We start from the raw sequence: 112115 nt of genomic DNA on the forward strand, positions 1-112115 counted from the left end.
CGAAGACGCCCTGGGCGACGCGTGCGCCGATGAGCATGCCGGGACCGACGGCGAGCCCCGCCACCGCCGAGGCCAGGACGAACCCGGTCAGGCCGACCAGGAACGTCCGGCGCTGCCCGAAGCGGTCGCCGATGCGGCCCCCGACGACCAGGAGGGCGCCCAGTGCGAGGGCGTAGGACGCGCCGAGCCACTTGATCAGGCTCGGCCCGGCACCGAGGTCCGCGACCACGGACGGCGCCGCGACGTTGGCGATGGTCGCGTCGATCAGGTCCATGGCGTCGGCGAGCAGGACGACGAGGAGCGTCATCGCGAGCGTTCGCTTCGAAGCCCTGACGGGCGGTGGGACTGCGGAAACAGACATCGGCGTGCAACTCTCGTTCGCAGCGGTACTGACGAACACGATCGTAACGAACATGTTCGTCACGATCCAGTTCGGTAGTTGCTATGCTGGTCACATGGCCCGAGAGATGCCGGTCAGCCGCCGTGAGCGGCCGGCGAAACCCGCGTTGACCCGTGACGGCATCGTGGACGCCGCGATGGCGATCCTCGCGGCCGAAGGCGCCCAGGCCGTGACGATGCGCAAGGTCGCGGGGGCGCTCGACACCGGTCCGGCATCGCTCTACGTGTACGTGCGGAACGCCACCGAGCTGAGCTCCCTGCTGATCGACCGGCTGATCGCGGCACTCGACCTGACCTGGGACGGGACCGAGCCGTGGCGCGGGCGGCTGCACCGCGTGCTCGCCGACTACTCGACGATGCTGGCGAGCCACGCGGGCATCGCGCGGTCGGCGTTGTTCGTGTGGCCGGACGGACCGCACTACCTCGACCTGATCGAACTGCTGATGCGCCTGCTCACGGCGGCGGGCGTCGAGCCGGAACCGGCGGCTCGGGCGACCGACCTGCTGCTGCAGCAGGCCACCGCGGCGGCCGCGGAGTGGGACGGCCGCCGGGAGAACGGCGGGCAGGACCTCAGCGACCTCGTGAGCACGCTCGAGTCAGCCGACCGGGAACGACACCCGATGCTCGCCGCGCTCGGTTCGGCGATCTTCGTGCGCGGCAGCAACGAGGAGCGCAGCGCGTGGATCGTCGACACCATGCTGGACGGGATTCTCGCGCCGCAAGGGGCTGACCGGTCCGCGCGGTAGACCGGGCAGGGCCGCCTCGGCACCGTCCCGCCACGCGCCCACCGCGGTCAGCGCAACGGCCTGTTGACGTCGCTGATCATCGCGCGCACGGACGCGCGCAGCGCCGGGAGCGACGGCCGGGGAGCTGTCGCCGCGGTGACGGCCGGTGCGGAGCCGACCGGGCCGGGGACCGGGTGGACCTCGGTCTCGTTCGGCAGCGGCACGCCGGGGCAGGTGATGTTCCCCGGCCGGGAGCCGCGCAGCAGGAACACGTTCACCGCGCCGTCGACGCAGGGGTCGTCCTCGAAGCCGTACTGGCCGTGGAACGGGCTGTCCGCCACGGACACCAGGCTCACACCGGGTGCCGCGCGCACCGCGGACCTGGCCTGCTCGTACCCGGTCTGCGGGTCGAGCTCGCCCTGCACGACCAGCACCCGCCCGGCCACCTCCGCCGGGAGCACCGGCAGCGGCTGCCGCGGCGCGTCGGACCAGAAGGCGCACGGTTCGCCCAGGCCGTACTGCCAGCCGAAGAGCGGGTACCGCGGTCCCTGCCGGTCGGACAGGCGCCGGTACCAGGCCGCCGAGCGGGTCGGCTGGTCACCGCACGCCACGGCGTAGCGGGTCGCCGGGACGTGCAGGTAGTCGGACGGGTCGTCGGCGAGTGCCGCTGCCACCACCGCCGGGGTCAGCGCCTCCAGCGGCGTGCCGAACACCGCGCGGGACTGCGCGTCCAGCTGCGGCGCGAGAGCGGAACCGGTCGCCGCCGGCGTGGTCTCGCCGTTCGCTCCCCGCACGCCCAGCACGAACACCAGCGCGCCCAGGACCCAGCGCAGCGTCGAGCCCATGCCCGTGAAGATCGCGTCGAACTGGTCGGGGCTGGTGCCGGCGCCGGCGTAGAACCGGCGGGCGCGCTCCCAGTTGGCCGCGGTTTCCGCGGGTGTGGTGCCGGCCTCCGGGAACTGCCGCGTCATCCACGGCAGGAACGAACCCTCGAACATCCGCTGGTTGATCTGCGGCCACGCCTCGAACGCGGCCTGCAGGCGGCCCTGGAAGTCGGTGCTGGAGTCGAGCACGACCTTGCCCGCGCTTTTCGGGAACAGCGACGCGTACTTGGCTCCGAGCCACGTGCCGTAGGAGTAGCCCAGGTAGTCCATCTTGGACTCACCGAGCAGCATGCGGAGCAGTTCGACGTCGTGCGCGGTCTGCCAGGTCGTGATGAACGGCGTGATCGCCTCGCTCTGGCAGGCCTCCGCGACGGCACGCGGCTGCTTCAGGTGCTCGGTGGTGCTGTCCGCCGAACGGTCACGCGCGTCGAGGTCCGTGCGCGGCGACAACCGTCCGATCGGCACGTCGCACGTCTCGGGCAGCTCGTCCGGCGCGGTGCCGCCCTCCCTTCCGGTCCCGCGCGGGTCCATGCCGATCAGCGCGTAGCGCTCGTGCAGCCGGGGTTGCAGGGCCGCCAGCGAACCGGGCAGCGACGTGCCCTGTGCGCCGGGACCACCGGGGTTGAGCAGCAGTGATCCGAGGTGTTCCCCGGACGCGGCGACCCGGCTGATCGAGACGACCAGGTCCCGGCCGGTGTCCGGCGCCGCCCAGTCCCTGGGCACGGTCATGTGCGCGCACTCGGCGGGTAACGCGTCGGGTTGCGCGGTGAACGCGCATTGTCCCCAGCTCAGTTGTTGTCCGGCGTACCGGGAGAACGGGTCGGGTGCGGCGTCGGCGGGCGCGGTCGTGAGGGTGAGGACGAGGGTGGTGACGACGGCGGGCACCACGGCGGCGGTCGAGCTGCTGCGCACGGCAGTCCTTTCGCGACGGGGATTCGGGCGCCACCCATCCGACCAGTCCCCGCGACGCGGCGTCTACGGCACCTCGTACTTTCGGCCGGGCTCAGCGCGCCGGACCCGGTGCCGCACCAGGTCCGCTGTGCGCGGCGGACGTCCGAGCGTCCCAGTCGGCCACGTCGGCCGGCCGGCCGAACAGGTAGCCCTGCGCGTAGGAGCACCCGGCGTCGCGCAGCCAGTCCGCCTGCTCCGGCGTCTCGATCCCCTCGGCGACGGTCTTCGCGTCCAGCACGCCGGCCAGCGCGATGATGCACCGGATCACGCCCTCGGTGCGGCCATTGTCGCCCAGCTCCCTGGTGAACGTCCGGTCGATCTTCACGACGTCGAACGGGTAGCGCTGCAGGTAGCTCAGCGACGAGTAGCCGGTGCCGAAGTCGTCCAGCGCCACCCGGATGCCCGCCTCGCGCACCGCGACCAGGCTGCGCATGGCCGGTTCGTCGGCCCAGACGCTCTCGGTCACCTCGATGGTCAGCCGGTCCGGCAGCAGCCCCGTCGTGGCGACCACCCGGTGCAGCCGCGGCAGGAACCCGGGGCTCGACAGCTCGCGCGTCGAGACGTTGACCGTCACGCCCAGCGCGCGTCCCTCGGCGTTCCACCGCACGGCCTGGGCGCACGCGGCTTCGAGGACCTTCTGGCCGAGCGGCACGATGAGCCCGGTCTCCTCGGCCAGCCCGATGAACGCGTCCGGCCCGAGGAGCCCCTGTCCGGGACGCTGCCACCGGACCAGCGCCTCCGCGCTCGTCACCGCGTTCGTCGCGAGGTCGACGATCGGCTGGTAGTGCACGACCAGCTGGTCCTCGTCCACCGCGGTGCGCAGGTCGGCCTTGTCGCGTTGGCGGGCGAGCGCCTGCTCCCCCATCTCCCGCCGGAAGAGGCGGACCCGGTTCCCGCCCTCCCGTTTCGCGACGTACATGGCGGTGTCGGCGTCCCGCAGCAGCTCGTCCGCACCGGCCTGCGACACCGCGACGCCCACGCTCGCCCCGAACGGTTCCGGGGCGCCGTTCAGACCGGTCAGCACGGCTTTCGCGAGCCGCACGGTGTCGCGCACGCCGAACCCCGGCGCGACCACGGCGAACTCGTCGCCGCCGAGCCGTCCAGCGACGGCCTTGGCGGGCAGGGCGGCGCGTATCCGCGCGGCCGCCGCCTTGAGGTACCGGTCGCCCACCTCGTGCCCGTCGGCGTCGTTGACGTCCTTGAACCTGTCCAGGTCCACGACGAGGAGCCCGACGAGGGCGTTGGCCCGCACCGCCTCGCCCACGAGGTGCAGGAAGTGCGCTCGGCTGGCCAGGCCGGTGAGCTCGTCGCGCTCGGCCCTGTCGCGCAACGCCCGTTCCCACAGCCGGCGTTTGCTCACGTCCACGGCGGCCACGACGGTGTGCTCGGCTCCGTTCTCCTGCTCGACCGGTCCGGTGTGCACGGCGAGCACCAGCCCGCCGGCCGTCTCGACCTCGACCGGTCCGGCCGCGGTCGCGCACCCGTCCGCGCACCGGGTGATGCCGGCACCGTGCGGGCAGGGCACCGTGCTGCCGCCATCGTCCCAGCCGAACAGCCGGCGGGCGCTGTCGTTGTGCAGCCGCGGTGTTCCGTGCTCGTCGAGGAGGGCCAGCCCGATCGGGGTGGCCTGGAGCAGCGCGTCCACGGTGCGGTTGGCGGCTTCCTGCGCCCGGACGGCGCGAACGGTCTCGTGCAGGGCGAACGCCCCGATCACCAGCCCCAGCAACGGCAACACCGCGGCCAGCACGACACCCGGCTCGGCCCGGCCGGGCCCGGCGAACGACACGCACACCCCGCCCACGTACCCGCCGAGCCCCAGCAGCGACCTCACCGGGTAGCGCCACGGACCGCCGTGCAACGCGCGCCGTGTCGTCGTGCCGAAGAGGAACGCGAGAACGGGCTGCGGAGCGGGGAGGACCACGGCCGCACCCGCCGTGACGACCCCTTCCACGACCGCGACCACCCAGCCGTCGCGGTGCGGTCGCAGCCACCACGAGCCCAGCACCAGCACGACCAGCGCGGCCAGGGGGAAGCGCACGGCTCCGTCACCGGCGAACAGCAGGTTGCCGGCCAGCGCGGCGCCACCCAGCCACGCGAACGCGGTGGTGAGGAGTCGAACCGCGCGCAACGGATCTGTCACGCTTGATGCCCCCAGGGGTTCGACTGCCCAGTCCCAGCGGAATGTGCACTATCGGCGGGAAAAAGCTTACGGTGCAACCGCCGTTCGGGTAACCGGGGACAGGTGGAATCGGGTGCCACCGCGGGTATTCGGGGCCATGACCGAGATCAGCCCGATGGACGTGCTGCTGGACGGGTTCGACCGCGTCGAGCAGGCGGTGGCGCGTGTCCTGGAAGATCTGTCCACCGAAGACCTCGCGCACCGCCTCGGCGGCTCCGCCAACTCGATCGCCTGGCTCGTCTGGCACCTGACGCGCGTGCAGGACGACCACGTCGCCGATCTCGCGGGCACCGAGCAGGTGTGGACCGCGGACGGCTGGGTGGAGCGGTTCGGCCTCCCGCTGCCGGAGGAGGACACCGGCTACGGCCACGACGCCGGCCAGGTCGCCGCGGTGGTCGCGACGGCGGAGCTGCTGCTCGGGTACCACCGGGCCGTGCACGAGCGGACGCGGGCCTACCTGCGCGAGCTGGAGCCGGCGGAGCTGTCCGCGGTGGTCGACGAGTCGTGGGACCCGCCGGTGACCCGTGCGGTGCGGTTGGTCAGCGTGGTCGAGGACGACCTGCAGCACGTCGGTCAGGCGGCCTTCGTGCGCGGGCTGCTGGCCGGTGGTCAGTCGCGATCGGCCAGGTGAATCCCGAGGTCGGTGCGACCAGGCGCCAGGTCCTCGCGCAACGCGCGGGTGCCCGCGTACTCCCCGTCCCGCAACCGCCGGAACAGCCGCGGCCGTTCGTCCTGCACTCCGCCGAGCCTGGTCACCAACCGCTCGACCTCGCGTTCCACCTGCTCGGCGCCGAACGAGTCGGCGTCGTGCACCACGTGCAGGTCCAGTGCCTCGATCCCGATGTACCAGAGCACCCCGTGGGTGATCGGGAACAGCAGGGAGTCGAGGTCGCCGCTGATCCCGCGCGGCCCGATGGAGCGTTCGTCCTCCCCGGCGGTGACCACGACCAGCGCCTTGCGCCCGCCCAGGCCGCCGTCGCCGTACCTGCGGGGCACGCCGAACTCGGGATCGAGGTCGCCGTAGGCGAAGCCGCTGGTGAGCACGCGGTCGAACCAGCCCTTGAGGATCGCCGGCGGGCCGTACCACCACAGCGGGAACTGCACGACGAGCAGTTCGGCCGCCGCGACCTTGGCCTGTTCCTCCAGGACGTCCGCGGGCAGCCCGCCGTCGGCGTAGACCTGGCCGACCAGCTCGGAGATGTTGCCCGGCCGGTCGGCCAGGTCGCCGAGGTCGCGGCGGGACAGCACCGGGTCGAAGCCCTGGGCGTAGAGATCGGAGACGGTCACGTCGTAGCGCTGGGACAACGCCTTGGTCCCGGCCTGCAGGAGGTGGTCGTTCAGCGAGTCGCGGCGCGGGTGGGCGTACAGCCACAGGGCGGTGTTCGGCGTCGGCGGGTGAGCGATGGTCATGACAGCCAGTGAAGCCGCGGACGACGGGACGCGGAATAGGCGGGCGTCCGGCGCTCATGCGTGCGCGTTCACCCCGGCGGGCCGGTCGCCGCGGAGGGTGATGCGGTGCATGACGCGGTGCTGGTCGCCGTAGTCGTCCACGGCGAGGTGGGCGGTGCTGCGGTTGTCCCACACCACGACGTCGCCGGGCGCCCAGCGGTGCCGGACGCTGTACTCCTGGCGGCCGATCACGGCGAAGAACAGGTCGAGCAGGGCCCGGCTCTCCGCCTCCGACACGTCCTTGAGGTGCGTGGTGAAGCCGGGGTTCACGAAGAGGCTGCGGCGGCCGGTCTCCGGGTGCACGCGCACGACCGGGTGGGTGACGGGGTCGAGCGAACGGACCCGCTCGCCCTCCCACACGTTGCCCTCGCCGGACTGCCGGACGTGCAGGAGCTCCTCGAAGTCCTTGCGGCCGTCGTGGACCGCTTCGAGCCGGTCGGCCAGCTCGCGCACCGGTGGTGACAGCCGGAGGTAAGCGGCTTCCAGGTCCGTCCAGCAGGTGTCGCCACCGGTGGGCGGCAGGTCCACGGCGCGCAGGACGGAGCCCAGCGGCGGGGTGCGGGTGAACGTGACGTCGGTGTGCCACTCCGGGGCCTTGCCGCCGTCACCGCTGTCGAGCACGTAGATCTCGGGGTGCTCGTCGTCGAGGCCGGGGACCACGGGGTGGGCCGGGGTCAGCTCGCCCAGCGACGCCGCGAACGCGCGGTGCGCGGACGGGGTCAGCCGCTGACCGCGGAACACCAGGACCTTGCGGTCCAGCAGGGCCCGGCGGATCGCGGCCACCTGCCCGGCGGTGAGCTCGTCCGCGAGGTCCACGCCGGTCACCTGCGCGCCGATGGCGATCGTCAGCGGTTCGAACGAGAGCGTCATGACTTCTCCACGAGCTGGTCGGACCGGGAGGACAGGGTCGCCCGCACCGCGGCGGACACCTCACCGCGCAGTGCCGCGAAACGGGGTGAGCCGCGCAGGTCGTCGGCCGGCACGCCGTGGCGGGGCAGGTCGACGGGCAGGCTCAGGGCGATCCGGCCCGGCCGGTCGGTGAGGACGAGGACGCGGCTGCCGAGGAACACGGCCTCGTCCACGCTGTGCGTCACGAACACGACCGACCTGCCGTCACCGGCGAGCGCGCGCACGTCCTCCTGCAGCCGTTCCCTCGTCAGGGCGTCGAGCGCGGCGAACGGCTCGTCCATCAGCAGCAGCCGCGGTCGTGCGGCCAGTGCGCGGGCGATGGCGACGCGCTGCTGCTGGCCGCCGGAGATCTCCCAGGTCCGGCGCGGGCCGAGGCCGTCGAGCCCGACCTGCGACAGCAGTTCCGCCGCCCTCGCCCTGCGGTCGGGCTTCGGGACCTTCGCCCACTTCAGCGCCGTGGTGATGTTGCCGGAGACCGTGCTCCACGGGAACAGCCGGGGTTGCTGGAACACCACCCCGACGTCCCTGCCGGGCACCGGCGGGTGGCCGAGCAGTGCGACGTTCCCCGCGGACGGGCGTTCGAAGCCCGCCAGCAGGCGCAGCAACGTGCTCTTGCCCGACCCGGACGGGCCCACGACGACCAGGAACTCCCCTGGTTCCACCGTCAGGTCCAGCGGGCCGAGCGCCGGCACGGGACCGGCCTTGGTCGGGTAGGCGTGTTCGACCCCGCGCAGTTCGCAGATGTCACGCACGTCCGCCTCCCGGCACGCGCAGCGCGGCCTGGAACGCCGCCAGGTCCGGCACCTGCTCGACCTTCTTCTGCCCGCGCAGGAACTCCGCCGTGTCGCGCAGGCGGTTCGCCAGCTGTCCCGGCGCCTGCGCGGTGCCGAAGTAGTCGGGTCCGCGTTGCTCGTCGTGGTCGAGGTAGAGGTTCTGCTTGAGCTGGGCCAGTGCGTCGGCCTCCCCGATGCCGATCTGCCGGCTGACCGCGGCCGCCACCACCGCCGGGTCGGTCTTGACCTGCTTGAGCGCGTCGTTCGTCGCGGCCAGCCACTTGTCGACGACGTCGGGGTTGGCGTCGAGGAACTCCTTGCGCGCCACGGTGAACGTGAGCGTCGGCTTGCCGGCGGCCGCGAGCTTCGCGCTGTCGGTGAGCGTCACGCCGTCCTGTTGCAGCACGCCCAGCACCGGCGTCCAGACGTAGGCGCCGTCGATGTCACCGCGCTGCCACGCGGCCTGGATGTTCTGCGGTTCGAGGTCGACCAGCGTGACCGTTCCCGCGTCCACCCCGGCCAGCTCCAGCGCGGCGAGCAGGCTGTAGTGGGCGGTGGAGCTGAACGGTGCGGCGATCTTGCGGCCGGCCAGCTCGGAGATCTTCGTGATGCCGGTGGCCTTGCGCGCCACGAGCGCTTCGCTGTCGCCGATCACGTTCAGCAGCTCGATCACCTGGTACGGGATGCTGAGCGGCGGGCAGAGACCGGCGGCCGCGGGGCTGCTGCCGATCACCGCGAGGTCGATCGCACCGCCCAGGAACGCGGTGTTGATGCTCGCACCGGAGTCGAACGCGGTCCAGGTGATCCGGTGGTCCGGCAAGGCCTTCTCCAGCGCCTGCCGGTCCTTCACCAGCAGCGTGCTGTCGGCGAAGTTCTGGAACGCCACCCGCACGCCCTTGCCGCCGGAGGGCGACGAGCCGCCCACACCGCACGAGGCCAGCACCGGGGCGGCGGCGAGCAGGGCGAGCACGCTCCTGCGCGAGATCGACATCGGGACTCCTCGGTCTCAGGCGCGTCCGCGCCATGGGGACAACGCGCGTTGGGCGGCCACGATCAGCGAGTCGATGACCAGGCCGGTGATGCCGATGACGAAGAGACCGAGGACGACCACCGCGGTCTGGTTGAAGCGCTGGGCGTTGAGCACCATCCCGCCGATGCCGTCCGCGCCGTTCACGGTCTCCGCCGCCACCACGGAGCTGTAGGCGATGCCGACGGCGATCCGGACACCGGTGAGGATCTCCGGCCCCGACGCGGGCAGGACCACCGCGCGGACCACGTCGAACGCGCTGGCGCCCAACGCCTGCGCGGCCTCGACGTACTGCCGGTTGACCCCGCTCACCGCGGCCGCGGCGGCCACGGCCACCGGCGGGAACGCGGCGATCATCAGCAGGTAGACCTTGGGTTCCTCGTCGATGCCGAACCAGATCACCAGCAGGCTCAGGTACGCGAGCGGCGGGAGTGCGCGCAGGAACGCCACGGCGGGCTCGGTCAGCGCTCGGACGACCGGGACCAGCCCCATCGCCAGGCCGAGCACGAGCCCGAGCAGCACGCCGTAGAAGCACCCGTAGCCGACGCGGCGCAGGCTGACGCCGAGCCGTTCGGCCAGCGTCGAACCGGCGTAGCCGCCCTGGCCGTTCGTGAAGTCCGAAGTGGACAGAAGCTGGTCCCACACCTGCACGGGACTCGGCAGCACGGCCGCCGGCCAGAGCTGGGCCAGCGCGACGAGCTGCCACACCAGGAACAGCGCGGCGATGGCGATCAGCCGCACCGGCAACCACTGCGACGTCCGGGTCTTGGGCACGCCGTGAATGTACTGACGTACACATCGCCGGTCAGGACCGTTCCGTATCGTGGTCCTCCGCGAGAATGCCCCTTGCGCACGGGCTCGGCGAACCGGTAGGAGCGAGGATGGCACGGCGGCACGACCCCCACCGCCGCGAGCGGATCATCGAGGCCGCGGTCGAGCTGATCTCCGAGTGCGGCCTGCCGGCACTGACCCACCGGGCCGTCGCGGCTCGCGCCGACGTGCCGCTGGGTTCCACGACCTACCACTTCCTGAGCCTCGACGAGCTGCTCGACGCCGCGGTCCGCACCGTGGCCGACCGCAACGTCGCACGCCTGCGCGAGTGGGCGCTCGCGCTGCCGGACGATGCCGACCTGAGCGCCGAGCTCGCGCGCTTCGTCGTCCTGCTGGCGAGCGAGCACCGGCAGACCAGCGTGCTGGCCTACGAGCTGTACGGCGGTGCCCTGCGGCGGCCGGCGCTCCGTGCGGCCAGCACGTCGTGGGACCGGCTGCTGACCGAGGTCTTCAAGTCCACAGTGGACCCGACGACCGCGCGGGCGCTCACCGCGATGTTCACCGGGTTGCTGTACCAGGCGCTGGTGTCGCCGGGGACGCCGAAGCCCGCCGACCTCGAAGAGGTGCTGCGCCGCCTGCTGCGGTAGCGCCGGCCGTCATCCACCGGCCAGCCGCTGCTCCAGCCGGTCCAGGCCGCCCCGGATGAGCCGCCCGTAGTCGTCGTCGCCGAGCACGCCGATCGTGTCCCGCGCCTGCCGGAGGTGGTCGCGGGCGCGGTCGAGGTCGAGGTCGCCCAGCCTGCGGTGGCAGTCGGCCAGGTTCAGGTGCAGCGACGGGTACAGCCCGGCCACCGGCAGCGCCACCCCGGCCTCCGCTGTGCGCTCGTCGGAGAGCGAGTCGGCGGCGGCCAGCGCCCGCAGGTCCCAGACCAGCTCCTCGTGCACGTCGTCCTGGACGTCGGCCATCGAGTGGGCGAGGACGCACACGTGCAGCGGGTCGCCCCCGGTGCCGCCGATGTCGTCCCAGATCCGGGCGAACAGCTCGCGGGCGGCCTCCCGCTGACCGCGGCGGTGGTGCAGCTCCACGCCTTCGGCGATGCGGGCCATCGTCGGATCTGTGACCATCCGCCGATTCTCCCGCAACCGCGTCAGAGCTCGAAGCGGTAGCCCATCCCGGGTTCGGTGACCAGGTGCCGGGGGTGGGCGGGGTCGGCTTCGAGCTTGCGGCGCAACTGGGCGAAGTAGACGCGCAGGTACTGCGACTCGGTGAGGTGCTTCGGTCCCCACACCTCCCGCAGCAACTGCTTCTGCGACACGAGCCGGCCGGGGTTGCGGGCCAGAACCTCGACCAGGCCCCACTCGGTGGGCGTCAGGTGCACCTCGTGACCGTCGCGGCGGACCTTCTTCGCGGCCAGGTCCACGACGAACGACGACGTCTCGACCACCGGGTCGGCGACGTCGCGGGTGAGGCCGCGGCGGACGGCCGCGCGCAGGCGGGCGAGGAGCTCGTCCATGCCGAACGGCTTGGTCACGTAGTCGTCGGCGCCGGCGTCGAGGGCCTCGACCTTGGCGGCGGAGTCGGTACGGGCGGACAGGACGATGATCGGGACCGAGGACCAGCCGCGCAGGCCCGCGATCACCTCCACGCCGTCGAGGTCGGGCAGGCCCAGGTCCAGCACGACCACGTCGGGTTTGCCCTCCACGGCCACGCCGAGTGCGGACTTGCCGTCGTACGCGGTCATCACGTCGTAGCCGCGGGCGCTGAGGTTGATCCTCAACGCGCGCACGATCTGCGGTTCGTCGTCGACCACCAGAACGGACGTCATGGCGCCTCCTCGTGGACGGGCAGGGAGATCACGATCGTGAGCCCTCCGCCCGGGGTGTCCTCCGCGCTGATCTCCCCGCCCATGGCGGCGGTGAAGCCCTTGGCGACGCTCAGGCCGAGGCCGGCGCCCGGTGTGGCGGCACGGCCGCCGAGGCGCTGGAACGGCGCGAACACCGTGTGCCCGGCGTTCTTCGGCAGTCCCGGACCGTGGTCGACGACCCGCAGCTCGACGGAGGAGCCGTGGCGGCTGCCGCGGACCGCCACCGGCGACGGGCTGCCGTGCCGCAGCGCGTTGTCGACGACGTTGACCACCACGCGTTCCAGCAGCCCCGGGTCGGCCAGCACGGGCGGCAGGCCCTCCGCCACCGCGACCGACACCTCGCCGCCGAGGCCGGCGAGCGCCCGTGCCACGACCTCGTCGCAGCCGACCGGCCGCAGCACCGGTTCGACCGAGCCGGTCGCGAGGTGCGACGAGTCGAGCAGGTCGTCCACCAGGCCGGTCAACCGGTCGGCGGACTCCGCCACGGTCTCCACCAGGTCGGCGGTGTCCTGTTCGGACAGTGCCGGCGAGGTGTCCCGCAGGCTCGCGGTCGCCGCCTTGATCGACGTCAACGGCGTGCGGAGGTCGTGGCCGACCGCCGACAGCAGTGCCGTGCGCAGCTCGGACGTCTCGGCTTTCCGCCGTGCTTCCAGGGCGTCGGCGGCCATCCGCTGGTGCCGCAGCGCCACGAACGTCTGCCCGGCCGCCGCCTCCAGCACCCGCTGGTCGCTCGCGGGCAGCACCCGTCCGCTCAACCGCAACCGCACGTCACCGGTGACCGTCACGTCGGTCACGGGACCGGAGTCCCGCCCGGCGCGCTCCACGCAGCACCACTCCCCGTTTCTGCGCTCCACCAGCGCCACCGAGTCCAGGCCGAAGTTCTCCCGGATCTTCTCCAGCAGCCGCGCCAGCGGGAACGGCGCGGTCAGCACGGTCCGCGAGTACGAGGCCAGCAACGCCGCCTCGGTCCGCGCCCGCGCGCCCTGCTCTCCCAGCCGCGCCGCCCGGTCGACGGTCAGCGCCACGACGGTCGCGACGATCACCATGGCGGCCAGCGTGATCACGTTCTCCGGCGTCTGCACGGCCAGGCTGTGGTAGGGCTCGGTGAAGAAGTAGTTGAGCAGCCCGGCGCCGAGCACCGCGCAGAACAGCGCCGGTCCCAGCCCGCCCGCGATGGCGACGACGCAGGCGACGAGCAGGAACGCCACCAGGTCGGTGGAGAAGTCCAGCTCGTCGCGCCACAGCAGGCCCAGGGCGGTGACGCCGGCGGGCAGCACCAGGGCGAGGCCCCAGCCGGTGAGCCTGCGCCGCACCGGCAACGGGTCGGTGCCGACCTGCCAGCGCAGCCCGCGCCGGGCCTCGTCGTGGGTGACCATGTGCACGTCGATCGCGCCGGACTCCTGCACGACAGCGGCACCGATGCCCTCGTCGAACGCCCGCGCGACCCGCGAGCGCCGTGAGGTCCCCAGCACCAGCTGGGTGGCGTTCACACCGCGGGCGAACTCCAGCAACGCCGTCGGAACGTCGTCGCCCACCACCGAGTGGAACGTCGCGCCGACGTCCTCGGCGGTCTTGCGGGAGCGGGCGATGTGCCCGTGCGTCACGCCGGTCAGCCCGTCGCCGCGCAGGACGTGGACGACCAGCAGCTCCGCACCGGCCCGCACCGCGATCCGGCGGGCGCGCCGGATCAGCGTCTCGCTCTCCGGTCCGCCGGTGATCGCGGCGACCACGCGTTCGCGGGTCTCCCAGGTGTCGGTGATGTCCTTCTCGCTGCGGTAGCGCTGCAACGCCACGTCGACCTGGTCGGCCACCCACAGCAGGGCCAGCTCCCGCAACGCCGTGAGGTTGCCGATCCGGAAGTAGTTGCCCAGTGCGGCGTCGATGCGGTGCGCCGGGTAGACGTTGCCGTGGGCGAGCCTGCGGCGCAGCGCCTCCGGGGTGAGGTCGACGAGCTCGACCTGTTCCGCGCGGCGGACCACCTCGTCGGGCACCGTCTCCCGTTGCCGCACACCGGTGATGCGTTCGACGACGTCGTTCACCGACTCCAGGTGCTGCACGTTCACCGTGGACAGCACGTCGATGCCCGCGTCGAGCAGCTCTTCGACGTCCTGCCAGCGCTTCTCGTTGCGGGAGCCGGGCACGTTGGTGTGGGCGAGCTCGTCGACGACGGCGACCTCGGGCCTGCGTGCGAGGACCGCGTCGACGTCCATCTCCTCGACGTCGAGCCCGCGGTGCCGCACCCGCGTGCGCGGCACCACCTCCAGCCCGTCGAGCAGGGCGGCGGTCTTCTCCCGGCCGTGGGTCTCCACGAGTCCCACGACCACCTCGGTGCCCCGCCCCCGGCGCCGGTGGGCCTCGCCGAGCACGGCGAAGGTCTTGCCGACACCGGGAGCGGCGCCGAGGTGGATCCTCAGCTGACCCCGGCGGCGGTCACCGGGTGGCGGCGTCGATGGCACGGTTGAGCGCCGTCACGTTGACCGCGGTGGTGAAGGTGCCGGAGGTCCAGGCCGCCACCAGCTCCCGCACCCTCTCCTCGGACAGCCCGGACGCGCGTGCCACCCGAGGCACCTGCAGCGCCGCGTACTCCGGGCTGATGTGCGGGTCGAGGCCGGACGCCGACGCGGTCACCGCGTCCTGCGGCACCCGGTCCTCGGACACGCCTTCGCGCTGCGCCACGGCCGTGCGGCGTTCGTCGACCACCTTCGTGTAGTCCTCGTTCAGCTCGCCCTTGTTCGAGCCGCCCGAGGCGGGCAGCGTCGCCGCGGAGGGCCGCGGCTGGAAGTACCGGTCGCCCTCGCGTGCGACGGCGACCAGGGTGGTGCCGGTGGCCTCGGCGTTGGCGTGCAGGCCGGGGACGCGCGAGACGCCCCAGACCGCCAGCGGGTAGAGCACGCCGAGGAGCACGGTCAGCGCGAGCAGGATCCGCAGACCCGCCCACGACTGCTTCAGGAAGTTCGTCATCGTCAGCCGATCCCGGGGATGAGTCGCACGAGCAGGTCGATCAGCCAGATCCCGGCGAACGGCGTCACGATGCCGCCGAGGCCGTAGACCAGCAGGTTGCGCCGCAGCAGCGCGGAGGCGCTGGACGGCCGGTAGCGGACGCCCCGCAGGGCCAGCGGGATCAGCGCCACGATGACCACCGCGTTGAAGATCACCGCGGACAGGATGGCCGACTGCGGTGTCGCGAGGCGCATGACGTTGAGCTGCCCCAGCGCCGGGTAGATCGCCGCGAACATCGCGGGCAGGATCGCGAAGTACTTCGCCAGGTCGTTGGCGACGGAGAACGTCGTCAGCGCCCCCCGCGTGATCAGCAGCTGCTTGCCGATCTCCACGATCTCGATCAGCTTGGTCGGGTCCGAGTCGAGGTCGACCATGTTGCCGGCCTCCTTCGCGGCCGACGTGCCGGTGTTCATCGCGACGCCGACGTCGGCCTGGGCCAGCGCCGGTGCGTCGTTGGTGCCGTCACCGGTCATCGCGACCAGCCGGCCGCCCTCCTGCTCCTGGCGGATCAGGGCCATCTTGTCCTCGGGCTTGGCCTCGGCGAGGAAGTCGTCCACGCCCGCCTGTTCGGCGATGGCCTTGGCCGTCAACGGGTTGTCGCCGGTGACCATGACCGTGCGGATGCCCATCGCCCGCAGCTCGGCGAAGCGCTCCTTCATGCCGGGCTTCACGACGTCGGACAGGCGGACGATCCCCAGCACCCGGCCGTTCTCGGCCACGACGAGCGGGGTTCCGCCCTGGGCACTGATCTCGTCCACGATCTCGCGTGCGGTGTCGGTCAGCTCGAACGCGGACGCGGCGCCCTTGCGGATGCTGCGGTCGCCCAGGTCGATGCCGGACATCCTGGTCTGCGCCGTGAACGCGACGAACTCGCCGGTCTTCTCGTGGCCGCTCGCCGGTGCACCGCCGGCGAGCTGGAGGATGCTGCGGCCCTCCGGGGTGTCGTCGGCGAGGCTCGCCAGCCGCGCGGCAGCGACCAGTTCCTCCTCGGACGTCGGGCCGACCGGGATGAACTCGGTCGCGCGCCGGTTGCCCCACGTGATCGTGCCGGTCTTGTCGAGCAGCAACGTGTCGATGTCACCGGCGGCCTCCACGGCCTTGCCCGACGTGGCCAGGACGTTGCGCTGCACCAGCCGGTCCATGCCGGCGATGCCGATCGCGGACAGCAGTGCGCCGATCGTCGTCGGGATCAGGCAGACCAGCAACGCGGTCAGCACGACCACCGACTGCTCGCCGCCGGAGTGGATCGCGAACGGCTGCAGCGCGACGACGGCCAGCAGGAAGATGATCGTCAGCGTCGACAGCAGGATCGTCAGCGCGACCTCGTTCGGCGTCTTCTGCCGTTCCGCGCCTTCGACGAGTGCGATCATCCGGTCCACGAAGGACTCGCCCGGCCTGGTCGTGATCCGCACGACGATCCGGTCCGACAGCACCGTCGTGCCACCGGTGACCGCGCACCGGTCGCCGCCGGACTCGCGGATGACGGGTGCGGACTCGCCGGTGATCGCCGACTCGTCCACGGTCGCGATGCCCTCGACCACGTCACCGTCGCCGGGGATGACCTCACCGGCCTCGACGACGACCAGGTCGCCGACCTCCAGTTCGGTGCCGGGCACGACGCCGCCGCTGACGAGCCTCGCGACGGCGTCTTCCTTCGTCTTCCTGAGCGAGTCCGCCTGCGCCTTGCCGCGGCCTTCCGCGACGGCTTCCGCGAGGTTCGCGAACAGCACGGTGAACCACAGCCACGCGGCGACGGCGGTGGTGAACACGCGCGGCTCGGTCACCGCGAACACGGTGACCAGCACCGAACCCACCCACACGACGAACATGACGGGACTGCGCAGCTGGTGCCGCGGGTGGAGCTTCTTCAACGCCTCTGGCAGGGCGGCCGCGAGACCGGGTTTCGTGGTCACAGCAGTGCCTCCGCGACGGGACCGAGAGCGAGAGCGGGAACGAACGTGAGCGCGGCGACCAGGACGATCGACCCGGCCAGCAGGGTCGCGAACAGCGGGCCGGTGGTGGGCAGCGTGCCCGCGGTGACCGGCACCTTCTTCTGCGCCGCCAGCGATCCGGCCAGTGCCAGCACCGCGACGATCGGGACGAGCCGGCCGAAGAGCATGCACAGGCCCAGCGACGACTGGAACCAGTCGCTGGTGACCGTGATGCCGCCGAACGCGCTGCCGTTGTTGTTGGAGGCCGACGCGTAGGCGTAGAGGATCTCCGACAACCCGTGCGAGCCGGGGTTGTTGAGCGCTGCCCGCGTGCTGGGCAGGACCGCGGCGATGCCGGCGCCGACGAGCAGCACCGTGGGCATCGCGAGGATCGAGACCGCGGCGGCCGTGACCTCCCTGCGCCCCAGCTTCTTGCCGAGGTACTCGGGCGTGCGGCCGACCATCAGGCCCGCGAGGAACATCGCGATGACCGCCATGACGAGGATGCTGTAGAGGCCGGTGCCGACACCGCCCGGCGTCATCTCGCCGAACAGCATGTTCAGCAGCGCCCCGCCGCCGCCGAGCCCGGTGTAGCTGTCGTGCAACGAGTTCACCGCACCGGTCGAGGTGCCGGTGGTGGCGTCGGCGAAGATCGCGCTGCCGGGGATGCCGAACCGCAGCTCCTTGCCCTCCAGCGGCCGGACGCCGTTCGCCTCGGCACCCCAGATGACCGCGAGCATCGCGGTCCAGATGCCGCCCATGACGCCCAGCAGCACGTACCCCTGCTTCTTCTCCCCCACCAGCACGCCGAACGTGCGGGTCAGCGCGACCGGGACCACCAGGATGAGGAAGACCTCGATCAGGTTCGACCACTCGTTCGGGTTCTCGAACGGGTGCGCGGAGTTGGCGTTGAGGATGCCGCCGCCGTTGGTGCCGAGCTCCTTGATGGCCTCCTGACCGGCAACGGGCGCGTTGGCGACCAGCTGACCGTCAACGTCCACTCCGGACTTGAAGCTCATCGTGACACCGAAGGCGATCAGCACGACGGCGAACAGGAACGCGATCGGCAACAGGATGCGGAGCGTGCCGCGCACGAGGTCGACCCAGAAGTTGCCGAGCCGGTCGGTCCGGCTGCGGACGAACCCGCGGACCAGCGCGACGGCGACCGCGAGGCCGACCGCGGCGGACACGAAGTTCTGCACGGTCAGGCCGATCATCTGGACCGTGTGGCCCATGACCGCTTCCGGCACGTACGACTGCCAGTTCGTGTTGGCCACGAAGCTGATGGCGGTGTTGAACGCCATGCCCGGTCCGACGTTGCCGCGGCCGAAGTCGAACGGCAGCAGGGACTGCACGCGCTGGAGCACGTAGAGGAACACGATGCCGACGAAAGAGAAGCCCAGCACGCCGTAGGCGTAGGTGCTCCACCTCTGCTCGGCGTCCGGGTCGATCCGCGCGAAGCGGTAGATCGCCGCCTCGACCCTGGAATGGCCTTCGCGCTGGAAGACGCGGGCCATGTGGTCGCCGAGGGGCCGGTACACGACCGCCAGTGCCGCGAACAGGATGCCGACCTGGGCCAGGCCGGCCACGAGAGGTGACATCAGAACTTCTCCGGCCTCACGAGCGCGACGAACAGGTAGACGATCAGAGCGAGCGCGAGGACGCCGGCGACGGCGTTCGCGACGAGTCCCGTGCTCACAGCTTCTCCAGTCCGCGCACCGTCAGTCCCAGCACGACGAAACTCCCGATCAGCAGCAACGCGTAGGCCAGGTCGGCCATGACGCCGCTCCCTTCAACGACAGGTTTTTCCATGACGAGCGGGAGCGTGCACGAGGAAACACCTGTTCAGGGGAGGCCTGACAGCGTCCTTACGGGGTGGGGGCCGACCTTTACGCGTTCTTGAGGCCGGGGAGACGTGGGTCTCACCCGTCAGGGCCCTCAGGGGTCACGGTGCGTGAGGTTCTCGCGCGGGAGGCGTCACGGCGCGGCCGGCGTTGAACGGAACCGGGCCGCGCCCAGGGTGGACGCGGCCCGGTGTCAGCAGGGTCAGCGACCGCTGCGGTACGCCGTCCAGGCGTTCTGCACGCGGGTGTTCTGACCCAGTGGAAGTCCTTTGTAGAGGTTGCCGTTTCACACAGTGCGAACGTCGTGGGCCGGAAGGCCGCTCCACCACCTGCCGTAGCGCTTGTAGACCTGGGGTTCGCGGTCACCGAGGAACTCGCGCACCGCCGACGCTTCCACGGCCAGCGCCGCCCAGTCGTCCTCTTTCAGGGCGTGGAAGGCGGTCATCTCAATAGATCCGTCGGCCAGTGGGCGCCACACGCCCGCCACGTACCCGTCCACGAGCAGGGTGGGCAGCGTGTCGCCGTTGTTGCCGATGACGACCTTGCGGTACTCGGGCGGGATGATCCGGCTGCGGTCGGCATAGGCGAGCAAAGTGCTGTCCCACATCGCCATCAGCCGCGCGGGAGCGGGCGTGTCCTCGTCCGGGACCGTCCGGTTCGGCACGTCGAGGTGCTCGCCGTGCCGTTCCAGGTCCAGCAGCTCCAGGGCGGCGCGGATCGTGCCGCGCGGCAGCATCGTGAACTGGTTGACGTCGGCGACGGTGGCGGGCCCGAAGCCGGTGAGGTAGCGGCGGACGAGCTCGGCCACGCACTCCAGCTGCTCCCTGCTCCCGGTGCGCGCGGCCAGGTAGGACGGGCGCGGCCCGAACGACCACGGTCCGCCGGTCGGTGCGTGCACGAGCCCGCCGTAGGTGCGCAGCGCCCACCAGACACCGGGCTGGCCGACGTCACCGGCGTGCGAGTGCAGCAACTCCTCGATCTCCGCCTTCGCCCGCGGCACCGAGGCGAACGCGAGCACGTGCTCCAGCAGTGCGTCGGCCTGGTCCACGGTGATGTCCATGGCCTTGAACCGCTTGTCATACAACCGTGACGCGCGCAGCGCGGGCAGCATCGCGTGGTGGAACACCTCGTGGTCGGCGGCGGTGACCGCGTGCAGGGTGATCCGCATCAGCGTGGCCTTGCGGACCGTGCCGCCGGCGAACGCGGCGTCCAGGTCGGCCGGGTCGAAGCCGGCGACGCGGTTCCACAGGGCCAGGTAGGGCGAGGCCGGTTCCTGGGCCTGGATCGCCACGACCCGCTCGACCGCGCTGGGCACGTCCACCGGTTCCCGCCGCAGCAGCAGCTGGCGGTCGAGCGTCGCGCGGTTGAGCTGTCGTGGCGTCGGGGTCATGCGGGTGATCCTCACCTACCTCAGCTTCGAGGGCCACCAGATCCGGCCGCCGATGTCCACCGACAGCGCGGGCACCAGCAGCGACCGCACCAGCAGCGTGTCGAGCAGGACGCCGAACGCCACGATGAACGCGATCTGGGTGAGGAACAGGATCGGCAGCACCGCGAGCGCCGCGAACGTGGCCGCCAGCACCACCCCCGCAGACGTGATCACGCCACCGGTCAGGCTGAGGCCCCTGATGGTGCCCTCGACCGTGCCGAGCTGCTGCGTCTCCTCGCGGACGCGGGTCATGAGGAAGATGTTGTAGTCGATGCCCAGCGCCACCAGGAACACGAACCCGAACAGCGGCACCACCGGGTCCGCGCCGGGGAAGTCGAACAGGTGGTTGAACACCAGCGCCGACACGCCCATGGTGGCCGCGAACGACAGCACGACCGTCCCGATCAGCAGCAACGGCGCCAGCACCGACCGCAGCAGCAGCGCCAGCACCAGGAAGATCACGACGAGCACGATCGGGATGATCAGCAGCCGGTCGCGTTCTGAGGTCGTCCTGGTGTCGAGCAACGTCGCCGTCTGCCCGCCGACCTTCGCGTCCGCGCCCTCGACGCCGTGCACCGCCGCACGGATGCGTTCGACCGTGGCGACCGCCGCGTCGGAGTCCGGCGCGTCGGCGAGCGTGGCCTCGATCCGCACCAGGCCGTCGGCGGTCCCGCTGGGCCGGACGTTCGCCACACCGTCCACAGCGGCCTTCGCGACGACGTCGGCGGTCTTGCCCTCGTTGGCGATGATGACGGTCGGCGAGCCGGTGCCGCCGGGGAAGTGCCGTGACAGCACCTCCTGGCCGGCCACGGACTCGACCTCGGTGAGGAACACGTCGGACTGCGCCGTGCCGGAGGCCTTGAGCTGCGGCAGGAACGCCGCTCCCGCCAGCAGCACCAGCGCGGTGACGATCCAGATGGCCCGCGGCTTGCGGCGCACCAGGGCGGCCACGCGCCCCCACAGCCCGCTGGTCTCCGGGTGCGGGGAGCCCAGCTTCGGCGCGAACGGCCAGAACGCGGCCCGTCCCAGCAGGGCGAGCACCGCCGGCAGGAACGTCATGGCCGTGAGCAGCGCGGCGCCGATGCCGATCGCGGCGACCGGGCCGAGGCCCTTGTTGGAGTCGAGGTCGCTGAACAGCAGGCACAGCACGCCGAGGATGACCGTGCCCGCGGAGGCGGCGATGGGTTCGACCGTGCCGCGCCAGGCGGAGCGGATGGCGGTGAACCTGTTCTCCTCGTCCCGCAGCTCCTCGCGGAAGCGGGACACCAGCAGCAGTGCGTAGTCCGTGGCGGCGCCGAAGACCAGGATGGAGAGGATGCCCTGGCTCTGGCCGTTCAACGCGAGCACGTCGTACTTCGCGAGCAGGTAGACGACGAAGCTGGCCAGCCCGAGCGCGAACACGGCGGAGACGAGCACCACGAGCGGCAGCAGCGGGCTGCGGTAGACGACGAGCAGGATGAGCGCGACCACCGCGCCGGCGACCAGCAGCAGCAACCCGTCGATCCCGCCGAACGCCTCGACCAGGTCGGCGACCTGCGCGGCCGGCCCGGTGACCAGCACCGTCAGCCCCTGCGGCGCGCTGCGCGAGCCGTCCCGCAGCTCCGCGACACCGTCCTTGACGTCCTTGGCCGGGTCGAGCAGGACGACGATCTGCGCCGCGTCCCCGTCCTCCTGGGACGGGATGACCGGCGAGGCCTGGAACCCCTTGCCCCGATCGGCGAGGAACCGCGTGTCCTCCGCGGTGAGCCCGCCCTGGCGTTCGGCCACCACGATCGCGGGGATGGCGTTGGTCTGCTGGAACTTCTTCTGCAGCTCCGCGACCTGTGTGGACTCCGCCGAGTTCGGCAGGAACGCGCTGCTGTCGTTCTCGGCGACCTCGGACAGTTTGCCCGCGTACGGCCCGGTGAACCCTCCCACCGCCAGCCACACGACGAGAAGCAACCCGGCGAGCACCCTCATGAGCCTATGTCCTTCGATCGTCGAAAGTTTCGATGACCGAAACAGTATGCTGGCGGGGTGAGCGACGCAAGCGACTACGAACTCAGCATGCTGGTGCGGGCGCTGGTGATGGAGTCGAACCGGTTCCTGGAGATCTTCAGCGCGGCCCACGAGCTGCACTCCACCGACATGACAGCGCTGAACCTGCTCATGACCGCCCACTCCCCCATGACACCGGGCACACTCGCCCGCGCCCTGAACCTCAGCGCCTCCGCCACGACGTCGGTGCTGGACCGCCTGGAACGCGCCGGCCACGTGAGCCGCGACCGCAGCCCCGGTGACCGCCGCCGCGTGGAACTGCGCGTGCACGCGGCGGCGGAGGCACTGGCCTCGACGTTCTTCCAGCCGCTCGCCCGCGAGTTCGCGGCGACGTGGGGCGCCATGACCCCCGAGGACCGGCGGGTGGTGGCCGACTTCCTCGCGTCCACGACGGCGGCGACGGCACGGGTGCGCGCGGAGGTCCTCACCCCGCCCGCCTAGACCCTCAGGGCAGCCTGCGCCCGCAGACGAGGAGCAGCAGGTTCTGCGCCTCGTCGCGGACGGGCGTCCCCGCGCCGAACGTCCAGTCCAGGTCGGTGGCGACCAGCTCCCTGCCCTTGACGTCGGACTTGAAGTACCGGACGTGACCGGGCTTCACCCCGTCGAGCACGAGCCGCAGCCGGTCGAGCGGCACCTTCCGGTCGAGTCCGAGCGCGACCGTGACGTCCAGGCCGTGGATGACGTCGTGCGAGAGCGCGCCGACGGGCCCGCCGCCTGGTGGGGTCCAGGGGTGGTGGACGTTGGCCTTCAGGGTGTCGAGGAGCTGCCGCGGGGACAGTTGCGCGGCGTCCTGCCTGGCCATGCGGTCGGAGGCGCGGTTGAAGCTGCCGCCGGCTTTCAGCACCTCCTTGAGGATGCGGCCCGGTGAGCTGCGGTACGGGAGCGTCGTGTGGGCGATGACCTCCTTCACGCGCCAGCCTGCGCACAGGCTTGCGGAGTCCCACTGCTGCTGCGTGAGGGATTCGAGCAGTTCTGCCTGGTCGCGCCGTTCGGCGGCCACCACGTCCTTGATGTCCATGCACGTCGTACGGAAGGGACGACGAGAACTCATCGGTCCGCGTAGGGTCGTGCGCGTGATCGAGGCGCTGGAGCCGTTCCGGGTCGAGCTGACCGGCTACTGCTACCGCATGCTCGGCTCCGGTTTCGAGGCCGAGGACGCCGCGCAGGAGACGCTCGTGCGCGCGTGGAAGGCCTACGACAGCTTCGACGCCTCGCGCGCGTCGTTGCGCACGTGGCTGTACCGGATCGCGACCAACATCTGCATCGACATGCAGCGTTCTCCGCAACGGCGTGCGTTGGCCGTGGACCTGGGACCGGCCGGCGGGGAGCTCGGGGCGCCGTTGCACGAGCGGGTGTTCGTGCAGCCGGTGCCGGACCACAGGGTGTTGCCGGAGGACCAGGCGATCCGCAAGGAGACGGTGCGGCTGGCGTTCGTGGCGGCGTTGCAGCACCTGCCCGCACGGCAGCGCGCGGTGCTGATCCTGCGCGACGTGCTGGCGTGGCAGGCAGCGGAGGTGGCCGAGCTGCTGGACATCTCGGTCGCTGCGGCCAACAGCGCGCTGCAACGGGCGCGGGCGACGGTGCGCACCACCGATCCCGGTGAGGCGGTGGACCCGGCGGACGCGACGCAGAAGGCGCTGCTCCGCCGGTACTGCGATGCGTTCGAACGGCACGACATGCGCGCGTTGGTGGCGTTGTTGCACGAGGACGCCACGATGTCGATGCCGCCGTTCAGCTGGTGGATCCGCGGACGGGACGCCATGGCGGCGGTGCTGCACGCGCCTGGTTCGCCGTGCGAGGGGGCGTGGCTGGTGCCGGTCGCGGCGAACGGGTCGCCGGCGTACTGGCAGCTGCGGCCGGGCCTGGACCGGCCGTTCGGGCTGGTGTTCCTCGACGTGCGCGACGGGCTGGTCACAGGCGCGTGCACGTATCTCAACGTCGAGGACTTCCTGCCGTTGTTCGATGCACCGATGAGTTCCGGCGCGCCGTCCCGTAGGTGAGTGGACGAAAGGAGCTTCCCATGACGATCCAGCCCATCATCGTGACGCCGAACCCGGGGCCGATGCAGGCGTTCTACGAGCAGGTCTTCGGTGCGACCGAGGTGGCCAGGTACCCGGCGACCGGTGCGGTGTTCTTCACGACGCTGCGGCTCGGGGACGCCGAGCTCGGACTGGTGGCGGAGGACGCCGACCTGACCGCGGCCCCGCGCATCGTGCTGAGCGTGGGCGTCGAGGACGTCGACGCGCTGCTGCCCGTGGTCGAGGCCGCCGGCGGGCGGGTGCGGGGGCCGTCGAACGACATGCCGTGGGGGCAGCGGGTGGCGCACGTGTTCGATCCGGACGGAAACCCCGTGAACCTGACCCAGCAGCTCTGAGCACCTGATCGGCAGCCTTGCCCTCCTTGCTGCCGAAGGCGTCTGCAAGTACCGCCAACCCTTGATCGGATCGCCGCCAACTACCACCAGCATGGTCGTCGCCGTCGAACCGGACCTGGATCTGCAGACGGCCAGCGGTGCTGTTGGTGGTAGCAAAGTGCTTGTCGATGTCGAGTTGGAGGTACTTGCAGGCGCCTGGGCAGCAACGAGGGTGAGATGTACGCTGATCCGGCGTCGCGGGCGAACTCGTTGCGGCTCTACCGCGCGAACTTTGACCGTGGGCTGCACGATCCGGAGCTGGCCCCGTTGGCGAGGGTGTCGGAGCGGACGGCACTGGTGCTGGAGTGGCTGCGGTAGCCGGTGTCAGGCCGCTCCGACGAGGTCCCGGCGCTCGCCCTTCGCCGAGGGCGCCGTCCGCCGGATTCGTCCCCACGGCTTGAACACCGACAGCACGTACGCGACCAGCAGCAACGTCGGTGCCACCACCACCGGGGGCAGCAGGCCGGACGGGAGCACCGCGGCCGGGTCACCGGCCAGCACGCGGGTGCCGATGCGGGCCGCCTCCTGCACTCCCGGTCGCAGGGCGAAGGCGATCAGCAGGCTCATGCCGACGTTCAGCACGAGCTTGACGGCCACCCACCAGTAGCGCACGAGCCCGTACTTGCTGCCCAGGCCGAGGACGGCGCCCGAGACCATGCACACGACGCTGGCGCCCAGCATCGGCCAGATCGCGAACATGTCCACTGCCTGGATGGCGATGCCCGCCGTGGTCGTGTCCGTTGTGGACAGGGCGATCACGATCAGGATGCCCAGTGCCAGGTCGATGCCGAGCCAGGCCGCTGCCGCCAGGGCGTGCACGAGCAGCACGGCTTTGCGGGCACGGCCGCTGAGCTTGCGGGTGGTGGTCATCGCGGTGCGCTCCCTCGGTCGTGGTGTCGGCACCCACTCTCGCCGCCCGCGGCGACCGCATCATCCGCTCGTGCTCTGATCCCGTCTACGTCAGTTTGCGTACACCGGCCGCAGCCGGTCACGTCACTTGCGGGACCGCCAGCTGACCTTCGACGACCCGGCCTCCGGTGCGTCGCGCACGACCGTCCGCACCGGCAGCCCGAGGAACTCGCCGAACCGCCGGGTGTGCTCGGCCAGCGCGTCCACGTCGAAGCCGGGCAGCGGCCGCAGCTCCACGTCCACGGAGGTCTTCTTCAGCACCCGCTTCCACAGCCCGGCGATCTGGCCGTCCTCGATGATCGTCGCGTAGAACATGCCGTTGTAGGTGGAGATCGGGATCTCGTCGTAGCGGGTGAAGTACGCGGCGCGGTCCCGGTAGCCGATGACCAGCTCGTCGTAGGCGGGCAGCAGGTAGGTGCCGGTGGCCGGTTCGAGGTCCGGCGGCAGCCAGTACTCCTTGCCGTCGAAGGTCTCCCGCACCAGCTCGCCGCGCACCGGCTCCAGCCCGCGTGCGGCCTGCTTGAGCCCGATGCCTGCCCAGTTCGCGAAGTCGGCGACGGTCGCCGGGCCGTGGCTGGTGAAGAACCGCTGCGCCAGCACGGCGAGCGCCTCGTCGCCGGCGAGCGACCGCTGGTGCGGCGCCCACTCCTCCAGCAGCACGAACGTCTGGTCCTTGCCGCGTGGCGGGCCGGGCACGACCAGGCCCTCCTGGGCGAGGTGGATGAACGTGAAGTAGCTCTGCTGCCGGTCGTCGGGGATGCCCACGCCCGCCATCAGCTCGATCATCTCGCGCCGGGTCAGGCACCCGCCGCCGCTGAGCGCGTTCACGAACGTCTTGCGCGCCAACGCCATCAGCTCGGGCGTCATCCGGTGGTACTGCCACGCCTTCGGAGTGAGCTTGGCGAGGTCGCGCGCGCCGAACAGGTCGAGCATCCAGCCGACGTCCTCGGCCAGCACGTAGTGGATCGTGCCGCGCATCAGCCAGGTGCGGACGATCTTCCCGGCGCGCAGCTCCTCCTCGACGTCGGCGCTCACCCCCGGTTCGGTGCGCAGGCCCAGTGCCCACAGCGACTGGCCGTAGTCCTGGGCCTGGACGGCACCGAGCGCGCGGACGGCGGCCTCGGCCGTGGCGTACGTGCCGATCCGCTGGTTGGCGAGGCGCAGTGCGGCGATGTCCACCGCGGCAGTGTGCGCCTCGCGGCTCCAGTCCCGCTCAAGCCGGCCAGGAGCCGGTGTAGCCCTCGGCCAGCAGCCGCCGTCCCGCCTCGGAGTCGACGATCGACTGCAGCTCCCCGAGCTGGCGGCGCACGTCGAACTCGGCCGCGCCGGGCAGCGTGTGCAGCATCGACGTCATCCAGTAGGAGAAGTGCTGTGCCTTCCACACCCGGCCCAGCGCGCGGGGCCCGTACTCGTCGAGCGCGTCGTCGTCGGCCTTGAGCAGTGCGCGTTCGATCACCTCGGCGAGCACCTTCACGTCGGCGAGCGCCAGGTTGAGGCCCTTGGCACCGGTCGGCGGAACGGTGTGCGCGGCGTCGCCGGCGAGCAGCAGCCTGCCGTGGCGCATGGGTTCCGCGACGAACGACCGGAACTTCAGCACGGTCCGTTCGGTGATCGGCCCCTCCTTGAGGGTGAAGCCGTCCGGCCCGGCGACGCGGGTCTGCAGCTCCTCCCAGATCTGCTCGTCCGACCACGCCGCCGCGTCGGTCTCGGGGTCGCACTGGAAGTACATGCGCTGGTGGGTCTCGGTGCGCTGGCTGATCAACGCGAACCCGCGCGGCGAGTGCGCGTAGACGCAGCTCGGGCGCGCTCTTGGGTGCCTCGGTGATGATGCCGAACCAGGCGAAGGGGTACTCACGGAAGTAGTGCGTGCGTTCGGCCTGCGGCACCTGGGCGCGACAGGTCGACCGCGACCCGTCGGCGCCGACGAGCAGGTCGCACCGCACCTCCTGGCGGACGCCGTCGCCGTCGGTGAAGCAGATCGCCGGCTCGTCGACGTCGACGGCCGTGTCGCGCACCCCGAACCGCACGTCACCGCCGTCGCGTTCACGTGCGTTCGCGAGGTCGACGAACACGTCGGTCTGCGGGTACAGCCACACCGACTCGCCCACCAGCGCCCGGAAGTCGACGCGGTGGCTCTCCCCGTTGAACCGCAGGTCGATGCCCTCGTGCGGGTGCCCCTCGCGCAGCACCCGGTCGGACACGCCGGAGTCGACGAGCAGCCGCGCGCTGTCGGCCTCCAGGATGCCGGCGCGGACGGTGTTCTCGATCTCCACGCGGGACCTGTTGTCGACGACGACGCTGTCGATCCCGTGCAGCGACAGCAGGTGCGACAACATCAGTCCGGCGGGCCCAGCGCCGACGATGCCGACCTGGGTGCGCGTCACGCTCACATCTCCTCCTGAAGGGCACGCCGCGCGACAGCGAACGCGTGGTTGGCCGACGGGACCCCGCAGTAGATCGCGCTCTGCAGCAGGACCTCCTTGATCTCCTCTGTGGACAGTCCGTTGCGCCGCGCTGCTTTCACGTGCATCGCGAGCTCGTCCCAGTGCCCCCTGGCGATGAGCGCGGTGAGCGTGATCGCGCTGCGCATCCGCCGGTCGAGCCCCGGCCGCGTCCACACCTCACCCCAGGCGTAGGTGGTGATGAACTGCTGGAAGTCGGCGGTGAACTCGTCCGGCGCCGACGCCCGGTCGACGTGGACGTCACCGAGCACCTCCCGGCGCACCTTCATGCCGTCGTCGTAGCTCACTTCGCCCACTCCCCGGCCAGCACACCGGCCACCGCTCCCGGCTTCTCGACCGGCGGCAGGTGGCCGCAGTCCTCGATGACGTGGAACGACGCGGCGTTCAACTGCTCCATCGCCTCGGGCGGCACCACGACGTCGTGCCGTCCGGCGATGGCGTGGACCGACCGTTCCACCTCCTCGGCCTGGAACCCGGCAAGTGCCTCGCAGGCCCAGGCGTAGGAGTCGTCGTCGACCTCGGTGAGGGCACGCAGCATGGCACCCGCCACGGCCGGTTCGCGGTCGATGAAGCCCGGCGCGAACCAGCGCCGTGAAGCGCCCTCGACCAGGACGGAGGTGCCCGCCTTGCGGACGAGCTCGGCACGCTCGTGCCACATCATGGGGTCGCCGATCCTGGAGGCCGCGGCGATGCAGAAGACCTGGTCGAAGACACCTTTCGGGGCGAGTTCGAGCCCCACCGCGCCGCCGAAGGAGACGCCGGCGTAGGCGGTGGGGCGGTCTGGCGTGGGCCTTTCCAGTGCGTTTGCGATGTCCTGCACCGTGAACGGCCCGGTCGCGTTCTTGCCGTTGCCGTGGCCGGGCAGGTCCCAGCCGATCACCTCGACGTCGTCCAGCTGCTCGGCGCAGGTGCGCCAGAGCTGGGACACCGAGGAGCCCAGGGACGGGCCGACGATCAGCAGGCGCTGGGAGTTCTCGGTGCCGGCGAGGCGGGTCAGGGTGAGTTCAACCGCCATTGTTGTCAGACCCCTTTGAGATGATGGGAGTGGGGACTTGCGCGCCCCCTGGAGGGGGACCAGTCGGAATCGATTCGGCTGGGGCCGTGATTGGTGGGGTGGCGTTTGCCGGGATGGCGACTTCCGAGGCAGCGCCTATCGAGGCCGCGTCCGCTGGAGCTGCGCCCGCAGAGGTTGCGTCCGCCGGAGAAGCATCCGTTGGAGCTGCGCCCGCCGGAGCAGCGTTCGCTGGAGCCGCGCCTGTGGAGGCCACGTCCGCCGCGGCGTCCGCTTGAGCCGCGTCCGCCCGAGCCGCGTCCGCCCCGGCCGCATCCGCTGGAGCTGGCTCCGCCGAAGCCGCACTTGCAGCTACTGGTTCCGGTTCCGTTGGAGCCACGTTCGCCGACGCCGGTTCTGCCCCAGCCACGCCCGCTCCAACCGGGCCCGCTGAAGCCGCGCGCACCGACGCCGGCTCCGCTGCAGCCGCGCCCGCCCCAGCCACGCCCACCCCAGCACCGCCCACCGGCAACACTCCCAACGCCAGCGACTCCGCGCACCGCCGCAGCACGTGATCGACGAACGCCCCCGCAGCCCCGAGGTAGCCGCCCGGTTCCCCGTCACCACCCCGCTCAGCCAGCAGATCCGCGGCGACCTCCGCCACCCGCCGCGCCATCACCTCGGGGAACACCCGCAACCCCTCGGCCAGCTCCGCCGCCTGCGACGCCGCCACCACGGTCAGCTCCACCAGCCCCAGCAGCGCGGGCCACTCCGCGTGCCAGGCCCCGTCCGGTCGTTCGTCCACCGCCCGCGCGGCGCACAGGTGCAGCTGCGCGCCCAGCCCCGGCGCCCGCAGCGACGCGCTGTTCACCAGCACCGCGAGCACCGGGTTCTGCTTGTGCGGCATGGTCGACGACCCACCGCGACCCGCGACCGGGGCCTCGCGCACCTCGCCGATCTCTGGCCGGCCCAGCGTCAGCACGTCCGCCGCGAACACGCCGAGCGCGTCGGTCACCCGCACCAGTGCGTCGCCGATGCGCGTGATCGGTGCCCGTTGCGTGTGCCACGGCAGGCCCGGCCACTCCAGGTCCAGCTCACGCGCGAAAGCCGCGGCGGCCTCGACCGGGCCGGCCCGCAGTGCCGCCCGCGACAGCGTTCCGGCCGCTCCCCCGCACTGCACCGGGAACCGCAGCCTCTCCAGGTCCGCGAGCGCGTCCAGCACGGAGTCCAGCCACCGGGCCGCCTTGAGACCGAACGTGATCGGCACGGCGTGCTGCGTCAGCGTCCGCCCGGCCATCACCGAGGACCGGTGCTCGTCCGCGAGCCGTGCCAGTGCCGATGCCACCCGTACGAGGTCCGCCCGCACGCGCGCAACCGCGTCGCGTGCCAGCAGGACCAGCGCGGTGTCCAGGACGTCCTGGCTCGTCAGTCCCGTGTGGACCGGGGCCGGGACCCGTGAGCGCAGTGCGGTGACCAGTGGCAGCACCGGGTTCCCTGCCGCCTCGACCTCGACGGGGTCCAGCTCGGGCGTCCAGTCCCGCACGGCGGGCTCGATGTCGGAGCCGAGCACGCGCGCCCACGCGACCTCGACCCGCACCATCGCGCGGACGAGGTCGCTGTCCGCCCGGTGGGACCCCGGCAGCACGCGTCAGCTCCGGTGCCGGGGGAACGAGAAGAACACCGTCTCGTTCTCGCCCTGCAGGTGGATGTCGAACCGCAGCCCGCCGTCGTCCTCGCGCCGCGCCACGAGGCCGTCCACCGCGCCGTCGGTGCCGGGCAGGTAGATGCGCGTGAACAACCGGTCCAGCAGGCCGCGGGCGAACACCGCCACCGCGAAGAACGGCGCCGGGCCACCGGGTTCGACGGTGCTGAACCAGTAGCGGCCCGTCCGGTCGGTGCAGGACCGGCCCCAGCCGGTGAAGGCGGAGCCGCGGCGCCGCAGCGACCCCTCGCTCTCGGGTACGGCACCGGTGGCGTCGGCCTGACGGATCTCGATCATCGCGTCCGGCACCGGGGCGCCCGCGCCGTCGTAGACGTACCCGTGCAGCAGCACCGATCCCGCCGCGCCGAACGGCACCAGCTCGCTGTCACCGGGGTACGCCAGCGCGTGGTGGAAGAACGGCCCGATCGTCTGGCCGGGGGTCGCGCTAGTCATCGGAGGCCTCCAGGTGGGTGGCGTGGCTACCGGTCAACACGATGTCCCACCGGTAGCCGAGCAGCCACTCGTGCTCGGACAGAGAGTGGTCGTAGGAGGCGATGAGCCGGTCGAGGGCGGCGGGGTCGGTGATGGACTGCGCGATCGGGTCCAGCGCCAGCAGCTGGTCGCCGGGGAAGTACATCTGCGTGATCAGCCGCTGGGTGAAGTCCGTGCCGAACAGCGAGAAGTGGATGTGCGCCGGCCGCCAGGCGTTGTGGTGGTTGCGCCACGGGTACGGGCCCGGCTTGATCGTCGTGAAGTCGTACCAGCCGTCGTCGTCGGTGAGGCAGCGGCCGACGCCGGTGAAGTTCGGGTCGAGCGGCGCCGGGTGCAGGTCGCCCTGGTGGGAGTAGCGGCCGGAGGCGTTGGCCTGCCAGATCTCCACGAGCTGACGGCGCACCGGCCGCCCGTCCCCGTCGACGACCCGGCCGTGCACGCGGATGCGCTCCCCGATCGGTTCCCCGCCGCGCTGCACGGTCAGGTCGGCCTCGACCGGCGCCACGTCGGAGTGCCCGAAGACCGGCGCGACCAGCTCGACGCCCTCGGGGTCGGCGTGCCGCGGCTCCTTGGTCGGGTGGCGCAGCAGCGAGCTGCGGTAGGGCGGGTAGTCCAGCAGCGGCGCACCCCCCGGTGAGTCGGCCTTGATCTTCGCGATCTCGTCGCTGATCTCGTGCTGGCTGGTCGTCACCCACTGCACGCTAGAGATCAGCGGCGCTCGTAGTCGAGTCCGGTTTTCCACTCACCGGAAGCCGCTGCGGACTGCGCCGCCTCGTGACGGCCCCGGTGGGCGGCCCGCTCAGTCGGTGCGGCAGGGCGCGCTGTTGAGCGTGAACGCCGTCGGCGCGCTGTTCGCCCCGGTCGCGGCGCCGTTGAAGCCGATCGAGATCGACCCGTTCGGTGTGATCAGCGCGGCGTAGTCGGCGTTGGTGGCGCTCACGACCGCGCCGTCCTGCACGTGGCTCGCGTTCCACATCTGACTCACCGTCTGGCCGTCGGTGAAGCGCCACCGCAACGTCCAGCCGTTGATCAGCACACCGCTGACGTTGCGCACGGTCACCTCGGCCTGGAACGCGCCGGGCCACCGGCTGGTCACCCGGTACGTCACCGCGCAGGGCGGAGGCGGCGGGGTCGTCGTGGAGGGTGCGGGAGGCGGCGGCGGGGCGACCGTCGCGCACTCCAGCGCCCACAGGCCGATCTTGCCCTTGGCCGCGTCGCCCTCCGCCTGCGTCAACGGCCCACCGTCCACACCGGTCGTGCGCGCCACGCCGCTGCGCACCGCCAGCAACGCGTAGTCCGTGCCGTCCTCCAGCACCAGGCTGACCTCGCCGGGCGTGATGCTGCTGACCCGGACCTCCTTGTCCTGCAACGTCTTCCTGGCGAACTCCAGGGCCGCCTCGCCGCCGCAGCCGTTCGGTTCCGCGAGGTAGGAGATGCGCGCCTTCGTGCCGTCCGCGAGCTCGACCGTGCGCCCGTCGACGACCGCCACGACCCGGACCGGCGGCTGCTCGTCGCTCACCGACGGACGCGTGTTCGCCGGCGACGCCACCGGGTGCGGAACGGACGCCACCTCTGCGGTGCAGGCGGCGGTGAGCAGGGCCAACAGCACCAGGAAGTGCTTTCGTGCTGCCATTGGACGACCGTATCGCTGCACGCTAGCCACGCAATCACCTGTTCGGACTTGATCGACTGTGGCGATCAGCCGTGGTCACAGCATTAGTTGCACCCCGGTCGCCCGCCGTTCACCCCGCCTTGATGATCGGTGGACATGATCACGAGGTCCGCACCCCGCTGATGGAGGTCTGAAGTGCACACCCTGCAACCGCACTGGACTCACCGCCTGCTCGCCGCCTTCGCCGTCGTCGCCTCACTGCTGGTCTTCGCCACCCCCGCCGCCGACGCCCGCGTCTACCAGTCCTGCGGCATCTCCGGCTGCGCCGCGGCCCGCTCCGCCGACTCGATCTGGGAGTCGAAGGGCTACCCCTCGACCCGCGGCTGGAACAGCTGGCCCGACGGCCGGTGCAACTTCGCCGGCGGCACCTACTACAACCGCGACGGCCAACTGCCGGCCGGGCACCGCTACCAGGAGTTCGACGTGTACCCACGGGCGTGCGGCGCGGCACGGGACGCGGCCCGGATCGTGGTCGACCGCACGAGCGGCCAGGTCTACTTCTCGCCGAACCACTACGCGGACTTCTACCCGGTGTACTGAGGTCCGTGCCGGGCGCTGCGGCGAACACCGCAGCGCCCATTCGCAAGTGACCCACCCCACGTCCACGGACGTGGCGCAGCCCACTGCCCCACGGGAATCTCCCGGCCCGGTCGGCCGTTGTACAGGATGGTCGGTGCGGTCCGTGTCCCCCGGGCCTCATCTAACCGCCTTCGAGGATTACCGTCCGGCTGGAGCCTCGTTGTGCCTTTCGCCGAGAGGCGACCGCCGCACCGACCCCCGTACTCGCCTCCAGTCGTTCTCGAATCCCCCCGCGGCGACGGCTGGAGGCTGCCTCACCTACCTGCCCAGTGCGGTGAGCGCCTGCTTCAGGCACTCCTGCGCGGTGGCGGCGGCCGAGTCGACCACGAGGTGGTCCTCGGGCCAGTCCTCCCACAGGCCGCGCATGCGCTGCACGTGCTCCCACGGAACCGTTGCGCGCCAGCCGGGAATGCCGCGGTCGCGGCCTTCGACCCGTTGGCGGTGCACGGTTTCGTCGGAGCACACGCACTCGACGCCGGCGAACACGCCGCCGAGGCGTTCGGTGAGGGTGCGCAGGCGGGCGCGTTCCTCGCGCGTGTGGGCGGTGAGGTCGAGGACCACGTCCACGCCCAGCTGCACCTGCCGGGCCAGCAGGGCGGCGATGCTCGTGTCGACCACGTGCCAGGCGTTGTCGTCGGTCAGCACCTCGAACGGCACCAGGGCGCCGATCACCCAGTCCGCGGAGAACACCGGGGCACGCAGGTGCCGGGCCAGGCCCTCGGCCAGGGTGCTCTTGCCGGCGCCCGGGATGCCCGCCACCAGCACGACCGCCGGCCGCGCGGTGGTCGGTGGCAGCGCCAGGTACCTCTCCAGTGCCCGTTCGGCGATCTCCCCCGGCGTCATGGAGCGACGCTATACCTCGATCCGCGCTCCCATGATCACCGTTCGCTCTCGGGGTAGACCGAAGTGCTCCGCGGCGTCCGCGGTGATGTACGAGGTGGCCACGAACAGGCGTTTGCGCCAGCCCGCCATCGTCGGTGCCGTGCCGCGTTGCAGCTCGATCTTCGACAGGAAGTACGAGGCGCGGTCGAGGTCCAGGGTGCCCTCAGTCTGCTCGGAGGTCAGCAACGCCAGCGCGGCCGGCACGTCCGGGGTCTCCATGTACCCGAAGCGCGCGCTCACGTGGATGATGCCGTCGTCGCCGTGCCCGAGGTCGTCCACGTCTACCCGGCGGTCGGACGGCACGCGCGGCACCGGTTCGGTCTCGATGGACACGATCAGCACGCGTTCGTGCAGCACCTGGTTGTGCTCCACGGTGGCGCGCAACGCCAGCGGGGCGGTCTGCTTGCCGCGGTTGAGGAACACCGCCGTGCCGGGGACGCGGACCAGCGACCGCTCGCGCAGCTCGTCGACGAACTCCTGCAGCGAGCCCTCGGCGTTCTGCCTGGCCTTCGTCACGATGGACCGGCCGCGCTGCCACGTCGTCATGACGGTGAACGCGGTCAGGGCGATCAGCAGCGGCAGCCACGCGCCGTGCAGCAGCTTGGTCAGGTTCGCGGCGAGGAACAGCAGGTCCACGCCCAGCAGCACCACGCAGCCCAGTGCGATCGCCCACACGGGCGCACCGAACTTCCAGCGCGCGAGGAACAGGAACAGCGTCGTGGTGATGGTGATCGTGCCGGTGACCGCCATGCCGAACGCGAACGCCAGCGCCGCCGACGAGCGGAACGCGAACACCAGCGTCAGCACCGACACCATCAGCACCCAGTTGATCCACGGCACGTAGATCTGGCCGATCGTGGACTCCGAGGTGTGCGCGATCCGCAGCCGCGGCAGGTACCCGAGCTGCGCCGCCTGCGAGGCCACCGAGTAGGCGCCGGTGATCACCGCCTGCGACGCGATCACGGTCGCCGCCGTCGCGAGGACCACCATCGGCCACCGGCCCCACTCCGGCACCAGCAGGAAGAACGGGCCGCTGATGTTGGCCGGGTCGGCCAGGACCAGCGCGCCTTGACCCATGTAGCTCAGCACGCACGCCGGGAACACGAGCAGCAGCCAGCCGCGGGCGATCGCGGGCCGCCCGAAGTGCCCCATGTCCGCGTAGAGCGCCTCGGCGCCGGTGACCGCGAGCACGACCGCGGCCAGCGCGAAGAACGCGATGTGGAAGTGCCCGAAGAAGAACCCGAGCGCGTACGTCGGTGACAACGCCTTGAGGATCTCCGGGTGGCTCGTGATGCCGACGACGCCCGCGGCGCCGATCGCCGTGAACCACGCGATCATCACCGGCCCGAAGACCCGGCCGACCACCGCCGTTCCCCTGCGCTGCACCAGGAACAGCCCGACGATGATCACCGCCGTGATCGGCACGACGAACTCGCCCAGCTCCGGCTCGACGATCTTCAGCCCCTCGACGGCGGACAGCACCGAGATCGCCGGGGTGATCATGCTGTCGCCGAAGAACAGCGCGGCGCCGAAGATGCCGAGCGCGGCGAGCGTGCCGGCGGCCTTGCGGCCCTGCTTCGACTTCCACCGGCGCAGCAGCGTGATGAGGGCCATGATGCCGCCCTCGCCGTCGTTGTGGACGCGCATCGCCAGCAGCACGTACGTGACGGTCACGATGATCGTGACCGACCAGAAGATCAGCGACACGACCCCGTAGACGTTGTTCGCGTCCACCGGCACCGGGTGCGGGTCGGCCGGGTTGAACACGGTCTGGATCGTGTAGATCGGGCTCGTGCCGATGTCGCCGAACACGACGCCGAGCGCCCCGACGACCACCGCGAGCCGTGCGGTGTCGTGCGCGAGCCCGGTGCGGGCCGCCACCTGTCGATCACTCACGAGCGGACGATAGCCGTGCGGACCACCGCCTGCCGAACAGAACTTTGACATACCCATACCCCCCTGGGGTATAAATGCGGTGAGCGCTCACCGCGCCCCCGGCAGCACGGCCGGCCGCGCGGTGGCCGGAGAAGGAGCGGGACGTGCACGGCTACACCGAGAACAAGGCTTCCCACCTGCGCCGCCTCAAGAGGATCGAGGGGCAGGTCCGCGGCCTTGCGCGGATGATCGAGAACGACGAGTACTGCATCGACGTGCTCACCCAGATCTCCGCAGCCACTCGGGCGTTGCAGGCGGTCTCACTGGGGCTGCTCGACGAGCACCTCAAGCACTGCGTGAGCCAGGCCATCGCCGAGGGCGGGACGACGGCCGACGCGAAGATCGCGGAGGCCGGCGACGCCATCGCACGCCTGGTTCGCTCCTGACCTGGAACGAGGAGAAACCATGAACGAGTCCGTCACCACCGCGTACACCGTCAAGGGCATGACCTGCGGCCACTGCGCCACCTCGGTCACCGAGGAGGTCAGCGCGATCGACGGCGTCGGCGCCGTGGCGGTCGACCTGCCGACCGGACAGGTCACGGTCACCAGCAGCGCGCCGCTCGCCCTCGACGACGTGCGCGCGGCCGTCACCGAGGCCGGCTACGAGCTGGTGGCCTGATGAGGACCGGGTACGGGGTCGCCGCGTACGGGCTGGCGCTGGCCGCCGTGTTCGGCGGCACCTGGGCAGCGGGCGCGGCGACCGGCACCACACCGCCACCGCCGGAACCGGCGACGGCGCACACCGGCGACGGCACGGACGCCGCCGGTCACGGCAACACCCACGGCAACACCCACGGCAACACTCAGGGCAACACCCACGGCGACACGGGTGAGAAGGCACCCGGCGCCGTCCCGCCCGGACTGTCCGTCTCGGACAGCGGGTACACCCTGGTGACGGGTGACCGGAGCTTCCGGATCACCGGGCCGGACGGCAAGCCGGTCACGCGGTTCGCGGTCGAGCACGAGAAGCGGCTGCACCTGGTCGCGGTGCGCCGCGACGGGTCCGGGTTCCGGCACGTGCACCCGGAGATGGCGGCGGACGGCACGTGGTCGTGGCCGCTGCAGCTCACCGAGCCGGGCAGCTACCGCGTGTTCGCCGACTTCCGGCCGGAGGGCGGGCCGAAGCTGACGCTGGGCACGGACGTGCAGGTCGCGGGCGACTACCAGCCCAAGCGGTACGACCACGACAGCAGGACGTTCACGGTCGACGGGTACGAGGTAACCCTGGACGGGACGCTCACCGCGGGTGCGGCGTCCGCGGTGGCCGTCACGGTCGTGAAGGACGGGCGGCCGGTCACCGACCTGCAGCCCTACCTCGGGGCCAGGGGCCACCTGGTCGCGCTGCGGGCCGCGGACCTCGCGTACCTGCACGTGCACCCGGAGGACGGGGAGCGGGTGAGGTTCGCGGTGGAGGTGCCGACGGCCGGGACGTACCGGCTGTTCCTGGACTTCCGGCACGACGGCGTGGTCCGCACCGCCGAGTTCACGATCACGACGGGAGAGGGGGACGGCCATGACCACGGCAACTGAGGCGAACCGGATCGAGCTCTCGATCGGTGGCATGACCTGCGCCTCCTGCGCCGCGCGGATCGAGCGCAAGCTCAACAGGCTCGACGGCGTGCAGGCCTCGGTCAACTACGCGACCGAGAAGGCGCGGGTCAGCTACCCGGACGGGTGCACGCCCGCCGACCTGGTGAAGGTCGTCGAGGCCACCGGGTACACCGCGGAGCTGCCCGCTGCTCCCGCGGACGCGGAGCCGGCCGAGGCGGTGGACCAGCTGGCGCCGCTGCGGCAGCGGCTGGTCACCTCGACCGTGCTGACCGTGCCGGTGGTCGTGCTCGCGATGGTCCCCGCGCTGCAGTTCACCTACTGGCAGTGGCTGTCGCTCGCGCTGGCCGGTCCGGTCGCGGTGTACGCGGCCTGGCCGTTCCACAAGGCGGCGTGGACGAACCTGCGGCACGGCGCGGCGACGATGGACACGTTGATCTCGATCGGCGTGGTCGCGGCGTTCCTGTGGTCGCTGTACGCGTTGTTCCTCGGCACCGCCGGTGTTCCCGGCATGACGCACCCGTTCACGTTCACCGTCGAACGCACCTCGGGTGCGGGCAACATCTACCTCGAGGTGGCGGCGGGCGTCACGACGTTCATCCTGGCCGGCCGCTACTTCGAGGCCCGCTCGAAGCGGCGGGCGGGTGCGGCGCTGAAGGCACTGCTGGAGCTCGGCGCGAAGGACGTCGCGGTGCTGCGCGACGGCCGCGAGGTCCGCGTCCCCACCGACGAGCTGCGGGCCGGTGACCGGTTCGTGGTGCGGCCCGGCGAGAAGATCGCCACCGACGGCGTCGTCGAGGAGGGAAGTTCCGCGGTCGACGCGAGCATGCTCACCGGTGAGTCCGTGCCGGTCGAGGTGTGCCCCGGTGACGCGGTGGTCGGTGCCACGGTCAACGCGGGCGGGCGACTGGTCGTGCGGGCCACCCGCATCGGCGCGGACACGCAGCTCGCGCAGATGGCGAGGCTGGTCGAGGACGCGCAGAACGGCAAGGCCGAGGTGCAGCGGCTCGCGGACCGGATCTCGGCGGTGTTCGTGCCGATCGTGATCGCGCTGGCCGTGGGCACGCTGGGCTTCTGGCTCGGCACGGGCGGCGGCACCGGTGCGGCGTTCACCGCGGCGGTGGCGGTGCTGATCATCGCCTGCCCGTGCGCGCTGGGCCTGGCCACGCCGACCGCGCTGCTCGTCGGCACCGGTCGCGGCGCCCAGCTCGGCATCCTCATCAAGGGACCGGAGGTGCTGGAGTCGACCCGGCGGGTGGACACGGTGGTGCTGGACAAGACCGGCACCGTCACGACCGGCCGGATGAGCCTGGTGGGCGTGCACGTCGCGGACGGCGAGACCGAGGAGCAGGTGCTGCGGCTGGCCGGAGCGCTGGAGCACGCCTCGGAGCACCCGATCGCGAAGGCCGTCGCCGTCGCCGCCGGTGACGTGCCCGCCGTCGAGGACTTCCGCAACCTGGAGGGCCTCGGGGTCCAGGGCGTCGTGGACGGGCACGCGGTGCTGGTCGGGCGGTCGCGCCTGCTCGGCGACTGGAGCGTGCGGGTGCCGTCGTCGCTGGCCGACGCCCGGCGCGAGGCCGAGCAGCAGGGCCGCACGGCGGTGCTGGTGGCGTGGGACGGCGAGGCGCGCGGCGTGCTGGTGGTCGCGGACACCGTGAAGCCCACCTCCGCCGCGGCGATCAGGGGCCTGCGCGCGCTCGGGCTGCGGCCGGTGCTGCTGACCGGCGACAACGAGGCCGCGGCCCGTGCCGTGGCGGCCGAGGTGGGCATCGACGAGGTCGTCGCCGAGGTGCTGCCCGCCGACAAGGTCGACGTCGTGAAGCGGTTGCAGGACGAGGGCCGCGTCGTGGCGATGGTCGGCGACGGCGTGAACGACGCCGCCGCACTCGCCCAGGCCGACCTGGGGCTTGCGATGGGCACCGGCACGGACGCGGCGATCGAGGCCGCCGACCTCACGCTGGTCCGCGGCGACCTGACCGCCGCCGTGGACGCGATCCGGTTGTCGCGGCGCACGCTCAGCACGATCAAGGGCAACCTGTTCTGGGCGTTCGCCTACAACGTCGCGGCACTGCCGCTGGCGGCGTTGGGCCTGCTCAACCCCATGATCGCGGGCGGGGCGATGGCGTTCTCGTCGGTGTTCGTGGTGAGCAACAGCCTGCGGTTGCGCCGGTTCGCGTAGCCTGGGAACCGCCGAACGAGTGGAAGGGGCGGGTGTGCGGAAGCCGGCTTGGGCAGCGGTGGTGCTGGTAGCGCTCACGGCCTGCTCGACTCCCCCACCCGCCCCCTCCCCCACCTCCAGCGCGCCACCACCGTCGTCCACGTCGGCCTCTGCCTCGGACAAGGTCCACGTGTCGATCGGCGACTCGTACGCGACCGGCTTCGGCCCCGGCGGCACCACCGGCGAGAGCTTCGCCTCCCTGGTCGCCCGGCAGTCCGGCCTGCGGCTGGTCAACCTCGCCTGCAACGGCGCGACCTCGGCCGACCTCGCCACCAAGCCGGCCTGCGGCCCGGACGCGGGCGGCCGCACCCAGCTCGACGCGGCCGTGGAGACGTTGCGCGGCAAGGAGGTCGACCTGGTGACGGTGGTGATCGGCGGCAACGACCTGACCCCGTGCGCCCTCGACCGGCAACCCCTGGAGTGCGCGAACCGCACCCTCACCGACGTCCGCGCGAACGTCGTCGCCGCGTTGACCAAGCTCCGCGCCGCGGCCCCGGACACGACGATCGTGGGCCTGACCTACCCGGACGTGTTCCTCGGCGCGTGGGTGAACCCGTCGTTCCCCGACGGCAAGAACCTCGCCCGCCTGTCGGTGTCGATGTTCGAGCAGTTCAACGGCGTGCTGGCGGCCGAGTACGGGAAGTTCGGGGCGAAGTTCGCGGACGTCACGAAGGCGACCGGGGCCTACCAGCCGCTGACGCAGACGACGCAGGACCCGAAGTACGGGGCGGTTCCGGCGTCCGTGGCGCAGGTGTGCTCGCTGACGTACTTCTGCGACCGGACGGACGTGCACCCGACTCCGGCTGGGCACAAGGCCATCGCGGAGGCGGTCAGCGCGGCCCGCTGAGCCTCTCCGGCAGGCACGACGACGGCGGCACAGGCCCGAACGCTCACCACAGCGACTCCGGGAGCACCGCGGCCAGACCGTCGACCTCCTCGTCGGTGAGCGGACAGAGGTGGGCCAGGGCGTTGCGCACGTTCCGGGCTTGGAACAGCAGCGAGGTGTCCGGTTGGGACAGCCGCACCCGGCCCGTGCCGACCGCCCACGCCATGGAGCCCAGCTCCAGCGTGCCGTCCCCGGTACGGCGGCGCTCGGTGAAGTCCTGCCCGCGCTCGATCTCCTCGACGACTGCTTTCGACGCCTTGGAGCGCAACGCCTTCTCCAGTCGCGCCCGGCAGTCGTCCACGATCGGGGTGAGCACACGGCTCTGTCCACGCCAGACCAGTGTCTCGAGGCTGCCGCGTTCGGCGGCGGCCACCTTCGCCGCCGGACTCACCCGCACCCTCCCGTCCCACCTGTCCAGAACTCCTCTGCGCCAGGCGGCTCTGAGCGCGTGGGGAGGACGTACGCCGTCCGCGCGGCCGTCCACGGTCACCGGCAGGACGTCGTCGGCGGTGTCGTACGGCAACGCCTCCACCTGTTCCAGGAGGGTGCCCACTCGACCGTCCCACCAGCGGGCCAGGTGGTCGGCCAGCAGCAGGTCGGGTCCGGCGACCTCGACCAGCACCTCGGTGGCGACCTGCTCGCGCAGCGCGCGTGCCCTGCCCTTGGAGCTCCGCCAGCGCGACTGCCTGCGCACGGCAGCGGCGACGGTCGCGGTGTCCAGTCGCCCGAACACGTCCCACCACCAGTGCACCCTGGTCGTGAGCGGGTCGGCACCGTTCTGGGCCGACGGGGGAACGTCGTCGGCCTTCACGACCACCAGCAGCCGCGGCCTGAGCTCCGGCGAGACGCCGTGCTCCTTCAGCACGGCGGTGAACCTGGTGACGCAGGTCCCCAGATCCGCCACGTCCCAGCCGTCCCACCCGCACAGGACGAGCACCTTGCCCGCGACCTGGTCGTGCCGCACGAGCCGGGTCAGCGGATCACCCTCGGGCGAGATCTCGAACAGCTCGCACAGCTTGTCCACCACCGTCTCCACCGGCCGGTCCACCTCCGCCGGGACCGCGAACGGCGGCTCGTCGTCGTGTTCCAGCAGTCCCAGGCTCTGCTGAGCCCACGAGGGCAGGTTCGCGACCGGGTCCCTGCGGCGAGCCTCCGGCGGCGGAACGCGGCGCCGCTGCGGCGCCTGCACCCGCACGCTGTCCACCCACCCGCTCAGCAGGTCGACGAGGTCGTCGGCCGCTCCCCTCTCGACCAGCTCGTCCGGCAGCACCCAGACGCAGGTGAACCCGTCGGCCAAGTCGTTCGACACCGCCTCGAGGTGTGCCTGCGGCCCCGGCAACGCCGCCAGCTCCCACGCCGGTCTCATGACGACGCGCACAACGTCGCGAGACAGCGGTGCACCATCCGGTCGAGGGAGACGCCGAAACTGCCCTCGTCGAGCACCTCCAGCTCCGCCAGCTCCTCCAACAGCTCCGTCGTACTGGCGAGATCGATCTCCAGTGCGGCCGCGACGTCCGCGGGCGACACGGAGTCACCGGGGTCGAAGTACTCGACCCACACTCCGATCCGCTCCCGCAGACCGGCGCTCACCCCCGCCCGTTCGAGGAACTTGGCCGCCCAGCCGGGGTCGGCGGCGTTGCGCAGCACGAGCTCCACCGCCTGCTCCCTGGTCCGGCCCCTGCGCACCACGCTGATCAGGTTCTCCACCTGTTCCGGCCAGCCGCCGGTCGCCTCGATCAGCCTCGTCCTGGCGGCCAGCACGTCGAACGGGCACTCCGGCCAACTGCGCAGGCTGCCGGCCGTCCAGCGCGTGAGCCGCACCACGTCGGCGCCGAGCTTCTCCGCCTCGTCCCGTTCCAGCACCAGAACCGCCGTGACCGGTGCCTCGGTCAGCATCTGCTGCGCGCGCTTCACCTCCCCCGGCGACTTGCCCCTGAGGTCCGCGACGACCACCGTGCGGCGCCTGCGACGGGCAACGGCCTGCAGCGTCTTGGTCACGTCGTTGCCGGACCTGCACACGTCCATGTTGAGGCTGCGGACCTCGACGTAGTTCTTGATGGCGTCGGCGACGCGGTCGATCCCGAGCGCAAGGGAGCCCACGACGACCGACACGGCGGTGGCGGGACCGGTCAGCTCCGACAGCTGCCCCTCGGTGAGCGGGCTTCTGAACTCGGTTCCCTGCTCGTCGACCGCGAGCAACCTGCGCGCGTCGCGCGGGTTGTACTGGTAGGGCAGGTCGAAGTCGGTCTCCTCCAGCTCACGGCTCAGGTCCGACTTCGTGCCGAGCATGTTGACCACGTTCGGGCTGCGCACGGCGAACCGGTCCTGCCCGGACAACCGGATGAGCAGCCCGAGTCCCACCATCTCGTCGAGGTGGATCCTGGTCTGGGTGACCGTCATGTCGTCGAAGCCCGCCGGCCAGCGCTCCCTGGCCAGCCCGAGGAGCTCGTCAGCGCCGTAGTTGCTGCTGAACGAGTCCTTCAGGCTCTCCAGGGCGACGATCAGCATCAGGACCCGGTAGCGGTCCTCCAGGTTGATCGTGATGCGCAGCCGTTCGGCGATGCGCGCCCGCACCCGGTCACTCGCGGCGACGGCCTCGACGTCACTTTCCCTGATCTGCACCGGCACGTCCTGCAGCTGCGAACCCCGGCTGTGCAGGGTGCGCACCAGCTCCTCGCAGAAGATCTGGATGAGACCCGCCTGGTAGTTGGTCGCCGCGAGCAGGCGCCACACCAGTTCCGGCTGTTCGAAGGTGTACCCCAGCGCCGCGAGCGGCTCGGTGACCAGCCGCCGCGCGTCGGCGGGAGCGAGCGGACCGACCAGGATGTCCGGTCCGCCGTGCACGAGCGGCACGTTCGACAGGTCGCTGAACCGCTGCACCTGGTGCAGACCGGCGAACACGACCTTGAACCGGCGCTCGGTGGACTCCATCAGGTCCTTGAGCCGCGAGACGTTCGAGAAGGTCGCCACACCGCTCGCCGTCGGCACGCCGCGCGAGTCCGCGGTCAGGAAGGCATCGGCCTCGTCCGCCAGCAGGAGCAGCCGCTTGCCCGGGCTGTGGGCGAGCCACGCCCGCACCTGCGTGACCACGTCGTCCGCGGAGACGTCCGCGGGCACCTTCGACGTCAGCACACCGCGTTCCTTGAGCTCGACGACGATCTCGCGCCAGATCCGTCCCGCCGGCTCCGCCTCGCCGATGCCGCGGCCCTTCAGGTCGAGGTAGATGGCGTGCTGGTCCACCACCGCGTTGAACGTGGCCTCCACCCGGCGCAGCAGGGCGGACTTGCCGAGCTGCCGGCCGCCGTAGACGAACAACCCGCCGTTCGGGTCGATCACCTCGGCCATCTCCTTGGCCCGGCCGACGAACACCTCCGGCGGCACCAGACCCGCGACGAACGGCGTGTAGGGACTCAGCGCCGTCCAGGGCAGCGTGACGCGTTGCGTGGCCTTCCACGAGCCCGGCGCCGTCGCGGCGACCCAGCCGAACACCGCGGGGTCCACCACCAGCGCCTGCACCGCGGAGTTGACGGCCTGTGCCGCGAGCCGGCGCCGCGCGGACAGGTCCATCGGGTGCAGGTACAGGATGATGTTGGCCCGGCCTGCCTCCTCCGCACCGAGCACGTCGAGGACGGACCGGCCACGGCGTTCCTCGACCACCACGGTCACGGTGAACTCGGAGGCGGCGGACCCGAGCACCGACACGTAGGACCCGTCGCTCGGGACGCCCTGCACGCGGAACTTCCGGAAGCCGCGGCTCTGCCGCAGCTGGTACTCGCGCGGCCGGACCGAGGAGTTGAGGCCGAGGGTGCGCAGGATGTCCTTGACGACTCCGGGCAGCGCGTCGTTGCCGTGCCGTCTGCTGTCCGTCAACGAGTCCCACGCCCGCACACCGACCCGGCCGAGCTCGGCGGGCGCACCGTCGCGCACCACCAGCCTGGCCCACGGCGCCGCACCGGTCTGCGGGGCCGCGAGGCCGCGCCCCGCACCGTCCGCCAGCACCGCGGCGAACGACTTCAGGTCGTGACCGATCAGCTCGGCGTGCTCCGGCAGCGGTTTGCCCTCGCGCAGGAACGCCAGGAACTCCGCAGCGGTCACGGTGTCGTCGTCGTCGAGCAACGCGGTCACCCGCCGCTCGTCCTCGTCCGCGAGCTTCAACGCGGCGAGCTCCGCACGCAGCTCGGCGACCCACGACCGCTGCTTCGCCAGCAGGTCGGCGACCAGGTCGCGCACGTGGCGTGCGGCCTCGTCGAACCGGTCGTCGCGCACGGTGCCCAGTGCGACCAAGCGGCCGTGCACCACCGTTTCCTCGTCCTGGTCGAGGAGGTTCTGGGTGCGCACCCTGGCGAACAGCTCCTGCGCCTTCATCAGTTCGCCGCGGAACTGCCGGGTGAGCGTCTCCCTCGCTGCCGCGACCTTCTCGCGCGCTGCGGCCGCCACCTCGCTCTCTCGCCAGAAACCGGCTTCGGCCAGCTCGACCACCTTCAGCGCACTGCGGAGGTCGCCGGTGTCGCAGTAGGACTGGACCACCGCGTCCAGGTCGAGCGGCTCGGCGAGCCTGGCCAGCACGCCCGATGTGCGCGGGTCCTCCTGGTCGGGGCGGCCGTTCTGGTCGCGGGGCAGGTCCGGCAGCGGCAGGAGGACGTCGACGCTCGGCTCCGCGATGCGGGGTTCCCCACCGGGCAGCGGTGGCTCGTCGGCGCTGAAACCGGTCCACACCGCGGTCGTGGTCGACTCAAGCCAGCTGCGCAGCAACGAGACCGCAGCGCCCACCATGCCCGGCGGGACCTCCGCGGCACCGGCCGCCGCCGCTTCGCGGAGGACCTTCGCCCCGAGAGCTGCGTCGTCGGCCTCGGCGGCGGTCAGCCGGCGGTTCACCGCGTCCGCCTCCTGGACGACCGCCCTGACCTCCTCGATGGCACGTTGCAGCGTGCGCAAGGCCGTGGCGACGATCGGTACCCGAGCCTGTTTGGGGGTGCGCATCTCGGCGTCGGCGGCCTCGATCATCTGCTCGACGGCGTCCGGTGCGGCGAGCTCGGCGACCAGGTCGGACACCGCCTGCCCGTTCGGCGCTCCCCGTCCCCAGTCGACCACCACCGTGAGTGCGCTCCACAGCGGCTGGCCGGTCACCATCAGCCGCTGCAGCACCCTGGTGGCGCGCTGGTAGTTGTTCTTGCGCCTGGGCAGTTCCTCCAGCAGCACGGCTGCCCGCCTGCCCAGCTCCGCCCGTGCCTCGTGCACGTCCTCCTCGGGCTGCACCAGCCCGACCTCGAAGTCGACCCGGTACTCACGGCGCACAGCGGCGACGCAGGCTTCCACCAGCGTCTTCCACGGCGCGGGCAACGGGAGGTCGTCTTCGAGCTGAGCCAGCAGGGGGTGCCCCCAGCCCGCCACCAGGCCGGCCCGCAGCGCGGCCGTGGTCACGACGACGGCGGCCTCCGGGTCCTCGCTCAGTTCCCGTGCGCCGAGGTCGAGTGCCGCGAGCACCGCTGTGGCCTCGGCGTTGCTCGTCACCGAGTAGGCGGCGGCGGCGAAGCGCAGCGCGGACGCGCGCCGGTCGACCTCACCCGACATGGCCGTCACCCAGTACGCCTCGCCGAGGCGGCCCGCACGCGTCAACGCCACCGCGAGCGGGGGGTCGCCCTCGTCCCACCCGTGAACGAGCTCGTACGGCGACTGGGACGTCTCCTGCTCGGCGTCGCCCGCTTCGGTCACGGCCGGCAGCTCAGGTGCGTTCGCCGCCTCGACCTCCCGCCCGATCGCCGGCTGGGCCGCCGGCTGGGGCAGCGGCACGAGCTCCGGCTCGCTCACGGGCTCGGCCACAATCTTCGGCTCGGTCTCGGGCAGCGCCTCGTCGGCCGCCACGGCGACCGGCGTCACGGCGACCGGCGTCACGGCGACCGGGTCCGGCCGCGGTCCCGACGCGGGCTTCTCCTCCGGTGTTCTCCCAGGGCCGGCGTTCGTTGTGGTCGTCAACGCCGCGTGGTCCCTGCGCAGCACCGCCAAACTGTCCAGCAGTCCGGCCTTGGCCTCCTCGGGAAGAGTGGCGAGCAGGGCTTCCAAGCCGGCGATCTGACCGCGCAGCTCCTCGGCGCGCGCCGCGACCGAGGCCTCTGCCCGCAGGCGGTCGGCTTCCTCCGCGCGCAGCTCCTCCACCCGCGCCTCGATCTCCACGAACTCCACGTGCTCCGGGAGGTCCAGCGCCAGCACCAACTGTTCCCGCTGGCTCGCGTACTCCTCGAGAGGCGCCGTCAGGACGACAGCTCCTCCCCGGTCGGCGACCTGCGCCGCAGCCCGCAGAGCAGCCGAGACCTCCGCGGCGAGGTCGCGGAGCCCGGTCAGCCGCAGCTCGTTCTCGGCGAGCCGGTAGCCGTCCCCCACGGCGCTCGCACGGTCTGTCACGTGGTGTTCCCCGCTCCCGATGAGGTCTGACAAGGTCTTCCTGGCCGCGCCGCCCACAGCGCGTTCGAGCTCGTCGCGATGACGCGTGGCGGCCGGAGTGGCCCTGGCGTTGCCGAGCAGGAGGCCGTACAGCGTCAGCCGCCCCACCAGCTGTCCGAGGGCGACGAGCATCGCGCTCAACTGCTCGTCGGTCGGATCGGCGACCTCGGCCTCGCTGAACGACAGGTGGTGGATCAGCAAGTGGGCAGCGGGGCTCAGCACGGCCTCCGCGACCAGTGCCAGCTGGTGGGTGTGCGCCTTGGCCAGCCAGGCGCGGACCGCTTTGAGCTCGCGGCGCACCGGCAGGCGTGTGGTGACCGCACCGTGGGAGAGCTTGGCTGCAGCTTGCAGCGGCCCGCTCAACACCACGACGACACCGAGGTCGGCGTCATCGAGCGTCTTGAGCCACCTGCGCAGTTCGTTGGAGACATCGGCGACGACTGTCACGGTGGGTAGTTGTACGCCTCACTCCAACGGAACCGGCCAGGCCACCGCTCAAGATCACCTGAGTGGAGCAGTGCAATTGGCTCAATTGCGCTCGAACGGCCCAATGCAGCCAGCGGCACAGTCATTTGAATGACGCAAGAAGCGCCGTCGTAACACCACGCAAGGATCACGCGATAGAGGATCAACCACCCGCAGCAAAGTCGGAGTCAGACCGATTCGAACACATAACTCCTGCTCAACATGGCAGGCACGATCTACTCGCGGCACCACGCGTCAAATAAGATGATGTCCAGCTTTTGTCCTTCTACTGTCACTTTTTCGCATCGGGGAAGCACAACTCAATCGACAGCATCCGCCGTACGAGTTGCATGTTGACGAGGAGAATTCCGGTAACTCTCCACGATGACGCAAAGTGACACGCCGCTGCGCCGAAGAGGTCACGGAAAGCAGCCACCTACACCCGCGTGGAGCTGAACGGCTCACACGAGGTTCTCAGCGCAGGCCGTGCGCGATCCGGGTCACGAACGCCACCAGCCGGTCCGGCGTGAACTTCTCCGGATCGGTCAGCACCAGCCGCCCTGACATCTCCGCCAGCGCCAGCATCGCGTGTCCCAGCAGGGCGGAGTCGAGGTCGTCGAGGCCGCCGAGCTCCTCCAGGCCGAGTGCGGCGAGCTCCTCGATCTGCGCCAGCACGCCGGAGCGCACCAGCTCGACCTGTGCGCGGAACTCGCGCGGGGTGCCCTCGGGGGGCAGCAGCACCAGGCGCCAGCGGTCCGGGCAGTCGACGACGGCCTGCACGAACACGCGGACGGCGTCGGCGAAGGCGTCGTCGGGGGCGCGGGTCGCGAAGTCGGTGGGCAGGGCGGCGAGGACCTGATCGGTGGCGCGGGTGGCCTCGCGGTCCAGCAGGGCGGAGATCAGCTCGGCGCGGTTGGCGAACAGGTCGTAGAGCACGGGCTTCGTGACGGCCGCCGCGCGGGCCACCGACTCCATGGTCACCGTGTCGAAGCCGGCGGAGATGAGGCCCAGGGCGGTGTCCAGCAGCTGCTCGCGGCGTTCTTCCGGGGGCAGACGGGGGGCGTACTTCCTGCGCGTTGTGCTCACGGGTCCATATTGCTACGGTGGCGTAGCTTTCACAAAGCTACGCGTGCGTAGTAATCGTCGGGCCGAGGACGGAGCCGGACAACCGTTCGCGGTGGGACCGCACCGCAGCGGGTAACCCTCGACGTGCCGGCACGTGCGGCGTGCGGATCTGCGGCGACTGCCTGGTGTTGGAGGAGATGTGAAGGTTCGCTCCGGAGAAGTCGACCTGGCCGTGCAGGTGCGCGGGACGTCGGGACCGGTGGTGGTGCTGGTGCACGGCTACCCCGACACGCACGCGGTGTGGGACCGGGTCGCGGCGTTGCTGGAGGGGGACTTCCGGGTCGTCACCTACGACGTGCGCGGCGCGGGTGGGTCCACCGCGCCGTCCACTGAGGACGGTTATCGGCTCGAACACCTGGCGCGGGACCTGTTCGCGGTGGTCGACGCGGTCAGCCCGGACGAGCCGGTGCACCTGGTCGGGCACGACTGGGGGTCGATCCAGTCGTGGGAGGCGGTCACGACGCCGGGCGCGCGGATCGCGACGTTCACCTCGATCTCCGGACCGTGCCTCGACCACCTGGGCCACTGGTCGCGGAAGCGGTTGTCGCTCGCCCACGTCAAGCAGTTCCTCCGCTCCTGGTACGTCGCCGCGTTCCAGCTGCCGGTCGTCGCACCCGCGTTCTGGCGCCTGTACCTCGCGCGCCGCTGGGGTGGCGTGCTGCAGCGGCTGGAGGGCGTTGACGCGCGGCCGGCGAGGACCATCGCGTCCGACGCCGTGAACGGCATCTCGTTGTACCGGGCCAACATCCGGCAGGTGATGCGCTCGCCGCGGCAGCGCGTCGCCCCCATGCCGGTGCAGGTCGTGCAGCCGGCCCGCGACCGCTACATCCGCACCGAGCCGCTCGACCTCGAACGCTGGGTGCCGTCCCTGCGCCGGCGCCGCATCGCCGCCGGCCACTGGGCGCCGCTGAGCCACCCGGAGCCGGTGGCGCGGATGATCAGGGAGTTCATCGCGGACTCCACTCCCCCGCGCGAGCTGGTCGTGATCACCGGCGGTGGCAGCGGAATCGGGCGGGCGACGGCTCTCGCTTTCGCCGCAACGGGTGCGCGGGTCGTGGTGTCCGATGTGGACTTCACGGCGGCTGAGGAGACCGCGGCGCTGGCCGACGGGCACGCCTACGAGGTGGACGTGCGGTCGGAGGAGGCGGTGCGGGCGTGGGCGCGGCAGGTCGCCGACGAGCACGGCGTGCCGGACGTGGTCGTGAACAACGCGGGCATCGGGCACTCGGGGTCGTTCCTGTCGACCTCGACCGAGCAGTGGCAACGGGTGCTGGACGTCAACCTGTGGGGCGTCGTGCACGGGTGCCGCGCGTTCGGCGAGCTGATGGTGGAACGCGGCGAGGGCGGCCACATCGTCAACCTGTCCTCGGCGGCCGCCTACCTGCCGTCGAAGATCCTCTCGGCGTACGCCACCAGCAAGGCGGCGGTGTTCATGCTGTCGGACTGCCTGCGTGCCGAGCTCGCACCGCACGCGATCGGGGTCAGCGCGATCTGCCCAGGGGTGGTGAACACGAACATCACGGCCACCACGACGTTCTCCGGGGTCAGCGCCGACGAGGAGCGGCGCAAGCAGGACCGCGCGTCACGGCTGTACGCGCGGCGCGGGTTCGGGCCGGAGCGGGTGGCGGCGGAGATCGTCACGGCGGTGCGGCGCAACCGGGCGGTGGTGCCGGTGACCGCGGAGGCGAAGGCGGCCCGGCTGGCCAGCCGGGCGGCGCCGGGGTTGTTGCGGGCGTTCGCGAAACTGGACATCGTCTAGGACAACAGGATTCCCCTGGAGCGGGAAAGGTTTCCCCGAACAGAGCAACCCGCCGATCCGGTGTAACGAGCTGTTGGCACGCGTCGAAACAGGTGCCGTAAGACCTCGACACCAAGCCGGAAAGGTGTGTCCACTATGGCTCCGAAGTGTCCACATTGCGATGTCTCCATGTGGATTTACGAGACCGTGCAGAAGGCCGACGGACCGTACGGCCGCTACGAGTGCAAGACGCAGCACTGCCCGAAGTGCAACGGCAGGTGCACGCACACGGTCGGACAGACGATCTCCTGACCACCGCGTCCCCGACCAGGAGCAGCCATGGGCATTTTCGGCCGTCGCGAGGAAGTTCAGACCGTCGACGTGGAGAACGTCCCCGTCGATCCGGGGGTGGCTGAGCGTCTGCCCGACGCGGGCGACTTCCTGCTGCGCAACCTGTCGGACCTCCCGGCGAGCTCGCTGCGCGAACTCGCCGCGGAGATCGAACGGGTCCGGCACCCCAACGGCTCCATCACGAACCGCAACCTCGACGGTGTGGGGGTGCGGGACTGGAAGAGCGGGCCGCTCACGAACCTCGTGTGGATCACTGCCGCGGACTGGATCATCACGGGCGTCTGGGCGTCGTTCGGGCTCAGCGGCCGCGACCGGCGCCAGGTCGAGCGCACCGCGGAGACCATCGCCAGGGGACAGGGGGTGGCCGCCGCCGCGACCTGGGCGTTGCGGGCCAGGCCGGAGGGCAGGCTCCGCATCGAGTCGCTCGCCTCGCAGCTCGAGGACTCGCACAGCGAGTGGTACGGCAAGCTCACGAACGGCGACGTCATCAAGTCGTTCAAGAAGTGGCGCCGGCAACCGGGGTGACCGCGCCGGCCGCGTTCATCGCGGCCGGCGCGGGACCGGAGGTGCTCAGGCCACCGGTTCGCCGGAGAGGGCGGCGGCCAGGCGGAGCCACGGCGTGGCCTCGTCGGACCGCCCCTGGCGCTCCAGCGTGCGGCCGAGCAGCAGGTGGGCGTAGTGGTCGACCGGGTCGCGGTCGACGAGCACCCGCAGCTGCGCCTCGGCCTTGGTCAGCTGGGCCGAGTGGTAGTAGGCGCGGGCGAGCAGGAGGCAGAGGTCCGCCTGGAACGGCACCTCGTCGACCACCTCGGCCAGCAGCGTCGCGGCCCTGGTGTACTCCTTGGCCTCGAAGAGCAGCTGAGCGCGTTCCCACTTCTCGGCCGCGGTCTCCTCGTGGCCGGTGTCGAACAGGTGCGTCGCGGTCACCCACCGGTCCGGCGACACGTGGCCGTTCGGCAGGTAGTCGGTGAAGTTGTCCTTCATGAAACCTCCTTCCGCCGCCTACAACGCCGCACGGCCGCTGCTATTCCCGGCCGTCGAGCAACGCGAGGACGACCGCCGGCGATCCCGTCACGACTTGGTGCTCGGGAACGCCATGTCCTTGAAGTAGGTGGTCGCCTCGCGTTCCCGCAGCTCCCCCAGCCGGTCGATGAACGCGGCGGCGTTCTTCTCCTGCACCAGCCGCTGTTCTGGCTCCTCGGTCACCGGGAAGTTGCCCGGCGCGGCCTTCCACTCCAGGTAGGCGGCGGTCACCGCCATCTCGGTGTTGCGCAACAGGATCCACGACTGGTCCCACCGGTAGAACGCGCGCAGCCCGGTCAGGCCCGCGACGAGCACACCGGCGAGCGAGATCAGCCAGCTCTTGCCGGGGTACTCCAGGCTGGTCAGCACGGGCAGCGCCGCGCCGACGAAGATCACCGCGACGCCGCTGAGGCGGTAGAACCGCCGGTGCCAGCGGGCGCGGACGTCGTAGAACGTCCTCAGCCACGCGCCGTACGCGTCCGCCGTCGCCACGACACCGTCGTTCAGCGACGCGATCCGAGCGGGAAACGACGGAATCCGCCTCATCTCCAGGCCCCTCTGAGCATTGTGGCCACACGGTATCCACGACCGAGGCCGGGCCGCTCCCCGGCAACTGCGCGACACCGCTTTCTGATCCTCCACAACGCCTTCACGCTTCGCGCACAACTCGGACCTAGCGTGCGGCACGTGCTGGGGGAACTGGAGCGGTCGCGGGTGGCCGTCGTCGTGCTGGTGGTCGCTGCCGGAACGTCCGCGCTGGTGGCCTGGACGGCCGGGCTGGTGGTGGTCGCCGGCGGGTGGGTCGTCCCGGACTGGGCGGTCACCGGTGCGCTGCTGGTGGCGGCCGGTCTGGTCGTGGTGGTCCGCTGGCGGGGCCGGACCCCGTGGCCGTTCCGGGTGGTCGCCGTGCTGACCGCGCTCGCGACCCTGCTGTCCGGGCTGGGCGACACCCTGGCGACCTACACCGTGCTGCCGCCGGACGGCTGCCGGGTCGTGGTGCGCGAGACGTCGTTCCTGTTCGCGGGCTCCGGTGACGTGTTCCTGACCGGGCCGCTGGGCGTCGGCACCCGCGTCGGCTCCTACCGCACCGACGACGGGTACCTGCCGGTGGCGAGTGGCGACTACTCGTTCCGCTGGGAGTCCGGCACCGGGCGGCTCGGCTTCGCCGGACGTCCTGGCGACCCGGTCCTGAACCTGGAGATCGAGCCGTTGCGCTGCTGACGGCCGCCTCCCCGGACACGGTTCCGGGAACCGCGGCGGGCGGGTGTCAGCGGCCTGCCAGGTGCTGGGCCGCGTACGCCCGCCACGGCCGCCACTGCCCCGTCCGCTGCTCCAGCGCCTCCGCGGACGTCGGCAGCCCCAGCTCCCCCGCCGCCTGCCGGACCCGCGTGTCCACCGCGAACGCGTCGGGGTCGCCCAGCGCCCGCATCGCGATCGTCTCCACGGTGGTGCCGCCCATGCCGGTGAGACCGCCCAGCACCGCGCGGGCCTGCGCCCAGTCGCCGCCGACGCTCAGGTCCACCGCACCGGAGACCAGCGCGCTGGCCACCGAGTGGATCGCGGCCGCCCTGCGCGGTGACACGGGCAGGTCAGCCTCGTGCAGCCGGTCCGGGCTCGGGAACAGGTGCGTGAGCCCGCCGCCCGGGTCCACGACGGGGTCGCCGTGCGCGGCCACCAGCTTCGCCGACGACGAGCCCGCGACGGCGCGCACGGCGAACTCGGCGCCGTCCACGGTGCGCGGCACCCGCCGGCCCGGCACCTTGGCCACGAGCGGCGCGAGCACCGGGTCGCGGCCCAGCAGGTCGTCCACGGCCACCGGGTCCGCGTCGAGGTCGAGCAGGAAGCGGCACCGGCTGATCGCGATCGACAGGTCGCGCAGGTCGGTGAGCGTCAGGCGGCAGCTCACGTGGTCGGGCAGGGCCCGCAGCTCGGCGATGGCGGGGCCGTGCGGCAGCCGCAGGGTGCGGCGGTAGGCGCCGTCGCGCCACTCCTCCACACCGGGCACCGCGGTGGTGACCAGCTGCTCGAACAGCTCGTCCGGCGCCAGCGGGGCGCGGAAGGGCAGCCGCAACGTCAGCGCGCCCGCCGTTCCCACCGGGCTCTTCCTCTTGCCGGCGCGCGCCCGCAGTTCCGTGGGGGACAGGGCGAAGACCTCGCGCACGGTGTCGTTGAACGTCCGCACGCTGGAGAACCCGGCCGCCAGCGCCACCTCAACCATCGGCAGGGCGCTGGTCTCGATCAGCAGCCTGGCCGTCTGCGCCCGCTGGGCCCTGGCCAGCGCCAGCGGACCGGCACCGATCTCGGCGAGCAGCTGCCGCTCGACCTGGCGGGTGCTGTACCCGAGGCGCCGGGCCAGCCCGGGAACGCCCTCGCGGTCGACCACCCCGTCGGCGATCAGCCGCATGGCCCGCGCCACCAGGTCCGCGCGCACGTTCCACGCGGGCGAACCGGGGCTCGCGTCCGGCCGGCACCGCTTGCAGGCGCGGAACCCGGCCTGCTGGGCGGCCGCCGCGCTGGGGTAGAACCGCATGTTCTCCACCTTGGGCGGCACCACCGGGCAGCTGGGCCGGCAGTAGATCTTCGTCGTGACGACGGCGGTGAAGAACCACCCGTCGAACCGGGCGTCCTTGGACCGCACGGCACGAAGGCACCGCTCGCTGTCGTTGTGCACACCACGAGCATCACCCCGGCACCCCGGTGCGGTCTAGCAGGAATGCGACACGGTGATCCGTACGGGTGGTGATGTCGCAAAATCGCCAGACGGACCCCTCACCCGGTGGTGGAGTTGCCCGCATGACCAGTTACGCGCGCGAGGAAGCCGACCCCTACTGCGCCTGGCCCGCCGAGGCCGACCTGCTCGTCCGCGCCACCCCGTGGAAGCGGGTCGTGGTGGTCGGCGACAGCGTGGCCGCGGGCATCCGCGAGCCGCTGGAGGGCTACCGCGACCTCGACGGCACCGGCCGGGTCGCGGACGCCTTCGGCTCCTCGGTGGAGTACCTGAACCTGGGGGTGCGCGACCTGCGCATCGCCGAGGTCCGCGCCACCCAGCTGGAACCGGCGCTGGAGTTCGCACCGGACCTCGCGATCGTGGCGGCGGGCGGCAATGACGTGCTCGGCCGCAAGTTCGACGAGCAGTACGTGGAGACCGAGCTGACCGCCGTCGTCGGACCGCTGGTGGCGCAGGGCGCGCAGCTGGCGATGATCGGCCTGTTCGACCTCGCCCGCTCCGGGCTCGTGCCCGCGGAGCACGCACCGGCGCTGGCCGAGCGGTTCGACCGCTTCGACGCGCTGACCAAGCGCGTCGCGCAGGCGCACGGCGGTGTGCAGTCGGAGAACCACGCGCACCCGCTGGCCGCCGACCCGAGCATCTTCTCCTCCGACCGGATCCACTGCAACGCCCGCGGCCACGCCATCGCCGCGACCACGTTGCTGGAGGCGTTGCTGGTGCTGTGGAAGCGCCAGGACGAGGAGCGCACCGCCTGACCCCGGTGACCGGAGGCCGTACCGGACAACCGGGGGCGCGGCGCTGAAGTTCGGGTCTCAGCCCGTTCTCAGAGCGATGTCAGCGCCCTCGTGTTGCATGAGTCCAGTTCACGGCCGACCGGTAAGGGAGATCAGCAGTGATCGTCGTCGGTTACAACGGATTCACCCGAGGCGCCGAACTCTTCGCCGGCCTCTACGGGGCCACGGGCAGGGACCGCCACAGCATCCTCGGCCACGACGCCGCGGTGGCGCTGATGATCGACGGCGAGCTGGTCGTGGCCGTGGAGGAGGAACGGCTCAACCGGGAGAAGAAGACCTCGGACTTCCCCATCGAGTCCCTGCGCTACTGCCTGGACCAGGCGGGGGTGGCGATCGACCAGGTGGACAGGTTCGCCTTCCCCTGGTCCTTCCCCTCGTCCACGGTCACCACGATGATCAACGCGATCGCCGCCACCGAGCTGCCGGACGCGGCCAAGTTCGACCGGCTGCGCAGGTTCGGCGACCTCCACACCGGAATCCTGAGCCACCAGGCCATCCGGGCCGACCTCGCGGCGAGGACCGGCTTCGACGTGCCGGCGGAGAAGATCGTCACGGTCCCCCACCACCTGGCGCACCTCAGCTGCGGCCGCCACTTCAGCGACGGCGGGGACGCCGCGTTCCTCATCAGCGACGGCCGGGCGGAGATGTGCTCCGCCATCGCAGGCGAGATCCGCGACGGCGAGATCACCGTCTTCGACGACATGACGATCACCGTCACCCACTCGCTCGCGCTGCTGTACGGCGAGATCACCCGCTACCTGGGCTTCATGCCGAACAACGACGAGTACAAGGTGATGGGCCTGTCGGCGTTCGCGGACACCGAGCAGCCCAACCCGCTGATCGAGCACGAGGTCGTGCAGCTGCTGCCGAACGGCCGCTACGCCCTCGCCATCCCGAACGACCCGGCCGGCACCAGGGGCTACTACGCCCTGCTGGACCGGATCTTCGGCGGTTCCGAGGACGTCCGGGAGGAACCGTCCTACCAGGCCAGGGTGGCGCGGGCCGCGCAGGACATGGTGGAGGTCGTGACGGCACACCAGGTCGCGGAGCTCGAACGGCGGACCACCGCGCCGCAGCTGCTGATCGAGGGCGGCCTGGCGCTCAACTGCGTCAACAACACCAAGCTGCTGGAGAACTCCCGGTTCGCCGACGCGCACGTGAGCTTCGGGGCGAGCGACCCCGGCGTCGCGATCGGCGCGGCGGTGTACGCGGGCGGCACCACCACCCGCGATCCCTCCCCCTACCTCGGCCCGCACTACTCCGACGACGAGGTGGAAACCGTTCTGCGGCAGTACACCGACCGCGTCCGCTGGGTCGTGATGGACGACATCGCCGGCGAGACCGCCAAGCTGCTGACGGAGAAGACGGTCATCGGCTGGTTCCACGGCAGGACCGAGTACGGCCCGCGGGCGCTGGGCAACCGCAGCATCCTCGCGAACCCGAGCTTCCCCGACATCAAGGACATCATCAACACCAGGGTGAAGCACCGCGAGCCGTTCCGCCCCTTCGCCCCGATCGTGCTGGAGGACGACGCGGCGAAGGTGTTCGAGCTGGGCAAGAAGAAGTCCTCGCCGTACATGACGTTCGTGTTCCCGGTGAGGCCGGAGTACGTGAGCGTCATCCCCGGTGCCGTGCACGTGGACGGCACGTCGCGCATCCAGACGGTGACCGAGGAGGGCAACCCGCTGCTGGCGGAGCTGCTCGGCCGGTTCACCGAGCTGACCGGCATCCCCTGCCTGGTCAACACCTCGTTCAACGTCGCGGGCGAACCGATCGTGTGCTCCCCGCGCGACGCCGTCGAGTGCTTCCTCAACACCGAGATCGACCACCTGGTGCTCGGCCGGTTCCTGGTCTCGAAACAGGACTGACCCGCCGTGGCCGGGGGGAAGTCGGTGCGGGACATGCTGGAGCACGCGCTCGGCGAGCTCCTGGAGGCAGGCCGCAGGGAGGAAGCACTGGTGGAGGCCAGCATCGCGGCCGTCGAGTGCGCGCTGCGGCTCGTGACGGTCTCCGAGGGGGCGCAGCGGGGCAACCCGAACCTGGTCGAACCCACCAGGGAGGCGCTGGCGTCGGCCAGGGCCTCGGTGGTCGCCACCAGCTGTGCACTGTGGACGATGGACGACGAGCGCAGGGAACGCACGCATGAGCGGTGAGCGCACTCTCGCGACGGAGCTGGCCACCTGGGCCGCCCGGCTGACGTACGCGGACCTCCCCACCCGGATCACCGACTACGCGGTCAGCGCGGTCATCTCGCACCTGGGGGTGCTCCGGGCGGGCATCTCGCACCCGTTGGGGTGGAAGCTGCTGAAGGCGTTCGGCTCACCGCTGGCCGACGACCCGGCACGGGCCGCGCACGTGCTGGCCGGGCTGTCCTCGTGCCTGTACTACGAGGACAGCATGTACGTGGGGCACGTGACGCACTCGACGGTCAACGTGCCGCTGGCCTACCGCAGGCAGTCCGGTCTGGACGGACGCGCGCTGCTCGCCGCCGTGGTGGCGTCGAGCGAGTGCGCCGCGCGGGTCACCGCAGCGGCGGCGCTGGGCACGTTGCGCGGCCAGGGCGCGAGCTACGCGCAGCTGGTCGGCGCGGTGGCCGCGCGCTCCCACGCCCAGGGCGACCCGGTCGAGGCGTGGGTGAACGCGTGGGGCATCGCGCTGAGCGCACCGCCGTGGCCGCTGCGCAGGGCATTCCTGGGCAGCGACGCCAAGGTGCTGTCCGCGGCGGTGCCGGTGCGCATCGCGCTGGACGCCTGCGACGCCGCGGCGGCGGGGCTCACCGGCGCACCGGACCTGTTGGAGCACCCGAACGGGCTGCTGGCCAAGGTCTCCCAGGTCCCCTCGCCCGAGGTGATCACGAGCGGGTTCGGCGAGCGGTGGCACACCGAGACGCTGACGGTGAAGCTGCACCCCGCCGGTGCCTACGTGGACGCCGCGATCGACTGCGCGATGGCGTTGCACGACAAGCTGACCGCGCAGGACGCGGACGACATCGCGGAGGTCGAGGTGCGGGCGGCCGGGCTGACCATCGCCATGGACGCGGACGGCGCGCCGTACCTGGACCGGGAACGTTCGGCGATCATGGCGCTGAACCTCTCCGTCGGGTACAACGTGGCCACCGCGCTGCTCACCGGTGCCGTCACGCCCGCGGACCTGACCGGACCCGCCACCGCGGACCCGCGCCGCTGGGAGCTCGCCGAGCGGACGCGGCTGCGGTTCGACCCGGAGCTGAGCCGCAACCTGCTGCGGGCGACGGCCCCGCTGGGCGAGGCGGTCAGGCAGGCGGGCGAGCGGGCCCGCGGGTGGCTGGCCGACTTCTCCGGTGGCAGGGCCGCGCCACCGCCCGGTCCGCCCAGCACGACCTTCGAGAACGCGACCAAGGCCGTGGGTGCCGTGGTGACCCTCGTCTTCAAGGACGGCCGCAGGCTCACCGAGGGCCGTGCCCACGCCGCCGGCTCGGCCGGCGAGGAGACCAGGCGCGAGCACCGCGCCATGGCACGGGCGAAGCTGCTCGCGACCGGTGTCCCGCAGGAGGTGGCCGACGAGCTCGACCGGCTCCCCGAGCTCGACGCGCGGCAGCTCGACCACCTGATCCGCACCGCACTGACCGCCCACTGAGGAAGGACGTTCCGCCATGGCCGAACACACTCCGCGGTTCGCCTACCCGTTGCTGCGCACGAGTCCCGTGGACCCGCCGGAGGAGTACGCGCAGCTGCGCAGGGAACAACCGGTGTGCCCGGTCTCGCTCGCGACCGGTGACCCCGGCTGGATCGTCACGAGGCACGACGACGCGCGGGTCGTGCTGAACGACCGCCGGTTCAGCCGCGAGGCGGTGTTCCTGCCGGGCGTGCCCAAGGCGCAGCACGTGCTGCCCGACCCGAACAGCATGCTGAGCATGGACCCGCCGCGGCACACGCGGCTCCGCAAGCTCGCCAACCCCACGCTGACCGCGGCGAAGATCGACGCGATGCGCCCGCACCTGCAGAAGGTCACCGACGAGCTGCTGGACGGGCTGGCCGCGCAACCGCAGCCGGCCGACCTGCTGGAGCACCTGGCGCGGCCGCTGGCGCTGCGGATGATCTGCTCGATCCTCGGCGTGCCGTTCGCCGACCACCACCTGTTCGGCGGCTGGACCGACCGGTTCATGTCGCTGACCAAGTACCCCGGCGAGGAGATCGCCAAGGCCAACGCCGACATGCGCGCGTACTTCGCCAAGCTGATCGAGGACAAGCGCGCGGAGCCGGGCGACGACATGATCAGCTCGCTCGTCGCCAAGCACGACAGCGAGGGCGACGAGACGATCACCGAGACCGAGATCGTGAGCCTCGGCGTGCTGCTGCTGCTCGCCGGGCACGACACGACGGTCACCGTGCTCGGTTCGTCGGTGGTGACGCTGGTGCGCAACCCCGACCAGCTCGCGATGCTGCTCGAGGACCCGTCGCTCTACCCCGCCGCGGTCAACGAGATGGTGCGGCTCAACGGGCTGGGCGGCGGCACGTCCATCCGCGTCACGGTCGACGACGTGGAGCTGAGCGGGGTCAAGATCCCCTCGGGGTCGGCGGTGATCGCGTCGGTGGCGTCCGGCTGCCGCGACGAGTCCGTGATCGAGAACCCGGACACCTGCGACATCACCCGCGCCGAGACCACGCAGCTCGGGTTCGGCTTCGGGCCGCACTTCTGCATCGGTGCGAACCTCGCCAAGGCCGAGCTGGAGATCGCGCTGCGCGGCCTGTTCGACCGGTTCCCCGGCCTGCGGGTCGCGGTGCCGCTGGAGGAGCTGCGGTGGAAGGACTACGCCGCGCTCGGCGGGTGGGAGGAGCTCCCCGGTCGCATGGGACTGAGCGCCGCGTTCTTCGACGTCGACGAGACGTTGCTGGCCGTCCGCAGCATGTTCCGCTTCCTGCAGCACCACCGGCCCGACCGGTTCACCGAGGTCACCACCCGGCTGCGCGCGCTCGCCGCGGCCGGGTGGTCGCGGTCCGAGGTGATCGGCGACTACTACCGCGTGTTCGCCGGTGAGGCGGTCGCGGAGCTGGCGGCGGCGGGCAGGGAGTGGTTCTCCGCGTACCCCGACCCGGAGGAGCTGTTCCTGCCCGCCCCGCTGGAGGCGTTCCGGTGGCACCGCGACCGCGGCGACCTCACCGTGCTGGTGTCCGGGTCGTTCGAGGTGTGCCTGGCGCCGATCGCCGCCTGGCTGGGCGCCGACCTCGTGCACGGCACCCGGCTCGCGGTGCGCGACGGGCGCTACACCGGCGAGGTCGTCACGCCGATGATCGGGCCGGACAAGGCCGACGTGGCGAACGCCGTGATGGCGGCGCACGGCCTGGACCCGGCGCTGTGCACCGCCTACGGCGACCACTCGACGGACCTGCCGATGCTGCTGGCCGTCGGCACCGCCGTGGTGGTGGGCGAGGATCCGGTGCTGGTGGAGCAGGCAGCCGCGCGGGGGTGGACGCGGCTGCCTGCCGCGGCTGCTCAGACGCGTTCCATCTCCAGCAACCGCATCTTGCGCGGTAGCCCGCCGCCGTAACCGGTCAACGAGCCGTTCGCGCCCACGACCCGATGACAGGGCAGGATGATCGAGATCGGGTTGCGCCCGTTGGCAGCACCGACCGCGCGTGACGCGGTCGGCTTGCCGATGGCCAGGGCGATCGCGCCGTACGTCGTGGTGACACCGCACGGCACCGTGCTCAGCTCACGCCACACCTCCAGCTGGAAGGGCGTTCCCCGTGGCGCGAGCGGCACGTCGAACACCTTCAGCTCGCCGGCGAAGTACGCGTCCAGCTGGCGTTCCAGCTCCCCGAACAGGCCGGGGTCGCGCACCCAGTCGTCGGCGATCGCCGGCATGTACATCTGGTCCGGCATCATGTAGATGCCGGTGATCGACTCCCCGTCGCCCAGGAGCAGCAGCTCCCCGATGGGCGTGGGGGTGATGGTGAACCTGCGCGGTCCCCCGAGCGGGACCGCGAACTCCACGGGTGGCAGTGGTGCTGACGTCACCTGATCATGGTGGCGCATTCCCCGGCGCTTGACTGGCAGTTTTGCGACACGATCCGCACCGGGTCACGGCCCGGACGGGTGATGTCGCAAAACCGCCAGAGCCGCCCGGCGATCACTGCCATGGTCGACTCCATGACCCGGCCCGGCTTCACCACCGTCGTGCTGCTCGCGTGCGGAGCGACGTTCCTGTCGCTGCTCGACGCGACCATCACGAACCTCGCCATCACCGACCTGCACCGCACCTTCCCCGACGCCTCCGCCACCGACGTCACCTGGGTGATCTCCCTGTACGCGGTGCTGTTCGCGTCGCTGCTCGCACCCGCCGGCCGGCTCGCCGACGTCGTGGGACGGCGTTCGCTGTACACGTTCGGCGTGGGCCTGTTCACCGCGGCGTCGGTGCTGTGCGCCGTCGCCCCGACCCTGCCGGTGCTGCTGATCGCCCGCGGGCTGCAGGGCGTGGGCGCGGCCGCGATGATCCCCGCGTCGCTGGCCGTGGCGCTGGTCGACTCACCGCCGGAACGCCGTGCGGAGGCCATCGGCCTGTGGGCTGCCGCTGCCTCCGCCGCCGCGGCCGCCGGACCCGTGCTGGGCGGCGTGCTGATCGACGCGTTCGGCTGGCGGTCGGTGTTCCTGGTCAACCTGCCGCTGGGCGTCGCGCTGCTGCTCGGCATCCGCAAGACCGAGAAGTCCGCGCGGCACAGCGGAAAGCTGCCCGACCTGCTCGGCACGGCGGTGCTGGCGTGCGGTGTCGGCCTGCTCACCCTGGGCGTGACCGAGGGGCAGACCTGGCGCTGGGACTGGCGGGCGCTCACCGCGCTCGGCGCCGGCGCGGTGCTGCTGGCGGTCGCCATCGTGCGCTCGTGGCGGCACCCGGTGCCCGCGCTCGAGACGAGGCTGTGGCGCACCAGGACGTTCGCGCTGGCCAATGCCGTCTCGCTGTTCTTCGGCGCCTCGCTGTACGCGTGGCTGCTGATCGGCGCGCTGGTGCTGGTGAACGTCTGGCACATCTCGTGGCTGGTCGCCGGTCTGGTGATGAGCCCCGGCGCGGTGGTGTCCGCGATCGTGGCCGCCCGCGTCGGCAAGGTGCTGAGCAAGCGCAACCCGCGGCTGGTGGTGTCGGTCGGCGCCCTGCTGGTCGTGGCCGCCGGGGTGTGGCTCTACCTCGGGCTCTCCGCAGAGCCTCAGCTGTGGTCCCTGTGGCTGCCGGTGGGCCTGGTGGCCGGGCTCGGCATGGGCGCGGTGAGCACCGGTGTGTCGAGCGCGGCGGCGTTGTCCGTGCAGCCGACCCAGTTCGCCGGCGCGACCGGGCTGAACATGGCCGTGCGGCAGATCGGCGGGGCGCTGGGCATCGCCGCGCTGGCCGCGATCCTGCCGGTCGAGGTGTCGTCCGATCCCGTCCCGCACGGCCACGTGGCGCTCTTCTGCTGCGTGACGGCCGCGATCGCGGGTCTGATCAGCCTCGGCCTGTCCATCCACACCGGTGCGCCGGCACCGCGCGCGGAGACCGCGCTGAAGCGGTGATCTCAGTGGAATGTAAGGACCTTCTGGCAGCATCGGTGTCGAACGAGGAGAGATTTCCGTAGTGGCCCAACGGAGGTCGGGCTCGCCCGATCGAGGCCCCCGTGGCTTCCGCAGGTTCGAATCCTGCTCTCTCCGCTGACAGCGAAGGGACCCCCGCATGCCGGTGATCATCACCAATCCCGTTGCCGGACAGGGTGGTCGGTCCCTCGCAGACGAGGTCGCCGGTACGTTCGCCACGGCGGACGTGCTGGTCACCGAGTACCCGGGACACGCGGAGGAGCTCGCCACCAAGGCGGCCGCCGACGGCGCCGACCTCGTCGTCGCGGTCGGCGGTGACGGCACCGTGCGCGAGGTCGCCTCCGGGCTCGTCCGGGCGGCCGGCGAGGCGCCACCGCTGCGGATCGTGCCCGCGGGCACCGGCAACTCCACCTACCGCGAGCTCTGGTCGGACCTGCCGTGGCGGGAGGCGCTGCGGGCGCCGTCGCGGGTCGCCCGGCTCGACGTGGGCTGGGTGCTGGAGACCGACCGCTACTTCCTGCTCGGCGCGTGCACCGGTCTGGTCGCGCAGGCGCTCGTGAGCGCCGCGCGGCTGACGCAGCACCACGGCCGTGAGCGCTACCAGCGGGCCGTCGCCGAGACCATCGCCACCTTCACGCCCTACCCGGGCCGGGTGCTCGTCGACGACCGGCTGGTGCACGACGGCACCGTGGTGCTGGCCAACGTCGGCGGCGGCCGGTTCCGCGGCGGCCGGTTCATGGTGCTCCCCCACTCCCTGCTCGACGACGGGCTGCTCGACGTCTGCGTCGTGAGCGGTGAGCTCGACCCGAAGGCGCTGCCCGGCCTGACCGCCGACGGCAGCCACGTCCACCGTCCCGAGGTGACCTACGTCCGCGGCCGCCGGTTCGTGCTCGAACGCACCGACGGCGAGCCGCTGGTGTTCGAGCACGACGGCGAGCTGCAGACCACGCCCGAGTCGCGGTACACGATCGAGGTCGTGCCCGGCGCGCTGCCCGTGGTCGTCCCCTCCGAACCTGTGGAGAGTTCCTGATGGACAGCACGAACTGGACGTTCCCCGCGGCCGGCGACACCTACTTCAGCTGGGACTACGACTCCGGCCGCGAACGGCTGCTGAGCCTGTACCAGAAGGGCAAGGACAAGCAGTGGGACAGCGTCAAGCGGATCGACTGGGACATCGAGGTCGACCCGTACGACGTGCTCGGCACACCGGAGAACACGCTGGCGCTGTACGGGTCGCGGCAGTACGAGAAGCTGAACGACCAGGAGCGCAAGGTGATGCGCCAGCACATGGCGTCGTGGGAGTTCAGCCAGTTCCTGCACGGTGAGCAGGGCGCGATGATCACCTCGGCGCGGATCGTGCAGTCGGTGCCCGACATCGACGCCAAGTTCTACGCCGCCACGCAGGTGATGGACGAGGCGCGGCACGCGGAGGTGTTCTCCAAGTTCCTCGACGAGAAGATCGGGCTGACCTACCCGATCAACCCGCACCTCAAGTCGTTGCTGGAGGACGCGCTCAACGACTCCCGCTGGGACATGCCCTACCTGGGCATGCAGGTGCTGATCGAGGGGCTCGCGCTGGCCGCGTTCGGCATCCTGCGGGACAAGACGAACAAGCCGCTGCCCAAGCAGATCCTCGCGTACGTCATGCAGGACGAGGCGCGGCACGTGGCGTTCGGCCGGCTCGCGCTGAAGGACTACTACGCCGAGCTGTCGGCGAAGGAACGGGCCGAGCGCGAGGAGTTCGTCATCGAGGGCTGCTACCTGATGCGCGACCGGCTGCGCATGCAGGAGGTGTGGGAGAACCTCGGGTTCGACATGGCCGAGTGCATGGAGCTGATGAACAAGGGCCCGCGCATGCGCGCCTTCCGGTCGTTGCTGTTCGCGCGGATCGTGCCGTGCGTGCGCGACATCGGCCTGTGGGGCCCTGCCGTGCAGAAGGCCTACGACGACATGGGCGTGCTGGACATGGCGAACAAGGACCTGCTGAAGCTCATGGCGGCCGACGAGGACCAGGCAGAGCAGCTCGACCGGGAACGCCGGGAGCTCCAGGAGCGCCAGGCCGAGATCGACGAGACCATCTCGATGGCGGCGGCCGACTGATGCGCGTGCTGGCCGCGGTCACCACCGGTGGCCCGCTGAGCGTGGAGAAGATCTCGCTGCGCGCCCCCGGTCCCGGCGAGGTGCGGGTCCGCCTGACCGCCGCCGGTGTCTGCCACTCGGACCTGTCGCTGGCGCAGCGGACGCTGCCGCACCCGTTGCCCGCCGTGCTGGGGCACGAGGGCACCGGCGTGGTGGCCGAGGTGGGACCGGACGTCACCGGTGTGCGGGTGGGCGACCACGTGGTGCTGAGCTGGCGGCCGGCCTGCCGGTCGTGCCGCTGGTGCCTGCGCGGTCAGCCCTTCCTGTGCACCCGCGGGGACGAGGCGTCACGCCGCCCGCTGGGCACGTGGCAGGACGAACCGGTGTACCCCGGTCTCGGGGTGGCCGCGTTCGCCGAGCAGACCGTGGTGCCCGCCGAGGCCGTGGTCGTGGTGCCGTCCGACCTCCCGCCGGAGACCGCCGCCCTGCTGGGGTGCGCGGCGCTCACGGCGTACGGGGCGGTGCGGCGCAGCGCGCGGGTCGCGCCCGGTGACTCGGTCGCCGTGATCGGCACCGGTGGTGTCGGGCTCATCGCGGTGCAGGCGGCCAGGTTGAGCGGTGCCGAGCGGATCATCGCGGTCGACGCCTCACCGGCCAAGGAGTCCGCCGCCCGCGCCTGCGGTGCCACGGACTTCCTCCTGGCCGGCGAGTCGGCCCGGTCGCTCGTGGACGGCGGTGTCGACCACGCCATCGAGTGCGTGGGCAGCGCGGAGACGATCCGGCAGGCGTGGGACATGACCCGCCGCGGCGGTGTCACCACGGTCGTCGGTGCGGGCGGGAAGAGCCAGCAGGTCACCTTCTCCGCGCTGGAGCTGTTCCACTCCGCGCGCACGCTCGTCGGCTGCCTGCACGGCAACACCGATCCCGCTCGCGACCTGCCGGAGCTGCTGGAGCACGTCCGGGCCGGCGCGATCGACCTCGACGTCGTGGTGACCGACCGGATTCCGCTGGAACGGGTCGGTGAGGCGTTCGAGCGGATGGAGGCCCGCACCGGCGGGCGTTCGCTGATCGTCTGGTAGCCCCTCTGGGCGCCACCCGACTGGTCCTGGTCGTTCCCGACGACCAGGACCAGTCGCGTCAGGGGCGGGTGAGCACCAGCACGGCGTTCTGGCCGCCGAACCCGAACGAGTTGCTGACCGCCACGTCGACCGTCGCCTCCCTGGCGATCTTCGCGACGACGTCCACCTCGATCTCGGGCGCGATGTTGTCGAGGTTCGCGGTGGGCGGGATGAGCCGGTCGCGCACGGTCAGCGCCGTCGCCACCGCCTCGATCGCCCCCGCTGCGCCCAGGGCGTGGCCGACGACGCCCTTGATGGACGTGACGGCCGGCCGGTCCCCCAGCACGCGGCGGATCATCCTGGCCTCGGCGACGTCGTTCAACGGCGTCGAGGTGCCGTGCGCGTTGACGTGGTCGACCTCGCCAGCACCGATCTGCGCGTCCCGCAACGCCGCGAGCACCGCCAGTTCGGCACCGGCGCCGTCCGGGTCGGGCGCGGTCGGGTGGTGCGCGTCGGCCGAGGCGCCGTACCCGCTGACGCACGCGTGGATGCGCGCGCCGCGGGCACGGGCGTCCGCGACCCGTTCCAGCACCAGCACCGCCGCGCCCTCCGCCGGCACGAAGCCGTCCCGGTCGACGTCGAACGGCCGGGACGCCACGTCCATCTCGTCCCCGCGCGCCGACAGCGCGCCCATCTGGCTGAACCCGGAGATGATCGACGGCACCAGGCACGCCTCGGTGCCGCCGGTGATCACCACGTCGCACCTGTCGTTGCGCAACAGGTCCCTGGCCACACCGACGGCGGTGGTGCCGGAAGCGCACGCCGTGGCGGTCACCAGGCTGGGTCCCTTCGCCCCGCACTGGATCGCGACGTAGCCGGCGGACATGTTCATCGACAGCATCGGGATGAGCATCGGCGACACCTCCAGCGGACCGTTGTCGCGCAGGACGTTGTGCTGCTTCTCCCATGCCGCGGCGCCGCCGATGCCGTTGCCCAGCACCACCGCCACCCGCTCGCCGTTCCACCGCGCCGGGTCGAGACCGGAGTCCGCCAGCGCCTCGGCCGCGGCGGCCATGGCCATCTGGGTGCTGCGGTCCAGCCGCCACGCGGTGCGCTTGCCGAGGGCCGCGATCGCGTCGAAACCGTCGGCCTGGCAACCGAAGTCCGCCGGGGTGCCCGCGAGCGCGGGCACCTTCGTGGCGGCGGTCGCCGAGCCGAGCAGGATGCGTTCCCACGCGGCGGCCGCGCCGACTCCGGCGGACGTCACCAGCCCGACCCCGGTGATCGCGGCGTCGAACCGGCCGGGCGTCACACCTTCACGCCCTTGCCCACGATCAGCTCCGCGGTCTGGGCGATGGTGAAGTCGGGGCTGACCTCGTCGTCGGCGATCTCGACGCCGAACTCCTTCTGCACCACCAGCACGAGCTCGACCAGGCCGAGCGAGTCGACCTCGAGCTCGTTGAACGTGTGGTGCGGCTGGATCTCGTCCTCCTCCATGCCCATCACGTCCATCAGCATCTTGACCAGCCGGTCGTAGACGTCGTTCATCTGCGTTTCCTTCCACTCAGGTCAGGGACAGGTCCGGCCAGCGCAACGCGCAGGCGCCCCAGGCGAGTCCGCCGCCGAAACCGGTCAGCAGCACGCGGGTGCCCGGCGCGAGCCGCGCGTCGGAGAGGGCGAGCGGGATCGACGCGGCGGCGGTGTTGCCGACCCGGTCGAGGTGCACGGCGCACCGGTCGCGGGACACGCCGAGCTGGCCCGCGACGGCGTGGATGATGCGCAGGTTCGCCTGGTGCGCCACCAGGACGTCCGGTTCGGCCCAGCCGGCGGTCCGCAGGGCGGTGCGCGCCGACTCGGTCATGCGTTCGACCGCGTGCCGGAACACCGCGCTGCCGCGCATCCGGAAGTACGGGTCGGTGCCGAACGGGTCGCGCGCGCCGCCGGACGGGATGGTGATCATGTCGTGGCCGGTGCCGTCGCTGCCGAGCTGCACGGGGCCGAGCGCGCCCAGCTCGTCCGGCTCGCCCGCCCGCAGCACGACCGCTCCCGCGCCGTCACCGAAGATGACCCGCGTGCTGCGGTCGGCGGGGTCGAGGATGCGCGAGTAGGTCTCCGCGCCGATCAGCAGGACCCGCTCCGCGGCCCCGGACGCGATCAGCCCCGCGCTGATGCCGAGCCCGTACAGGAAACCCGTGCACACGGCCTGGACGTCGAACGCCGGCACGGTGCCGAGCCCGAGCCGCGCCGACACCAGCGGTGCCGTCGCCGGGCACCGCTGGTCGGGTGTCGTCGTGGCGAGCACGACGGCGTCCACGGACGCGGCACCCGCCGACTTCAACGCCCGCGCACCGGCCTCGACGGCCAGGTCGGACGTCGCGAGGGACGGGTCGGCGACGTGCCTGCTGCGGATGCCGGTCCTGGTCGTGATCCACTCGTCGGAGGTGTCCAGCTCGGCGGCCAGGTCGTCGTTGGTCACGACCGCGGGTGGCAACCAGGCGCCGAGGCCGCACAGGACGGCGGTCACACCTTCCCCCAGATCGCGGACGTCGTCGCTGACCTCGCCCAGGTAGTCGGAGACCTCCAGGTACGAGCGGGCCAGCGACACCTCGACGTAGGGCAGTCCCTGGCGCAGGCAGAAATCCTTCACCAGCGGCTGGGCGCGGTGCAGGTTGCTGCGCGGCATCGACGGGAACAGGTGGTGCTCGATCTGGTAGTTCAGCCCGCCGTAGAAGAAGTTCGTGACCCGGCTCGGCAGCATGTTGCGCGAGGTCACCACCTGGCGGGTCAGCCAGTCGAGCTCCTCGGACTCGCCGTCGCGCACGGGCAGGCCCTTGTGGTTGGGCGCGAACAGCAACCCCATGTAGAAGCCGAAGAGCGCCTGGTGCACCACGATGAACGCGACCGCCTTCAGCGGCGACATCACCAGGAACACGGCCACGAGGTACACGACCAGGTGCAGCGTGATGACGACGAGCTCCGCGTTGCGGTACCTGGTCAGCGCGCCCTTGCTGGCGGCGACGTAGCCGGACAGGTGCAGCCGCACGCCCTCCATCATGATCAGCACGTAGAACATCCACGACTGGTGGCGCACCACGAACCGGGAGAACGCGCTGGTGCGGCTGGCGCTCTGGCTCTTGTCGAAGATCACCTGCCTGCGCAGGATGTCCGGGTCGAGCGAGAGGTGGTTCGGGAAGTTGTGGTGCTTGGTGTGGTGCCCGACCCACCAGCCGAAGCTGACGCCGGTGAGCACGTTGCCGTGCACGTAGCCGATCACCTCGTTCGGCGTCTTGGTGCGGAAGATCTGCCGGTGGCCGGCGTCGTGGCCGATGAGGTCGGTCTGCGCGAAGCAGAACGCCAGGTAGACCGCGACCGCGAGCTGCCACCACGAGTCGCCGACGAGCACGAACGCCACCCAGCCCGCCGCGAGCAGCACCAGGTTCGAGATGATCTTGATCGTGTAGTAGACGGGCCGGGAGTCCATCAGCCCGGCTTGCTTGACGATCCTGGTGATCTCGGCCAGCGCGGTCGGCGGCTGGCTCTTGATCGAGGTCATGCCGTTCCTCCCTCCAGTCCCATGTAGGCGAGCCGGACGCGCTGCATCTGGTCGGTCCACTCGTGCGCGGTGCCGACCCGTTCCTCGACGGTGGTGTCGGCGAGCCGCCTGCCCGGCCAGATCTCGTAGTCGCCGAGCAGGTGCCCGTGCAGGCGGATGCCCTCCTGGAACAAGGACTCGCGGCGCACCAGCATGTCCTCGGTCGGCAGCTTCGCCCACAGCTCGTAGCCGTGCTGCATCAGCTCCAGCACGCGTCCCCTGGCCTCGGGGTTGTGCTGCAGGTAGTCGCGGGCGATGGCGCTGCCGACGGTGAGGTGGCGGATCTCGTCGATGCCCGCGCCGCGTTCGATCTCCGCGGCGGCCGGGTCGAAGACGCGCCACTTGCGCTCGCTCAGCTCGGCCGCCGGCGCCAGCACGCCCTCGACCAGCACGGTCAGCACGACCACGCCGCCGATGAAGTCGCCCTCGTCGCGCAGCACCCGCAGGCCGAGCTCCTCCAGCGGCACGAGGATGCGGTCGCGGTCGGTCTCGGCGAGCCGGTCGATGGTGGACCACAGGTCCTGCGCGGCGACGCCCAGCTCCAGCAGGTGGTTGCGGAACACCATGGCGTGCCGCGCCTCGTCCATCAGCTGGGTGGCGTAGAACTCCATGGACGCGTTGTCCGGTGCGAGCGCCACCAGGTAGGAGATCGCCCGCGTGGCCTTCTCCTCCGCGATGGAGCGGAACGCGAGCTCCTGGGTGAGCGCGTCGTTGAGCGGGCCGGGTTGCGCGGTGACGTCGAGCGGCACCACGTCCGGCGCGTGCCCGAGCACGTGACCGCGCAACGTTCCCTGCGGCACGTTGCCGAACCAGTACTTCAGGTCGCAGGTCTCGGCCGTGAGGTCGAGGCTCATCGCGCCGTCGACGAGCGAGGGAGCGTTCTCCCAGTCGGCCTCGGCGGGAATCGTCGTGCGGTCGGACACCGTCAGCTCCTCGGGTCGGTTCGAAAGGTGTTCGAGAGCGGGGCACCCGCACCGAGCTCGGCGCGCAGCACGCGGCCCAGCACGAGGACGTGGTCACCGGTGGGCACCACCCGGTCGACCGTGCACTCCAGCCAGCCCGCCGCGTCGGCCAGCAGCGGCACCTCGGTGCCCTCCCGCCACACCTCCGGCTGCCCGCGTCCCCTGGTCGCGCTGGCGAAGTAGCGGGCGAGGTCGGCCTGCCCCTCCGCGAGCCGGTTGACGGCGAACCGCCCGGCCGCCAGCAGGGCGGCGAGGCCGCGGCTGCCCGAGCGCAGCGCGAACGACACCATCGGCGGGTCGACCGAGGCGAGGGCGAGCGTGCTGACCGTGACGCCGTGGACGGACGGCCCGGTGCCGCAGCTGAGCACCGCGACACCGTTGGTGAAGTGCCGGCTGAACCTGGGCACCGTGCCGACGCTCACCGCGTGCCCACCAGCTCGGTCACCCCGCGGTCGGCGGCGTCGAGCTCGGCGCGGAACCGCAGCCACGCCGGGTGGGCGACCGGTTCGAACGACAGCACGAACGGCTTGAGCAGGTTGCCGAACAGCGCGCGGTCGCCGAAGAGGTGGATCGGCAGGGCGAGCAACGCCCACTCCGGTCCGATGAGGACGATCCACGCGATGGCGACGAGTCCCTGCGTCACCAGGCTGTGCATGGTGTTGTAGAGGACGTAGTAGACCTTGGGGATCTTCTTGTCGGCGCTGCGGTGGTAGGCGACCGCCCCCGGCAGGTAGCCGATCAGGTCGATGTAGAGGAACAACCCGATCGCGGGCAGCCAGCGCACCTCGCCGATGTGCCAGAAGAACAGCACGACGGCGACGACGAGACCGAGCCCGTACTCCGCGCGCAGCAGGTTGTACGTGGTGCGGGTGGTGAACGTGTTCTTGGCGTCCATCACCGCACCCCCGCCGCGAGTGCGAGGGCGGCGTCGTCGCCCACCACGTCCACCCGGTCGAACAGGCCGGCCACCGCGCGGACGATGGTCTCCTTCAGCACCCGCTCGGCGATCGGGTCGAGCAGTCCGGCGAGGCTCGGGATGCCGAAGTCGAACCCGGCCGTGAACGCGACGGCGCTGCCGGTGCCGTGCGGTGTCACCACCCAGGTGCCCGCGAACTCGGCGAAGTCGCCTTCGAGCTGCTCGAACGTGATCGTCAGCGCGTCCGCGTCGAACCGGTCGACCTCGGTCCAGCGCAGGATGCCGTTGCGGAAGAAGACCTCCCAGTCGCTGTGGTCCTCGCCGGGGCCGACGGGCCGGACGCTGACCGAGCGCACGACGTCGATCAGGTCCGGGTACGCGGCGAAGTCGGAGATCCGCTCGAACGTGGTCGCCGGGCCGACGTCGGCGACGAGGATCGTCACCTGCGCGTCACGCATGGGTCTGCACCCCTTCCGGGTATCGGGCGGCCTGCACCGCGCACGCGCGGTCCAGCGCCTCGTAGAGGAAGTCGAAGCTCGTCGCGGGTCAGCACCGCGGGCGGCGTCAGGCGCAGGACGAGGTGGGAGTTGAGCGAGTGGTTGGCGATCACGCCGTGCTCGACGAGCTCGATCAGCAGGTCGCCGGCGAGACCGGGTTCGGTGAACTCGACGCCCATCAGCAGGCCGCGGCCGCGCACCTCGCGCACCAGGTCGCCGAAGTGGGCGTGCACGATCCTGCGCACCTGCCCGAGGATCTCCTCGCCGAGCACGCGGGACCGTTCGACGAGGTTGTCCTCCTGGATCGCCTCGATCGCGCCGCGGGCCGCCGCCATCGCCAGCGGCACACCGGAGAACGTCGAGGTGTGCAGGAACGGGTCGCGGTCGAGCGCGCGGAACGCCCGTGCGGTGGCGACGACGGCGGCGACCGGGACGACACCGCCGCTGAGCCCCTTGCCGACGAGCAGCAGGTCCGGCGTGACGCCCTCGGTGTCGACGCCCCACCACGAGCCGAGCCGGCCGAGACCGGTCTGGATCTCGTCGACCACGAGCATCGCACCGTGCGCGCGGCAGGAGTCCGCGACCGCCCGCAGGTAACCCGGCGGTGGCAGCACCACCCCGGCTTCGCCCTGCACCGGTTCGACGAACACGCAGGCCTCACCCGGCATCGTCGCGAGCAGCGCGTCGAGGGCCTCGGCGTCGCCGTACGGGACGTGCGAGGTGCCGGGCAGCAGCGGCAGGAACGGTTGCTGGAACACGTCCTTGCCGGTGAGGCTCAGCGCGCCCATGGTCTTGCCGTGGTAGCCGGACCCCATCGCGACCAGCCGCCGCTTGCCGTTCGTGCGGGCGATCTTGATGGCGGTCTCGACGGCCTCGGCGCCGGCACCGGAGAAGTGCACGCGTTCCAGTCCCGGCGGTGAGACGGACACCAGGGCGTCGGCCGCGAGCGCCGCCTGCGGTTCGAGGAAGATCCGCGTCGACACCGGGTGCCTGCTGAGCTGCGCGAGCACGTGCCGCAGCACCGTCGGGTGCCGCGCGCCCATCAGGAACACGCCGTAGCCGCCGCAGTTGAGGAACCGGCGGCCCTCCTGCGTGGTGACCCAGGCGCCCTGCGAGCCCACCTCGACGTGCCCGCCGAACATCTCGCCGAGCGTCGCGCGGCCCTTGCTGAGCCTGGACCGGTACAGCCGGCCGAGTGCCTCGCGGTCGGGCGTGGCGGTGTCCAGCACGCTCATGACCCACTTCCCAGTCGCAGCGGCTGCCCGCCGACGTGTGCGAGGAACGGAACGGTGAAGCTGCCGCGCGAGGGCGGGTGGAACGCGAGCGCGTGCGTGACCGCGGCCAGGTAGGCGACCTCGGGCGAGGAGATGAACGCCATGCCGCCCAGCAGCTCGACCGCGCGGTTCACGGTGTCGGTCAGCGCGTCCTGCGCGGCGTACCTGGCGACGAGCGTCTTGCCCAGTGCGACGTCGTCCACCTCACCGGCCATGATCATCCTGGCCATGCCCTCCAGCAGCAGCGTCGCGGACTCCAGCCGCAGCACCACCGCCGCCCGGTCGGACTCGCTGCCCTTGGCCGCGGCGAACACGCGTTCCACCAGCGCGCTCGCCATGCCGAGGTAGGACGAGGAGATCAGCAGCTCGAACCAGATGAAGCCGATGGTCTGCAGGTCGTCCAGCTCGTCGCGGGCCGCGTCGGTGCGCATCAGCAGCTGCTCGTCGGCGAACACGTCGGTGAGCCGGATCTCGTCGCTCTCCGCACCGGCGAGCGCCCAGCTCGACCAGAACGGGTGCACCGTGATGCCCTCGCTCTGGCGGGGCAGCAGCAGCACCGCCATCTCCTGCTGACCGTCGTCGCCGGTCACCGACACGCTGGCGGTCAGCAGGTCGAACGACCGGGACAGGCTGCACGGCTTCTTCGAGCCGTTGATGAGGTACCCGCCCTCGGCCTTGACCGCGGACATCGTCGGCGTGAGGATGCCCTGCCCCGGCTTGCCCTCGGCGAACCCGGAGGCCACCAGCAGGCGTTGCGTGGCAACGCCTTCCAGCAGCGCCCACTCCATCCCGCTCGACTTCACGCTCTCCGCCAGGGTGAACAGCGTCGCCACGGAGAAGTGGTGCATGGTCGTGGCGACCGCCAGCGAGGGCGCGCGGGAGGCCAGGGCGCGGGTGACGGCCATGGCCTGCAACGGGTCCGCGCCGGCGCCCGCGTACGCCCGGGGGATCACCAGCCCCGGCCCGCCGGCCGCGCGGAAGAGCGCGATGGCGGAGGACTCCGGTCCTTCCAGCTCATCGAGCTCCAGCGCGGCGAGCTGGTCCTGCAGGCCGGGGAGGAACGCCTCGCACGTCTCGCGAGCGGCGTCCAGTGCACGCATGGGTGGTCCCTTCAGTTCGCCGTGCCCAGTGCCGCCTGCCACGCGCCGAAGATCGCGTCCCTCGGACGGATGCCGGTGGCGATGCTGACACCCTGCAGGTGGGAGGTGCGCAGGATCGGGTAGTTGGCCTCGCCGAACACGCCGCCGGTGAGCCCGGTGCCGCCGTGGGTCGGGAGGTAGGGCAGGAAGCCGATGTGCGAGTCGTTGACCTTGAGCAAGCCACCGCCGTTGATCCGGTCGACGAACCGTTCGACGACCTCGGGGTCGTTGGCCCACACCGAGTTCCGCAGCCCGTACCGGTTGCTGTTGACGAAGTCGACGAACCGGTCGAGCAGCACCTCGTCGCTCGCGGGCTCGGCCACGACCAGCGGCAGCAGCGGGAAGAACGTCTCCTCGCGCACCGCGTCGACCTCGCGGGCGCCCTCCAGTCCGCGCACGAGCACCACCGTCGGTTCCAGGAAGACGCCGTTGGGGTCCCTGGTCTCGTCGGTCTGCATCGCGTACCCGCCGCACACGCAGCTCGGCGCCCTTGTCGAGCGCGTCGGCGAGCACGGCGAAGAACTTGTCGTTGCGCAGCACCGGGGTGAGCAGCACGTCCTCCTCGGAGGCCGGGCCGGGGCGGATGTGCAGCGCGGTGCGCACCAGCAGCCGGACCAGCTCGTCGGCGACGTCCGGGTGGACGAGCACGTGGTTGGGGATCATGCAGAGCTGGCCGGAGCCGAAGAAGCTCTCCGACAGCGCCTCCGCCGCCAGCTCCAGGTCCGCGTCCTTCCAGACCACGACGGCGTCGTTGCCGCCCAGCTCGAGGATCGGCTTCTTGCCGGCGGAGACGCAGCGGTCCTGGAAGCGGATGCCGTTCTCGCTGCTGCCGAAGTACATGATGTCGTCGACGAGGGGGCTGTCCACCCAGACGTTGAGCATCGGCGCCGGGTCGCCGCACACCACGTTCAGCGTGCCGGGCGGTGCGCCGATCTCCTCCAGCGCCGGTACCACGACCTCGTGCAGCACGTACATGACGCCCAGTGGTGCGCTGCGCGGGGCGCGGACGACCAGCGAGTTGCCGGCCATCAGCGACGTGACGCCGAGCAGCGCGCTCGACAGCGGCGCGTTCTGCGGCGGGTTCAGGCACACCACGCCGTCGGGCTGGCGGCGCACCAGGATGCGCCGCTCACCGTGCTGGAACTCCTGGCGCATCTGGGACCGGTAGAAGGCCAGCGACTCCGGCCCGTAGCACTCCAGCATCCCGGACACCTGCCAGCGCGCGAGCGCCAGCGGGTGGCCCTCCTGCACGAGGACCTCGGTGATCTCACCGGCCTTCTCGACGAGCCGGGCGTGGATGAGCTTGCCCAGCTCCTCCAGCCTGGTGTCCAACGGGAACGCCGCCCACACCGGTTGCGCGCGGGCCGCGGCCTCGACGGCCCGGTTCACGGTCTCGCGGTCGGCCTTCGCCACCTGCCCGACGATCGAGGCGGGCAACGCGTCGGGGAGGTGCGCGCCGTCTTCCAGCCTGCGCTTCAGCGTCAGGCTGGCGAAGACGTCGTCGAGCAGGCTCGCGGCGTCGACGACGTACACCCAACCGGCGCTGGAGACGTTCCGGCCGTCGACATAGGACAGATATGTGCGCATGGCTCGACGTGGCCCCCTGTTCTGTCGATGTGCCGGTGACTCTTCCAGCCGCCGCTGAGAACCCCCGGAGACAGCGCTGACACCGCGCTTTCAGCACGGTCTCCGGCTCGTCGGCGATGCTGGGCCCCTCCCGGCCACCGAAGGAGATCCGCATGAGCACCGTGGACGACACCGTCCGCTTCGACCTGGCCCGGCACGCGGTGCGCGAGTTCGGCGAGAACCCGAGCGCGTTCCTGGCGCTGAACTCGGGCAACGAGTACTTCACCGCCGCAGGTCACACGGGTGTCATCGCCTACCGCACGGCCGGTCGGTACCTCGTGCAGTTCGGTGGGGTGCTGGCGGCGCCGGAGGACCAGGAGCCGCTGCTGCGGGCGTTCCTCGCACACGCGGGTGCGCACAAGCGAAAGGTCGTGTCCATCCAGCTGCAGCCGGCCGATGTCGAAACGTACGTTCGTGCGGGGTGCACGATCAACCAGGTCGGTGCTTCCTACTCCCTGGAATTGTCCGGTTTCTCCCTGCGCGGCACGAAGTTCATGAAGCTGCGCAACAAGATCGCGAAGGCGCGGCGCAGCGGGGTCGAGGTCGCGGAGGTGCCGTACGAGCAGCACCGGGACGACCTGAAGACCATCGACGGCCAGTGGCTGCGGTCGAAGGGGCGGCACGTCAAGGAGATCGAGTTCCTCGTCGGCGAGTGCGGCGGCGCGGTGCAGGAGGACCGCAGGCTCTTCCTCGCGACGATCGGCGGCGAGCCGATCGCCTACGTGTCGTACTCACCGGCGTTCGGCAGCAGGAGCGGGTGGCTGCACGACCTCAGCCGGCGGGTTCCGACGGTTCCACCGGGGGTGATGGAGCTCGTGAACTCCGTCGCGATCGAACGGTTCCGCGAGGAGGGCGCCGCGTGGCTGCACTTCGGCTTCACGCCGTTCACCGGTCTGTCACCGGATCTCCGCACGTCTACGGCGAGTCCGTTCACCGACCGGCTGATGCGGTTGCTCGCCACGCACGGTGACGCCGTCTACCCCGCCGCGAGCCAGTTGGCGTACAAGGAGAAGTGGGGACCGCAACTCGTTGTGCCGGAGTACCTCGCGTTCCACGGCAAGGCGTCGCTCGGCGCGGTCTGGCAGATACTCCGGATCACCAGGTCGGTGTGACCGTTCAGCGCAGCAGGGCGGGGTCTTGCTGGAGGATCCCGTGGAACTTGTCGCGCAGCGCCTGGCTGGGTTCGAGTCCGAGGTCGACGGCCAGGCGCTGGCGCAGCTGGTGGTAGAGGTCCAGCGCCTCCGCCTGGCGTCCGGCCTGGTAGAGAGCGGTCATCAGCTGCCCGCAGAACCGCTCGCGCAACGGGTGCTGCTGGTGCAGCTGTTCCAGCTCGGTGATCAACGCCCGGTTCTCGCCGAGGGCGAGCTGCGCGTCGAACAACCGCTCATAGGCATTCAGCTTCGTCTCCGCCAATCGGGCGTACGCGAGCCGGGAGATGCGGCCGTGGCCGGTGTCGATGAGTGCCGGACCGCGCCACAGGGACAAGGCCTCGGTAAGGACCGCGATGACGTTCAACGAATCCATGTCCGGTCGCAGGCCGACCTGGTTCACCATTTCACAAAACTTCAGCCCGTCGATATCTTGGGGTGCCAGCGCCAACGCGTAACCGGCATCCGAAGTCTGCACGATATCGCGCAGGGACTCGCGCCCGGTCTCCTCGCCGAGAATCTTGCGCAACCGCGCGACATGCCCCTGCAGGGAGTTCGCTGCATTCCGCGGCGGGGAGTCCGGCCACAACTCGTCGATCAGCTGCTCCTTGGTAGCGGGCCGACCTGCGCAGAGAGCGAGCGCCGCCACCAGTGCCCGCAGCTTCTCGCCCGGCACCCTGAACTTCACGCCGTCCTCGGATAACTCGAGCGGTCCGAGAATGCTGATCTTCACGAATACCCCCGACTACCGTGTGCGGACGTTCGGAGGTTGATTTCGCAGGAAAGCGCGCACGCCAGCGTGCGCCCCCCAACGCGACCCCCCGCAGCCTTGTCAGCAGACTAACCTCACGCAACGTCGTCGTCAAACGTCACAGCGTGATCCAGAGCTGCAATCCGATAGGCAGGATGCAAGAGCCCTGTACCCTCGAAAACCGGTATTGTTCGGCTTGCGTCGCACACGTATTCGGGGTCAGGGGGAAAAAATGACTGAGACACGGCTGGCGGGGGTGACGCCCGACGCACCGTGGCGTCGGCTGGTGGCACTCGGCGACCCCGGTGGCATCGGCCCGTCCTCGCGCAAGGGACTCGCCAGGCACCTGCGCGACACCCACACGAGCCTCGCGTTCCTCGACCTCTGCCGCACCAGGGCGTCCATTTCGGACACCCGTGCCCGGCACCTCACCCGCGCACTGGACTTCCGCTGCGACCTCGCGCTGGTGCTGTGCGGAGGACAGGACGACGCCGCGAACCCGTACGACGCGGAAGTGGAGCTGGGCCGCGTGATCGGGCCGTTGCGCGACGCCGGTGCGGACGTGCTGACGATCGTGCCGCCCACGTCGACCCGTTCCCCGCTGCGCGACCGGTTCGCCGCGGTGTCCATGCGGCACGGGGCGTTGTACCTGCACCTGGAGTCGACGGCGCAGACCTCGGTGCTGGGCGAGGTCGTGCGCACCCTCAACGCGAAGGTCTGGTCTCGCCGGCAACGCGTCTCGTCGTGACAGTCCTCAGCAGACGGCCATCCGGCCTTTTCGGACGGACGACCGTCTGCTGTGGAGCGGATCAGTTGCCTGCGGCGAACCAGTCCTCGATACTCGTCGCCTGCAGCTGCGCGCCGGCGTTCGGGACGAGCTGCCTGCCGGTCAGCGCCGTGCCGAAGTACTGCGCCCGCGGGTCCGACACAACCTCGCGCTCGTCCTCGCGCCGCGTGAGCACCGTGCGGATCCACCCGTCCATCGTGAACTCCTCGGGCCCGCCGATCTCCAGCACGCCGTTCACCGGCTCGGTCGCCGCCGTCCTGGCCACGACCGCCGCCACGTCCGCCGCGGCGACCGGCTGGACACCGCCGTGCGGGAGCCGCACCACGCCGTCCGCGGTGGCGCTGTTCGCGATGGCGCCGGCGAACTCGAAGAACTGCGTGGCGCGGATGACCGAGTACGTCAGGCCCGACGCCCTGATCAGCTCCTCCTGCGCCACCTTCGCCCGCAGGTAGCCCGAGTCCGGCAGCTCGTCGGCGCCGACGATCGACAGCGCGACGTAGTGGCCGACCCCGGCCTGCCGTGCGGCGTTGACCAGGTTCGTCGTGGCCGTGGTGAAGAAGCGCAGGACGTCCTCGTCGGCGAACGACGGCGAGTTCGACACGTCCACGAGCACGTCGGCGCCCTTCACCACCTCCTCGACGCCTGCGCCGGTGACGGTGTCGACGCCGCTGCTCGGGGAGGCCGCCACCGCCTCGTGGCCGTGCTCCCCCAGCCGCTTCACGACCTGGCTGCCGATCAAGCCGGTGCCGCCGATGACAACGATCCTCATGGTCCATCCCTTTCGTGTGCCCGCTGGTGTGCGGGCGTTCACGAGCTAGGACAAGACAGCCCGCGCGGTTGTGACGCGCTGCGAACGCCTCCTAGGCGAACGCGCCCAGCTTCTCCGGGTTGACCAGCCACATCACCTGGTCGATGCCCTCCTCCGACACCGCCACCGTGATCACGCCGAACACCGCGCCGTCGCGCTCCAGCCGGATCGCCGCCTGCCCGTTCGCCTCCACGTACGAGACGTCCTCGGCCGTCCAGAACGTCGGTGCCCAGGCCGCGAAGATCTTCGCCAGCGCGGTGGCGCCGTACAGCGGGCGGCCGGCGGCGCGGACCTTGCCGTTGGAGTCGGACCAGCTCACCACGTCCGCGGCGAACAGCTTTTCCAGGCCGGCGAGGTCACCTGCCTGGGCGGCGGCGACGAAGGCCTCCAGCAGCTCGCGTTGCCTGGCGGGGGTGGCCGGGGTGCGGCGTGAGTCGGCGAGGTGCTTGCGGGCGCGGCTGACCAGCTGGCGTGCGGCGACCTCACTGGTCTGGACGACCTCGGCGATCTCGCGGTACGGGTAGTCGAACGCCTCGCGCAGCACGTAGGCGGCACGTTCGGTGGGGGTGAGCTTCTCCAACAGCATCAGCACGGCGAGCTCCAGCACGGCACCCCGTTCGGCGCCCAGCTGCGGGTCGGCGGCCGTGTCGACCGGTTCGGGCAGCCACGGGCCGGCGTAGGTCTCGCGGCGGGCGCGGGCGGTCCGGCTCTCGTTGATCGCGAGGCGGGTGATGGCCGTGGCCAGGTACGCCTCGGGGTTCAGCACCGCGGCGCGGTCGGCGGCCTGCCAGCGCAGCCACACCTCCTGCACCAGGTCCTCGGCGTCGGCCACGCTGCCGGTCATCCGGTACGCGATGCCGAAGAGCCTGGGCCGCGCGGCCGCGAACGCCGACTCCGCCTGCTCGAGCTGCGTCATCCGCCACTCCGTTCCGTCTCCGCACCCACCGTAGCGCCGGCCCCCGGCGGCGGTCGCCGCGGTGGCGGATCTCCACAATGGAGGGCGTGACCGACCGACCTGAGCCGCCGCTGACCGGGAACGAGCGCGACACCCTGCGCGCGTTCCTCGACTTCCACCGCGCCACCCTCGCGCTCAAGTGCGCGGGGCTGTCGGACGAGCAGCTGCGCCGCCGGTCGATGCCACCGTCCACGCTCACCCTGCTGGGGCTGGTGCGGCACATGGCCGAGGTCGAGCGCACGTGGTTCCGGCGCGTGATCAACGGCGAGGACGTCACCAACGTGTGGTCCGCCGACAACGACTACCAGGTCGCCTACGACGCGAGCGGCTCGACGCGCGCGGAGGCGTTCGCGGCGTGGGAGGCCGAGGTCGCGCACGCCCGCAGGATCGAACGCGCCGCCGAGTCGCTCGACATCACCGGCTACCAGCCCAAGTGGGAGCAGCACGTGTCGTTGCGGCTGGTCATGCACCACCTGTGCCACGAGTACGCACGGCACAACGGCCACGCCGACTTCCTGCGCGAGGCCCTCGACGGCTCGACCGGCACCTGACCCCTGCTCTTCCGGCATCTGCAAGTACCGAGCCTTTTCCATCCTGATCTTGCTGGTCACAAGATCGGATCGGTGTGTGGCAGACGGCCGTGAACATGGCGAAGCTCCTGGTAGCACTGGCATCACGACCAAGATCCACCGATGCCGACCAGGAGCTTCGTGTGTTGTTCTATCCGTCCGCGATCACGTTGTCCAATCGCACCCTGGACTACGTCGCTCGGCTGATCCGCCGCCACCGCACCAGCATCGGCTCTCGCTGGCGGCGCCTGCCCAGCAACCGCCAAGCCCTGCTCGTGCTGGCGCACCTGCGCAACGGCGACACCTACCAGCGTCTGGCCAGCGGATTCGGCATCGGCCTGGCCACCGCCTATCGCTACATCCGCGAGACCACCGACCTGCTCGCGGCCAACGCCCCCGCCCTCGGACCGGCCGTGATCGCCCTCGCACGCTCGTTCTCCAACTACGCACTGCTCGACGGCACCGTCATCCGCACCGACCGCGCCGGTGACCGCGACCGCCAGAAAGCCCACTACAGCGCCAAAACCGGCCACCACGGCATCACCCTGCAGATACTCACCGACCCCTACGGGCGACTCGCCTGGGTCTCCGACGGACTACCCGGCTCGGTCTACGACCTCACCGCCGCCCGCACCCACGGCATCCTGCACGCCTGCCACGCCGCCGGACTCCAGCTCAGCGCCGACCGCGGCTACATCGGCGCCGGCGACGGCGTCCACCTGCCCTACCGCCGCTACAAAAACGAGTTCACCCCCGGCCAGCGGGCCGCCAATCGCGCCCACTCCGCCCTGCGCTGCCTGGTCGAACGCGGCATCGCCACCCTCAAGAACTGGCGCGTCCTCACCCGAGTCCGCGCCAGCCCACACCGAGTCACCACCTACGCCCACGCCATCCTCACCCTCGAACAACACACCCGATCATGAGGTTGGAAAAGGCTCACCACCAACTCAACATCAACAGGCACTTTTCCACTACCAACAGCGCCGCCGACCGTCCGTGGGTCCGGAGTCTCCTTCGTCAGACGGCGAACATGTTGGTGGTACTTGCAGATGCCTGGGCAGCAACGGGGGTGGCGGTGGTACCGGCTAGAGGGATCGCCAGACGTAGAGGTGCTCCCCGGCGGCGCGTGAGCGCGCGGCCAGTGCGATCAGCTCGTGCAGGTGCGGGGCCAGGTCGAGCGGCTCACCGGTGTGCGTCGCGAGCTCCTCGATGCCCGCCCAGCGCCGCGCCAGCGCGGGCACGTCGGCGGCGGGGATGTCGGCCAGGGTGTCCCTGACGTCGTCGGCGAACTCGCAGACCCACGCCTCGAACTCGCTGTCCTCGTCGCTGACCAGCGTGGTGGCGGACAGGCCGGGGTGCCACTCGACGCCACGCACGAACCCGATCAGCTGGCCCAGCACCACGTCGGGTTCGAGGCCGGCGACGGTGTCCAGGTGGTTCAACGGTCCGCCGTCCACCACGAGCGCCGCCTGCTCGGCGCCGGGTGCGCGGAAGTAGTCGTTCAGAACGCCCACGTGCTCCCCCAAAGATGTCCGGCGGAGCATAACCACACGGGTCCCGGGCCTGGAGGTGTGGTCGTCGCGGCTCGCATCGAACGGGCCCGGCGCGGGTATTCCCCGTGACGGCGGCACCTCGACCCGCGAGGGCCGCCGACCTGCGGAGGTGAACTCGTGCTCTTCCACGTGCGGATGGACGTCTCGCTCCCCCACGACCTGGATTCCGCGCGACGGGCGGAACTGGTCACGGCGGAGAAGGAGCGGGCGCTGGAGCTGCAACGCCTGGGGGTCTGGCCGCACCTGTGGCGGGTCGTGGGGCGCAGCGACGTCATCGGGATCTTCGACGTGCCGACCAACGACGAGCTGCACGCCGTGCTGTCGTCGTTGCCGCTGTGGGAGTTCATGGACGTCGAGGTGACGCCGCTGGCGCAGCACCCGTCCGACCTCGCGGCCCAGGGCTAGGGCCGCAGGCCGAGCTGGCGGTCGTGCAGCCGCCGCCACACCAGCAGGGAGACCACCGCTCCGCACAGGCACAGGAACATGTCCCACTGCGTGTCCCACTGGTCGCCCTGCGTGCCGAGGAAGTCGTCGGCACCGGCTCCCAGGACCACCGCGCTCAGCCACTCGACGAACTCGAAGCACGCGCTGATCGCCAGGCACACGCACGTGCTGAGGAACGCCACCCAGCCGCCCGGCCGCAACGGCGTCCGGCGCAGCAGGACCTCCCGCACCGCGACCGCGGGCACGAACCCTTGGACCACGTGGGCGAACCGGTCGTAGTTGTTGCGTTGCGTGCCAAGCCATTCCTGTGCCCACTCGCCGAGCGGTGTCTCCGCGTAGGTGTACTGCCCGCCGTAGCAGAGCACCAGCGCGTGCAGCACCAGCAACCAGCACAGCAACCGGGTCAGCGGAAAGCGCTTGCGCAGCAACACCACCAGCGGCAGGCCGACGACCACCCACACGACCTCCAGCGCCCACGTGCCGGGTGACCTCGCCAGCACACCGGTCACCACCAGCGCGGCGACCACCACGCCGACCAGCACCCGCCCCTCGATCCGGCCCGGCCCGTGCACAGTGGACTCCATGCCGGATCACCGTAGTGGTGCGGCTGCCCGCGCGGCACCGATCCCGGCACCCGGCCGGACCGCCGCGCCGAGCAGTCCCGCAGCCGCGGCGCCGAGGAACGCGGTGAGGTGGCCGAAGTGGTCCACCGCCACGCCGGCGAGCAGGGCGCCGACGGCCTGCCCGACGGCGATCAGCAGGAACGACGTGCCGACGCCGGTGGCCGGCCGGTCGCCGTGCACGCGCGTGCTCCAGACCAGCAGCAGCCCGCTGAGCGCGATGTAGGAGGCACCGAACAGGCCGGCGGCGGTGAACGACACGGCGACGTCGCCCGGCCACAGCGCGAGTGCGGCGGTGGCCGCGGAGAGCAGGACGAGCACAGCGGTCCAGGCGGTGCGCAGGCCCAGGACGCCGGTCAGGTGACCGCTGACCGCGCCGAGCAGCCCGGCCAGTCCGATCAGCGACCACATCAGCGCGGCGGCGGTCGGCCCGGTGCGCACGACGTCGCGGCCGAACGTCCACACCGCCGAACTGGCCAGGCCCAGCAGGAACGCGGCGGTGAGCAGCGGCGCGGCACCGGGCGGCAGCAGCGACCCCGTCTCCCGGCCCGTCGCACCGCGTCCGTGCGGCACCGTCGCCACAACCCACGCCGTGACGGCGACCGACACCACGGCGAACGCCGCCCAGGCGAGCCGCCAGTCGTCCAGCAGGACCAGCGCGACCGGTCCGGACAGCAGCACGCCCACGCCGGTGCCCGCGTTCACCACCGACTGCGCGCGGTCCTGGCGCGCCGCGTCGACCGTGCGGGCGATCGCCTCGGCCAGCGGCGGTGACGCCAGACCGGTGCTCACCCCGGCGACCAGGACACCGGCCGCGAGCAGCACGCCGTTCGCCGAGACGGCGACGAGCGCGGTGCCGGCGGCGGCGAACACCCCCGCGCCCACCGCCACCGGCCGCGGACCGTGCCGGTTGGTCAGCAGGAACCCGGCGACGACCGCGATCCCGTAGCCGGCGTAGCTGCCCGCGCCGATGACGCCGAGCAGCGTGGAGCCCAGCGCGAACTGCTGCTGGAACGCGGGCGCGAACAGGCCGTAGGCGAACCTGGCGAACCCGTAGCACACCCCGACGAGTGCCGTGCCCGCACAGATCAACCCCACCTGCCGCCTGTCCACGATCCTCCCCTGGTAGAACGTCAGTTCTACTCCTAGACTAACGGCGTGGCCCCTTCAGCGCGAGAACGCATCCTCGTCGCCGCCTCCGAGCTGTTCTACGGCGACGGCATCGCGAACACCGGCGTGGACGCCGTGGTGGACCGCGCCGGGGTCGCACTCGGCTCGGTGTACAAGAACTTCGGCGGCAAGGACGGCCTGGTCGAGGCCTACCTGCGCCGCCGGGACCACCTGTGGCGCGCGACCTGGGAACGGGTGGCCGCCGACGCCGCGACACCGCTGGATCGGGTGCTGTCGGTGTTCGACGCCCTGCTGCTGTGGTGCCGCGACCAGGGCGCCGACCAGGGCTGCGCGCACGTCGCCGGGCTGGTGCAGTTGCCGGCCGGACATCCGGCGGTCGAGGTGGCCCTCGCGCACAAGAACCACCTGGTGCGCCGCCTGGCCGAGCTGGCGGCGGGTCTTCCGGCGGTGGACGAGGTCGTCGCGGACGTGGCGATCGTCTACGAGGGCGTTCTCGTGCGGATGCAGCTCGGGGCCGATCCGGAGAAGGTCATCCCGCGGGCCCGGAAGCTGGCGGAGACGGCGATTCTTTTTCGTTAGAACTCTCGTTCTAGTTCGGGTCAGCGTAGTTGCAGATTTCCACGAGGTTGCCGTCCGGGTCGCGCACGTAGACGCTGCGCATCTGCCCGAGGGCCCCGTCGCGCTCCCCCGGCCCCTCCTCGACGGGAACGCCGTGGGCGGCGAGGGTCGCGAGCACCTCGTCGAGCGGGTCCTCGGTGACGAAGCACAGGTCGGCGCTGCCGGGCACGACGTGGCGGGCCTTGGGTTCGAACTCGTGGCCTGCCTCGTGCAGGTTGATCTTGCTGTGGCCGAAGGCGAGCGCCTTGCGGTCCTCGCCGAAGGTCATCTCCCGCATGCCGAGCACGGTCACGTAGAAGTCGAGCGTGGCCCGCAGGTCGGTGACGGTGAGGACGAGGTGGTCGAGCCGGTCGATGCGCATCACCCCAGTCTGCCGGTTCGCGGCGTTCAAGGAGGTCCTCGCCGAGGTCGCGCGGACCTGCCGCCACTGAGCGGGCGTTGCCGGCCCTGTGCCGGGTCAGGTGACCGCTCCGCCGGGAACAGCAGGGGGCGGCGGTGGTTGCGATAGGGGTTCGCGTCGTTGCGGTACGGGTTTCCCGGATCGGCGTACCGGTCTTTCCCGGTGCCCTCCACCGACGTGAAATTACGTGGTGGCCTGGACGGATGTCGTTCGTAGCGTGGTGAGAGCGCGGGTTGTCTCCGCGTTCTCCCCTGCGAATGAAGGACATGACAGCTCATGGCGAGATGGAAAACCTCAGCGGGTGTGATCGGCTGTGTGATCGCCGCGGCCGGGTCGGCTCTCGTGCTCGCGACGCCGGCGTCGTCGGCGCCTTCGGCCCCCGTCCTCAACGCCGGGTCCGCCGATGCGGTGCCCGGCAGGTACATCGTGGTGCTCAAGGGCACCGCGACCGCGCAGGGCACGGCCTCGGCTGCCTCGTCGGTGGTCCAACGGCACGGCGGTCGCACCCGGCACGTCTTCGACGCGGTGGTCGGTGGCTTCTCCGTGTCGATGTCGCCGGAGCAGGCCGCGCGCACGGCGGCGGACCCGGCCGTCGAGCGGGTGCAGCAGGTCGTGCGCATGCAGGTGCTCGACACCCAGCAGAGCCCGCCGAACTGGGGTGACGACCGCATCGACCAGCGCGACCTGCCGCTGGACAGCAAGTTCACCTATCCCGCCAACGGCGGGGAGGGCGTGCGCGTGTACGTCCTCGACTCCGGCATCAACGCGAACCACCAGGACTTCACCGGCCGGATCGCGGCGGGTTACGACTTCGTCGACAACGACTCCACGCCGCAGGACTGCAACGGTCACGGCACGCACGTCGCCGGCACGGCCGCCGGAACGCGGTACGGCGTGGCCAAGAAGGCCACGATCGTGCCGCTGAAGGTGCTCGACTGCGGTGGGAGCGCCTACGACGACGACCTCATCGCCGCCGCGAACTGGGTGGTGCGCAACGGGTCCGGGCCCGGCGTCGTCAACTACAGCATCGGCTGCCGTCAGCGGTGCCCGAGCAACCCCGCGCTCGAGAACGCCGTCACCGGTGTCGTCAACAGTGGCGTGCAGTGGGTCATGGCGGCGGGCAACTCCAACGACGACGCCTGCCAGTACAGCCCGCAGCACCTGCGGGCGCCGATCACCGTCGGCAACAGCAACCGTTCCGACGCCCGCCGTTCGGACAGCAACTACGGCACGTGCCTGGACATCTTCGCCCCGGGAACGGACATCGTGTCCGCGGCGTACAACAGCAACACCGGCTCCGCCACCATGTCCGGCACGTCGATGGCGTCGCCGCACGTGGCGGGCGTCGCGGCACTGCACCTCGCGCAGAACCCGTCGGCCACCCCGGCGCAGGTGCGCGATGCGCTGGTGAACAACGGTTCCACCGGCAAGCTCAGCGGCATCAACACGGGCTCGCCGAACGTGCTGCTGTACTCCGGCTACCTCAACGGCACCCAGCCCGGTGGGGTCACCGTGGCGAACCCCGGTGACAAGACCGCGACGGTCGGCCAGTCGTTCCAGCTGAACAACAGCGCGAGCGGCGGGTCCTCCCCGTACACCTGGTCGGCCACCGGTCTGCCCGCCGGCCTGTCGATCAGCTCGACGTCCGGTTCGATCACCGGCACGCCGACCACCGCCGGCACGGCGAACGTCACCGTGACCGCTCGCGACAGCGCGGGCAAGACCGGTTCGGCGTCGTTCCGCATCGTCGTCGGCACCACCGGCGGCGGTACCTGCCCGGCCGTGACCAACTCGAACAGCGGCCAGATCCTCGACTACTACACCACGCAGAGCGCCATCACGATCACCTGCTCCGGTGCGGCGTCGGCCACCTCGACGGTCGCGGTGGACATCACCCACACCTACATCGGTGACCTGCGGGTGTACCTGACCGCACCGGACGGCACCACCTACCAGCTGCACAACCAGACCGGTGGTGACACGGACAACCTGGTGCGCACCTACACGGCGAACCTGTCCAGCGAGTCCCGTGCGGGCCGCTGGCTGCTGAACGTCTACGACGGCGGTCCCGGCGACACCGGAACGCTCAACCGGTGGACCCTGACGCTCTGACCTGAGCGAACGGTCCCCGCGCAGGAACAGGGGTGCCCGGCGGTCACCACCGCCGGGTACCCCTGGCTTCGTCTCAGCCCCGGCCGATGAGGTGGTCGTTGTCCCGCAAGGACTGCCGGGTCACCCCCAGTTTGCGCAACACCTTGGCGACGTGTTGCTCGACCGTGCGCGGCGACAGGAAGAGGACGTCCGCTATCTCGTTGTTGCTGCTGCCCGCGGCCACCAGCCGGGCCACCTCGCGCTCACGAGGTGACAGGTCAGAGCCATAACCCCGGCGACCGGCACGCGAAGGGGTCGCCCTGACCCCGAACTCCCGCAGCAGGTGCCGGCAGCGGGCGGAGTCGTAGGTGGCGCCCAGTGCCTCGTAGTCGTCGATGGTCCGGGTGAACGCCCGCACCGCTGCCGCCGGGTCGCCGGCGAGCAGGGAGGTGTCGGCACGCTCCCGTGCCCCGACGGCCAAGTACGACGCACCCATCTCCTCGTACGCGCGCGCCGCGGCGGTGTGGTGCTCGATCGACGACCGACCGTCGTGGTCGGCGAGCGCGCCGTGACAACTGTGCAACGCGGCCACGGCGAGCGGCGCGTCCATCCCGCTCACCCCGTCCGTCAAGTCCCGCACGACGGCCTCGGCGTCAGCGACCCGGTCCGCCGCCAGGTAGGCGTCCACGGCAGAGGGTGCGACCTCTCCCGCCCACGCCCACACGCCCTTGCGGCGCAGCAGCGCCATGCCCGCGTCCGCCTCGATCCCCGCACGCTCCACGTCACCGTCGCGCAGCGCGATCCGGACCAGACCGGCGGCGCAGCCGAGCGCGACCGGCGCGAACGCGTTGCGCGGAGTGCGGACGTGGGTGCCGGTGAAGTGGGCGACGGCCGCCGCCCGCTCGCCGCGGGCCAGCGCGTGCAGGCCGAGCACCATGTTCAGCTCGTCGGTGATCGCGGCGAGCTCGTGGTACTCGGCCAGCAGGGCCCGCGCCCTGGCCGCCAGACCGTCCCAGGCTCCCGTGAACCAGTCGAGGACCAGCGCGGTGCTCCGCGCTCCGCTCAGCACGTACAGGCTGCCGGTCTCCTCCGCCGCCCGGATTCCCGTCCGCAGGTACCGGCGGGCGTCGCCGAACATGCCGATCGTGGTCATCGCGTCGGCCAGGTTGCAGTGGACCCGGGCGACCTGGCGGTGTTCGGCCATCGTCCGGCCCGTCTCCGGCACCGCCGTCAACCGGTCGCGGACCCCGGCGTCGCCGATGACGACCAGCGAGCCGATCACGTTGGCCAGCAACGACATCCGCATCGCGGGGTCGGCGCTGCGGTCGATCGCCTCGTCGGCCTTGCGCAGCCACGGCCTGAGCTCGGTGAGCGGGGTGTCCCCGATGAACGGCTGGGACAGCATGCTCATCGCCCTGGCCGCGAGGTCCGGCCGGCCGGCGAGCTCACCGACGGCGATCTCCATCTGCGCGCGCGCCTTCGCGACGCCTTCCTCCTGCTTGACGAAGAGCATCGCCAGCAGCATGCGCACCTCGCCGCGCGCACCCTCGGACAACCTCGGGTCGACCAGCAGCTTCTCCAGCGCCTCCGCCGGGCCGTACGAGTCGAGCCCGAGCGCCGAGACCTCACCGAGCTTCGTCCCCAGCCGGTCCACCTCGGCACCGGACAGCCACGGCTCGGCCAGCAGGCGCCGCAGCAGCGGGATCGCCGCGGACGCGTCGGACAGCACGAGCGCCTGGTCGGCGGCGGCCTCGCCGTAGCGCAGCCAGTCCTCGCGCCGCCCCACCCTCCTGCAGTGCTCGGCCAACTGCACCAACGGCGGCCGGTCGAGCCCGGCGAGCACCACCACCGCGCGCTCGTGCAGCTCGTACCGCTCCAGCACCCCCACCGCGCGGTAGACGGCCTGCCGGGCCAGCGTGTGCCGGAACTCCAGGACCCCGGCGCCGCCGTCGTGCAGCAACGTGCTCGCCAGCGCCTCGGTGGCGGCGGCACGTACCGCGCTCCCGTCCAGTCCGGCGACCTCGCCGATGAGGTGGACCGTCGCCGGCACGGCCAGGACGGCCGCCGCGCGCACGAACTGCCCGGCCTCCGCGGGCAACGCACCCAGCCGCTCCGCCGCGGACTCCAGCAACAGCGCCGGAACCTCGCCACCGCTCGTCAGCCGCCGCACGGCCGCGCTGTTCGCCACCACCTCGTCCGAGCCGCCGCGCAACGAGCGCAGGACCTCCTCGACGACGAGCGGCAGCCCCGCGGTGTGCCCGTGCAGCTCCGCAGTGAACTCATCGCTCACCTCGTCCGTCTCCAGCGCGGCCGCGGCGAGCGCGGCCACCTCGTCCACGGTCAGCGGGGCAGGCCGCACCAGTTCCGTCGTCACGCCCGGCCCAGGCCGGTACGCCGTGCCCAGCGGCATCGCGGTGGGCAGGTCCTCACGCCGGTAGGTCACCACCACCGCCAACCCCGCGGGCGGGTCGGCCATCAGGAACCGGAGCAGCTGCAGCGTCCCGTCGTCGGCCCAGTGCAGGTCCTCGACCACCAGCACGGTGTCCCCCAGCGCCACCAGCACCGCGCGGATCGCCCGGAACAGCAGGTGCCGGTCGAACGAGTGGCTGCCGTTCACTGTCACCGGCTCCGGCAGCACGTCGGCCAGTTCGGGCAGCGCCTCCCGCAGGGCCGCCGTCACCGGGCTCAGCGGCCCGCACCGCTCGATCCGCGCGCGGCACCGGCCGAGCGCCTCCAGCACCGGCCCCAGGATGAACGGCTCGCGCAACTGCTGGCAGTGTCCCGTCAGGACGGTGCGCCCAGCGGCCTCCTCCGACGCGAGCAGCTCACGCACGAGCCGGCTCTTGCCGATCCCCGCTTCCCCCTCCACCTGCACCAGCGCGGGCAGGTTGCGCAGCGCGCGGTCCATCACCTCGAGCTCGTCGCGGCGGCCGACGAACACCGAGCTGTCCCGCACGACCAGAGACCGGACCAGGACCCCGTCCCTCCTCTCGGCGGCGAAGACGGGCTCGCTGCCTTCGAATGGGCCAACAGGGTACGTGACGTGCGAAGAAGACGTAAGGGACGACTTCGAACCGGCGGCGGACCTCTCCCGCAGCGAAGAGTGAACTGGGCGGCGCCTGCTCACCGCGCCCGCGGTCGCGGTTGACGCCTGCGCTCAGGCGTCGAACGAACGGCGGGCCGCTTCGATCTCCCGCAGGTGCTTCGTCGTCCACGCGCACATGGCGTCGACGGTCTGGCGCAGCTCCCGGCCCGGTTCCGTCAGCGCGTAGTCGACCCGCGGCGGCACGGTCGGGTGCACGAACCGCGACACCAGCCCGTTGCGCTCCAGCAGCCGCAGGTTCTGCGTGAGCATCTTGTGGCTGATCCCGTCGACCAGGGCGCGCAGCTCCGTGAACCGCCGGGTCTCGTCACCGATCGCCTCGATGATCAGCAGCGCCCACTTGTTGGCGACGTCGGAGAAGATCTCGCGCGCCAGCGAGTCAGCGCGGGCCAGGTCCGCGTCCTGCGGCAGCGTGAACTGCTTGCTCACCTTTAGGTTCCCCAGTCACGATAAAGTGCGTTCTTCCAGGTCAGCGTTCACTCTCCTATGGTTTCCCAGTAACCACAAGAGAGCGAGAACCTGAACATGATCACCCTGGTCAACCCCGACGGCCTGCCGCAGATCGACGTCTACCACCAGGTGGCGGTGGCGAGCGGGAGGACGGTGCACGTCGCCGGGCAGGTCGCCTGGGACGCCGGGCCCGACCTGGCCGAGCAGGTCGCGCAGGCCTACCTCAACGTCCACACGGCGCTGCGGAGCGTCGGCGCGACGTTCGACGACCTCGTCAAGGTCACCGTGTACGTCGTGGACTGGACGCCGGACAAGATGCCGCAGCTGCTCGAAGGCATCGCGAGGGCGGCTGAGGAGGCGGGCAGCACGCCCCGGCCGCCGGCCACGCTCATCGGCGTCCAGGCGCTGGACGTGCCGGAGCACCTGGTCGAGATCGAGGCCACGGCGGTCATCGACTGATCCACCGGTGGTCACCGGCGGAGGGTGACCGCCAGCGCCACCGCGGCGGTCAGGGCGATGACCCCGCTCACCACCAGCTGGTTGAGCCACACGACGAAGTTCCAGTCGGAGTCGCGCAGCAGCGCCGCCACGACCAGTGCCAGGGCCAGCGCGATCGTGATCTGGCGCAGCAGCGGCACGTCCAGCGGTGCCATCGCGCGGACCATGCCGAGCAGCATGACCAGCACCGCGAGGCCCATGGACACCCAGTAGGGCTCGAAGGCGTTCACCGCCGCGTCGAAGTGCAGGACCGGTGGCGCCGCGATCAGCCACACACCGGCCAGGAACGCGGTGACGCCTGCCCTGCTCTCGACGGTCCGCCCGCGCGCATCCCCCACGCGAACGATTCTCACCTCTTGGCGGCGCTGAAGGAATACCCGTGCGGGATGTGCAGGACCTGTGCAGGTTCGGTGAAAGGGCCGCGCACGACGGGCAACCGCGCGCCGGGCGCGTTCTACCGTCGGGCATGGACACCGTGGACGTGCTCGTCGTGGGCGCGGGACTGGCCGGTCTGCGCACCGCCCGCCTGCTCGCCGAGGCCGGGTTGGACGTGGCCGTGTGCGAACGGCGCGGCGACCTCGGCACCGGCATCCGCACCACCGGCATCTTCGTGCGGCGCACGCTGGAGGACTTCGACCTGCCGCACCTAGGGCCGGCGGTGCGCAGGGTGGTGCTGTACCCGCCGAGCCTGACCAGGCCGGTGGAGCTCGTCAGCGGTCGTGACGAGTTCCGCGTCGGGCACATGGAGGGCGTGTACGCGCAGGCGGTCGAGGACGCCCGGCGGGCCGGTGCGCAGGTCACCCTCAACGCCGGCTACCCGGCGAAGGCCGTGAAGGCGCGGTTCACGATCGGTGCGGACGGGGCGCGGTCGACGGTCGCGCGGCAGCTCGGGCTCGACGTCAACCGCACGATGATCACCGGTGTCGAGGAGGTCTACCCGGTCGCTCCCGGCGGGACGCCGACGTTCCACTGCGTGCTCGACCCGCGGCTCGCGCCCGGCTACCTGGCCTGGGTGATCGACGACGGCGAGCACGCCCACGTCGGGCTCGCCGGACGCGCCGACCGGTTCACCGCGCCGCTGCCCCGGCTGCTGCGCAGGTTCAAGGACGGCTTTCCCACCCCCGCACCCACCGGCCCGGTCCGGCGGCGCGGCGGGCCGATCCCGGTGGGCGGGGTGCTGCGGCGGATCGTCAGCACCGAGGGGTTGCTGGTCGGGGACGCGGCGGGGGCGGTGTCGCCGTTGACCGCGGGCGGGCTCGACCCGTGCATGCGGATGTCGGAGCTGGCGGCGTCGGTCACGGCCGACTACCTGCGCAGCGGCAACCGGTACGTGCTGGAGCACTACGACGGCGCGGGGCTGCGGCGGCGGTACGCGGCGCGCGGGGCCATGCGGCGGGGGTTGTCGCTGGTGCGGGGGCCCGGTGTGGCGGAGGCCGCGTTCAGCGGGCTGCGGACGTGGCTGGGGCGGGCGGTGGCGGCCAGGATCATGTTCACCTGACCGCCACCGCCCCTGCCGTCAGGCCGTGAGCAGCGTCAGGCCGTAGACCCGCAGGATCTCGTTGACCGGCTGGAACCACGTGCGACCGCCGCTCGCGCAGTTGCCGTAGCCGCCGGACGTCACGCCCTGGGCCTGGTCACCGGTGATGAACGAGCCGCCGGAGTCGCCCGGCTCCGCGCACACCGACGTGCCGACCATCTCGTAGACCGCGCCCTGCTGGTAGTTCACGGTCTCGTTGCGGCCCTGCACCACACCGCAGTGCCAGTGCGTGGTCGAGCCAGAGCGGCACACGGACGTGCCGGGCGGGGCCTCCCACGAACCGCGCACCAGGGCGTCGCTCACCTGGCCCCAGCCGAGCACGACCGGCACGTTCCACCAGCCGCCGCCGGTGCGCACCCAGCCGTGGTCGTCGGTGGGGAACGACGAGCCGACGAACTCGCCCTGCCAGGAGCGGTCCCAGCCGTGGACGTTCCAGGCGCCGACATTGCAGTGCCCGGCCGTCACGTAGCCGCCGTGCACGGAGAACCCGATCGAGCACCGGACGTTGCCGGTGTAGAACGGGTCACCGCCGACGGTTCCGGCGGCGAACGTCTGCGGCTGCCGGACGCCGTCGCGCTGGACCACGACGTCCTTCGGCAGTGCGGAGACGTCCGCAGCGGGCTCGGCCTCGACGACGACCGTGCCGCTCGGCACGTCGACTCTCCACGACGCGATGCCGGGCGGGATCTTGCCGGACTTCGACATCCGGTCGATGTCGTTCTTCACCGCGGTCAGCGACGCGAGCGACTTCGCCCGCAGCACCGGTGTCGCACCGGTGGCCCGCACGGCGTCGGCCTTCGCCGGTTCGGTGACGGCGACGTTCAGCTTGCCGTCGGCGAACCAGCTGCCGCCGTAGGCGTCACCGGCCGCCGCCTGCGCGGACGGGTCGATGCGCAGCGCGGTCTTCTCCTGGCCGATCCGCGTCACCGCCTCGGCCTTGCTGATGCCGAAGTCGCGGCTCATGGCGTCGACGACCTCGGCGGAGGCCACGGCGGCGGGGACGACGATGGTGCTGAGTACGAGAGCTGATACGGAAACAACGCGCAGCAACACTTTTCCTCCTAGGGTGCCCAGGGTGAGGTGGCGGCCCAGCTGACGTCCTCGGCATAACCTGCAGGGTTGTCGTAGACGTGTGCGCCGCCGCTCGATGCGACCCAAACCTCCTCTGCGTAGTGCCTGATGTTGGTGCCGAGCTCGTTGAACGACTCCAGCCGCACGCCGCCCCGCCCCGGCTGGGCGCAGAACGTCGCGTCGCGGCGGAACAGGTCGGTGTTGTCGTTCGTGCCGAGCTGGACGCGGAAGTCGGCGTGCCTCAGGAACTGGTTGGGGAAGTTGCGGGCCTCCAGCGAGTAGCACGACGGGTCGGCGAGACCGCGCCGGACCACGAACGTCGCGTCCGCCTTGAGCACCGCGTCGCTGCCGCCGGCGACGACGTCCGTGCGGGCCAGGCCGTCCCGGTGCCGCAGGTAGCGGTCGGTGAAGCCGGGCGTGGTCACCCGGAACGACCGGGCCTGGTCCAGCGGCAGGTCCGCGCCGCTGCGCCACAGCGCACCCGCCACCGCCCACGTGGTGTCCGCGGCGAACGAGCTCGCGGTGTCCCACGGGTTCGGGCCGCCGGAACGCGCCAGGTAGACGTTCTCGCCGTAGTGCCGGATGAACGCACCGCGCTGGTTGTACGACTCCAGCGCGGTGCCGCCGGAACCCGCGCGGGCGCAGAACGTCGCGTCGCCCGCGGCCGGGTTCGCCGCCGTGCCGATCCGCGCGCCGCTGTGCCGCAGGTACCGGCCGGGGAAGTTGCGCGACTCGAACGACAGGCACGAGGCGTCCGCGAGACCGGGCCGCGCGAAGAACGTGGCGTCCAGGCGGTCCAGGTCGGAGGACGGCACGTCGGTGCGCGCCAGGCCGTCGCGATGGCGCAGGTAGCGGTCGGTGTGGCCGGAGGTGGTGACCCGCAACGAGACCACGTCGTCCGGGCCGACCGCCGTGCCGTTCGCGATCGCCAGGACGCGCAGGTTGATCTCGCGCACCCGTGCCTCGGTCATCTTCAGCACCTGGCGGTCGTAGGTGTAGAAGCCGTTGACCTCGTTCTCCACGTCGTACGGTTCGGTGTAGACCGAGCCGGACAGGCCGCGCGTGTGCACCATGCGGGCGACCTGCTTGGTGATCTCCACGTACCGCGTGGTCAGCGACGTCTCGTCCGGGTACAGGGCGCCGTAGGCGAACCCGCGGCCGGGCTGCCACTCGTGACCGGTGATCCGGCGGCCGAGACCGCCGAACTCGCCGAGCACCGCCACCCGGCGCGCGTCGGGTGTCCTGGTGGCCGTGGTGATCTGGTAGTGGTGGTCGTCGATGACGTCGCCGTTGCCGGGGTCCGGGTCGGAGACGCAGCAGTTGGCGCCGGAGTTGTGGTTGACGAGCCTGGTGCCGTCGATCGACCGCACCAGGTCGGTGATGCGGCCGGCGTCGTACTCGCCCCAGCCCTCGTTGAACGGCACCCACTGCACGATCGACGTGATGCCCTTGAGCTGGTCGATCACCCGGCGCAGCTCGGACTCGAACGCGGTGTGGCCGTTCGGGACCTCGTCGACGGCGTCGAGCGACGGCATGTCCTGCCACACCAGCAGGCCCAGCCGGTCGGCGTGGTAGAACCAGCGGGCCGGCTCGACCTTGATGTGCTTGCGGACCATGTTGAACCCCAGTGCCTTCTGGCGTTCGAGGTCCCACCGCAGGGCCGCGTCGGTCGGGGCGGTGTAGATGCCGTCGGGCCAGTAGCCCTGGTCGAGCGTGCCGAGCTGGAACACGAACTTCCCGTTGAGCAACGGCCGCATGACACCGCCGACCAGCGCCTTGCCGAGCGAGCGCATGCCGAAGTAGCCGGTGACCGCGTCACCGCTGCTCGACGTCACCCGCAGGTCGTAGAGGAACGGGTCGTCCGGCGACCACAGCCGCGCGTTCGGCACCGGGACCCGCAGGCGCGCACCGGTCTGCCCGGTCGCCGTGCCCACGACCTGGCCGCCGCTGAGCACCTGGGCGGTCACGGTCTGGCCCGCGGTGCCCTGCACGACCAGGTCGAGCGCGCCGCCGGGCACGTCCGGCGTGGTGTCGAGGCGGGTGATGTGCTGCGCCCGCACGGGTTCCAGCCAGACGGTCTGCCAGATCCCGGACGCGGCGGTGTAGAAGATGCCGTCCGGGGTGCGGCGCTGCTTGCCGATCGGGTAGCGGCTGCCGTCGACCGGCGAGTGCACGCCGACGACGACCTCGTTGCTGCCCGCGCGCAGGGCGGGCGTGATGTCGAACGAGAACGCGTCGAAGCCACCGGTGTGCGTGCCGACCTGGGTGCCGTTGACCCAGACCCTGGTCTCCCAGGTGACCGCGCCGAAGTTGAGCTTCACCCTGCGACCGTCCCAGGTGGACGGAATGGCGAAGGTCCGGCGATAGAACATGGTGTCCTCGTGCCGTTTGACGCCCGACAGGGCGGACTCGACCGGGTACGGCACGAGGACCCCTTCGGCCAGCGGCCTGCCGAAGGGCGGTGAGCTGAGGTCGGGAGCACCCGCGAACTCCCAGACCCCGTTGAGGTTCTGCCACTCCTGCCGGACCAGCTGCGGTCGCGGGTACTCGGGCAGGGCGTTGGCCGGTGACACCTGGCTGGTCCACGGTGTCGTGAGGGGTGCGGGTTTCGGTTGCCACTCGGCGGCCTGCGCGGCCGTCGGTGTGACGGTTGTTGCTGCGACGAGGAATCCGACCAATACGCCCAGGACGCGTCTGGTCATGGCTCTCCTATCTCCGGAGTGTTCGTTGCAGGACGACGACGATGAGCAGGAAGACGCCGCTGACGGCGGACTGGAAGTTGCTGTCGAGCGTGCCGATCTGGTTGATGACGTTCTGGATCACCGTGCGCAGGCCGACACCGATCATGGTGCCGAGCACGGTGCCCGCGCCGCCGGTCAGCAGCGTGCCGCCGATGACGACCACGGAGATCGCGTCCAGCTCGGTGCCGACGCCGATGACCGTGACACCGGACTGCAGGTAGGCGGCGGTGAGCGCGCCGGCCAGACCCGACAGCACGCCGCTCATGGTGTAGACGAGGACCTTGGTGCGCGCGACGGGGACGCCCATCAAGATCGCCGAGGACTCCGCGCCGCCGGTGGCGAACACGTTCTGGCCGAAGTTGGTGCGGTTGAGCAGCAGACCGCCGAGCGCGGCCAGCACGAGCGCGATGAACACCGGGTGTCCGAAGCCGAACACCGTGCCGCGGCCCAGCTCGACGAACGCCGAGTCCGGTGCGATCCGGTAGGTCGTCGCGCCCTCGTCGGTGATCACCAGCAGCAGGCCGCGGGCGAACAGCAGCGAGGCCAGCGTGACGATGAACGGCGCCATGCTCGTGCGGGCGATGAGCAGGCCGTTGACCACGCCGATGAGCCCGCAGACCAGCAACGGCAGCAGCAGGGCGCCGAAGAAGCCCCACCGCGAGCCGTACGCCGCGAGCACGCCGCCCAGCGCGTAGAGCGAGCCGACGGACAGGTCGATGCCGCCGGTGATGATCACGAACGTCATGCCGATCGCGATCACCGCCAGGAACGAGCCCTGCAGCGCGAGGTCGCGGACGTTGTCGAGGCTGCCGAAGCGCGGGAACACCAGCCACGCCACGACGACCATCAGCACGAGCGCGACGGCCGCGCCCTGGCGTTGCAGGACCTTCGTGCGGGCGGAGGCGAGGGTGGTCGTCATCGGCGCTCCCTCGCGACGTAGACGGCGGCCACGATGATCGCGGCCTGGATCATCTGCGCGATGGAGTCGGGCAGGTCGTGCTTGATCAGGGTGGCCCGCACGAGCTGCATCAGCACCACGCCCATGACCGTGCCGAGGACGCGGACCTTCCCGCCGGTCAACGGGGTTCCGCCGACGACGACGGCGGTGATCGCGGACAGCTCCATCAGCAGGCCGATGTCGGCGGGGTCGCTCGCGGCGAGCCGGGACGTGGCGAGCACGCCCGCGACGGCGGCGAGCACGCCGGTGATCGCGTAGACCCCGACCAGCACCCGGCTGACCGGCAGCCCCGCCAGGTGCGCGGCCCTGCGGTTGCCGCCGACCGCGACGAGCTGGCGCCCGAACGTGGTGCGGTTGACCAGTCCCGCCACGAGGACCGCGAGGACGACGGCGACGAGCACGCTGATCGGCAGGCCGAACACGTCGTCGGTGCCCAGCGCCAGGAACGCCGGGTCGTGCAGCTGGACCAGCTGACCGTTGGCGATCACCAGGGCGAGACCGCGCCCGGCGACCAGCAGCGCGAGCGTCGCCACGATGGGCTGGATGCCCACCCGTGCGACCAGGAAGCCGTTGAACCCGCCCGCCGCCAGGCCGACCGCGAGCGCGATCAGGACGGCGGGCACCGGGCCGTACCCCAGGTACAGCGGGATGAGCGCGGCGGCCAGTGCCATGACCGCGCCGACGGACAGGTCGACGCCCTCGGTGCCGATCACCAGTGCCATGCCCAGCGCGACGACCAGCACCGGCGCGGCCTGGACCAGCTGGGTGCGGAAGTTGCCCGCGGTCAGGAAGTTCGCCGTGAACAGCACGTTGAACAGCAGCAGGGCGGCAACGGCGACGTGGACACCGTTGTCCTGGAGCCAGCGCGTCCTAGTGGCGGTCAGCGTCATCGGTCACCTCCGCCGGTTCCGCCGCGATGGCCGCGAGGACGTGCTCGCGGGTCAGCTCACCGCCGGTCAGCTCGCCCGCGACGTGGCCGTCGCGCAGCACGACGAGCCGGTCGGCGCCGTCGAGCAGCTCGTCCAGCTCGGAGCTGATCAGCAGCACCGCGAGTCCCTCCTTCGCCAGCTCGTCGATCAGCGCCTGCACCTCGGCCTTGGCGCCGACGTCGATGCCGCGGGTGGGCTCGTCGAGCAGCAGCACCCTGGGCTCCGCGCAGAGCCAGCGGGCCAGCAGCACCTTCTGCTGGTTGCCGCCGGACAGCTCGGCGACCCGCTGCTCCGGGCTGGAGACCTTGATGCGCAGCCGCGTGATGAACAGGTCCACGATCCGGTCCTGCTTCGCCCGGCTGACCAGTCCGAACCGGCTGAGTCCCGGCAGCGCGGCCAGCACGATGTTCTCCCGCACGGACAGGTGCGGGATGATCCCCTCGGCCTTGCGGTCCTCGGCGAGCATGCTGATGCCGGCGCGCATCGCGGCCTTGACGTTGCCGCGCGGCACGGGCTTCCCGCCGACGAGCACGGTGCCGTGCTGGGTGGGGATGGCGCCGATGATCGCCTTCGCGGTCTCCGTGCGGCCGGAGCCGAGCAACCCGGCCAGTCCCACCACCTCCCCCGGCCTGATGGTCACGTTCACCCCGTTGAGCCTGGGCCTGCTGGTCAGGTCGCTCGCCTCCAGGACGGGCTCCTTCCCGGCGTGGTGGTCCTCGCCGAACGCCGTCGTCCCACCCGCTCTGATGTCGCTGACCGATCGGCCGAGCATGAGCGACACCAGCTCGATCCTGGGCAGGGCGGCCAGTGGTCCGCTGTGGGCCTTCCGGCCGTCGCGCAGCACCGTGACGGTGTCGCAGAGCCGGTACAGCTCGTCCATGCGGTGGCTGACGTAGACGATCGCGATGCCGCGCTCGTGCAGCCGTTCCACGACCGCGAACAGCGTCTCCACCTCGCGCGGCTCGAGCGACGACGTGGGCTCGTCCATGATCACGACGTCCGCGTCGGCCTCGACCGCGCGGGCCAGTGCGACCATCTGCTGCTCACCGACCGACAGCGAACCCAGCGGCTGCGCCACGTCGGCGGTGATCCCGTAACCGCTCAAGATCCGCCGCGCGTCGGCGATGGCCTTCGCGCGGTCGATCAGGCCCAACCGCGTGCGCGGCTCGCGGCCGAGGAACAGGTTGCCGGCCACGCTCATCAGCGGGATGAGGTTGACCTCCTGGTAGATCGTGGAGATGCGACCGGCACGCCGGACCTCGCCGCCGTCGGGCTGGTGGATGCCGGTCAGCACCTTGATGAGCGTCGACTTGCCGGCGCCGTTCTCCCCCACCAGGGCGTGGATCGAGCCCCGGTGGAGGGTGAAGTCGACGCCGTCGAGCGCCTTGACGCCCGCGAACGCCTTCGTGACGCCCGCGACCTCGATGACGGGTTCAGTAGGCATTGGCGAGCTTCTGCGCGGCGTTGGTGGCGTCGTACTCGTCGTCGGAGATCACGATGTTCTGCGGGATCTCCTGGCCGGCCGCGAACTTCTCCAGCGTGTCGAACGCGAGCGGGCCGAAGCGCGGGTTGGACTCGACCACGGCGGTGTAGCTGCCGTCCGCGATGAGCTGCACGGCGGTGCGCGTGCCGTCGACCGACACGATCTTCACGTCCTTGCCCGGCTGCTTGCCCGCGGCCTTGAGCGCGGTCACGGCACCGACGCCCATCTCGTCGTTCTCCGCGTAGACGGCGGTGATGTCCGGGTTGCTCTGGATCAGCTGCTCCATCACGGCCTGGCCCTTGGAGCGGTCGAACTCACCGGTCTGCTCGGCGACGACGGTCAGCCCGGTGCCGGCGATGCCGTCCTTGAAGCCCTTGGTGCGGTCGACCGTGACGTTGTTGCCCGACGCGCCGAGCAGGATCGCGACCTTGCCGTTGCCGCCGGTCGCCTTGAGCATCGCCTGGGCCGCCCGCTTGCCCTGCTCGACGAAGTCGGAGCCGATGAACGTGAGGTAGTCGGTGCAGGGTTGCGACGTCACCTTGCGGTCGATCGTCACCACCGGCACCTTCTTGGCCTTCGCCGCGTCGAACGCGGGCTGCAGGCCGTCGGAGTTCAGCGGTGCCACGATCAGCAACTTCGCGCCGCGGTCCAGCAACGACTTGATGTCGCTGATCTGCTTGTTGAGGTCGCTCTGCGCGTTCGTGGTGAGCAGCTCGACCCCACGCTTGGCCGCCTCGTCCTTGATCGACTGGGTCTCGGCGGTGCGGAACGGGTTCGCCTCCTTCTCCGACTGCGAGAAGCCGACGACCGCGCCCTTGAGCTCGACCTGCGGGTACCCGGTCCTGTCCCGGCCGCAGCCGGGGCCGCCGCTCTGGTTCGCGGCGGCGCTCGCGGCCGGCCCACCGCTGGTCGTCGTCTGCTGGCCCTCCCTGGCCGTGCAGCTCGCGAGGAGCGCCACGGCGGCGAGGGCGATCGGCAGGGTGCGACTGAGGGACATCGTTGGCTCTCCTACGCGGTGCGGGTGCGTGGTCGCGCTCTCAGGGGCTAGATTTGCATCGTTGTTCCAACGATGTAAAGACCGCGGACTTCCCGGTACCTTTCCCGGTACCTCTTCAGGAGGCTGAGTTGGCCACGCTCAAGGACGTCGCGCGCCTGGCAGGCGTGTCGGTGAAGACCGTCTCGAACGTGGTCAACGGCTACTCGTTCGTCAAACCCGACAACCGCCGCCGGGTGGAGGAGGCGCTGGCCGCCACCGGCTACCGCCCCAACCTCGGCGCCCGCAACCTGCGCCGCGGCCGCACCGGCTTCATCGGCCTGGTGCTGCCGGAGCTCTCCATCCCCTACTTCGCCGAGCTCGCCGGCCTGGTGATCGCCGCCGCCCAGGAGCACGAGTGGAACGTGCTGATCGAGCAGACCTTCGGCACGCTGGCCGGCGAACGCGCGGCGCTGGAGGCACTGGGCCCGCACCTGGTCGACGCGGCGATCGTGAGCCCGGAGGCGGTCAGCGACTTCCAGCTGGAGGTCCCGACGGTGCTGCTCGGCGAGCACGAGGTGGACGTGCCGATCTCCCGCGTGGGCATCGACAACGTGCTCGCCGCCTCCACCGCCGTGCGGCACCTGATCTCGCTGGGCCGCACCCGCATCGCCGCGATCGGCGCCCACCCGCAGCGCGGCACGGCGGCGCTGCGCCTGGAGGGCTACCGGACCGCCCTGGAGGTGGAGGGCATCGAGTTCGACCCGGCCCTGGTCGTGCCGGCGTTGAACTACCACCGCGCGGACGGCGCGGCGGCGATGAACTCGTTGCTGGACCTGGAGAACCCGCCGGACGCGGTGTTCTGCTTCAACGACCTGCTGGCCGCCGGCGCCATGCGGGCCGCCGCGGAGCGGTTCGTGCGGGTGCCGCAGGACCTGGCCGTGGTCGGGTTCGACAACAACGAGGAGAGCGCTTACAGCTCGCCCTCGCTGACGTCGGTCGCGCCGGACAAGGGCGCTATCGCCCGTGCCGCGGTGGACCTGCTGCACCGGCGGGTGGGTGCGGACGCCGTGGCGGTCGAGAACGTGCAGACGCCGTTCTCGTTGCGGGTGCGGGAGAGCACGGCGTCGTGAGGCCCGCCGTGCCGGTGCTCGCTACGGCCGCGCGTAGGCCTCGTAGGTCTTCCGGTCGAACAGCACGAACCGCACCAGCTCCACCGGCGCGTCCCTGACCGCCGCCAGCGCGATCTCCGCCGCCGACTCCACCGGCCAGCCGTAGATGCCCGTCGAGATCGCCGGGAACGCGACCGACACCGCCCCGAGCTCCGCCGCGACCCGCAGCGAGTTGCGGTGGCAGTCGGCGAGCAGCTCGGAGCGGTCCTCGGTGGCCGACCACACCGGGCCGACCGTGTGCACGACCCAGCGCGCGGGCAGGCGCCCCGCCGTGGTGGCCACCGCCTGACCGGTCTTGAGGCCGCCGCCGTAGTGGCCGGCGCGCAGTGCGCGGCACTCGGCGAGGATCTCCGGACCACCTCGGCGGTGGATCGCGCCGTCCACTCCCCCGCCGCCGAGCAGGGAGGAGTTGGCGGCGTTCACGACCACGTCGACGTGCTGTTCGGTGATGTCGCCCTGGACGAACTCGACGGTGCTCATCCTCAGATCATGACAGCGGGCACGTCGAGACGTCGGCCGGGCGCGGGAGGGTCGCCGAAGCGGGTGGCGTGACGCCGTCGAGCCAGCGTTCCAGCGCCACGAACGCCGAGCGGTGGCACGGGGCCAGCGGGCGCAGGCGGTCGGGGTAGGCGTCCACCAGGCCGTCGACGTGGGTGCCCTGCTCGACGCGGAAGTAGCGGTGCAGGCGGTCCGGGGTCATCGCGGCGTAGACGTCGGAGTCCTGGGAGATGGGCAGCAGCACGTCGTGGGTGCCGTGGACCGTGATCAGCGGGCGGTGGATCTTGCCGGTCAGGGCGACCGGGGCGATGGCGGGGCCGGCGATGCGCCGGCGTGCGGCGTAGTCGTAGTCGGCGTCGCAGGCCGGGGTGCCGGACGCGCAGAACGGGGTGCCCGCTTCGAGAGCGCCGTCGAAGGACGGGTCGAACTCCTCGCGGTAGATGCGCTGGGTCAGGTCCCAGTAGTAGCGGTGGTGGTAGTCCCACAGGAACTCCGTGCCCGCGGGGAAGCCCGCGGCGACGATGGCGGCGTGGGCCTGCGGGTCACCGGCCAGGTAGGCGGGATAGGCCCTCAGCACCGGCGGCAGGAACGTCAGCGGGTTCGGCCCCTTGACCGTCCACAGCGTGCCCTCCCAGTCGACGCCGCCGTCGTAGAGGTGCGGGCGGTTCTCCAGCTGCCAGCGCACGAGGTAGCCGCCGTTGGAGATGCCGGTGGCGATGGTGCGCCTGGCGGGGCGGCCGTACCGCTGCGCGACGACGGACTTGGCGGCGATGGTGAGCTGGGTGAGGCGGTGGTTCCACTCGACCATGCCGTCGCGGTAGAACTGCGCGCCGGTGTTGCCCTTGTCGGTGGCGGCGAAGGCGTAGCCGCGGGCGAGGACCCAGTCGGAGATGGCCCTGTCGTTGGCGTACTGCTCCCGCACACCGGGTGAGCCGGCGACGACCAGGCCGCCGTTCCAGCGGTCGGGCAGCCTCACCACGAACTGCGAGTCGTGGTTCCAGCCGTGGTTGGTGTTGGTGCGCGAGCTGTCCGGGAAGTAGCCGTCGACCTGGATGCCGGCGACGGGGGTGGGAGCCGGCAGCGCGGCGCTGGTCAGGCCCGTCCAGTCGGCGGGGTCGGTGATGCCCCCCGCCGTGCTGAGATCGGCCAGCCTGACCAGTTGCTGGTGTTCGGCGCCGGGGACGTGCAGCGCCGGGGCCGGTACGAGCAGCGACGCGACGAGCGCCAGGGGCAGCAACATAGCCGGTCAAACTAGCTGCGGCCGGTCCTCGGCGACATGGTTGCCTCCCACACAAGCCCGGCTTTGAAAGTGGTGAAGCCGAACAGGTCGAGCACCCGCCGCACCCGCGGCTGGGCGCGGCGCAGGGTGAGGTCCTTGCCGTTGTGGTTCGCCGCGCACAACAGCAGGAGCAGGATGCGCAGCCCGCTGGCGGACAGGAACGTCACCTCGGCCAGGTCGATCGTCACGCTCTCCACGGCGCCGTCGGCGATCCCGGGCAGCACCGCGGCGAAGAACTCGTCACAGGTGGTCACGTCGACCTCGCCCCGGCAGGTCGCGACGAAGTGCGCGCCCGTGCGGCTGGTGCTGATCGCGAACGGGCTCGGTTCACAGGCTTCTGCGGACATCGGTCCTCCTCCCGCACCACTGCACCGCAGCGGCGGGTGCGGCGCTAGCAGCGGAAGCGAAGGCGCCGACTGCCAAAACGAAGGACGTCAGCCCGACCTCAGCGTCTGCGACGGCGACACCCCGTACGCGGACCGGTAGTGCGCCGCGAAGACACTCGGCCGTGCATACCCCCACCTGGCGGCGATCTCGGTGACCGTGCCCTGCCGCCGCTGCAGGTCGAGGTGGGCCTGCGCGAGCCGCACCCGCCGGACGTACGCCGTGGGCGTGGTGTCGAGGTGCCGCCGGAAGGCGAGCTGGATCGCCCGGAGCGACACGCGGGCCGCACGTGCGATGTCGGCGGCGGTGATGTCCTTCTCCGCCTCGGACTCGATGTACGCGATGGCGCGTTTCAGCGCGTGCGGACGGGCCTGGCCCGGCCCGTAGTCCACGAGGGAGACGTTCGGGAACGTCGCGAGGGTGGTCGCGATGAGCAGGCGTGTCGCGTTCTCCACGACGAGCGGTTCGTCCTCGAACGCCGGCAGCACCTCGTCGCGCAGGTGCACGCACGTCGACCGCCACGCCGCCGCGGCCCGCGCCGACACCGCCGTGCAGCTGGTGAACCGCACGCCACCGGCGAACCGGTCGACCACGGCCCGGTCCACGACCACGAGCGTGGCCTTGGGGTCCTCGGCCACGACGGAGTACGGGAACTCGGGCTGCCCGGTCAGCAGCAGGTGCCCCGGCAACACGTTCTGGTAGTCACCGCTCGTGCGGTACCGCGCCCGCCCACCGTCGAGGTACCCGAAGATGTAGGCATTCTGCGGCCCGCTGGTGGCCTCGAAGCCGATGGAGCTGTCGATGACGTCGAACCGGACCGGCCCGAACCGGCGGGAGCGCAACCGCAGCCACGACCGCCCATCGCCGCCGTGGATGCGCATCTTGCCGTAGGCGACGCTGAGGGCCGCCTGCATCTCGTCCAGATCTGTCAGCTCGACGACCTGTTCCACGCGCTGAACAATCCTCGCCCGCGCCGGTCGTGTCCATGACCCGCCCGGATGCCGGTGCTGGTGCTTCGAACGCAACGCCCGGCGACTGAACGGACCAGCGGGCGACGCGGTGCGCGACAGCGGCCGCGCTCAGGCGGCGGCGAGGACCGCTGCGATCTCGTTCAGCAGCACGGACTTCCGGCTGTTCGGCAGGAACGAGGCCAGCACGGCGTTCTCGGCCAGCCGCGCGACCTCCGCGCGACTGAGGTCCACTGTGGACGCCACGGCCAGGTGCTCGCCCTCCAGCGTGGCACCGAAGAACGGGGGGCAGGAGAACGCGTGCGACTCAGGGAGCGAGGTCGCCGCGTTCGGTGTCAGCGCCGCAGAGCGGCAGCTTGCGGTCCAGCACGCGCTCCACGCCAGCGGATCACGCGGGAGTCCGGCGAGGTCCCGCTGCTTGCTCTGCCGGCGTCCGCAAGGAGAGGGAGGGGGCGGCAAGACTTCTGGCCAGGGCCTGGACGCGCTGCGCGGCCTTGACGTGTGGTATCGGTGGCGGCTGGGGGATCGACGCTTTGGTCGGCCGGCGGACGCGGCCGCACGGGACCTGCACGACCTGGAGCTGCTCAGGGTGGCGTTCGGCGACGTCGGCTGAGACCGGAACACCACCGGGAGGTCCACATCAGACCGGGCGGCGCTGGTCGCACGGGCCGGGACCGCCCTCGACGCGACCCGGCAGCTCACGCGGACATGGCCTCCGCTTTGATCTGCTCGAACTGCGCCGCCATGGCCGCGGACAGCGCCTGGGCCGCGGACAGCGGGCGGACCATGACGGTGAACTCGTCGATCAGGCCGTCGGCGTTGAGGTGCAGGAAGTCGCAGCCCTGGATCTCCCTGCCGCCGACCTCGGCGCGGAACACCAGCGCGGAGTTCTCGCCGTCGACGATCTCGCGTTCGTAGCGGAAGTTCTCGAAGACCCGCAGGACGCCGCGCAGGATCGCCGCGGTCAGCGGCTTGCCGGGGTACGGGGAGAACGCGACGGGGCTCGTGAACACCACGTCGTCGGCCAGGCAGGCCGCCATGGCGTCGGTGTCGCGGGCCTCGACGGCCGCTCGGAAAGCCTTCATGAACGGCACCGTACCCCGGACGGCGTGGTTCACGTGCGCGCACGGGCGAGTGAGGTTGAATCGAACGCATGAACGGGATGTCCGCGTTGCAGGAGGCATTGGCAGAGCCCGCGGCGCAGGCGCGCGACCGGTTCGCGGGACGGCTCAACGGTTATCTCGACGGATCCGGCGTGGTGCACGCGGTGCGGTTGCAGGGGTGGCTCGGGCTGGAGGTGCCCGGTCCCGGTTGTCACGTCGGGACCGGCAGCTGGGACTTCACCCGGTTCAAGCCGACCACCTCGCCGGTCTCGTGCGGGCGGTGCCGGTCGGCGGGGCTGCTCGCGAGCTCGTTCACCGGCGGGCCGCACCAGCAGGTGCTGGACCTGGACGGGATCTGAGCGGCGCGGGGCTCACCCGCAGGCGTCGCGGTTGCGCAGGATCATGCCGGTGACCGCGGTCATGCCGAGGCGTTCGTAGTACGGCCGCAGCTCCTCGTCGCAGACGAGGTCGATCGAGTACAGGTGCGCGCCCTCGGCCACGACCCGGCGCACCAGCTCGGCACCGATCCCCCGGCCCTGGTGCTGCGGCAGCACCTCCAGCCACGGGACGAACCCGGTCAGCACGCCGTCGCTGATCAGGTTCACGAAGCCGGCGACCTGCCGGTCCACGCGTGCGACGACGGCACGGTAGCTGCCGCGCAGCACCGCGAGGTGCTGCGCGGGGCTCGGCGGCTTCGGCCAGCCGGCGAAGAACCCCGTCAGGTCGGCTTCGGTCAGATCTTCGACGTCGGTGCTGTACGTGATCACGACAGCAGCCTGCCACCGCGCCGATCAGAAACGTTCACCCGATGCCGGTGGCTCGTGCGCGAATTCCACGCGAAAACCTTCAGAACAGGTCCGGTTTCTGCCCGTTCCGTCTTGATTGGCATACCTGCTCCGACGTGCCAGAAAACGGTTGCAGCCCGAATTCCGGATTACTGATCCCTTTAGGTCGTTATGGTCTCAAGCGGCAGTTTCGGTTCTTTGACATTTTTCTTTACACAGTCCTGAGCTGCAGATATGATGCAGAAAAGGGACGACAACCACCCGTCTGGCGGAATGATGAGCCGTTGGCGTACTGAGACACGTGCTAGCCGACTGACATTTGTCGTCCCTATCCTCTATTTGCACACGCCGCACCTGAGGTGATCTGCGCAGTCGGGGAGGAAGAGTGTGGAGCGTCGGATTCTCGAAGAGCTCGCGGACGGGGTGGCGCCGGACAGCGCAGGCCCCCAGTGGGCCCTGCACGGCCGGACGGCGGAGGTCGGCCGCGTCGAGCTGCTGATGCGCGAGAGCGCCGAGCAGCAGCGGGCGCACGTCGTCGTGCTGGAGTCCGGCGCGGGAACCGGCAAGACCCGGCTGCTGCTGGAGCTGATGTCGGCCGCGGCCAGGCGCGGCTTCGCGGTCGTCAACGGTGCGGCGGAGCAGACCGGTCACGGCAGGGCCGTCACCCTGGTCAACGCGCGCGGCGGGCGGGCGGAGGAAGACCGGGTGGGCGTGCTCGCCGGGCGGTTCGAGGCCCAGCTCGCCGGTCACCTGCGGCGCGGACCGGTGCTGGTGGCCGTGGACGACGCGCAGTGGACCGACTCCACGCTGCTGCAGGCGCTGGGGGCCGTGATGTCCAAACTGGACAAGGCGCCGGTGCTGTGGCTCTTCGCCGTGCACACCGACCACGCCGAGTCCCCCAACGGGGTCGCGTTGCGGGTGCTGGCGCGCAGGCACCGCACCGAGTGGCTCGGGCCGTTGCCGCCGCTGAGCGGTGCGGCGGTCGCGGGCATCGCGGGCGACCTGCTCGACGCGACGCCGAGCGACGACCTGGTGGCGTTGTGCGAGAGCGTCGGCGGCACCCCGCAGGCGGTCGTCGACCTGGTGCTCGACCTGCGCCGCGAGGGGTGCGTGGTGGCCGGCGACCACGTGGCGCGGCTCGTGGGCGGGCCGTGGGCGACGGGGGTCTCCGCGGCGGTCGAGGCCGAGCCGGACGCACCGCTGCCGCGGCCGTTCGTGCGGCTGGCGCAGGCGCGGCTGTGGGAGCTTCTCCACCCGCGCGCAGGAGGTGCTGCAGGTCGCCGCCGTACTGGGCAGCAGGTTCACGCCGCAGGACTTGGCCGAGATGCTCGGCGAACGCCCCGCGCAGCTGCTGGGGCCGTTGCAGGAGGCGCTGGCCGCGGGGCTGATCGGCAGCGAGGCCGACGAGTTCGTGTTCCACCGCGAGCCGGTGTGGCGCGCGGTCCTCGGCACCGTGCCCGAGCTGCTGCGCTCGATGCTGCACCACCAGGCCGCCACGATGCTGCTGGCCCGCCCGCGCGCCAGGGCCGAGGCGGCCGCGGTGCACCTGGTGCACTGCACGGTGCCCGGCGACACCGCGGCGATCGCCACGATCCGCGAGGCGGCGCACCGGATGCTCGCCTCCTCGCCGCAGGCGGCGTCGGCCCTCGCGACCCGCGGGCTGCGGATCGCGACCCCCGGCAGCGCCGACCACGCGGCGCTGGCCACCACCGCCACGGCCGCGCTGGTCCGGCTCGGGTGCCTGAGCGAAGCCGTGGACCTGGCCCGCGAGCAGCTGGGCGAGCACCTGCACGGCGGTCCCGAGTTCACCCGGCCGTTGCGGACCTGGCTCGCCACGGCGTTGCTGCTGCGCGGCGACACCACGGCCGCCTACGACCTGTCGAACCAGGCCGTGTCGGTCACCCGGCCGGGCACGGACCTGCGCGACCCCGCCACCGAGCCGTGCCCGGAGCTGCTGCTGCTCAACGCGTTGTCGCACAACGACCAGAGCAAGGTCACACTCGTCGCGGACCGGGTGCTCGACCTGCCGGAGCCGCACAGCGACGACGTCCGGGCCGCCGCTCTCAACGTGCGGGCGATGTCGCACTGGCGGGAGGGCCGGCTCGACGAGGCGATCAGCGCCGTCGACGAGGCGGTGCGGCTGCGCGGCCCGCTCACCCGCGCGTGGCAGAGCGATCCGCTGTGGACCAGGGCGTGGCTGCTCACCAGGGTCCGCAAGCTCGACGAGGCGCTCGCCGCCGCCGAGACCGCCCGCGCGGCCATCGACGCCGAGCACAACGGCGTGCTCAGCCCGGTCCCGCTCGCCCTGCGCGCCACGATCCTGCTCGCCAAGGGCGAGCTGGCGGCGGCGGAAGCGGACGCGCGCGCCGGGCTGGCGGCCTCCGAACGCGCGGAGATGCCGTTGTACCAACCGCAGCTGCGCGCGGTGCTGGTGATCTCGGCGCTGCGCCGCGGTGATCTGGCCATGGCGTCGGACAGCCTGCGGCGACTGGAGGAACGCGCACCGGCCGAGCGCGCGCAACCGTGGACGGCGCTCATCCGCGTGCTCGCCGCCGTGGTCACCTCCGCACGCCGTGGCGCGCACGCCGCCATGGACGAGCTGCGCGGGGCGATCACGGACACCGAGCAGTGCCGCCAGATCCTGCTGGAGGACCCGTCGATGACGGCGTGGGCGGTCCGCACGGCGCTGTCCGCCGGTGAACGGCAGCTGGCCGGGAACGTCGTGACCGCCGCCGAGCGGATCGCGGCCGAGAACCCCGGCTTCGACACGGTTCTCGCGGCCGCACGGCACGGAAGAGCGTTGTACGACAACGATGTCAGCGCCCTGGCGGGTCTGGAGGACGGTTACGGCGACCCGTGGGCGGCGGCGTCGGTCATCGAGGACACCGGGACGTTGCTGCGCGAGCAGGACCGCGACCGCGCCATCGCCGGGCTGAACCGGGCGATGGCCGCCTACGACGAGCTGGGAGCGGAGTGGGACTCGGCCCGCGTGCGGCGCAAGCTGCGCAGGCTGGGCGTGCGGCGGCGGCACTGGAACCACGAGGCGCGGCCGGAGACGGGCTGGGACAGCCTCACCAGCACTGAGGCGAAAGTGGCCCGGCTGGTGGCGCAGGGGCTGACCAACCGGCAGGTGGCGAGCGAGATGTTCGTGTCGCCGCACACCGTCGGGTTCCACCTGCGGCAGATCTACCGCAAGCTCTCCATCCAGTCGCGCGTGGACCTCGCCCGCATCGCGCCCTAGAGGCTCCTGCGGGGGTGTCGAAGCGTCGAATCCCACGCCGGCCACAGCCGGGTGGCCCGCGTCGAACGGGGCTTCGACACCGCGGTTGCCCTGATGGGGATACGGACGCGCAGGCGGTCCGGTTCACTGTGGACCGGTCCGTGTGCACGTTCTCACCTGGGGCCGATCGGAGGTCCTCCCCCCGCGTTCCGGCCACTATTCTGCCTGCATGGCCCTGCCTTCCGCTCCTCTGCGCCGTGCGCGCTGCGGAGCTGTCGGCGTGACCACGGGCGCCTTGGCCGTCCTCGCGCACTCCAGCGCCGACGGCCACCTGCCCGATGCCGGGCTGGTCTTCTCCCTCGTCGCGTTGCTGACGTGGGCGGTGGGCGGGCTGGCACGGCGCGAGCTCACACCGGCGCGGCTGCTGGCGCTCGTCGGCGGCGGGCAGCTCGCGATGCACCTCGTGCTGGAGCTCGCCTCGTCCCGGCACGACCACGTCAGCGCCGGGTACGTCAGCGCCGAACGCATGACCGCGGCCCACGTCGTGGCCACGGCGGTCGTCGTCGGCGCGCTGGCGGTCGCCGAGCGCACGGTCCTCGGGCTGGCGCGCACGCTCGCCTCGCTGCTGCCCCGCAAGCTGACGCCGTTCGTGGCGACGGCTCCCCTCTCCGTGCCCGTGTACCGGCACGTCCCGGCCGCCCCGGTGGTCCTGGACGTGCTGTCGTGGCGCGGTCCCCCGGCTGAACAGGCCTGACTCCCCTCACCCCCGAGGCCGGCGCGCTCGTGCGCCGGCCGGTGCCTGTTCACGCCCACTTGGAGCTCTGCCATGTCCACCACGGAAACACCGCCGGCCACCGCGCCCGCGACCAGGACCTCGTTCGCCT

General features: G+C 71.5%; 110 protein-coding genes, 1 tRNA gene and 5 pseudogenes (2 of these 116 running past the window's edge). 44 read left to right on the forward strand and 72 right to left on the reverse strand.

Annotated features, from left to right (window positions below; all coding sequences use genetic code 11):
- A protein-coding gene (locus ACVDFE_RS31750; protein ID WP_458433100.1) for an MFS transporter crosses the window boundary here: on the reverse strand, positions 1–307 show its start. Its footprint begins 1058 nt before the window's first position; only the first 307 of its 1365 coding nucleotides appear in the window; its start codon is at positions 305–307; the stop codon falls past the left edge of the window.
- 148 nt (positions 308–455) lie between these two features.
- On the opposite strand from ACVDFE_RS31750, the gene ACVDFE_RS31755 reads away from it, so the two are divergent.
- Positions 456–1145, forward strand: coding sequence for a TetR/AcrR family transcriptional regulator (locus ACVDFE_RS31755; RefSeq protein ID WP_458433101.1), 690 nt, complete (start codon positions 456–458; stop codon positions 1143–1145).
- A gap of 47 nt (positions 1146–1192) precedes the next feature.
- On the opposite strand, the gene ACVDFE_RS31760 is transcribed toward ACVDFE_RS31755, so the two are convergent.
- Positions 1193–2920 carry an alpha/beta hydrolase gene (locus tag ACVDFE_RS31760; RefSeq protein ID WP_458433103.1) on the reverse strand — a complete coding sequence of 576 codons (1728 nt, stop codon included), beginning with the start codon at positions 2918–2920 and terminating at the stop codon, positions 1193–1195.
- 91 nt (positions 2921–3011) lie between these two features.
- A complete protein-coding gene (locus ACVDFE_RS31765) occupies positions 3012–5099 on the reverse strand; it encodes a putative bifunctional diguanylate cyclase/phosphodiesterase (protein ID WP_458433104.1) in 2088 nt (695 codons plus the stop codon).
- Between the two features lie 145 nt (positions 5100–5244).
- Between ACVDFE_RS31765 and ACVDFE_RS31770 the strand changes: the two genes are divergently transcribed.
- Positions 5245–5769 (forward strand): mycothiol transferase, encoded by a 525-nt coding sequence (locus tag ACVDFE_RS31770; protein WP_458434429.1) that lies wholly within the window; start codon positions 5245–5247, stop codon positions 5767–5769.
- On the opposite strand, the gene ACVDFE_RS31775 is transcribed toward ACVDFE_RS31770, so the two are convergent.
- From ACVDFE_RS31775 to ACVDFE_RS31795, 5 genes are read right to left on the reverse strand one after another with little or no spacing between them, the layout of a single operon-like run.
- Positions 5748–6548 (reverse strand): NAD(P)H-dependent oxidoreductase, encoded by an 801-nt coding sequence (locus ACVDFE_RS31775; protein ID WP_458433106.1) that lies wholly within the window; start codon positions 6546–6548, stop codon positions 5748–5750. The genes ACVDFE_RS31770 and ACVDFE_RS31775 overlap by 22 nt on opposite strands.
- Before the next feature lie 54 nt (positions 6549–6602).
- Positions 6603–7457 carry a TauD/TfdA dioxygenase family protein gene (locus ACVDFE_RS31780; protein WP_360387988.1) on the reverse strand — a complete coding sequence of 285 codons (855 nt, stop codon included), beginning with the start codon at positions 7455–7457 and terminating at the stop codon, positions 6603–6605.
- A complete protein-coding gene (locus ACVDFE_RS31785; RefSeq protein WP_458433108.1) occupies positions 7454–8248 on the reverse strand; it encodes an ABC transporter ATP-binding protein in 795 nt (264 codons plus the stop codon). The genes ACVDFE_RS31780 and ACVDFE_RS31785 overlap by 4 nt, the downstream gene beginning before the upstream one ends.
- Positions 8241–9260 (reverse strand): taurine ABC transporter substrate-binding protein, encoded by a 1020-nt coding sequence (locus tag ACVDFE_RS31790; RefSeq protein WP_458433110.1) that lies wholly within the window; start codon positions 9258–9260, stop codon positions 8241–8243. Before ACVDFE_RS31790 ends, ACVDFE_RS31785 begins: the two co-directional genes overlap by 8 nt.
- Before the next feature lie 15 nt (positions 9261–9275).
- Positions 9276–10070 carry an ABC transporter permease gene (locus ACVDFE_RS31795; protein WP_458433111.1) on the reverse strand — a complete coding sequence of 265 codons (795 nt, stop codon included), beginning with the start codon at positions 10068–10070 and terminating at the stop codon, positions 9276–9278.
- Between the two features lie 107 nt (positions 10071–10177).
- Here ACVDFE_RS31795 and ACVDFE_RS31800 point away from each other — a divergent pair, with 107 nt between their 5' ends.
- Complete coding sequence (locus ACVDFE_RS31800; protein ID WP_458433113.1) at positions 10178–10714, forward strand: TetR/AcrR family transcriptional regulator; 537 nt, start codon at positions 10178–10180, stop codon at positions 10712–10714.
- Positions 10715–10723: 9 nt separating this feature from the next.
- Here the strand turns inward: ACVDFE_RS31800 and ACVDFE_RS31805 are convergent, their stop codons facing one another.
- The 9 genes from ACVDFE_RS31805 to ACVDFE_RS31845 form a co-directional block, all read right to left on the reverse strand.
- The gene (locus ACVDFE_RS31805) at positions 10724–11191 is read right to left on the reverse strand and encodes a hypothetical protein (protein ID WP_458433115.1); all 468 of its coding nucleotides are present in this window, start codon (positions 11189–11191) and stop codon (positions 10724–10726) included.
- Between the two features lie 23 nt (positions 11192–11214).
- Entirely contained in the window at positions 11215–11892 is a 678-nt protein-coding gene (locus tag ACVDFE_RS31810; protein WP_360387972.1) for a response regulator, read from the reverse strand.
- Entirely contained in the window at positions 11889–14387 is a 2499-nt protein-coding gene (locus ACVDFE_RS31815) for a DUF4118 domain-containing protein (protein WP_458433116.1), read from the reverse strand. The genes ACVDFE_RS31810 and ACVDFE_RS31815 overlap by 4 nt, the downstream gene beginning before the upstream one ends.
- Positions 14362–14892: a potassium-transporting ATPase subunit C gene (locus tag ACVDFE_RS31820; protein WP_360387966.1), complete on the reverse strand. Its 531-nt coding sequence runs from the start codon at positions 14890–14892 to the stop codon at positions 14362–14364. The genes ACVDFE_RS31815 and ACVDFE_RS31820 overlap by 26 nt, the downstream gene beginning before the upstream one ends.
- 2 nt (positions 14893–14894) lie before the next feature.
- The gene (gene kdpB, locus ACVDFE_RS31825; RefSeq protein WP_458433117.1) at positions 14895–16844 is read right to left on the reverse strand and encodes a potassium-transporting ATPase subunit KdpB; all 1950 of its coding nucleotides are present in this window, start codon (positions 16842–16844) and stop codon (positions 14895–14897) included.
- Positions 16841–18463, reverse strand: a complete 1623-nt coding sequence (kdpA, locus tag ACVDFE_RS31830; RefSeq protein WP_360387961.1) for a potassium-transporting ATPase subunit KdpA — start codon at positions 18461–18463, stop codon at positions 16841–16843. The genes kdpB and kdpA overlap by 4 nt, the downstream gene beginning before the upstream one ends.
- Positions 18463–18561, reverse strand: a complete 99-nt coding sequence (gene kdpF, locus ACVDFE_RS31835) for a K(+)-transporting ATPase subunit F (protein ID WP_065920105.1) — start codon at positions 18559–18561, stop codon at positions 18463–18465. Before kdpF ends, kdpA begins: the two co-directional genes overlap by 1 nt.
- A 431-nt stretch (positions 18562–18992) precedes the next feature.
- Complete coding sequence (locus ACVDFE_RS31840; protein WP_458433118.1) at positions 18993–20111, reverse strand: winged helix DNA-binding domain-containing protein; 1119 nt, start codon at positions 20109–20111, stop codon at positions 18993–18995.
- Complete coding sequence (locus ACVDFE_RS31845) at positions 20112–22094, reverse strand: MMPL family transporter (RefSeq protein WP_458433119.1); 1983 nt, start codon at positions 22092–22094, stop codon at positions 20112–20114.
- 57 nt (positions 22095–22151) lie between these two features.
- Between ACVDFE_RS31845 and ACVDFE_RS31850 the strand changes: the two genes are divergently transcribed.
- Positions 22152–22613 carry a MarR family winged helix-turn-helix transcriptional regulator gene (locus ACVDFE_RS31850; RefSeq protein ID WP_360387951.1) on the forward strand — a complete coding sequence of 154 codons (462 nt, stop codon included), beginning with the start codon at positions 22152–22154 and terminating at the stop codon, positions 22611–22613.
- A gap of 4 nt (positions 22614–22617) precedes the next feature.
- On the opposite strand, the gene ACVDFE_RS31855 is transcribed toward ACVDFE_RS31850, so the two are convergent.
- Entirely contained in the window at positions 22618–23190 is a 573-nt protein-coding gene (locus ACVDFE_RS31855; RefSeq protein ID WP_360387948.1) for a maleylpyruvate isomerase family mycothiol-dependent enzyme, read from the reverse strand.
- A gap of 55 nt (positions 23191–23245) precedes the next feature.
- On the opposite strand from ACVDFE_RS31855, the gene ACVDFE_RS31860 reads away from it, so the two are divergent.
- The 3 genes from ACVDFE_RS31860 to ACVDFE_RS31870 all read left to right on the forward strand — a co-directional run bounded on the left by ACVDFE_RS31860 (position 23246) and on the right by ACVDFE_RS31870 (position 24903).
- Positions 23246–24172 (forward strand): RNA polymerase subunit sigma-70, encoded by a 927-nt coding sequence (locus tag ACVDFE_RS31860; protein WP_458433120.1) that lies wholly within the window; start codon positions 23246–23248, stop codon positions 24170–24172.
- Positions 24173–24192: 20 nt separating this feature from the next.
- The gene (locus tag ACVDFE_RS31865; protein WP_458433121.1) at positions 24193–24546 is read left to right on the forward strand and encodes a VOC family protein; all 354 of its coding nucleotides are present in this window, start codon (positions 24193–24195) and stop codon (positions 24544–24546) included.
- Between the two features lie 216 nt (positions 24547–24762).
- Complete coding sequence (locus ACVDFE_RS31870; RefSeq protein WP_360387941.1) at positions 24763–24903, forward strand: hypothetical protein; 141 nt, start codon at positions 24763–24765, stop codon at positions 24901–24903.
- A 6-nt stretch (positions 24904–24909) separates the two neighbouring features.
- Here the strand turns inward: ACVDFE_RS31870 and ACVDFE_RS31875 are convergent, their stop codons facing one another.
- From ACVDFE_RS31875 to ACVDFE_RS31915, 9 genes and pseudogenes are all read right to left on the reverse strand, one after another.
- Positions 24910–25455: a hypothetical protein gene (locus ACVDFE_RS31875; RefSeq protein WP_458433122.1), complete on the reverse strand. Its 546-nt coding sequence runs from the start codon at positions 25453–25455 to the stop codon at positions 24910–24912.
- 123 nt (positions 25456–25578) lie between these two features.
- The gene (locus tag ACVDFE_RS31880; protein ID WP_360387937.1) at positions 25579–26673 is read right to left on the reverse strand and encodes a winged helix DNA-binding domain-containing protein; all 1095 of its coding nucleotides are present in this window, start codon (positions 26671–26673) and stop codon (positions 25579–25581) included.
- Between the two features lie 34 nt (positions 26674–26707).
- Positions 26708–27830 (reverse strand): annotated as a pseudogene (locus ACVDFE_RS31885) (4-hydroxybenzoate 3-monooxygenase).
- A gap of 50 nt (positions 27831–27880) precedes the next feature.
- Positions 27881–28225 (reverse strand): 4-carboxymuconolactone decarboxylase, encoded by a 345-nt coding sequence (pcaC, locus tag ACVDFE_RS31890; RefSeq protein WP_458434430.1) that lies wholly within the window; start codon positions 28223–28225, stop codon positions 27881–27883.
- Positions 28226–28239: 14 nt separating this feature from the next.
- A complete protein-coding gene (locus tag ACVDFE_RS31895) occupies positions 28240–28971 on the reverse strand; it encodes an alpha/beta fold hydrolase (RefSeq protein WP_458433123.1) in 732 nt (243 codons plus the stop codon).
- Positions 28961–30592 carry a lyase family protein gene (locus tag ACVDFE_RS31900; RefSeq protein WP_458433124.1) on the reverse strand — a complete coding sequence of 544 codons (1632 nt, stop codon included), beginning with the start codon at positions 30590–30592 and terminating at the stop codon, positions 28961–28963. The genes ACVDFE_RS31895 and ACVDFE_RS31900 overlap by 11 nt, the downstream gene beginning before the upstream one ends.
- A 3-nt stretch (positions 30593–30595) precedes the next feature.
- Positions 30596–31102 carry a protocatechuate 3,4-dioxygenase subunit alpha gene (gene pcaG, locus ACVDFE_RS31905; protein WP_458433125.1) on the reverse strand — a complete coding sequence of 169 codons (507 nt, stop codon included), beginning with the start codon at positions 31100–31102 and terminating at the stop codon, positions 30596–30598.
- Positions 31095–31832, reverse strand: coding sequence for a protocatechuate 3,4-dioxygenase subunit beta (pcaH, locus tag ACVDFE_RS31910; protein WP_458433126.1), 738 nt, complete (start codon positions 31830–31832; stop codon positions 31095–31097). The genes pcaG and pcaH overlap by 8 nt, the downstream gene beginning before the upstream one ends.
- Positions 31833–31940: 108 nt before the next feature.
- The gene (locus ACVDFE_RS31915; RefSeq protein ID WP_458433127.1) at positions 31941–32774 is read right to left on the reverse strand and encodes a cellulose binding domain-containing protein; all 834 of its coding nucleotides are present in this window, start codon (positions 32772–32774) and stop codon (positions 31941–31943) included.
- Positions 32775–32948: 174 nt separating this feature from the next.
- Between ACVDFE_RS31915 and ACVDFE_RS31920 the strand changes: the two genes are divergently transcribed.
- Positions 32949–33353 carry a ribonuclease domain-containing protein gene (locus ACVDFE_RS31920; RefSeq protein WP_458433128.1) on the forward strand — a complete coding sequence of 135 codons (405 nt, stop codon included), beginning with the start codon at positions 32949–32951 and terminating at the stop codon, positions 33351–33353.
- A gap of 297 nt (positions 33354–33650) precedes the next feature.
- Here ACVDFE_RS31920 and ACVDFE_RS31925 read toward each other — a convergent pair whose 3' ends face one another.
- Both ACVDFE_RS31925 and ACVDFE_RS31930 read right to left on the reverse strand, forming a co-directional pair.
- Entirely contained in the window at positions 33651–34235 is a 585-nt protein-coding gene (locus tag ACVDFE_RS31925; RefSeq protein ID WP_458433129.1) for an AAA family ATPase, read from the reverse strand.
- Between the two features lie 9 nt (positions 34236–34244).
- Complete coding sequence (locus tag ACVDFE_RS31930; RefSeq protein WP_360387914.1) at positions 34245–36170, reverse strand: potassium transporter Kup; 1926 nt, start codon at positions 36168–36170, stop codon at positions 34245–34247.
- A gap of 143 nt (positions 36171–36313) precedes the next feature.
- On the opposite strand from ACVDFE_RS31930, the gene ACVDFE_RS31935 reads away from it, so the two are divergent.
- From ACVDFE_RS31935 to ACVDFE_RS31955, 5 genes are read left to right on the forward strand one after another with little or no spacing between them, the layout of a single operon-like run.
- On the forward strand, positions 36314–36595 hold the full coding sequence (locus ACVDFE_RS31935; protein ID WP_360387911.1) for a metal-sensitive transcriptional regulator: 282 nt from the start codon (positions 36314–36316) through the stop codon (positions 36593–36595).
- Between the two features lie 19 nt (positions 36596–36614).
- Positions 36615–36830 (forward strand): heavy-metal-associated domain-containing protein, encoded by a 216-nt coding sequence (locus ACVDFE_RS31940; protein ID WP_360387909.1) that lies wholly within the window; start codon positions 36615–36617, stop codon positions 36828–36830.
- Entirely contained in the window at positions 36830–37741 is a 912-nt protein-coding gene (locus tag ACVDFE_RS31945; protein ID WP_458433131.1) for a hypothetical protein, read from the forward strand. Before ACVDFE_RS31940 ends, ACVDFE_RS31945 begins: the two co-directional genes overlap by 1 nt.
- Positions 37725–39938 carry a heavy metal translocating P-type ATPase gene (locus ACVDFE_RS31950; protein WP_458433133.1) on the forward strand — a complete coding sequence of 738 codons (2214 nt, stop codon included), beginning with the start codon at positions 37725–37727 and terminating at the stop codon, positions 39936–39938. The genes ACVDFE_RS31945 and ACVDFE_RS31950 overlap by 17 nt, the downstream gene beginning before the upstream one ends.
- A 34-nt stretch (positions 39939–39972) precedes the next feature.
- Positions 39973–40824 carry an SGNH/GDSL hydrolase family protein gene (locus ACVDFE_RS31955; RefSeq protein ID WP_458433135.1) on the forward strand — a complete coding sequence of 284 codons (852 nt, stop codon included), beginning with the start codon at positions 39973–39975 and terminating at the stop codon, positions 40822–40824.
- 43 nt (positions 40825–40867) lie between these two features.
- On the opposite strand, the gene ACVDFE_RS31960 is transcribed toward ACVDFE_RS31955, so the two are convergent.
- The 3 genes from ACVDFE_RS31960 to ACVDFE_RS31970 form a co-directional block, all read right to left on the reverse strand.
- Positions 40868–42229, reverse strand: coding sequence for a hypothetical protein (locus ACVDFE_RS31960; RefSeq protein WP_458433136.1), 1362 nt, complete (start codon positions 42227–42229; stop codon positions 40868–40870).
- The gene (locus tag ACVDFE_RS31965; protein WP_458433137.1) at positions 42226–47748 is read right to left on the reverse strand and encodes a hypothetical protein; all 5523 of its coding nucleotides are present in this window, start codon (positions 47746–47748) and stop codon (positions 42226–42228) included. The genes ACVDFE_RS31960 and ACVDFE_RS31965 overlap by 4 nt, the downstream gene beginning before the upstream one ends.
- Before the next feature lie 492 nt (positions 47749–48240).
- The gene (locus ACVDFE_RS31970; protein ID WP_458433138.1) at positions 48241–48852 is read right to left on the reverse strand and encodes a TetR/AcrR family transcriptional regulator; all 612 of its coding nucleotides are present in this window, start codon (positions 48850–48852) and stop codon (positions 48241–48243) included.
- 178 nt (positions 48853–49030) lie between these two features.
- Here ACVDFE_RS31970 and ACVDFE_RS31975 point away from each other — a divergent pair, with 178 nt between their 5' ends.
- The 3 genes from ACVDFE_RS31975 (at position 49031) to ACVDFE_RS31985 (ending at position 51505) form a co-directional block, all read left to right on the forward strand.
- Entirely contained in the window at positions 49031–50650 is a 1620-nt protein-coding gene (locus tag ACVDFE_RS31975) for an SDR family oxidoreductase (RefSeq protein WP_458433139.1), read from the forward strand.
- Positions 50651–50818: 168 nt separating this feature from the next.
- Positions 50819–50941, forward strand: a complete 123-nt coding sequence (locus ACVDFE_RS31980) for a hypothetical protein (protein WP_360387889.1) — start codon at positions 50819–50821, stop codon at positions 50939–50941.
- 27 nt (positions 50942–50968) lie between these two features.
- On the forward strand, positions 50969–51505 hold the full coding sequence (locus tag ACVDFE_RS31985; RefSeq protein WP_458433140.1) for a hypothetical protein: 537 nt from the start codon (positions 50969–50971) through the stop codon (positions 51503–51505).
- 45 nt (positions 51506–51550) lie between these two features.
- Here ACVDFE_RS31985 and ACVDFE_RS31990 read toward each other — a convergent pair whose 3' ends face one another.
- Together ACVDFE_RS31990 and ACVDFE_RS31995 are read right to left on the reverse strand one after the other, a co-directional pair.
- Positions 51551–51964 carry a tetratricopeptide repeat protein gene (locus ACVDFE_RS31990; protein ID WP_458433141.1) on the reverse strand — a complete coding sequence of 138 codons (414 nt, stop codon included), beginning with the start codon at positions 51962–51964 and terminating at the stop codon, positions 51551–51553.
- A gap of 87 nt (positions 51965–52051) precedes the next feature.
- The gene (locus ACVDFE_RS31995; protein ID WP_458433142.1) at positions 52052–52549 is read right to left on the reverse strand and encodes a DUF4231 domain-containing protein; all 498 of its coding nucleotides are present in this window, start codon (positions 52547–52549) and stop codon (positions 52052–52054) included.
- A 141-nt stretch (positions 52550–52690) separates the two neighbouring features.
- Between ACVDFE_RS31995 and ACVDFE_RS32000 the strand changes: the two genes are divergently transcribed.
- Positions 52691–53224 (forward strand): hypothetical protein, encoded by a 534-nt coding sequence (locus tag ACVDFE_RS32000; protein ID WP_360387879.1) that lies wholly within the window; start codon positions 52691–52693, stop codon positions 53222–53224.
- A gap of 46 nt (positions 53225–53270) precedes the next feature.
- Here the strand turns inward: ACVDFE_RS32000 and ACVDFE_RS32005 are convergent, their stop codons facing one another.
- Entirely contained in the window at positions 53271–54674 is a 1404-nt protein-coding gene (locus ACVDFE_RS32005) for a DNA-3-methyladenine glycosylase 2 family protein (RefSeq protein ID WP_458433144.1), read from the reverse strand.
- Between the two features lie 122 nt (positions 54675–54796).
- Between ACVDFE_RS32005 and ACVDFE_RS32010 the strand changes: the two genes are divergently transcribed.
- From ACVDFE_RS32010 to ACVDFE_RS32030, 5 genes are all read left to right on the forward strand, one after another.
- On the forward strand, positions 54797–55486 hold the full coding sequence (locus tag ACVDFE_RS32010; protein WP_458433145.1) for an SGNH/GDSL hydrolase family protein: 690 nt from the start codon (positions 54797–54799) through the stop codon (positions 55484–55486).
- Positions 55487–55623: 137 nt separating this feature from the next.
- Positions 55624–57393 (forward strand): carbamoyltransferase family protein, encoded by a 1770-nt coding sequence (locus ACVDFE_RS32015; protein WP_360387870.1) that lies wholly within the window; start codon positions 55624–55626, stop codon positions 57391–57393.
- A 6-nt stretch (positions 57394–57399) separates the two neighbouring features.
- Complete coding sequence (locus tag ACVDFE_RS32020) at positions 57400–57678, forward strand: hypothetical protein (RefSeq protein ID WP_360387868.1); 279 nt, start codon at positions 57400–57402, stop codon at positions 57676–57678.
- Positions 57668–59140, forward strand: coding sequence for an MmgE/PrpD family protein (locus ACVDFE_RS32025; RefSeq protein WP_360387865.1), 1473 nt, complete (start codon positions 57668–57670; stop codon positions 59138–59140). The genes ACVDFE_RS32020 and ACVDFE_RS32025 overlap by 11 nt, the downstream gene beginning before the upstream one ends.
- A gap of 16 nt (positions 59141–59156) precedes the next feature.
- Positions 59157–61052 (forward strand): HAD-IB family hydrolase, encoded by a 1896-nt coding sequence (locus ACVDFE_RS32030; protein ID WP_458433146.1) that lies wholly within the window; start codon positions 59157–59159, stop codon positions 61050–61052.
- On the opposite strand, the gene ACVDFE_RS32035 is transcribed toward ACVDFE_RS32030, so the two are convergent.
- On the reverse strand, positions 60998–61522 hold the full coding sequence (locus ACVDFE_RS32035; RefSeq protein WP_360387858.1) for a methylated-DNA--[protein]-cysteine S-methyltransferase: 525 nt from the start codon (positions 61520–61522) through the stop codon (positions 60998–61000). The genes ACVDFE_RS32030 and ACVDFE_RS32035 overlap by 55 nt on opposite strands.
- On the reverse strand, positions 61519–61644 hold the full coding sequence (locus ACVDFE_RS32040; RefSeq protein WP_360387855.1) for a hypothetical protein: 126 nt from the start codon (positions 61642–61644) through the stop codon (positions 61519–61521). The genes ACVDFE_RS32035 and ACVDFE_RS32040 overlap by 4 nt, the downstream gene beginning before the upstream one ends.
- A 10-nt stretch (positions 61645–61654) precedes the next feature.
- Here ACVDFE_RS32040 and ACVDFE_RS32045 point away from each other — a divergent pair, with 10 nt between their 5' ends.
- The 5 genes from ACVDFE_RS32045 (at position 61655) to ACVDFE_RS32065 (ending at position 66219) form a co-directional block, all read left to right on the forward strand.
- The gene (locus tag ACVDFE_RS32045; RefSeq protein ID WP_360387852.1) at positions 61655–63043 is read left to right on the forward strand and encodes an MFS transporter; all 1389 of its coding nucleotides are present in this window, start codon (positions 61655–61657) and stop codon (positions 63041–63043) included.
- A gap of 46 nt (positions 63044–63089) precedes the next feature.
- A tRNA-OTHER gene (locus tag ACVDFE_RS32050) sits at positions 63090–63178 on the forward strand.
- A 22-nt stretch (positions 63179–63200) separates the two neighbouring features.
- Complete coding sequence (locus ACVDFE_RS32055; protein ID WP_360387850.1) at positions 63201–64091, forward strand: diacylglycerol/lipid kinase family protein; 891 nt, start codon at positions 63201–63203, stop codon at positions 64089–64091.
- On the forward strand, positions 64091–65161 hold the full coding sequence (locus ACVDFE_RS32060; protein ID WP_360387847.1) for a ferritin-like domain-containing protein: 1071 nt from the start codon (positions 64091–64093) through the stop codon (positions 65159–65161). The genes ACVDFE_RS32055 and ACVDFE_RS32060 overlap by 1 nt, the downstream gene beginning before the upstream one ends.
- Positions 65161–66219 carry a Zn-dependent alcohol dehydrogenase gene (locus ACVDFE_RS32065; protein WP_458433147.1) on the forward strand — a complete coding sequence of 353 codons (1059 nt, stop codon included), beginning with the start codon at positions 65161–65163 and terminating at the stop codon, positions 66217–66219. The genes ACVDFE_RS32060 and ACVDFE_RS32065 overlap by 1 nt, the downstream gene beginning before the upstream one ends.
- A gap of 58 nt (positions 66220–66277) precedes the next feature.
- Here ACVDFE_RS32065 and ACVDFE_RS32070 read toward each other — a convergent pair whose 3' ends face one another.
- The 11 genes and pseudogenes from ACVDFE_RS32070 to ACVDFE_RS32120 form a co-directional block, all read right to left on the reverse strand.
- On the reverse strand, positions 66278–67510 hold the full coding sequence (locus tag ACVDFE_RS32070) for a beta-ketoacyl-[acyl-carrier-protein] synthase family protein (protein WP_360387842.1): 1233 nt from the start codon (positions 67508–67510) through the stop codon (positions 66278–66280).
- On the reverse strand, positions 67507–67746 hold the full coding sequence (locus ACVDFE_RS32075) for an acyl carrier protein (RefSeq protein ID WP_360387840.1): 240 nt from the start codon (positions 67744–67746) through the stop codon (positions 67507–67509). Before ACVDFE_RS32075 ends, ACVDFE_RS32070 begins: the two co-directional genes overlap by 4 nt.
- 16 nt (positions 67747–67762) lie before the next feature.
- Positions 67763–69751 (reverse strand): beta-ketoacyl-ACP synthase 3, encoded by a 1989-nt coding sequence (locus ACVDFE_RS32080; protein ID WP_458433148.1) that lies wholly within the window; start codon positions 69749–69751, stop codon positions 67763–67765.
- Positions 69748–70713, reverse strand: a complete 966-nt coding sequence (locus ACVDFE_RS32085) for a VlmB-like protein (RefSeq protein ID WP_458433149.1) — start codon at positions 70711–70713, stop codon at positions 69748–69750. The genes ACVDFE_RS32080 and ACVDFE_RS32085 overlap by 4 nt, the downstream gene beginning before the upstream one ends.
- Before the next feature lie 2 nt (positions 70714–70715).
- Positions 70716–71159 carry a flavin reductase family protein gene (locus ACVDFE_RS32090; RefSeq protein ID WP_360387828.1) on the reverse strand — a complete coding sequence of 148 codons (444 nt, stop codon included), beginning with the start codon at positions 71157–71159 and terminating at the stop codon, positions 70716–70718.
- An 11-nt stretch (positions 71160–71170) separates the two neighbouring features.
- Complete coding sequence (locus ACVDFE_RS32095) at positions 71171–71647, reverse strand: hypothetical protein (RefSeq protein ID WP_360387826.1); 477 nt, start codon at positions 71645–71647, stop codon at positions 71171–71173.
- Positions 71647–72126 (reverse strand): type II toxin-antitoxin system RatA family toxin, encoded by a 480-nt coding sequence (locus ACVDFE_RS32100; protein ID WP_360387823.1) that lies wholly within the window; start codon positions 72124–72126, stop codon positions 71647–71649. Before ACVDFE_RS32100 ends, ACVDFE_RS32095 begins: the two co-directional genes overlap by 1 nt.
- Positions 72108–73400: an aspartate aminotransferase family protein gene (locus tag ACVDFE_RS32105; protein ID WP_458433150.1), complete on the reverse strand. Its 1293-nt coding sequence runs from the start codon at positions 73398–73400 to the stop codon at positions 72108–72110. Before ACVDFE_RS32105 ends, ACVDFE_RS32100 begins: the two co-directional genes overlap by 19 nt.
- On the reverse strand, positions 73397–74539 hold the full coding sequence (locus ACVDFE_RS32110) for an acyl-CoA dehydrogenase family protein (RefSeq protein WP_360387818.1): 1143 nt from the start codon (positions 74537–74539) through the stop codon (positions 73397–73399). The genes ACVDFE_RS32105 and ACVDFE_RS32110 overlap by 4 nt, the downstream gene beginning before the upstream one ends.
- An 11-nt stretch (positions 74540–74550) precedes the next feature.
- On the reverse strand, positions 74551–75036 hold the full coding sequence (locus ACVDFE_RS32115) for an aldehyde dehydrogenase family protein (protein ID WP_458434431.1): 486 nt from the start codon (positions 75034–75036) through the stop codon (positions 74551–74553).
- A gap of 73 nt (positions 75037–75109) precedes the next feature.
- Positions 75110–75991, reverse strand: a pseudogene (locus tag ACVDFE_RS32120) (aldehyde dehydrogenase family protein); the annotation flags it as partial.
- Between ACVDFE_RS32120 and ACVDFE_RS32125 the strand changes: the two are divergent.
- Both ACVDFE_RS32125 and ACVDFE_RS32130 read left to right on the forward strand, forming a co-directional pair.
- Positions 75876–76148 (forward strand): hypothetical protein, encoded by a 273-nt coding sequence (locus tag ACVDFE_RS32125; RefSeq protein ID WP_458434488.1) that lies wholly within the window; start codon positions 75876–75878, stop codon positions 76146–76148. The pseudogene ACVDFE_RS32120 and the gene ACVDFE_RS32125 overlap by 116 nt on opposite strands.
- 169 nt (positions 76149–76317) lie before the next feature.
- Positions 76318–77316, forward strand: coding sequence for a bifunctional lysylphosphatidylglycerol flippase/synthetase MprF (locus tag ACVDFE_RS32130; RefSeq protein ID WP_360387813.1), 999 nt, complete (start codon positions 76318–76320; stop codon positions 77314–77316).
- A 4-nt stretch (positions 77317–77320) separates the two neighbouring features.
- On the opposite strand, the gene ACVDFE_RS32135 is transcribed toward ACVDFE_RS32130, so the two are convergent.
- A complete protein-coding gene (locus ACVDFE_RS32135; protein ID WP_360387810.1) occupies positions 77321–78085 on the reverse strand; it encodes an AfsR/SARP family transcriptional regulator in 765 nt (254 codons plus the stop codon).
- A 250-nt stretch (positions 78086–78335) separates the two neighbouring features.
- Here ACVDFE_RS32135 and ACVDFE_RS32140 point away from each other — a divergent pair, with 250 nt between their 5' ends.
- The gene (locus tag ACVDFE_RS32140) at positions 78336–78851 is read left to right on the forward strand and encodes an SGNH/GDSL hydrolase family protein (RefSeq protein ID WP_360387807.1); all 516 of its coding nucleotides are present in this window, start codon (positions 78336–78338) and stop codon (positions 78849–78851) included.
- A 61-nt stretch (positions 78852–78912) separates the two neighbouring features.
- On the opposite strand, the gene ACVDFE_RS32145 is transcribed toward ACVDFE_RS32140, so the two are convergent.
- The gene (locus ACVDFE_RS32145) at positions 78913–79659 is read right to left on the reverse strand and encodes an SDR family oxidoreductase (RefSeq protein WP_360387805.1); all 747 of its coding nucleotides are present in this window, start codon (positions 79657–79659) and stop codon (positions 78913–78915) included.
- Positions 79660–79750: 91 nt separating this feature from the next.
- Entirely contained in the window at positions 79751–80614 is an 864-nt protein-coding gene (locus tag ACVDFE_RS32150) for an RNA polymerase sigma-70 factor (protein WP_458433151.1), read from the reverse strand.
- An 86-nt stretch (positions 80615–80700) separates the two neighbouring features.
- Here ACVDFE_RS32150 and ACVDFE_RS32155 point away from each other — a divergent pair, with 86 nt between their 5' ends.
- Together ACVDFE_RS32155 and ACVDFE_RS32160 are read left to right on the forward strand one after the other, a co-directional pair.
- Positions 80701–81204, forward strand: coding sequence for a DinB family protein (locus ACVDFE_RS32155; protein ID WP_360387800.1), 504 nt, complete (start codon positions 80701–80703; stop codon positions 81202–81204).
- Between the two features lie 161 nt (positions 81205–81365).
- On the forward strand, positions 81366–82145 hold the full coding sequence (locus tag ACVDFE_RS32160; RefSeq protein ID WP_458434432.1) for a transposase: 780 nt from the start codon (positions 81366–81368) through the stop codon (positions 82143–82145).
- Positions 82146–82307: 162 nt separating this feature from the next.
- Here ACVDFE_RS32160 and ACVDFE_RS32165 read toward each other — a convergent pair whose 3' ends face one another.
- Positions 82308–82736, reverse strand: coding sequence for a hypothetical protein (locus ACVDFE_RS32165; RefSeq protein ID WP_458433152.1), 429 nt, complete (start codon positions 82734–82736; stop codon positions 82308–82310).
- A gap of 156 nt (positions 82737–82892) precedes the next feature.
- Here ACVDFE_RS32165 and ACVDFE_RS32170 point away from each other — a divergent pair, with 156 nt between their 5' ends.
- Complete coding sequence (locus ACVDFE_RS32170; protein WP_360387795.1) at positions 82893–83180, forward strand: muconolactone Delta-isomerase; 288 nt, start codon at positions 82893–82895, stop codon at positions 83178–83180.
- Here ACVDFE_RS32170 and ACVDFE_RS32175 read toward each other — a convergent pair.
- Both ACVDFE_RS32175 and ACVDFE_RS32180 read right to left on the reverse strand, forming a co-directional pair.
- Entirely contained in the window at positions 83177–83803 is a 627-nt protein-coding gene (locus ACVDFE_RS32175) for a DUF2238 domain-containing protein (RefSeq protein ID WP_360387793.1), read from the reverse strand. The two genes, ACVDFE_RS32170 and ACVDFE_RS32175, sit on opposite strands and share 4 nt — an antisense overlap.
- Before the next feature lie 6 nt (positions 83804–83809).
- On the reverse strand, positions 83810–84952 hold the full coding sequence (locus ACVDFE_RS32180; protein WP_458433153.1) for an MFS transporter: 1143 nt from the start codon (positions 84950–84952) through the stop codon (positions 83810–83812).
- 45 nt (positions 84953–84997) lie between these two features.
- On the opposite strand from ACVDFE_RS32180, the gene ACVDFE_RS32185 reads away from it, so the two are divergent.
- Positions 84998–85549, forward strand: a complete 552-nt coding sequence (locus ACVDFE_RS32185; RefSeq protein ID WP_458433154.1) for a TetR/AcrR family transcriptional regulator — start codon at positions 84998–85000, stop codon at positions 85547–85549.
- Between the two features lie 10 nt (positions 85550–85559).
- Here ACVDFE_RS32185 and ACVDFE_RS32190 read toward each other — a convergent pair whose 3' ends face one another.
- Positions 85560–85949, reverse strand: coding sequence for a VOC family protein (locus ACVDFE_RS32190; protein ID WP_360387786.1), 390 nt, complete (start codon positions 85947–85949; stop codon positions 85560–85562).
- A gap of 315 nt (positions 85950–86264) precedes the next feature.
- Here ACVDFE_RS32190 and ACVDFE_RS32195 point away from each other — a divergent pair, with 315 nt between their 5' ends.
- The gene (locus ACVDFE_RS32195) at positions 86265–88100 is read left to right on the forward strand and encodes a S8 family serine peptidase (protein WP_458433155.1); all 1836 of its coding nucleotides are present in this window, start codon (positions 86265–86267) and stop codon (positions 88098–88100) included.
- A 73-nt stretch (positions 88101–88173) separates the two neighbouring features.
- Here ACVDFE_RS32195 and ACVDFE_RS32200 read toward each other — a convergent pair whose 3' ends face one another.
- Both ACVDFE_RS32200 and ACVDFE_RS32205 read right to left on the reverse strand, forming a co-directional pair.
- Complete coding sequence (locus ACVDFE_RS32200; RefSeq protein ID WP_360387781.1) at positions 88174–91035, reverse strand: helix-turn-helix transcriptional regulator; 2862 nt, start codon at positions 91033–91035, stop codon at positions 88174–88176.
- Positions 91036–91236: 201 nt separating this feature from the next.
- Positions 91237–91611 (reverse strand): winged helix-turn-helix transcriptional regulator, encoded by a 375-nt coding sequence (locus ACVDFE_RS32205; protein WP_360387778.1) that lies wholly within the window; start codon positions 91609–91611, stop codon positions 91237–91239.
- A gap of 96 nt (positions 91612–91707) precedes the next feature.
- Here ACVDFE_RS32205 and ACVDFE_RS32210 point away from each other — a divergent pair, with 96 nt between their 5' ends.
- Complete coding sequence (locus ACVDFE_RS32210) at positions 91708–92091, forward strand: RidA family protein (RefSeq protein WP_458433156.1); 384 nt, start codon at positions 91708–91710, stop codon at positions 92089–92091.
- Positions 92092–92102: 11 nt separating this feature from the next.
- On the opposite strand, the gene ACVDFE_RS32215 is transcribed toward ACVDFE_RS32210, so the two are convergent.
- Positions 92103–92468: a hypothetical protein gene (locus tag ACVDFE_RS32215; RefSeq protein ID WP_458433157.1), complete on the reverse strand. Its 366-nt coding sequence runs from the start codon at positions 92466–92468 to the stop codon at positions 92103–92105.
- Positions 92469–92596: 128 nt separating this feature from the next.
- Here ACVDFE_RS32215 and ACVDFE_RS32220 point away from each other — a divergent pair, with 128 nt between their 5' ends.
- Positions 92597–93628: an FAD-dependent oxidoreductase gene (locus ACVDFE_RS32220; RefSeq protein ID WP_458433158.1), complete on the forward strand. Its 1032-nt coding sequence runs from the start codon at positions 92597–92599 to the stop codon at positions 93626–93628.
- Between the two features lie 18 nt (positions 93629–93646).
- On the opposite strand, the gene ACVDFE_RS32225 is transcribed toward ACVDFE_RS32220, so the two are convergent.
- The 6 genes from ACVDFE_RS32225 to ACVDFE_RS32250 are packed head-to-tail and all read right to left on the reverse strand — an operon-like array spanning position 93647 to position 101846.
- Positions 93647–94720, reverse strand: a complete 1074-nt coding sequence (locus ACVDFE_RS32225) for a S1 family peptidase (RefSeq protein WP_458433159.1) — start codon at positions 94718–94720, stop codon at positions 93647–93649.
- Between the two features lie 8 nt (positions 94721–94728).
- Positions 94729–97440 (reverse strand): AbfB domain-containing protein, encoded by a 2712-nt coding sequence (locus tag ACVDFE_RS32230; protein ID WP_458433161.1) that lies wholly within the window; start codon positions 97438–97440, stop codon positions 94729–94731.
- Positions 97441–97447: 7 nt separating this feature from the next.
- Positions 97448–98398, reverse strand: coding sequence for an ABC transporter permease (locus ACVDFE_RS32235; protein WP_458433162.1), 951 nt, complete (start codon positions 98396–98398; stop codon positions 97448–97450).
- Complete coding sequence (locus tag ACVDFE_RS32240; protein WP_360387758.1) at positions 98395–99327, reverse strand: ABC transporter permease; 933 nt, start codon at positions 99325–99327, stop codon at positions 98395–98397. The genes ACVDFE_RS32235 and ACVDFE_RS32240 overlap by 4 nt, the downstream gene beginning before the upstream one ends.
- Entirely contained in the window at positions 99308–100810 is a 1503-nt protein-coding gene (locus ACVDFE_RS32245) for a sugar ABC transporter ATP-binding protein (protein ID WP_458433163.1), read from the reverse strand. Before ACVDFE_RS32245 ends, ACVDFE_RS32240 begins: the two co-directional genes overlap by 20 nt.
- A complete protein-coding gene (locus ACVDFE_RS32250) occupies positions 100800–101846 on the reverse strand; it encodes an ABC transporter substrate-binding protein (protein WP_458433164.1) in 1047 nt (348 codons plus the stop codon). Before ACVDFE_RS32250 ends, ACVDFE_RS32245 begins: the two co-directional genes overlap by 11 nt.
- Before the next feature lie 128 nt (positions 101847–101974).
- On the opposite strand from ACVDFE_RS32250, the gene ACVDFE_RS32255 reads away from it, so the two are divergent.
- Positions 101975–102955, forward strand: a complete 981-nt coding sequence (locus ACVDFE_RS32255) for a LacI family DNA-binding transcriptional regulator (protein WP_360387750.1) — start codon at positions 101975–101977, stop codon at positions 102953–102955.
- 21 nt (positions 102956–102976) lie between these two features.
- Here ACVDFE_RS32255 and ACVDFE_RS32260 read toward each other — a convergent pair whose 3' ends face one another.
- The 5 genes from ACVDFE_RS32260 to ACVDFE_RS32280 all read right to left on the reverse strand — a co-directional run bounded on the left by ACVDFE_RS32260 (position 102977) and on the right by ACVDFE_RS32280 (position 106369).
- Positions 102977–103474 carry an O-acetyl-ADP-ribose deacetylase gene (locus ACVDFE_RS32260; protein WP_360387747.1) on the reverse strand — a complete coding sequence of 166 codons (498 nt, stop codon included), beginning with the start codon at positions 103472–103474 and terminating at the stop codon, positions 102977–102979.
- A 7-nt stretch (positions 103475–103481) separates the two neighbouring features.
- Complete coding sequence (locus ACVDFE_RS32265) at positions 103482–104732, reverse strand: tannase/feruloyl esterase family alpha/beta hydrolase (protein ID WP_458433165.1); 1251 nt, start codon at positions 104730–104732, stop codon at positions 103482–103484.
- 11 nt (positions 104733–104743) lie between these two features.
- Positions 104744–105118, reverse strand: a complete 375-nt coding sequence (locus tag ACVDFE_RS32270; RefSeq protein WP_360387743.1) for an STAS domain-containing protein — start codon at positions 105116–105118, stop codon at positions 104744–104746.
- 87 nt (positions 105119–105205) lie between these two features.
- A complete protein-coding gene (locus ACVDFE_RS32275; protein ID WP_458433166.1) occupies positions 105206–106105 on the reverse strand; it encodes a helix-turn-helix transcriptional regulator in 900 nt (299 codons plus the stop codon).
- Positions 106106–106234: 129 nt separating this feature from the next.
- Entirely contained in the window at positions 106235–106369 is a 135-nt protein-coding gene (locus tag ACVDFE_RS32280) for a hypothetical protein (RefSeq protein WP_360387739.1), read from the reverse strand.
- 86 nt (positions 106370–106455) lie between these two features.
- On the opposite strand from ACVDFE_RS32280, the pseudogene ACVDFE_RS32285 reads away from it, so the two are divergent.
- Positions 106456–106677 (forward strand): annotated as a pseudogene (locus tag ACVDFE_RS32285) (hypothetical protein); the annotation flags it as partial.
- A gap of 144 nt (positions 106678–106821) precedes the next feature.
- On the opposite strand, the gene ACVDFE_RS32290 reads toward ACVDFE_RS32285, so the two are convergent.
- Complete coding sequence (locus ACVDFE_RS32290; RefSeq protein ID WP_458433167.1) at positions 106822–107208, reverse strand: nuclear transport factor 2 family protein; 387 nt, start codon at positions 107206–107208, stop codon at positions 106822–106824.
- 68 nt (positions 107209–107276) lie between these two features.
- Here ACVDFE_RS32290 and ACVDFE_RS32295 point away from each other — a divergent pair, with 68 nt between their 5' ends.
- Positions 107277–107585, forward strand: a complete 309-nt coding sequence (locus ACVDFE_RS32295) for a hypothetical protein (protein ID WP_360387734.1) — start codon at positions 107277–107279, stop codon at positions 107583–107585.
- Positions 107586–107597: 12 nt separating this feature from the next.
- Here ACVDFE_RS32295 and ACVDFE_RS32300 read toward each other — a convergent pair whose 3' ends face one another.
- Positions 107598–107993 carry a GNAT family N-acetyltransferase gene (locus ACVDFE_RS32300; protein ID WP_360387731.1) on the reverse strand — a complete coding sequence of 132 codons (396 nt, stop codon included), beginning with the start codon at positions 107991–107993 and terminating at the stop codon, positions 107598–107600.
- A 516-nt stretch (positions 107994–108509) separates the two neighbouring features.
- Here ACVDFE_RS32300 and ACVDFE_RS32305 point away from each other — a divergent pair.
- Positions 108510–108815, forward strand: a pseudogene (locus ACVDFE_RS32305) (hypothetical protein); the annotation flags it as partial.
- Here the strand turns inward: ACVDFE_RS32305 and ACVDFE_RS32310 are convergent.
- On the reverse strand, positions 108758–109072 hold the full coding sequence (locus ACVDFE_RS32310; RefSeq protein ID WP_458433169.1) for a hypothetical protein: 315 nt from the start codon (positions 109070–109072) through the stop codon (positions 108758–108760). The pseudogene ACVDFE_RS32305 and the gene ACVDFE_RS32310 overlap by 58 nt on opposite strands.
- 206 nt (positions 109073–109278) lie before the next feature.
- Between ACVDFE_RS32310 and ACVDFE_RS32315 the strand changes: the two genes are divergently transcribed.
- From ACVDFE_RS32315 to ACVDFE_RS32325, 3 genes and pseudogenes are all read left to right on the forward strand, one after another.
- A complete protein-coding gene (locus ACVDFE_RS32315) occupies positions 109279–111252 on the forward strand; it encodes a LuxR C-terminal-related transcriptional regulator (RefSeq protein ID WP_458433170.1) in 1974 nt (657 codons plus the stop codon).
- 259 nt (positions 111253–111511) lie between these two features.
- Positions 111512–111985: a hypothetical protein gene (locus tag ACVDFE_RS32320; protein ID WP_458433171.1), complete on the forward strand. Its 474-nt coding sequence runs from the start codon at positions 111512–111514 to the stop codon at positions 111983–111985.
- A 72-nt stretch (positions 111986–112057) separates the two neighbouring features.
- A pseudogene (locus tag ACVDFE_RS32325) lies at positions 112058–112115 on the forward strand (PepSY-associated TM helix domain-containing protein); its annotated part runs 653 nt beyond the window's last position; the annotation flags it as partial.

This window comes from Lentzea chajnantorensis, assembly GCF_054300775.1.

Excerpts from the sequence above, each read along its gene's own strand:
- ACVDFE_RS31755 (WP_458433101.1), top strand. The coding sequence starts at position 456 with ATGGCCCGAGAGATGCCGGTCAGCCGCCGTGAGCGGCCGGCGAAACCC.
- ACVDFE_RS31775 (WP_458433106.1), bottom strand. The coding sequence starts at position 6,548 with ATGACCATCGCTCACCCGCCGACGCCGAACACCGCCCTGTGGCTGTAC.
- ACVDFE_RS31780 (WP_360387988.1), bottom strand. The coding sequence starts at position 7,457 with ATGACGCTCTCGTTCGAACCGCTGACGATCGCCATCGGCGCGCAGGTG.
- ACVDFE_RS31790 (WP_458433110.1), bottom strand. The coding sequence starts at position 9,260 with ATGTCGATCTCGCGCAGGAGCGTGCTCGCCCTGCTCGCCGCCGCCCCG.
- ACVDFE_RS31800 (WP_458433113.1), top strand. The coding sequence starts at position 10,178 with ATGGCACGGCGGCACGACCCCCACCGCCGCGAGCGGATCATCGAGGCC.
- ACVDFE_RS31805 (WP_458433115.1), bottom strand. The coding sequence starts at position 11,191 with ATGGTCACAGATCCGACGATGGCCCGCATCGCCGAAGGCGTGGAGCTG.
- ACVDFE_RS31810 (WP_360387972.1), bottom strand. The coding sequence starts at position 11,892 with ATGACGTCCGTTCTGGTGGTCGACGACGAACCGCAGATCGTGCGCGCG.
- ACVDFE_RS31820 (WP_360387966.1), bottom strand. The coding sequence starts at position 14,892 with ATGACGAACTTCCTGAAGCAGTCGTGGGCGGGTCTGCGGATCCTGCTC.
- kdpA (WP_360387961.1), bottom strand. The coding sequence starts at position 18,463 with ATGTCACCTCTCGTGGCCGGCCTGGCCCAGGTCGGCATCCTGTTCGCG.
- ACVDFE_RS31845 (WP_458433119.1), bottom strand. The coding sequence starts at position 22,094 with ATGAGGGTGCTCGCCGGGTTGCTTCTCGTCGTGTGGCTGGCGGTGGGA.
- ACVDFE_RS31855 (WP_360387948.1), bottom strand. The coding sequence starts at position 23,190 with ATGGACATCAAGGACGTGGTGGCCGCCGAACGGCGCGACCAGGCAGAA.
- ACVDFE_RS31865 (WP_458433121.1), top strand. The coding sequence starts at position 24,193 with ATGACGATCCAGCCCATCATCGTGACGCCGAACCCGGGGCCGATGCAG.
- ACVDFE_RS31870 (WP_360387941.1), top strand. The coding sequence starts at position 24,763 with ATGTACGCTGATCCGGCGTCGCGGGCGAACTCGTTGCGGCTCTACCGC.
- ACVDFE_RS31875 (WP_458433122.1), bottom strand. The coding sequence starts at position 25,455 with ATGACCACCACCCGCAAGCTCAGCGGCCGTGCCCGCAAAGCCGTGCTG.
- pcaC (WP_458434430.1), bottom strand. The coding sequence starts at position 28,225 with ATGAAGGTGCGCCGGGAGGTGCTCGGTGACGTCCACGTCGACCGGGCG.
- ACVDFE_RS31895 (WP_458433123.1), bottom strand. The coding sequence starts at position 28,971 with ATGGCGGTTGAACTCACCCTGACCCGCCTCGCCGGCACCGAGAACTCC.
- pcaG (WP_458433125.1), bottom strand. The coding sequence starts at position 31,102 with ATGACTAGCGCGACCCCCGGCCAGACGATCGGGCCGTTCTTCCACCAC.
- ACVDFE_RS31915 (WP_458433127.1), bottom strand. The coding sequence starts at position 32,774 with ATGGCAGCACGAAAGCACTTCCTGGTGCTGTTGGCCCTGCTCACCGCC.
- ACVDFE_RS31925 (WP_458433129.1), bottom strand. The coding sequence starts at position 34,235 with ATGACGCCGGGGGAGATCGCCGAACGGGCACTGGAGAGGTACCTGGCG.
- ACVDFE_RS31940 (WP_360387909.1), top strand. The coding sequence starts at position 36,615 with ATGAACGAGTCCGTCACCACCGCGTACACCGTCAAGGGCATGACCTGC.
- ACVDFE_RS31945 (WP_458433131.1), top strand. The coding sequence starts at position 36,830 with ATGAGGACCGGGTACGGGGTCGCCGCGTACGGGCTGGCGCTGGCCGCC.
- ACVDFE_RS31950 (WP_458433133.1), top strand. The coding sequence starts at position 37,725 with ATGACCACGGCAACTGAGGCGAACCGGATCGAGCTCTCGATCGGTGGC.
- ACVDFE_RS31960 (WP_458433136.1), bottom strand. The coding sequence starts at position 42,229 with ATGAGACCGGCGTGGGAGCTGGCGGCGTTGCCGGGGCCGCAGGCACAC.
- ACVDFE_RS31980 (WP_360387889.1), top strand. The coding sequence starts at position 50,819 with ATGTGGATTTACGAGACCGTGCAGAAGGCCGACGGACCGTACGGCCGC.
- ACVDFE_RS31985 (WP_458433140.1), top strand. The coding sequence starts at position 50,969 with ATGGGCATTTTCGGCCGTCGCGAGGAAGTTCAGACCGTCGACGTGGAG.
- ACVDFE_RS31990 (WP_458433141.1), bottom strand. The coding sequence starts at position 51,964 with ATGAAGGACAACTTCACCGACTACCTGCCGAACGGCCACGTGTCGCCG.
- ACVDFE_RS31995 (WP_458433142.1), bottom strand. The coding sequence starts at position 52,549 with ATGAGGCGGATTCCGTCGTTTCCCGCTCGGATCGCGTCGCTGAACGAC.
- ACVDFE_RS32010 (WP_458433145.1), top strand. The coding sequence starts at position 54,797 with ATGACCAGTTACGCGCGCGAGGAAGCCGACCCCTACTGCGCCTGGCCC.
- ACVDFE_RS32025 (WP_360387865.1), top strand. The coding sequence starts at position 57,668 with ATGAGCGGTGAGCGCACTCTCGCGACGGAGCTGGCCACCTGGGCCGCC.
- ACVDFE_RS32030 (WP_458433146.1), top strand. The coding sequence starts at position 59,157 with ATGGCCGAACACACTCCGCGGTTCGCCTACCCGTTGCTGCGCACGAGT.
- ACVDFE_RS32040 (WP_360387855.1), bottom strand. The coding sequence starts at position 61,644 with ATGGCAGTGATCGCCGGGCGGCTCTGGCGGTTTTGCGACATCACCCGT.
- ACVDFE_RS32045 (WP_360387852.1), top strand. The coding sequence starts at position 61,655 with ATGACCCGGCCCGGCTTCACCACCGTCGTGCTGCTCGCGTGCGGAGCG.
- ACVDFE_RS32055 (WP_360387850.1), top strand. The coding sequence starts at position 63,201 with ATGCCGGTGATCATCACCAATCCCGTTGCCGGACAGGGTGGTCGGTCC.
- ACVDFE_RS32060 (WP_360387847.1), top strand. The coding sequence starts at position 64,091 with ATGGACAGCACGAACTGGACGTTCCCCGCGGCCGGCGACACCTACTTC.
- ACVDFE_RS32065 (WP_458433147.1), top strand. The coding sequence starts at position 65,161 with ATGCGCGTGCTGGCCGCGGTCACCACCGGTGGCCCGCTGAGCGTGGAG.
- ACVDFE_RS32075 (WP_360387840.1), bottom strand. The coding sequence starts at position 67,746 with ATGAACGACGTCTACGACCGGCTGGTCAAGATGCTGATGGACGTGATG.
- ACVDFE_RS32080 (WP_458433148.1), bottom strand. The coding sequence starts at position 69,751 with ATGACCTCGATCAAGAGCCAGCCGCCGACCGCGCTGGCCGAGATCACC.
- ACVDFE_RS32095 (WP_360387826.1), bottom strand. The coding sequence starts at position 71,647 with ATGGACGCCAAGAACACGTTCACCACCCGCACCACGTACAACCTGCTG.
- ACVDFE_RS32100 (WP_360387823.1), bottom strand. The coding sequence starts at position 72,126 with ATGCGTGACGCGCAGGTGACGATCCTCGTCGCCGACGTCGGCCCGGCG.
- ACVDFE_RS32105 (WP_458433150.1), bottom strand. The coding sequence starts at position 73,400 with ATGAGCGTGCTGGACACCGCCACGCCCGACCGCGAGGCACTCGGCCGG.
- ACVDFE_RS32110 (WP_360387818.1), bottom strand. The coding sequence starts at position 74,539 with ATGCGTGCACTGGACGCCGCTCGCGAGACGTGCGAGGCGTTCCTCCCC.
- ACVDFE_RS32115 (WP_458434431.1), bottom strand. The coding sequence starts at position 75,036 with ATGCAGACCGACGAGACCAGGGACCCCAACGGCGTCTTCCTGGAACCG.
- ACVDFE_RS32125 (WP_458434488.1), top strand. The coding sequence starts at position 75,876 with ATGAGCTTGCCCAGCTCCTCCAGCCTGGTGTCCAACGGGAACGCCGCC.
- ACVDFE_RS32130 (WP_360387813.1), top strand. The coding sequence starts at position 76,318 with ATGAGCACCGTGGACGACACCGTCCGCTTCGACCTGGCCCGGCACGCG.
- ACVDFE_RS32140 (WP_360387807.1), top strand. The coding sequence starts at position 78,336 with ATGACTGAGACACGGCTGGCGGGGGTGACGCCCGACGCACCGTGGCGT.
- ACVDFE_RS32145 (WP_360387805.1), bottom strand. The coding sequence starts at position 79,659 with ATGAGGATCGTTGTCATCGGCGGCACCGGCTTGATCGGCAGCCAGGTC.
- ACVDFE_RS32150 (WP_458433151.1), bottom strand. The coding sequence starts at position 80,614 with ATGACGCAGCTCGAGCAGGCGGAGTCGGCGTTCGCGGCCGCGCGGCCC.
- ACVDFE_RS32175 (WP_360387793.1), bottom strand. The coding sequence starts at position 83,803 with ATGGAGTCCACTGTGCACGGGCCGGGCCGGATCGAGGGGCGGGTGCTG.
- ACVDFE_RS32190 (WP_360387786.1), bottom strand. The coding sequence starts at position 85,949 with ATGCGCATCGACCGGCTCGACCACCTCGTCCTCACCGTCACCGACCTG.
- ACVDFE_RS32195 (WP_458433155.1), top strand. The coding sequence starts at position 86,265 with ATGGCGAGATGGAAAACCTCAGCGGGTGTGATCGGCTGTGTGATCGCC.
- ACVDFE_RS32210 (WP_458433156.1), top strand. The coding sequence starts at position 91,708 with ATGATCACCCTGGTCAACCCCGACGGCCTGCCGCAGATCGACGTCTAC.
- ACVDFE_RS32220 (WP_458433158.1), top strand. The coding sequence starts at position 92,597 with ATGGACACCGTGGACGTGCTCGTCGTGGGCGCGGGACTGGCCGGTCTG.
- ACVDFE_RS32230 (WP_458433161.1), bottom strand. The coding sequence starts at position 97,440 with ATGACCAGACGCGTCCTGGGCGTATTGGTCGGATTCCTCGTCGCAGCA.
- ACVDFE_RS32235 (WP_458433162.1), bottom strand. The coding sequence starts at position 98,398 with ATGACGACCACCCTCGCCTCCGCCCGCACGAAGGTCCTGCAACGCCAG.
- ACVDFE_RS32240 (WP_360387758.1), bottom strand. The coding sequence starts at position 99,327 with ATGACGCTGACCGCCACTAGGACGCGCTGGCTCCAGGACAACGGTGTC.
- ACVDFE_RS32245 (WP_458433163.1), bottom strand. The coding sequence starts at position 100,810 with ATGCCTACTGAACCCGTCATCGAGGTCGCGGGCGTCACGAAGGCGTTC.
- ACVDFE_RS32250 (WP_458433164.1), bottom strand. The coding sequence starts at position 101,846 with ATGTCCCTCAGTCGCACCCTGCCGATCGCCCTCGCCGCCGTGGCGCTC.
- ACVDFE_RS32260 (WP_360387747.1), bottom strand. The coding sequence starts at position 103,474 with ATGAGCACCGTCGAGTTCGTCCAGGGCGACATCACCGAACAGCACGTC.
- ACVDFE_RS32265 (WP_458433165.1), bottom strand. The coding sequence starts at position 104,732 with ATGTTGCTGCCCCTGGCGCTCGTCGCGTCGCTGCTCGTACCGGCCCCG.
- ACVDFE_RS32270 (WP_360387743.1), bottom strand. The coding sequence starts at position 105,118 with ATGTCCGCAGAAGCCTGTGAACCGAGCCCGTTCGCGATCAGCACCAGC.
- ACVDFE_RS32290 (WP_458433167.1), bottom strand. The coding sequence starts at position 107,208 with ATGAAGGCTTTCCGAGCGGCCGTCGAGGCCCGCGACACCGACGCCATG.
- ACVDFE_RS32295 (WP_360387734.1), top strand. The coding sequence starts at position 107,277 with ATGAACGGGATGTCCGCGTTGCAGGAGGCATTGGCAGAGCCCGCGGCG.